The 114,526-nt window shown below is 55.3% G+C and carries 108 protein-coding genes and 4 tRNA genes (1 of these 112 cut by a window edge); 26 read left to right on the forward strand and 86 right to left on the reverse strand.

Annotated elements, in window-relative coordinates; genetic code table 11:
- On the forward strand, positions 1-2,627 hold a 2,627-nt coding region (gene mfd, locus V7Q41_RS06115; protein WP_333844267.1), incomplete at its 5' end, for a transcription-repair coupling factor.
- A gap of 27 nt (positions 2,628-2,654) precedes the next feature.
- Positions 2,655-3,371 carry a phosphoserine phosphatase SerB gene (serB, locus tag V7Q41_RS06120; protein ID WP_333844269.1) on the forward strand — a complete coding sequence of 239 codons (717 nt, stop codon included), beginning with the start codon at positions 2,655-2,657 and terminating at the stop codon, positions 3,369-3,371.
- A 6-nt stretch (positions 3,372-3,377) separates the two neighbouring features.
- Here the strand turns inward: serB and uvrC are convergent, their stop codons facing one another.
- Positions 3,378-5,345 (reverse strand): excinuclease ABC subunit UvrC, encoded by a 1,968-nt coding sequence (gene uvrC, locus V7Q41_RS06125; protein ID WP_333844272.1) that lies wholly within the window; start codon positions 5,343-5,345, stop codon positions 3,378-3,380.
- A gap of 25 nt (positions 5,346-5,370) precedes the next feature.
- Between uvrC and earP the strand changes: the two genes are divergently transcribed.
- The 3 genes from earP to V7Q41_RS06140 all read left to right on the forward strand — a co-directional run bounded on the left by earP (position 5,371) and on the right by V7Q41_RS06140 (position 8,049).
- The gene (gene earP / locus V7Q41_RS06130; RefSeq protein ID WP_333844276.1) at positions 5,371-6,474 is read left to right on the forward strand and encodes an elongation factor P maturation arginine rhamnosyltransferase EarP; all 1,104 of its coding nucleotides are present in this window, start codon (positions 5,371-5,373) and stop codon (positions 6,472-6,474) included.
- 72 nt (positions 6,475-6,546) lie between these two features.
- Entirely contained in the window at positions 6,547-7,101 is a 555-nt protein-coding gene (efp, locus tag V7Q41_RS06135; protein WP_310625195.1) for an elongation factor P, read from the forward strand.
- An 84-nt stretch (positions 7,102-7,185) separates the two neighbouring features.
- Positions 7,186-8,049, forward strand: coding sequence for a TIGR00730 family Rossman fold protein (locus tag V7Q41_RS06140; protein ID WP_333844280.1), 864 nt, complete (start codon positions 7,186-7,188; stop codon positions 8,047-8,049).
- Here V7Q41_RS06140 and V7Q41_RS06145 read toward each other — a convergent pair.
- Genes V7Q41_RS06145 through V7Q41_RS06175 form a run of 7 tightly spaced genes read right to left on the reverse strand, consistent with a single transcriptional unit; the run spans position 8,024 to position 15,750 of the window.
- Positions 8,024-9,175, reverse strand: coding sequence for an MFS transporter (locus V7Q41_RS06145; protein ID WP_333844283.1), 1,152 nt, complete (start codon positions 9,173-9,175; stop codon positions 8,024-8,026). The genes V7Q41_RS06140 and V7Q41_RS06145 overlap by 26 nt on opposite strands.
- Positions 9,172-10,422: a DNA recombination protein RmuC gene (locus tag V7Q41_RS06150; protein WP_333844286.1), complete on the reverse strand. Its 1,251-nt coding sequence runs from the start codon at positions 10,420-10,422 to the stop codon at positions 9,172-9,174. The genes V7Q41_RS06145 and V7Q41_RS06150 overlap by 4 nt, the downstream gene beginning before the upstream one ends.
- Positions 10,422-11,399, reverse strand: a complete 978-nt coding sequence (locus V7Q41_RS06155) for a 2-hydroxyacid dehydrogenase (protein WP_333844288.1) — start codon at positions 11,397-11,399, stop codon at positions 10,422-10,424. Before V7Q41_RS06155 ends, V7Q41_RS06150 begins: the two co-directional genes overlap by 1 nt.
- Positions 11,399-12,823: a sodium:proton antiporter gene (locus V7Q41_RS06160; RefSeq protein ID WP_442918811.1), complete on the reverse strand. Its 1,425-nt coding sequence runs from the start codon at positions 12,821-12,823 to the stop codon at positions 11,399-11,401. The genes V7Q41_RS06155 and V7Q41_RS06160 overlap by 1 nt, the downstream gene beginning before the upstream one ends.
- Positions 12,824-12,874: 51 nt before the next feature.
- Complete coding sequence (pncB, locus tag V7Q41_RS06165; RefSeq protein ID WP_333844290.1) at positions 12,875-14,059, reverse strand: nicotinate phosphoribosyltransferase; 1,185 nt, start codon at positions 14,057-14,059, stop codon at positions 12,875-12,877.
- Positions 14,060-14,080: 21 nt separating this feature from the next.
- Positions 14,081-14,788: a nitroreductase gene (locus V7Q41_RS06170; protein WP_333844292.1), complete on the reverse strand. Its 708-nt coding sequence runs from the start codon at positions 14,786-14,788 to the stop codon at positions 14,081-14,083.
- On the reverse strand, positions 14,785-15,750 hold the full coding sequence (locus V7Q41_RS06175; RefSeq protein ID WP_333844529.1) for a histone deacetylase family protein: 966 nt from the start codon (positions 15,748-15,750) through the stop codon (positions 14,785-14,787). The genes V7Q41_RS06170 and V7Q41_RS06175 overlap by 4 nt, the downstream gene beginning before the upstream one ends.
- Before the next feature lie 213 nt (positions 15,751-15,963).
- Here V7Q41_RS06175 and V7Q41_RS06180 point away from each other — a divergent pair, with 213 nt between their 5' ends.
- Entirely contained in the window at positions 15,964-16,509 is a 546-nt protein-coding gene (locus V7Q41_RS06180) for a phasin family protein (protein ID WP_333844294.1), read from the forward strand.
- Positions 16,510-16,602: 93 nt separating this feature from the next.
- Here V7Q41_RS06180 and V7Q41_RS06185 read toward each other — a convergent pair whose 3' ends face one another.
- On the reverse strand, positions 16,603-17,499 hold the full coding sequence (locus V7Q41_RS06185; RefSeq protein ID WP_333844296.1) for a patatin-like phospholipase family protein: 897 nt from the start codon (positions 17,497-17,499) through the stop codon (positions 16,603-16,605).
- A 125-nt stretch (positions 17,500-17,624) separates the two neighbouring features.
- On the opposite strand from V7Q41_RS06185, the gene V7Q41_RS06190 reads away from it, so the two are divergent.
- From V7Q41_RS06190 to rpoD, 3 genes are all read left to right on the forward strand, one after another.
- A complete protein-coding gene (locus V7Q41_RS06190) occupies positions 17,625-18,383 on the forward strand; it encodes a 3-hydroxyacyl-CoA dehydrogenase (protein ID WP_333844298.1) in 759 nt (252 codons plus the stop codon).
- 66 nt (positions 18,384-18,449) lie between these two features.
- Positions 18,450-20,354, forward strand: a complete 1,905-nt coding sequence (dnaG, locus tag V7Q41_RS06195; RefSeq protein ID WP_333844300.1) for a DNA primase — start codon at positions 18,450-18,452, stop codon at positions 20,352-20,354.
- A 248-nt stretch (positions 20,355-20,602) separates the two neighbouring features.
- The gene (rpoD, locus tag V7Q41_RS06200; RefSeq protein ID WP_333844303.1) at positions 20,603-23,020 is read left to right on the forward strand and encodes an RNA polymerase sigma factor RpoD; all 2,418 of its coding nucleotides are present in this window, start codon (positions 20,603-20,605) and stop codon (positions 23,018-23,020) included.
- A gap of 82 nt (positions 23,021-23,102) precedes the next feature.
- Here the strand turns inward: rpoD and V7Q41_RS06205 are convergent, their stop codons facing one another.
- The 9 genes from V7Q41_RS06205 to V7Q41_RS06245 form a co-directional block, all read right to left on the reverse strand.
- Positions 23,103-24,101, reverse strand: coding sequence for an aldo/keto reductase (locus tag V7Q41_RS06205; RefSeq protein ID WP_333844532.1), 999 nt, complete (start codon positions 24,099-24,101; stop codon positions 23,103-23,105).
- Positions 24,098-25,033: a sugar phosphate isomerase/epimerase family protein gene (locus V7Q41_RS06210; protein ID WP_333844306.1), complete on the reverse strand. Its 936-nt coding sequence runs from the start codon at positions 25,031-25,033 to the stop codon at positions 24,098-24,100. Before V7Q41_RS06210 ends, V7Q41_RS06205 begins: the two co-directional genes overlap by 4 nt.
- A 12-nt stretch (positions 25,034-25,045) precedes the next feature.
- Positions 25,046-25,927 (reverse strand): 4-hydroxyphenylpyruvate dioxygenase, encoded by an 882-nt coding sequence (locus tag V7Q41_RS06215; RefSeq protein ID WP_333844308.1) that lies wholly within the window; start codon positions 25,925-25,927, stop codon positions 25,046-25,048.
- Between the two features lie 33 nt (positions 25,928-25,960).
- Positions 25,961-26,812 carry a shikimate dehydrogenase family protein gene (locus V7Q41_RS06220; RefSeq protein ID WP_333844311.1) on the reverse strand — a complete coding sequence of 284 codons (852 nt, stop codon included), beginning with the start codon at positions 26,810-26,812 and terminating at the stop codon, positions 25,961-25,963.
- 3 nt (positions 26,813-26,815) lie between these two features.
- Positions 26,816-27,259 (reverse strand): type II 3-dehydroquinate dehydratase, encoded by a 444-nt coding sequence (gene aroQ / locus V7Q41_RS06225; RefSeq protein WP_333844313.1) that lies wholly within the window; start codon positions 27,257-27,259, stop codon positions 26,816-26,818.
- Positions 27,260-27,332: 73 nt separating this feature from the next.
- On the reverse strand, positions 27,333-28,352 hold the full coding sequence (locus V7Q41_RS06230) for a TRAP transporter substrate-binding protein (RefSeq protein ID WP_333844316.1): 1,020 nt from the start codon (positions 28,350-28,352) through the stop codon (positions 27,333-27,335).
- Positions 28,353-28,440: 88 nt separating this feature from the next.
- Complete coding sequence (locus tag V7Q41_RS06235) at positions 28,441-29,718, reverse strand: TRAP transporter large permease subunit (RefSeq protein ID WP_333844318.1); 1,278 nt, start codon at positions 29,716-29,718, stop codon at positions 28,441-28,443.
- Positions 29,719-29,736: 18 nt separating this feature from the next.
- Positions 29,737-30,276, reverse strand: coding sequence for a TRAP transporter small permease (locus tag V7Q41_RS06240; protein ID WP_333844321.1), 540 nt, complete (start codon positions 30,274-30,276; stop codon positions 29,737-29,739).
- A gap of 106 nt (positions 30,277-30,382) precedes the next feature.
- A complete protein-coding gene (locus tag V7Q41_RS06245; protein WP_333844323.1) occupies positions 30,383-31,048 on the reverse strand; it encodes a TetR/AcrR family transcriptional regulator in 666 nt (221 codons plus the stop codon).
- Between the two features lie 148 nt (positions 31,049-31,196).
- Between V7Q41_RS06245 and V7Q41_RS06250 the strand changes: the two genes are divergently transcribed.
- The gene (locus V7Q41_RS06250; RefSeq protein ID WP_333844326.1) at positions 31,197-32,258 is read left to right on the forward strand and encodes a Gfo/Idh/MocA family protein; all 1,062 of its coding nucleotides are present in this window, start codon (positions 31,197-31,199) and stop codon (positions 32,256-32,258) included.
- Position 32,259: 1 nt separating this feature from the next.
- On the opposite strand, the gene V7Q41_RS06255 is transcribed toward V7Q41_RS06250, so the two are convergent.
- Genes V7Q41_RS06255 through V7Q41_RS06280 form a run of 6 tightly spaced genes read right to left on the reverse strand, consistent with a single transcriptional unit; the run spans position 32,260 to position 37,932 of the window.
- Positions 32,260-33,306: a Gfo/Idh/MocA family protein gene (locus tag V7Q41_RS06255; RefSeq protein ID WP_333844329.1), complete on the reverse strand. Its 1,047-nt coding sequence runs from the start codon at positions 33,304-33,306 to the stop codon at positions 32,260-32,262.
- A 10-nt stretch (positions 33,307-33,316) separates the two neighbouring features.
- Positions 33,317-34,078, reverse strand: coding sequence for an ABC transporter ATP-binding protein (locus V7Q41_RS06260; RefSeq protein ID WP_333844333.1), 762 nt, complete (start codon positions 34,076-34,078; stop codon positions 33,317-33,319).
- 1 nt (position 34,079) lies between these two features.
- Complete coding sequence (locus V7Q41_RS06265; RefSeq protein WP_333844336.1) at positions 34,080-34,853, reverse strand: ABC transporter ATP-binding protein; 774 nt, start codon at positions 34,851-34,853, stop codon at positions 34,080-34,082.
- The gene (locus tag V7Q41_RS06270) at positions 34,850-35,860 is read right to left on the reverse strand and encodes a branched-chain amino acid ABC transporter permease (RefSeq protein WP_333844338.1); all 1,011 of its coding nucleotides are present in this window, start codon (positions 35,858-35,860) and stop codon (positions 34,850-34,852) included. The genes V7Q41_RS06265 and V7Q41_RS06270 overlap by 4 nt, the downstream gene beginning before the upstream one ends.
- Complete coding sequence (locus V7Q41_RS06275; RefSeq protein ID WP_333844341.1) at positions 35,857-36,732, reverse strand: branched-chain amino acid ABC transporter permease; 876 nt, start codon at positions 36,730-36,732, stop codon at positions 35,857-35,859. The genes V7Q41_RS06270 and V7Q41_RS06275 overlap by 4 nt, the downstream gene beginning before the upstream one ends.
- Positions 36,733-36,786: 54 nt before the next feature.
- The gene (locus V7Q41_RS06280) at positions 36,787-37,932 is read right to left on the reverse strand and encodes an ABC transporter substrate-binding protein (protein ID WP_333844344.1); all 1,146 of its coding nucleotides are present in this window, start codon (positions 37,930-37,932) and stop codon (positions 36,787-36,789) included.
- Positions 37,933-38,138: 206 nt separating this feature from the next.
- Here V7Q41_RS06280 and V7Q41_RS06285 point away from each other — a divergent pair, with 206 nt between their 5' ends.
- On the forward strand, positions 38,139-38,921 hold the full coding sequence (locus V7Q41_RS06285) for an IclR family transcriptional regulator domain-containing protein (protein WP_333844347.1): 783 nt from the start codon (positions 38,139-38,141) through the stop codon (positions 38,919-38,921).
- Positions 38,922-38,991: 70 nt separating this feature from the next.
- Here V7Q41_RS06285 and V7Q41_RS06290 read toward each other — a convergent pair whose 3' ends face one another.
- From V7Q41_RS06290 to V7Q41_RS06300, 3 genes are read right to left on the reverse strand one after another with little or no spacing between them, the layout of a single operon-like run.
- Positions 38,992-39,801, reverse strand: coding sequence for a sugar phosphate isomerase/epimerase family protein (locus V7Q41_RS06290; RefSeq protein WP_333844350.1), 810 nt, complete (start codon positions 39,799-39,801; stop codon positions 38,992-38,994).
- 10 nt (positions 39,802-39,811) lie between these two features.
- Positions 39,812-42,193, reverse strand: coding sequence for an FAD-dependent oxidoreductase (locus V7Q41_RS06295; protein ID WP_333844352.1), 2,382 nt, complete (start codon positions 42,191-42,193; stop codon positions 39,812-39,814).
- A gap of 3 nt (positions 42,194-42,196) precedes the next feature.
- Positions 42,197-43,012 carry an IclR family transcriptional regulator gene (locus tag V7Q41_RS06300; protein ID WP_333844354.1) on the reverse strand — a complete coding sequence of 272 codons (816 nt, stop codon included), beginning with the start codon at positions 43,010-43,012 and terminating at the stop codon, positions 42,197-42,199.
- Between the two features lie 124 nt (positions 43,013-43,136).
- On the opposite strand from V7Q41_RS06300, the gene V7Q41_RS06305 reads away from it, so the two are divergent.
- Positions 43,137-43,931: a shikimate dehydrogenase family protein gene (locus V7Q41_RS06305; protein WP_333844357.1), complete on the forward strand. Its 795-nt coding sequence runs from the start codon at positions 43,137-43,139 to the stop codon at positions 43,929-43,931.
- A 3-nt stretch (positions 43,932-43,934) separates the two neighbouring features.
- Positions 43,935-45,704 (forward strand): FAD-dependent oxidoreductase, encoded by a 1,770-nt coding sequence (locus tag V7Q41_RS06310; RefSeq protein WP_333844359.1) that lies wholly within the window; start codon positions 43,935-43,937, stop codon positions 45,702-45,704.
- Between the two features lie 3 nt (positions 45,705-45,707).
- On the opposite strand, the gene V7Q41_RS06315 is transcribed toward V7Q41_RS06310, so the two are convergent.
- The 9 genes from V7Q41_RS06315 to V7Q41_RS06355 all read right to left on the reverse strand — a co-directional run bounded on the left by V7Q41_RS06315 (position 45,708) and on the right by V7Q41_RS06355 (position 53,380).
- The gene (locus V7Q41_RS06315; protein WP_333844361.1) at positions 45,708-46,583 is read right to left on the reverse strand and encodes a DMT family transporter; all 876 of its coding nucleotides are present in this window, start codon (positions 46,581-46,583) and stop codon (positions 45,708-45,710) included.
- Positions 46,584-46,660: 77 nt separating this feature from the next.
- Complete coding sequence (locus tag V7Q41_RS06320; protein ID WP_333844363.1) at positions 46,661-47,617, reverse strand: Gfo/Idh/MocA family oxidoreductase; 957 nt, start codon at positions 47,615-47,617, stop codon at positions 46,661-46,663.
- A gap of 12 nt (positions 47,618-47,629) precedes the next feature.
- Complete coding sequence (locus V7Q41_RS06325) at positions 47,630-48,508, reverse strand: class III extradiol dioxygenase subunit beta (RefSeq protein ID WP_333844366.1); 879 nt, start codon at positions 48,506-48,508, stop codon at positions 47,630-47,632.
- Between the two features lie 2 nt (positions 48,509-48,510).
- On the reverse strand, positions 48,511-48,963 hold the full coding sequence (gene ligA, locus V7Q41_RS06330) for a protocatechuate 4,5-dioxygenase subunit alpha (protein ID WP_333844369.1): 453 nt from the start codon (positions 48,961-48,963) through the stop codon (positions 48,511-48,513).
- Entirely contained in the window at positions 48,963-49,880 is a 918-nt protein-coding gene (locus tag V7Q41_RS06335; RefSeq protein ID WP_333844371.1) for an amidohydrolase family protein, read from the reverse strand. The genes ligA and V7Q41_RS06335 overlap by 1 nt, the downstream gene beginning before the upstream one ends.
- A gap of 21 nt (positions 49,881-49,901) precedes the next feature.
- Positions 49,902-50,888: a Bug family tripartite tricarboxylate transporter substrate binding protein gene (locus V7Q41_RS06340; protein WP_333844373.1), complete on the reverse strand. Its 987-nt coding sequence runs from the start codon at positions 50,886-50,888 to the stop codon at positions 49,902-49,904.
- 20 nt (positions 50,889-50,908) lie between these two features.
- On the reverse strand, positions 50,909-51,598 hold the full coding sequence (ligK, locus tag V7Q41_RS06345) for a 4-carboxy-4-hydroxy-2-oxoadipate aldolase/oxaloacetate decarboxylase (protein WP_333844376.1): 690 nt from the start codon (positions 51,596-51,598) through the stop codon (positions 50,909-50,911).
- Positions 51,599-51,619: 21 nt separating this feature from the next.
- A complete protein-coding gene (locus V7Q41_RS06350) occupies positions 51,620-52,654 on the reverse strand; it encodes an amidohydrolase family protein (RefSeq protein ID WP_333844379.1) in 1,035 nt (344 codons plus the stop codon).
- A 12-nt stretch (positions 52,655-52,666) separates the two neighbouring features.
- Positions 52,667-53,380 carry a substrate-binding domain-containing protein gene (locus V7Q41_RS06355; RefSeq protein ID WP_333844382.1) on the reverse strand — a complete coding sequence of 238 codons (714 nt, stop codon included), beginning with the start codon at positions 53,378-53,380 and terminating at the stop codon, positions 52,667-52,669.
- A gap of 105 nt (positions 53,381-53,485) precedes the next feature.
- On the opposite strand from V7Q41_RS06355, the gene V7Q41_RS06360 reads away from it, so the two are divergent.
- Positions 53,486-54,406 carry a LysR family transcriptional regulator gene (locus tag V7Q41_RS06360; RefSeq protein ID WP_333844384.1) on the forward strand — a complete coding sequence of 307 codons (921 nt, stop codon included), beginning with the start codon at positions 53,486-53,488 and terminating at the stop codon, positions 54,404-54,406.
- A gap of 1 nt (position 54,407) precedes the next feature.
- Here V7Q41_RS06360 and V7Q41_RS06365 read toward each other — a convergent pair whose 3' ends face one another.
- Positions 54,408-55,382, reverse strand: coding sequence for a tetratricopeptide repeat protein (locus V7Q41_RS06365; protein ID WP_333844387.1), 975 nt, complete (start codon positions 55,380-55,382; stop codon positions 54,408-54,410).
- 634 nt (positions 55,383-56,016) lie between these two features.
- Between V7Q41_RS06365 and V7Q41_RS06370 the strand changes: the two genes are divergently transcribed.
- The 3 genes from V7Q41_RS06370 to V7Q41_RS06380 are packed head-to-tail and all read left to right on the forward strand — an operon-like array spanning position 56,017 to position 60,922.
- Positions 56,017-56,646 carry a hypothetical protein gene (locus tag V7Q41_RS06370; RefSeq protein ID WP_333844390.1) on the forward strand — a complete coding sequence of 210 codons (630 nt, stop codon included), beginning with the start codon at positions 56,017-56,019 and terminating at the stop codon, positions 56,644-56,646.
- Between the two features lie 14 nt (positions 56,647-56,660).
- Positions 56,661-57,791 carry an efflux RND transporter periplasmic adaptor subunit gene (locus tag V7Q41_RS06375; RefSeq protein WP_333844393.1) on the forward strand — a complete coding sequence of 377 codons (1,131 nt, stop codon included), beginning with the start codon at positions 56,661-56,663 and terminating at the stop codon, positions 57,789-57,791.
- Positions 57,792-57,802: 11 nt separating this feature from the next.
- Positions 57,803-60,922, forward strand: a complete 3,120-nt coding sequence (locus tag V7Q41_RS06380) for an efflux RND transporter permease subunit (RefSeq protein WP_333844396.1) — start codon at positions 57,803-57,805, stop codon at positions 60,920-60,922.
- Positions 60,923-61,023: 101 nt separating this feature from the next.
- Here the strand turns inward: V7Q41_RS06380 and arsH are convergent, their stop codons facing one another.
- From arsH to uvrB, 15 genes are all read right to left on the reverse strand, one after another.
- On the reverse strand, positions 61,024-61,746 hold the full coding sequence (gene arsH / locus V7Q41_RS06385; protein ID WP_333844399.1) for an arsenical resistance protein ArsH: 723 nt from the start codon (positions 61,744-61,746) through the stop codon (positions 61,024-61,026).
- A gap of 33 nt (positions 61,747-61,779) precedes the next feature.
- On the reverse strand, positions 61,780-62,976 hold the full coding sequence (locus V7Q41_RS06390; protein ID WP_442918813.1) for an MFS transporter: 1,197 nt from the start codon (positions 62,974-62,976) through the stop codon (positions 61,780-61,782).
- A 1-nt stretch (position 62,977) separates the two neighbouring features.
- Positions 62,978-63,637 (reverse strand): MIP/aquaporin family protein, encoded by a 660-nt coding sequence (locus tag V7Q41_RS06395; protein ID WP_333844404.1) that lies wholly within the window; start codon positions 63,635-63,637, stop codon positions 62,978-62,980.
- Positions 63,634-64,137, reverse strand: coding sequence for an arsenate reductase ArsC (locus V7Q41_RS06400; RefSeq protein ID WP_333844407.1), 504 nt, complete (start codon positions 64,135-64,137; stop codon positions 63,634-63,636). The genes V7Q41_RS06395 and V7Q41_RS06400 overlap by 4 nt, the downstream gene beginning before the upstream one ends.
- A 15-nt stretch (positions 64,138-64,152) precedes the next feature.
- Positions 64,153-64,479, reverse strand: a complete 327-nt coding sequence (locus V7Q41_RS06405; RefSeq protein WP_333844410.1) for an ArsR/SmtB family transcription factor — start codon at positions 64,477-64,479, stop codon at positions 64,153-64,155.
- A gap of 166 nt (positions 64,480-64,645) precedes the next feature.
- Positions 64,646-64,720 (reverse strand) — tRNA-Val (locus V7Q41_RS06410).
- 36 nt (positions 64,721-64,756) lie between these two features.
- Positions 64,757-65,470 carry a DNA polymerase III subunit epsilon gene (gene dnaQ, locus V7Q41_RS06415; RefSeq protein ID WP_333844412.1) on the reverse strand — a complete coding sequence of 238 codons (714 nt, stop codon included), beginning with the start codon at positions 65,468-65,470 and terminating at the stop codon, positions 64,757-64,759.
- A gap of 2 nt (positions 65,471-65,472) precedes the next feature.
- Positions 65,473-65,811 carry an ISC system 2Fe-2S type ferredoxin gene (fdx, locus tag V7Q41_RS06420; protein ID WP_333844414.1) on the reverse strand — a complete coding sequence of 113 codons (339 nt, stop codon included), beginning with the start codon at positions 65,809-65,811 and terminating at the stop codon, positions 65,473-65,475.
- Positions 65,812-67,668 carry a Fe-S protein assembly chaperone HscA gene (gene hscA, locus V7Q41_RS06425; protein ID WP_333844416.1) on the reverse strand — a complete coding sequence of 619 codons (1,857 nt, stop codon included), beginning with the start codon at positions 67,666-67,668 and terminating at the stop codon, positions 65,812-65,814.
- Between the two features lie 18 nt (positions 67,669-67,686).
- Positions 67,687-68,166, reverse strand: a complete 480-nt coding sequence (gene hscB / locus V7Q41_RS06430) for a Fe-S protein assembly co-chaperone HscB (protein ID WP_442918814.1) — start codon at positions 68,164-68,166, stop codon at positions 67,687-67,689.
- A gap of 97 nt (positions 68,167-68,263) precedes the next feature.
- Positions 68,264-68,587 carry an iron-sulfur cluster assembly protein IscA gene (iscA, locus tag V7Q41_RS06435; RefSeq protein WP_104800240.1) on the reverse strand — a complete coding sequence of 108 codons (324 nt, stop codon included), beginning with the start codon at positions 68,585-68,587 and terminating at the stop codon, positions 68,264-68,266.
- A gap of 8 nt (positions 68,588-68,595) precedes the next feature.
- Positions 68,596-68,982 (reverse strand): Fe-S cluster assembly scaffold IscU, encoded by a 387-nt coding sequence (gene iscU, locus V7Q41_RS06440; protein WP_333844424.1) that lies wholly within the window; start codon positions 68,980-68,982, stop codon positions 68,596-68,598.
- A gap of 16 nt (positions 68,983-68,998) precedes the next feature.
- Positions 68,999-70,219 carry an IscS subfamily cysteine desulfurase gene (locus V7Q41_RS06445; RefSeq protein ID WP_333844425.1) on the reverse strand — a complete coding sequence of 407 codons (1,221 nt, stop codon included), beginning with the start codon at positions 70,217-70,219 and terminating at the stop codon, positions 68,999-69,001.
- A 31-nt stretch (positions 70,220-70,250) separates the two neighbouring features.
- Positions 70,251-70,787 (reverse strand): Fe-S cluster assembly transcriptional regulator IscR, encoded by a 537-nt coding sequence (gene iscR / locus V7Q41_RS06450; RefSeq protein WP_333844426.1) that lies wholly within the window; start codon positions 70,785-70,787, stop codon positions 70,251-70,253.
- Positions 70,788-70,887: 100 nt separating this feature from the next.
- Complete coding sequence (gene uvrB / locus V7Q41_RS06455; RefSeq protein WP_333844427.1) at positions 70,888-73,056, reverse strand: excinuclease ABC subunit UvrB; 2,169 nt, start codon at positions 73,054-73,056, stop codon at positions 70,888-70,890.
- Between the two features lie 149 nt (positions 73,057-73,205).
- Here uvrB and V7Q41_RS06460 point away from each other — a divergent pair, with 149 nt between their 5' ends.
- The 4 genes from V7Q41_RS06460 (at position 73,206) to V7Q41_RS06475 (ending at position 77,810) form a co-directional block, all read left to right on the forward strand.
- On the forward strand, positions 73,206-74,402 hold the full coding sequence (locus tag V7Q41_RS06460) for an amino acid aminotransferase (protein ID WP_333844428.1): 1,197 nt from the start codon (positions 73,206-73,208) through the stop codon (positions 74,400-74,402).
- Positions 74,403-74,480: 78 nt separating this feature from the next.
- A complete protein-coding gene (locus V7Q41_RS06465; RefSeq protein ID WP_333844429.1) occupies positions 74,481-75,893 on the forward strand; it encodes a polyhydroxyalkanoate depolymerase in 1,413 nt (470 codons plus the stop codon).
- A complete protein-coding gene (gene rsxB, locus V7Q41_RS06470; protein WP_333844431.1) occupies positions 75,890-76,549 on the forward strand; it encodes an electron transport complex subunit RsxB in 660 nt (219 codons plus the stop codon). Before V7Q41_RS06465 ends, rsxB begins: the two co-directional genes overlap by 4 nt.
- A 58-nt stretch (positions 76,550-76,607) precedes the next feature.
- A complete protein-coding gene (locus V7Q41_RS06475) occupies positions 76,608-77,810 on the forward strand; it encodes an MFS transporter (protein WP_333844434.1) in 1,203 nt (400 codons plus the stop codon).
- A 31-nt stretch (positions 77,811-77,841) separates the two neighbouring features.
- Here the strand turns inward: V7Q41_RS06475 and V7Q41_RS06480 are convergent, their stop codons facing one another.
- The 5 genes from V7Q41_RS06480 to scpA are packed head-to-tail and all read right to left on the reverse strand — an operon-like array spanning position 77,842 to position 85,231.
- The gene (locus tag V7Q41_RS06480) at positions 77,842-78,333 is read right to left on the reverse strand and encodes a VOC family protein (protein WP_333844437.1); all 492 of its coding nucleotides are present in this window, start codon (positions 78,331-78,333) and stop codon (positions 77,842-77,844) included.
- 9 nt (positions 78,334-78,342) lie between these two features.
- Positions 78,343-80,391, reverse strand: a complete 2,049-nt coding sequence (locus tag V7Q41_RS06485) for an acetyl/propionyl/methylcrotonyl-CoA carboxylase subunit alpha (protein WP_333844440.1) — start codon at positions 80,389-80,391, stop codon at positions 78,343-78,345.
- A gap of 58 nt (positions 80,392-80,449) precedes the next feature.
- On the reverse strand, positions 80,450-81,982 hold the full coding sequence (locus tag V7Q41_RS06490; protein ID WP_333844443.1) for an acyl-CoA carboxylase subunit beta: 1,533 nt from the start codon (positions 81,980-81,982) through the stop codon (positions 80,450-80,452).
- 28 nt (positions 81,983-82,010) lie between these two features.
- Positions 82,011-83,024, reverse strand: coding sequence for a methylmalonyl Co-A mutase-associated GTPase MeaB (meaB, locus tag V7Q41_RS06495; RefSeq protein WP_333844444.1), 1,014 nt, complete (start codon positions 83,022-83,024; stop codon positions 82,011-82,013).
- Complete coding sequence (gene scpA, locus V7Q41_RS06500; protein ID WP_333844447.1) at positions 83,021-85,231, reverse strand: methylmalonyl-CoA mutase; 2,211 nt, start codon at positions 85,229-85,231, stop codon at positions 83,021-83,023. The genes meaB and scpA overlap by 4 nt, the downstream gene beginning before the upstream one ends.
- A 130-nt stretch (positions 85,232-85,361) precedes the next feature.
- On the opposite strand from scpA, the gene V7Q41_RS06505 reads away from it, so the two are divergent.
- Positions 85,362-85,997 carry a GntR family transcriptional regulator gene (locus V7Q41_RS06505; protein WP_333844449.1) on the forward strand — a complete coding sequence of 212 codons (636 nt, stop codon included), beginning with the start codon at positions 85,362-85,364 and terminating at the stop codon, positions 85,995-85,997.
- Here V7Q41_RS06505 and V7Q41_RS06510 read toward each other — a convergent pair.
- The 8 genes from V7Q41_RS06510 to V7Q41_RS06545 form a co-directional block, all read right to left on the reverse strand.
- The gene (locus tag V7Q41_RS06510) at positions 85,994-86,923 is read right to left on the reverse strand and encodes a DMT family transporter (RefSeq protein WP_333844452.1); all 930 of its coding nucleotides are present in this window, start codon (positions 86,921-86,923) and stop codon (positions 85,994-85,996) included. The two genes, V7Q41_RS06505 and V7Q41_RS06510, sit on opposite strands and share 4 nt — an antisense overlap.
- Entirely contained in the window at positions 86,913-87,923 is a 1,011-nt protein-coding gene (gene dusA, locus V7Q41_RS06515; protein WP_333844454.1) for a tRNA dihydrouridine(20/20a) synthase DusA, read from the reverse strand. Before dusA ends, V7Q41_RS06510 begins: the two co-directional genes overlap by 11 nt.
- A gap of 62 nt (positions 87,924-87,985) precedes the next feature.
- A complete protein-coding gene (locus tag V7Q41_RS06520) occupies positions 87,986-89,293 on the reverse strand; it encodes an aspartate aminotransferase family protein (RefSeq protein ID WP_333844457.1) in 1,308 nt (435 codons plus the stop codon).
- Positions 89,290-90,189 carry an NAD(P)-dependent oxidoreductase gene (locus tag V7Q41_RS06525; RefSeq protein ID WP_333844459.1) on the reverse strand — a complete coding sequence of 300 codons (900 nt, stop codon included), beginning with the start codon at positions 90,187-90,189 and terminating at the stop codon, positions 89,290-89,292. The genes V7Q41_RS06520 and V7Q41_RS06525 overlap by 4 nt, the downstream gene beginning before the upstream one ends.
- Positions 90,189-90,902, reverse strand: coding sequence for a class I SAM-dependent methyltransferase (locus V7Q41_RS06530; RefSeq protein WP_333844461.1), 714 nt, complete (start codon positions 90,900-90,902; stop codon positions 90,189-90,191). The genes V7Q41_RS06525 and V7Q41_RS06530 overlap by 1 nt, the downstream gene beginning before the upstream one ends.
- Positions 90,903-91,053: 151 nt before the next feature.
- On the reverse strand, positions 91,054-91,791 hold the full coding sequence (phbB, locus tag V7Q41_RS06535) for an acetoacetyl-CoA reductase (RefSeq protein WP_333844463.1): 738 nt from the start codon (positions 91,789-91,791) through the stop codon (positions 91,054-91,056).
- Between the two features lie 62 nt (positions 91,792-91,853).
- Positions 91,854-93,032, reverse strand: coding sequence for an acetyl-CoA C-acetyltransferase (locus V7Q41_RS06540; RefSeq protein ID WP_333844466.1), 1,179 nt, complete (start codon positions 93,030-93,032; stop codon positions 91,854-91,856).
- A 30-nt stretch (positions 93,033-93,062) separates the two neighbouring features.
- Positions 93,063-94,736 carry a PHA/PHB synthase family protein gene (locus tag V7Q41_RS06545; protein WP_333844468.1) on the reverse strand — a complete coding sequence of 558 codons (1,674 nt, stop codon included), beginning with the start codon at positions 94,734-94,736 and terminating at the stop codon, positions 93,063-93,065.
- A gap of 105 nt (positions 94,737-94,841) precedes the next feature.
- On the opposite strand from V7Q41_RS06545, the gene V7Q41_RS06550 reads away from it, so the two are divergent.
- Positions 94,842-95,159, forward strand: coding sequence for a hypothetical protein (locus tag V7Q41_RS06550; RefSeq protein WP_333844470.1), 318 nt, complete (start codon positions 94,842-94,844; stop codon positions 95,157-95,159).
- Here V7Q41_RS06550 and pgeF read toward each other — a convergent pair.
- Positions 95,091-95,906, reverse strand: coding sequence for a peptidoglycan editing factor PgeF (gene pgeF, locus V7Q41_RS06555; RefSeq protein ID WP_442918815.1), 816 nt, complete (start codon positions 95,904-95,906; stop codon positions 95,091-95,093). The genes V7Q41_RS06550 and pgeF overlap by 69 nt on opposite strands.
- 87 nt (positions 95,907-95,993) lie before the next feature.
- Between pgeF and V7Q41_RS06560 the strand changes: the two genes are divergently transcribed.
- Positions 95,994-96,296 (forward strand): antibiotic biosynthesis monooxygenase family protein, encoded by a 303-nt coding sequence (locus tag V7Q41_RS06560; protein WP_333844476.1) that lies wholly within the window; start codon positions 95,994-95,996, stop codon positions 96,294-96,296.
- Between the two features lie 22 nt (positions 96,297-96,318).
- Entirely contained in the window at positions 96,319-96,867 is a 549-nt protein-coding gene (locus tag V7Q41_RS06565) for an NUDIX hydrolase (protein ID WP_333844478.1), read from the forward strand.
- Between the two features lie 67 nt (positions 96,868-96,934).
- On the opposite strand, the gene V7Q41_RS06570 is transcribed toward V7Q41_RS06565, so the two are convergent.
- The 12 genes from V7Q41_RS06570 to V7Q41_RS06625 all read right to left on the reverse strand — a co-directional run bounded on the left by V7Q41_RS06570 (position 96,935) and on the right by V7Q41_RS06625 (position 107,865).
- A tRNA-Pro gene (locus tag V7Q41_RS06570) sits at positions 96,935-97,011 on the reverse strand.
- A gap of 25 nt (positions 97,012-97,036) precedes the next feature.
- Positions 97,037-97,474, reverse strand: coding sequence for a MerR family transcriptional regulator (locus V7Q41_RS06575; protein WP_333844480.1), 438 nt, complete (start codon positions 97,472-97,474; stop codon positions 97,037-97,039).
- A 112-nt stretch (positions 97,475-97,586) separates the two neighbouring features.
- Positions 97,587-97,922, reverse strand: coding sequence for an integration host factor subunit alpha (locus tag V7Q41_RS06580; RefSeq protein WP_333844483.1), 336 nt, complete (start codon positions 97,920-97,922; stop codon positions 97,587-97,589).
- 27 nt (positions 97,923-97,949) lie between these two features.
- The gene (gene pheT / locus V7Q41_RS06585) at positions 97,950-100,376 is read right to left on the reverse strand and encodes a phenylalanine--tRNA ligase subunit beta (RefSeq protein WP_333844485.1); all 2,427 of its coding nucleotides are present in this window, start codon (positions 100,374-100,376) and stop codon (positions 97,950-97,952) included.
- Positions 100,377-100,400: 24 nt separating this feature from the next.
- Positions 100,401-101,453 (reverse strand): phenylalanine--tRNA ligase subunit alpha, encoded by a 1,053-nt coding sequence (gene pheS, locus V7Q41_RS06590; protein ID WP_333844488.1) that lies wholly within the window; start codon positions 101,451-101,453, stop codon positions 100,401-100,403.
- 86 nt (positions 101,454-101,539) lie between these two features.
- A complete protein-coding gene (rplT, locus tag V7Q41_RS06595; protein WP_333844490.1) occupies positions 101,540-101,899 on the reverse strand; it encodes a 50S ribosomal protein L20 in 360 nt (119 codons plus the stop codon).
- A 26-nt stretch (positions 101,900-101,925) separates the two neighbouring features.
- Positions 101,926-102,129 carry a 50S ribosomal protein L35 gene (rpmI, locus tag V7Q41_RS06600; RefSeq protein WP_100134218.1) on the reverse strand — a complete coding sequence of 68 codons (204 nt, stop codon included), beginning with the start codon at positions 102,127-102,129 and terminating at the stop codon, positions 101,926-101,928.
- Positions 102,130-102,245: 116 nt separating this feature from the next.
- Positions 102,246-102,854: a translation initiation factor IF-3 gene (gene infC, locus V7Q41_RS06605; RefSeq protein ID WP_333844535.1), complete on the reverse strand. Its 609-nt coding sequence runs from the start codon at positions 102,852-102,854 to the stop codon at positions 102,246-102,248.
- A gap of 67 nt (positions 102,855-102,921) precedes the next feature.
- Positions 102,922-104,829, reverse strand: coding sequence for a threonine--tRNA ligase (gene thrS / locus V7Q41_RS06610; protein WP_333844494.1), 1,908 nt, complete (start codon positions 104,827-104,829; stop codon positions 102,922-102,924).
- A 93-nt stretch (positions 104,830-104,922) separates the two neighbouring features.
- Positions 104,923-105,474 (reverse strand): ketopantoate reductase family protein, encoded by a 552-nt coding sequence (locus tag V7Q41_RS06615; RefSeq protein WP_333844497.1) that lies wholly within the window; start codon positions 105,472-105,474, stop codon positions 104,923-104,925.
- Between the two features lie 15 nt (positions 105,475-105,489).
- The gene (locus V7Q41_RS06620; RefSeq protein WP_333844499.1) at positions 105,490-106,668 is read right to left on the reverse strand and encodes a CaiB/BaiF CoA transferase family protein; all 1,179 of its coding nucleotides are present in this window, start codon (positions 106,666-106,668) and stop codon (positions 105,490-105,492) included.
- Between the two features lie 12 nt (positions 106,669-106,680).
- Positions 106,681-107,865: an acyl-CoA dehydrogenase gene (locus V7Q41_RS06625; RefSeq protein WP_333844502.1), complete on the reverse strand. Its 1,185-nt coding sequence runs from the start codon at positions 107,863-107,865 to the stop codon at positions 106,681-106,683.
- 120 nt (positions 107,866-107,985) lie between these two features.
- On the opposite strand from V7Q41_RS06625, the gene V7Q41_RS06630 reads away from it, so the two are divergent.
- The gene (locus tag V7Q41_RS06630) at positions 107,986-108,888 is read left to right on the forward strand and encodes a LysR substrate-binding domain-containing protein (protein ID WP_333844504.1); all 903 of its coding nucleotides are present in this window, start codon (positions 107,986-107,988) and stop codon (positions 108,886-108,888) included.
- Between the two features lie 87 nt (positions 108,889-108,975).
- Here V7Q41_RS06630 and V7Q41_RS06635 read toward each other — a convergent pair.
- The 8 genes from V7Q41_RS06635 to dnaE all read right to left on the reverse strand — a co-directional run.
- Positions 108,976-109,051, reverse strand: a tRNA-His gene (locus V7Q41_RS06635).
- An 11-nt stretch (positions 109,052-109,062) separates the two neighbouring features.
- Entirely contained in the window at positions 109,063-110,958 is a 1,896-nt protein-coding gene (locus V7Q41_RS06640; protein WP_333844506.1) for a SurA N-terminal domain-containing protein, read from the reverse strand.
- A gap of 72 nt (positions 110,959-111,030) precedes the next feature.
- Positions 111,031-111,106: transfer RNA gene (locus V7Q41_RS06645), tRNA-Val, on the reverse strand.
- A gap of 11 nt (positions 111,107-111,117) precedes the next feature.
- A complete protein-coding gene (locus V7Q41_RS06650; RefSeq protein ID WP_333844509.1) occupies positions 111,118-111,393 on the reverse strand; it encodes an HU family DNA-binding protein in 276 nt (91 codons plus the stop codon).
- 145 nt (positions 111,394-111,538) lie between these two features.
- On the reverse strand, positions 111,539-112,624 hold the full coding sequence (locus tag V7Q41_RS06655; protein WP_333844511.1) for a tartrate dehydrogenase: 1,086 nt from the start codon (positions 112,622-112,624) through the stop codon (positions 111,539-111,541).
- Between the two features lie 27 nt (positions 112,625-112,651).
- Positions 112,652-113,539, reverse strand: coding sequence for a DMT family transporter (locus tag V7Q41_RS06660; protein WP_333844514.1), 888 nt, complete (start codon positions 113,537-113,539; stop codon positions 112,652-112,654).
- Positions 113,539-114,117 carry a CDP-diacylglycerol--glycerol-3-phosphate 3-phosphatidyltransferase gene (pgsA, locus tag V7Q41_RS06665; protein WP_333844517.1) on the reverse strand — a complete coding sequence of 193 codons (579 nt, stop codon included), beginning with the start codon at positions 114,115-114,117 and terminating at the stop codon, positions 113,539-113,541. The genes V7Q41_RS06660 and pgsA overlap by 1 nt, the downstream gene beginning before the upstream one ends.
- On the reverse strand, positions 114,110-114,526 hold the 3' portion of the coding sequence (gene dnaE, locus V7Q41_RS06670) for a DNA polymerase III subunit alpha (RefSeq protein WP_333844521.1). 3,054 nt of this gene lie beyond the right edge of the window; the window shows 417 of its 3,471 coding nt (coding positions 3,055-3,471); the start codon falls outside the window, past its right edge; the stop codon is at positions 114,110-114,112. Before dnaE ends, pgsA begins: the two co-directional genes overlap by 8 nt.

Raw genomic sequence — 114,526 nt, forward strand, 5'->3', positions numbered from 1 at the left:
AGCCCGTGTTCCAACGCTTTTGGCAAGACACCCAAGACCGCTATCGTTTGGTGCAGGGCGACCCCGAGCGCCCAGCGTTGCCACCTGCGCATTTATTTTTAAGCGCCGAGCAGTTTTACGCCTCGGCGAACAGCTATGCGCAGTTTGCACTGCGCCCGCATGTGACCGACGTCATTGACAACGCATTTGCCCAGACGTTGCCCGACCTCACTGTGGTGCGTGGCGCGGCAGACCCGCTGCAAAAGCTACAAGTGCACGCCAGCAAAACAGCCAACCGCTTACTCATCTTGGCCGAAAGCGATGGCCGCCGCGAAAGCTTGCTGGACTTCTTGCGCTCCTCCAACGTCACCCCAACTGCATTTGATTCGTTGGCCGATTTTCAAACCAGCGACGAAAAAATTGGCATTACCACTGCCGCACTGCAAGTGGGCTTTAGCTGGACCGAAGCTGGCCTAGAACTCATCACCGAAACCGAGTTGTTTGCTGTCGGCGCCACCACGCGCCGACGCAAAAAGCAAGAACAGGTGAGCGATGTCGAAGCCCTCATCAAAGACTTGTCTGAACTCAACCTCGGTGACCCCGTGGTGCACAACGCCCACGGCATTGGCCGCTACCGAGGACTCATCAACATGGACTTGGGCGAGAAAAACGCCGATGGTTCGCCCGCACTGCAAGAGTTTTTGCACCTCGAATACGCCGACAACGCCGTGCTTTATGTGCCAGTGAGCCAGCTGCATCTGATTGGCCGCTACACCGGCGTGAGCGCCGACGAAGCACCGCTGCACAAACTCGGCTCCGCCCAATGGGACAAGGCCAAACGCCGTGCCGCCGAACAAGTGCGCGACGCCGCAGCCGAGCTGCTGAACATTTACGCTCGCCGTGCCGCGCGCCAAGGCCACCCTTTCCGCTACTCACCACAAGACTACGAAACCTTTGCCAACGACTTTGGCTTTGAAGAAACGGCCGACCAACGCGCCGCCATTCATGCGGTCATTCAAGACATGATCAGCCCACGCCCCATGGACCGATTGGTGTGCGGCGATGTGGGCTTTGGCAAAACCGAAGTGGCCCTGCGTGCTGCCTTCGTCGCGGTCACCGGTGGCAAACAAGTGGCCTTGCTGGCACCAACCACCTTGCTGGCCGAGCAACATTTCCAAACGCTCACCGATCGCTTCAGCAAGTGGCCCATCAAAATTGCAGAGATGAGCCGCTTTCGTTCGGCCAAAGAAATCACCGCCGCCGCCAAAGGTTTGGCACAAGGCCAGGTGGACATCGTGGTGGGCACACACAAGTTGCTCAGCGAGTCAGTCAAGTTCAAAGACCTGGGTCTACTCATCATCGACGAAGAGCACCGCTTTGGCGTGCGCCACAAAGAGGCCATGAAAGCCATGCGCGCAGAGGTGGATGTGCTCACGCTCACGGCCACGCCGATTCCTCGCACCCTCGGCATGGCCCTTGAAGGCCTGCGCGATTTGAGCGTGATTGCCACCGCGCCACAACGCCGTCTTGCCATCAAAACTTTTGTGCGTAACGAAGGCAATGGCGTGATCCGTGAAGCCGTGTTGCGCGAACTCAAACGTGGCGGCCAGTGCTACTTTTTGCACAACGACGTGGCCACCATTGAAAACCGCCGCGCCCAATTGGAAGAGCTGCTGCCCGAAGCCCGCATTGCCGTGGCTCACGGCCAAATGCCTGAGCGCGAACTCGAACGCGTGATGCGCGACTTTGTGGCACAGCGCTACAACCTGCTGCTGTGCTCGACCATCATCGAGACTGGCATTGACGTGCCGAGTGCCAACACCATCATCATGAGCCGCGCTGACAAGTTTGGTTTGGCGCAGCTACACCAGCTGCGTGGCCGCGTGGGCCGCAGTCACCACCAAGCCTATGCCTACCTCATGGTGCCCGACACACAGGGCCTGACCAAGCAAGCCTCGCAACGCTTGGATGCGATCCAGCAAATGGAAGAGCTCGGATCAGGCTTCTACCTGGCCATGCATGACCTTGAAATTCGCGGTGCGGGTGAGGTGTTGGGCGAAAGTCAAAGTGGCAATATGTTGGAAGTGGGCTTTCAGCTCTACAACGAAATGCTTAGCGAAGCCGTGCGCGCCTTGAAGAACGGCGAAGAACCTGATTTGCTCAGCCCTCTGAGCGCGACCACCGAAATCAACCTACACGCCCCAGCCCTGCTGCCCGACGACTACTGCGGCGACGTCCACCTGCGCTTGTCGTTCTACAAAAAATTAGCCACCGCCAAAATCAGCGATCAAATTGACGCGCTGCTCGAAGAAATCGTGGACCGCTTTGGCAAACTTCCCGCACAAGCGCAAACCTTGATTGATGTGCATCGCCTGCGCGTACAAGCCCGCCACTACGGCGTGACCAAAGTAGACGCGGCACCCGGCGTGACCCACATCAGCTTCAAACCCAACCCACCCTTTGACGCCATGCGCATCATCGAGCTGGTGCAAAAAAACAAACACATCAAACTCGCTGGCAACGACCGTTTGCGCATCGAACGCGAACTGCCCGAGCCCAAAGACCGCGCGCAACTGGTGCGCGATGTGTTGCGCTCACTTGGCACACCCACCGCACCTGTGGCAAAGACAGCCGAGGTGCAGTCTTAACGTGCAGAGGCACACCATAATTAATCTATGACCACAGCCCCAGAATTCGCCCCTGGCCTTGCCATCCAAGGCTTCACTGCCCCGCTGAAACTCCAAGACTTCAAACTCATTGCGTTTGACATGGACTCGACGCTCATCAACATCGAGTGCATTGACGAGATTGCCGATGCCGCTGGCCGCAAAGCCGAGGTGGCCGCCATCACCGAGGCTGCCATGCGCGGTGAAATCACCGACTTCAAAGACAGCTTGCGCCGCCGAGTGGCCTTGCTCAAAGGCGTGCCGGAAGCGGCCTTGCACGAGGTGTTTGAGCAGCGTCTGCGATTAAACCCGGGCGCCAAAAAACTGGTGGACACCTGCAAAGCGCACGGCATGAAGGTGCTCTTGGTCAGCGGTGGCTTTACCTTTTTTGCCGACCGCGTGTGCGAAATGCTGCACATCGACTTCGCCCGCAGCAATGTGTTGGCGATTGAAAACGGTCAGCTCACAGGCGATGTGGTGACGCAAGACTGGGGCGACATTTGCGACGGCGCCGAAAAGCGCAAGATGCTGTTGCACATCTGTGCCCAAATCGGCATCAGCCCCAAACAAGCGATTGCCATGGGTGACGGCGCAAACGATTTACTGATGATGGGCGAAGCGGGCTTGTCGGTGGCGTATCACGCCAAGCCCAAGGTGCGAGAGCAAGCCATGGTGGCTATCAACGACGGTGGCTTGGACCGCTTATTGGAAGTGATGAAGGTTTAAAACCTGCTAGCGCAACGCGTTGTAAATCGTTTGCGCCAACTCCTGCGAAATACCTTCCACGGTACACAGGTCTGCCACACTGGCGTCGCCCACACCGCGTGCCCCACCAAAGCGCTGCAGCAACTTGGCCCGTTTCTTAGGCCCCACACCTGGAATTTCCTCTAACTTGCTGCCCCCCACGCGCACTTTGGCGCGTGCCGCACGCATGCCGGTGATGGCAAAGCGGTGGGCCTCGTCACGAATTTGTGCAACCAACATCAAAGCGGCCGAGTCGCGCCCCAAGTAGACCTTCTCGCGGCCATCGGCAAACACCAGCTCTTCCAGGCCCACCTTGCGGCCCTCCCCTTTTTCAACACCCACGATGCGCGACAGGTCTAGCCCAAGCGATTCAAACACCTCACGCGCCATGCTCACTTGGCCTTTGCCGCCGTCAATCAGCACAAGGTCGGGCAGTTTTCCCTCGCCTGCCCGCACCGCCTCAGCCAGCTTGCTGTAGCGACGCACCAGCACTTGACGCATGGCGGCATAGTCGTCACCCCCAGTGATGCCCTCGATGTTGTAGCGGCGGTATTGAGCGCTCTGCATTTTGTGATGCTGAAACACCACGCACGAGGCCTGCGTGGACTCGCCCGAGGTGTGCGAGATGTCAAAACATTCCACTCGGAATTGCTCTAAATCTTCAGGCGCTAAATCGAGTGCATCTACCAAAGCACGGGTGCGCGCTTGTTGCGAGCCCTCTTCGGCCAGCAAGCGGGCCAATTGAATGTCCGCGTTTTGTTGCGCCATTTCTAGCCACACACGGCGTTGCTCGCGCGGGTTGTGCACCGCCGTGATCTTCACGCCCGTTTGGTCAATCAAGGCTTGGAGCAACTCCTTGTCTACTGCATGGCTGGTGATGAGTGCGGGCGGCACAGGCACATCCAAGTAATGCTGACTCAAAAACGCATCCAGCACTTCAGCAGGCTCGGCATCGTCCACATGCACGGGAAAATAAGGTCGGTCACCCAAATGGCGGCCACCGCGCACCATGGCCAAGTTGACACAGGCTTTGCCGCCCTGCACTTTGACGGCGAGGATGTCCACGTCCTGGTCGCCCACCGTGTCCACAGCTTGTTGGTGCAGTACTTTGGAGAGCGCGCTCATTTGGTTGCGCAGCTCGGCGGCTTGTTCAAACTCCAGCTTCTGGGCATGCGCCAACATGCGGGACTCGACGCTGGACATCACCTCTTGCGTTTCGCCGCGCAGCAAACGCATGGCGCTGTCCACATCACGCTGGTAATCAGCCACGGAGATCAGGCCCACACATGGCCCAGAACAACGTTTGATTTGATACAGCAAACACGGCCGCGTGCGATTGTTGAACACCGTATCTTCACAGGTGCGCAAACGAAAAACTTTTTGCAACAGCTGAATGGCTTCGCGCACCGCCCACACACTGGGGTAGGGGCCAAAGTAGTCGTGGCGCTTGTCCACCGTGCCTCGGTAGTACACGACGCGGGGCACTTGTTGCGGGTTCACGCTCAAGTGGCTGGCTGTGGTGGCGTTGCCTAGGGCGACTGCCGAGTTAGCCTGTTTGAGAGCGCCATCGATCTTCACTGGCACACCACGCGTCAACTTCAAATACGGGTAACTTTTGTCGTCACGAAACAAAATGTTGTACTTGGGCTTGAGCGTTTTGATGAGGTTGTTTTCTAGCAGCAGCGCCTCAGCCTCCGAGCGCACCACCGTGGTTTCCATGCGCACAATTTTGCTGACCATGTGCCCAATGCGCGTGCCACCGTGTTCTTTTTGGAAATAACTCGCCACCCGCTTCTTGAGGCTATTGGCTTTGCCCACATAAAGCACCTGCTCTTGCGCATCGAAATAGCGATACACGCCGGGCAGCGCAGGCAAGCTGGCCACCAGCTCTAACAGCTCCGGCGGGTGACGCGGTGCTGCACTTTCTGGCGTAGCGTCTGAAGAGTTTTTGGACATGCCCGTATTGTGGACAATCTGAGACGTGAAAAAAATTTGGACTATTTTTTGTCGCGTCATCGACAACCATGGCGACCTTGGCGTGTGCTGGCGGCTGTGCGCTGACCTCGCACAACGCGGCCACACCGTGCGCCTGTGGGTGGACGACGCCTCGGCCCTCGCTTGGATGGCTCCGCAGGGCTGCGCGGGCGTGACTGTCCATCAGTGGCCCAACGATGCAACGCTCCAAGCGTTGGCGGCAAACACCTCGTTGACCGCAGGCGATGTGGTCATTGAGGCCTTCGGCTGCGAACTGCCCGAAACGTTTCAAGCGCTCATGGTGCAAGGCGAATCCCCCGTGTGGATCAACCTCGAATACCTCAGTGCGCAAAGCTATGTGGCCCGCTCACACGGCTTAGCCTCACCCGTGATGAGCGGACCCGCTCGCGGCGCAAGCAAATGGTTTTTCTTCCCGGGCTTCACGCCCGACACGGGTGGTTTGCTGCGCGACATCAACAACAGCCCCACGCTGCCAGCCACCTTTGACCGGACCGCATGGCTCAGCCAATTGCCACTGGACAGACCCATCACCGCCAACGAGCGTTGCGTCAGCCTGTTTTGCTACGAGCCCGCAGCTTTGCCCAATTTGTTGACACAGCTCAGCCAAGCCGATGAGCCCACACGTCTGTTGATCTGCCCAGGTCGACCCAGCGCCGCTGTGGCGGCCGCCACACAAGCGCTTCATATGCCCAGCAGCGGCAGGGGTCAGTTGCACATCAGCCAACTGCCTTACTTCAGCCAAACCGAGTTTGATCACCTGCTGTGGGCCTGCGATTTCAACTTGGTGCGCGGCGAAGACTCGCTGGTGCGCGCCTTGTGGGCTGGGCAAGCGTTCGCCTGGCACATCTACCCGCAAACCGACTTGGCACACCACGACAAGCTGCGAGCGTTTGAGGCGACCTTGGATATGCCTGCAGATTTACGACAATTTCATGCAGTTTGGAATGCGCTAGAAACCAGCCCACTTCCTGCACTGTCAGGCGCCACGCTTGGGCGCTGGCGGGATTGGAGTCGCCATGCGCAGCAACGATTGCTTGCCCAAACCGACCTCACCACTCAATTGATCCGTTTTGTGGCACAAAAACGTTAAAATAACTGGCTTTGCGAACCCCTTGGCAGCTTGAGCTGCATGGGCCACATTCCTCTCAGAAAACCTCACACTATGAAAACCGCTCAAGAAATCCGCGTTGGCAACGTCATCATGCACGGCAAGGACCCCATGGTTGTCCTGCGCACCGAATACCAACGAGGCGGCCGTGGCTCCTCCACTGTTCGCATGAAATTGAAAAGCTTGATCGCCAACTTTGGTACCGAAGTTGTGTTCAAAGCCGACGACAAGATGGACCAAGTCATCCTCGACAAGAAAGATTGCACCTACTCTTACTTTGCTGATCCCATGTATGTGTGCATGGACGCCGACTTCAACCAGTACGAAGTCGAAGCCAGCAACATGGGCGACGCCTTGAACTACCTCGAAGACGGCATGGAACTCGAAGTGGTGTTCTACGACGAGAAAGCCATCTCTGTCGAATTGCCCACCAACGTCGTGCGCGAAATCACTTGGACTGAGCCAGCCGTCAAGGGCGACACCTCAGGCAAAGTGTTGAAGCCCGCCAAAATCGCAACCGGTTTCGAAGTGGCTGTGCCATTGTTTGTGGCGCAAGGCGATAAAGTGGAAGTCGACACACGAACAGGCGAATACCGCAAGCGCGTCTAAGTCTTTATCGGTTAACCAATCAAGGCCTCTGCAGAGGCCTTTTTTTGGTTTTGACAAACCCTTTCTGGCGGTAACATCTCAGCTATGGATGGAATGCTAGACCCTCACGACCGACGCTTGGCCCAAGCTTGGGAAACCCTCAAAGCGCATTACGACAGCGGTGACTCACTCAAACCAGAATCCAACCGCTTGGCATTTGCCGACCCCGAATTTTTACTGCGCCGCGAAACGCGTGGCTTGCGCATGCAAATGGAAATGCTCAAGCCAGATTTGGCGCAAATCGCGCACGGCATTGAGCACACCGTGGTGGTATTTGGCAGTGCGCGTTTTCGCAGCGAAGAAGCGTCACACCGCGCCCTCCTACTCGCCCGGGCAACAGGTGATGCCCAGCAAATTGCCAAGGCCGAGGTGTTGGTGCGCAACGCGCGTTATTACGAACAGTCACGCGCCCTGGCCCACACCATCACCCAATTCAGCAAGCACCAAGCCGCTGATCAAAAACTGTTTATCTGCACAGGCGGTGGCCCTGGCATCATGGAAGCGGCCAACCGCGGCGCACAAGAAGCTGGCGGCATCAGTGTGGGCCTGAACATTGCGCTGCCTCACGAACAAACACCCAACCCGTACATCACACCTGAACTCAGCTTCAAATTTCACTACTTTGCACTGCGCAAAATGCACTTCATGATGCGCGCCAAAGCCTTGGTGGCCTTTCCCGGCGGCTTTGGCACGCTGGACGAGTTGTTTGAAACCCTCACGCTGGTGCAATGCAAAAAAGCCAAGCCAGTACCGATTGTTCTGTTTGGCAGCGACTACTGGAAGCGTTTGTTGCACCTTGAAGTGCTGGTGGATGAAGGCGCGATCTCGCAAGAAGACTTGGACTTGTTCACCTATGTCGACAGCGTGGATGATGCATGGAACTTCATTCGGGCTTTCTATGAACTCTGAGCAAATACGCGCTGCGTGAGCCCAAGCCCACCACCGCAGAGACGCACCAAAAAACGCCGCTGATACCAATCACGGCACCCGCCGCACCAAAAACTATGGGCATCAACACACTCGACGCGTTGATGCCCATCAAACGCAAACCCAAAGCTTCGCCATGCCGATGCGCTGGGGTAATTTGATGCAAGGTACTCATGATCATGGGTTGAACACTTCCGAGTGATAAACCGACCAACAGCGAGCAAGCGCCCATCAACCAAACGGTTTCGGTGAATGGATAGACCGCCAACATGAAGGAGGTGATGAGCATGGCACCTGTGATGACTTGCCACTCTTGCCAACGCGCCACAATGAACGGCATCATCATGCGAATGAACGCTGCGGCCAGCGCAAACACGCCCAAGATAGTTCCTATGGCAGAGGCGCTCACACCCCGCTCATGACCCAAAATAGGCACCACAAAAGTGTGCACATCCCAGCAGGCCGATAAAAACCAATTGACCATCAACAGGCGGCGAAACATGGGCTCGTTCAACAAATCCCAAGCACTGTTGTTTTCATGACCTTCAGGCATGACCACCTTGACCAACTCATGCGCTTGTCGAATACAAACCCAAGCCAACACAGGGAGCAGGGCCATGGCCGCGAACGCCCATTGAAAGCCCGCGTGGTCAATCAACAGGCCAGCCGTGAACGGGCCGATGAAGTTTGAAAATGCAGGCGCAATGGACAGCCAGCTGAAGGCTTGCTTCATCTGCGCCAAGCCCTGCGCCGCACGTCCCACGTGGCGCTGCAAGGCAATGATGGCAATACCCGTGGCACCCCCCGTCATCAGCCCACTGAAACACAACACAGGGAAAATAGGCCACACCCCCGCGGCACCCGCACCCAGGGCACCCATGAGCACGCTCCAAAAAACAGGGCGTTTCAAACCATGCAAATCGGCGTATCTTCCTGCAGGCAAAGCCAAGACCACTTGCGTCAAGGCAAACATCGCCAACAAAAAACCAACCGCAGCTTCGCTTTGACCGCTGCGCAAAGCCATCAAGGGAGCAGCCATTCGCATGCCCGCCATGCAGGCGTGCAGACAGACTTGACCTGCGATCAGCTTGGCAAGTTCGCGCTTCAAACTTGGGTGTCCGTGTCGTCCAAGGCCTCGTCAAACTTGGGCAGCAAGGCTTGCGCTTCCCCTTCGGGCAAGGCCTCGACGTTCTTTAAGGCGCGCCGCATTTGACGGCTGCGGGTGTCGGCACGGTCAAGGGTGTCGGCTGCTTTTTGCACTTGCTCGCGCACTTTCTCTACCCAGTCGCCATAGCGTTCAAACTCTGTTTTGACGGCGCCCAACACCTTCCACACCTCAGAAGCTTGCTGCTCCAAGGCCAGCGTGCGAAAGCCCATATGCAAGCTGTTGAGCATGGCCAGCAAGGTGGTGGGGCCAGCCAACGTGACGCGGTAGTCTCGCTGTAGGCTGTCCATCAAGCCGGGTCGGCGCAACACCTCGGCATACAAGCCTTCGGTAGGCAAAAACAAAATCGCAAAATCAGTGGTGTGCGGTGGGGCCAGATAGCTCTCAGCGATGCTCTTGGCTTCGGTGCGAATGCGCACCTCCAGCGCCTTGGCCGATATTTCAGCAGCCACAGCGTCCGCGCGGTCTTGTGCGTCGAGCAAGCGCTCATAGTCTTCGCGAGGAAACTTGGCATCAATCGGCAACCAGACGGGCTCCCCATCTACGCCGCCTCGGCCCGGAAAACGAATCGCAAAGTCCACGCGCTGGTTGCTGCGCGGCTTGGTTTCGACTTGCTTGGCGTATTGCTCAATTGTGAGCACTTGCTCGAGCAAGGCTTCGAGCTGCACTTCGCCAAATATGCCACGTGTTTTCACATTGGTCAGCACGCGCTGCAAACTGCCCACGCCATCGGCGAGCTTTTGCATCTGGCCAAGGCCGTTGTGCACTTGCTCCAGCCGCTCAGCCACTTGTTTGAAGCTCTCAGACAAACGCTTTTCCAGCGTGGTTTGCAGCTTCTCGTCGACCGTGCGGCGCATTTCGTCCAACTTGTCGGCATTGCTTTTTTGCAGTTGCTGCAGCTGTTGGTTCAGCGTGTCGCCAATGCTTTTTTGCATGAGCGTGAGTTGCTGCACTTGGCTTTGTTGAAACACCGCCAGGTTTTGCGTCAGCTCTTGACGGCCGCCGCGTGATGAGTCGGTAATTTCGGTGCGCAGCTCGCGCTCAATGCGCTCCAACTTTTCGTGCAGGCTTTGCAAGCTCTGCTGCAAAGCCAAAACAGCTGCTTCGTTGCTGCTGCTAGTGCGACGCAAAAGCAACAACAAAAGCAAGGCGATGACAACGCCAAAACCTACCGCAACCCAAATTTCCATCACGCAACAACCGTGTTCAAAGGCGTCAAAGGCTTGCCCTCGGCGAAAAAGCTGATGAGGTTGTCCGCCGCCAAATTGGCCATGGCCAGACGCGTGGGGATGGATGAGCTGGCAATGTGCGGGGTCAGCACCACATTGGGCACGGTCAGCAAATCGGGGTGGACCTTGGGCTCGCCCTCAAACACATCAAGACCCGCCGCCGCAATTCGTTTTTCGCGCAAAGCCACGGCCAATGCCGCGTCGTCCACAATGCCACCGCGAGCGATATTGACCAAGGTGGCGCTGGGCTTCATGAGCGCCAACTCAGCGGCACCAATGGTGTGGTGAGACTCGGCGCTGTAAGGCACCACCAACATCACGTGGTCAGCCGTTTTCAGCAATTCTTCTTTGCCCACATACATGGCTTTGCATTGGCTTTCCGACTCTGCACTGAGGCGTGAGCGGTTGTGATAAATCACCTTCATGCCAAATCCGTGCGCGGCGCGACGGGCAATGCCTTGGCCGATGCGGCCCATCCCAATGATGCCGATGGTCGAACCATGTACCTCGGATCCGGCAAACATGTCATAGCTCCACTTGGTCCACAGACCAGCACGCAAGTAGTGCTCGCTCTCGGTCACGCGCCGGGCCGTGGCCATCAACAGTGCAAAGCCGAAGTCGGCGGTGGTTTCGGTCAACACATCGGGCGTGTTGCTGGCCAGCACCCCCGCCGCGGTCATGGCGGGCACGTCAAAGTTGTTGAAGCCCACAGCCATATTGGCCACGATGCGCAACTGCGGGTTGGCTTGCAACAGCGCAGCATCGATGCGCTCGCTGCCGGTGGTCAAAGCGCCCACTTTGCCTTGCATGCGACGGGTCAGCTCTGCAGCAGACCAGACCTCATCTGCTTGGTTGCTCTCGACTTCAAACACCTGCGCCAAAGACTGCAGGACTTCAGGGAAGATGGCGCGCGCCACCAAAATGGAGGGTTTAGACATTATTTGAACCATATAAAACTCATGACAACGAACAAAGGAATCAAGACAGCGCCAGACCACAACATGTAACCAAAAAAGCTGGGCATTTTCACGCCACGGTCTTCGGCAATGGCTTTGACCATCAGGTTGGGCGCATTACCGATATAGGTATTGGCGCCCATGAACACGGCACCCGCCGAAATCGCGGCCAGCGTCGAGGCCAAGGTGGTCATCAACACCTGCGGGTCACCACCTGCGGTGTTGAAGAACACCAAATAGGTGGGCGCGTTGTCGAGGAATGAACTCAAAGCACCGGTGATCCAGAAATACATCATCACATCGGGGCTGCCATCGGGTTGGGTGACGGCTTGGACGACTGCGCCAAAAGGGCCGTTGACTCCTGCCTTGAGCATGGCGATCACCGGAATGATGGTCAGGAAAATACCGGCAAACAGCTTGGCCACCTCGGCCATGGGCCCCCAGCCAAACTGGTTGTCTTCGTGAACTTTGGCTGGCGTGATTTTGAGTGACAGGAAAGTCACAACCAAAAGACCCAGATCGCGCAACACGCCGGGAAGGCCCACTTCTGTGCCGTAAATATTCAAAGATACCGAGGATTTCCAGAAACCGCTCATCAACACCAAGCCAACAACAGCGGCCAACAGCCAGTAGTTGATAGCACCATCAAAACCAATGCCTTTTGAGTCAGGTGTCGGGTCTTGCGGCAACAACTCTTCGCGGCGATGGTAGAACCACGAGTCCAGCGCAAAGAAGATAGCCAACAAGCTGCCCACCAAAAACAAAGTCTGAGGAAGAATGTTTTGAACGGTCCAAAAGAAGTCCACACCCTTCAAGAACCCCAAAAACAAGGGTGGATCACCTAAAGGCGTCAAGGAGCCGCCAGCATTGGAGACGATGAAGATGAAAAAAACCACCACATGCGCCACATGCTTGCGGTTGTCGTTGGCGCGGATCAAAGGGCGAATCAACAACATGGAAGCACCCGTGGTGCCCATGAAGCTGGCCAGCACTGCACCGATCGCCAAAATGGCGGTGTTCAGACCCGGGCTGCCGTGCAAGTTACCCCGAATGAAAATGCCGCCCGAGACGGTAAACAAGGCCGTCAGCAAAATGATGAAGGGGATGTATTCTGCGAACAAGGCATGCACGGTGTTGGCCCCAGCCTCGGCCGGGCCGAACATCCAAGCGAAGGGCACCAAGAAAGCCAAGCCCCACGCGGCGGCGACTTTGCCGTAATGGTGGTGCCAGAAATGAGGCAGCAACAAAGGCATCAAGGCAATGGACAGCAAGAGACCTGCAAATGGCACGCCCCAAATTGCCGACAGCTGCGCGCCGTCAAAATCGGCGGCCCAAGCCCCGCCAGACAGGGTCAGCAACATCGGTAAAGCTAGCCAAGGAATCCACCGCATTGTCAATCGCGTCATGAAAAAACTCCTTTTAATGGTGCAACATGTTTGCGACGGGCCCGATTTTTTTCAGGCACTCGGGGCAATTTCAAAAACCTGACGCAGATACGCCAAGTACTTCTCGTCATCACACATCCCTTTGCCAGGTGAGTCTGAGAGCTTGGCCACTGGTTGGCCGTTGCACTGCGTCATCTTGATGACGATTTGCAAAGGCTCGTAGCCCAAATCGTTGGTCAAGTTGGTACCAATACCAAACGCCAACTGACATCTGCCACGGAACTGCTGGTAGAGGGCAATGGTTTTTTCTACGGTCAATCCGTCAGAAAAAATCAGCGTTTTGGTCATGGGATCGACGCGGTTAAGGCGGTAATGCGCAATCATGCGCTCGCCCCAATTAAACGGGTCGCCACTGTCGTGACGAGCCCCATCAAAGAGCTTGCAAAAGTACATGTCGAAATCGCGCAAAAACGGCTCGATGCCGTACACATCACTCAGTGCGATGCCCAAGTCACCTCGGTACTCACGCGCCCATGTCTCAAAGCCAAAGACTTGGCTGTCGCGCAAGCGCGGGCCCAAGGCTTGGCAAGCTTGCAAGTATTCGTGGGCCATGGTACCCAAGGGCGTCAGGCCCAACTTCATGGCAAACAACGCATTGCTCGTACCCGCCAACTGCCCGCTGCTGCCAGTACCCAGTTTAGAGATGAGCACCCGCAAAAGCTCTTCATGCCACGCCTTAGAGAAACGGCGGCGCGTACCGTAATCAGCAATTTTCAAATCGCTCAAACGCTCAGCGTGCAAGGCTTCTATCTTTTGATCCAAGCGGCGGCGACCCTCCAAGAAGTCAGGCACTTTTTGCGTGTTGCGAAAGTACACCTCGTTGACGATGGCCAAGACGGGAATCTCGAAAAGAATGGTATGTAGCCAAGGGCCTTGGATGCTGATGTCAATCTCGCCACTCGAGTGCGCATTCACCTGAATGTATTTTTCGTTGAGACGAAACAAGCCTAAAAAATCGACAAAGTCGCTCTTGATGAAGCGCAAGCTACGTAGCCACGACAACTCGGCATCTTGAAAATGCAGACTGCACAGCGAGCGAATTTCATCGCGTATCTCTTGCACATAGGGTGCGAGCGCTACCCCCGGGTTGCGGCACTTGAACTTGTACGACACCTGTGCACTAGGAAATTGATGCAGCACGGCCTGCATCATGGTGAATTTGTAAAGGTCAGTGTCGAGCAGACTGGTGATGATCATTGCAAACTCACTGAATCGCGCTCAGGACACCCAATGGGTGAACTCATTCACCGATACACGCGGCGTGAGCAAAGTATTGACTTTGTTGACATTGCAAGCGAAACCCATCGCCATGCCGCAAACCAAGCGCTCATTTTCTGCAGCACCAATGTGCGGCAAGATGATGCTGTGAAATGTATTCCATGCCGCTTGCGGACAGGTATGCAAGCCACGGGCACGTGCTGCCACCATGATGTTTTGCAAAAACATGCCGTAATCCAACATCGAGCCACGTCCCAAGATGGTGTCAATCGTGAACATCAAGCCCACAGGTGCATCAAAAAACCTGAAGTTGCGTTGCTGCTGAACATGCATGAGGTCTTTGTCTGCCTTGCCAATACCCAGCAAACCATACAAGCTCCAACCATTTTCACGCCGGCGGTCAATGTAGGGGCTGACCCATTTTTCAGGGTAGTAGTCATATTGTTCTTCGTATTGTTTGGCCACTTCGGGGTTAGCGCGAACGGCCTCATGGGCGGCGCATACTTTGCGAACCAAGGCGTCCAGCGGCTCTCCCTGCAACACATAGACCTTCCAAGGTTGGGTATTGGTGCCCGAGGGGGCTCGGCTCGCCACTTGCAAAATATCGGCAATCATCTCGCGTGAGACAGTTTGCTGCGTGAAAGCGCGAGCAGACATGCGTGAGGTGATGGCGTGGTCCACAGCGGCCACAGCGGCGGAATCGGTCATGGGTGAATCTCCGTTGGGTTGTTTGAGTCTTTGTGTAGATTTTGCCAGCGTTGCCAGTACGCATAGGCGACACGGTAGGTGTTGACTTGAACCTGAACTGTATGTGTCATTTCCTTGCCATAGCCACCGGCCATCGAAAACGCCAAGGGAATGCGCTTGGACCACGCCCAGTCAAACACACGGCGATCACGGGCCTCTAAGCCATCAAAGCTCAGGCTGAGGCGGCCCAAGCGGTCGCCCTCGTGCGGGTCGGCACCCGCCAAGTAAATCACCAAGCCGGGCTGAAAGCGGGCCTCTAACTCGACCAAAGCTTGTTCTAGCGCCTCTAGATAGGTCGTGTCATCGCAGCCGTCTGGCAGCTCTATGTCTAGATCGCTGATTTCTTTATCGAATGGAAAATTACGCGCACCATGCATGGACAAGGTAAATACATGCGCGTCGCGCTCAAAAATACGCGCCGTGCCGTTGCCTTGATGCACATCTAAATCAATGATGGCGACTTGCAGCGGATGCTTGTGCATGCGTCCCCACTCGGCTTGCATCAGGCGCGTGGCCACTGCGGCGTCATTGAACACACAAAAGCCACTGCCTTTGTCGGCATAGGCATGGTGTGTGCCACCTGCCAAGTTGGCCGAAACGCCTTGGCCGCCAAACAAGGCCAAGCGAGCTGCCATCACCGTGGCGCCAGCGGAGCGGCGCGAGCGCTCGACCATGGCTGGCGTCCAAGGAAAACCTATTTCTTTTTGCTGCGACTCGCTCAGCGCGCCTTGTGCCACCGCTTGGATGTAGCTGGGTGTGTGCACCAAGGCCAATTCCCCATCGCTGGCCGCTGGCGCAGGCTCAAGGTTCACATCAGGCAGTTCAGTGTTCAGCCGGTCACGCAACAAGCGGTACTTGGCCATGGGAAACCGATGGCCAGGTGGCAGGGGCAACACAAATTGGTCCGAATAAAAAGCGCGCATATCCTTCAAAAGCCGCATGAAACAAGGCTGCATTGTGGCCAGTTTCCAAAAGCCTGCGTGGATCTTGAAAAACTTCAAGTTTTAGAACTTCGCCTCTAATCAGCCCTCAAACGACCCTCAAGCTCTTGCAAAGCCGCGGGATAACCCTAAACTCCACCCCAATGCTGCAACGCAACATTTTCTGCAAGCCAACTTAACTACTGGAGTATTTTCATGATGAACGTCGAACAAATCACCGCCACCCACAAAGCCAACCTGGACAACCTGTTTGGCCTGTCCAACAAAGCCTTCGCTGGCGTTGAAAAAATGGTTGAACTCAACCTCACAGCAGGCCGCGCTGCTTTGACCGAATCCGCCGCTCACGCACATGCCGTGATGGGCGTCAAAGACGCACAAGAGTTCATTGCATTGCAAACCAGCTTCTTGCAGCCTTTGGCTGAAAAGTCTGTGGCTTACAGCCGTCACATCTATGACATCGCCCAAGGCACTGGCGCTGAATTCACCCAAGGTCTCGAAGGCAAAGCGGCTGAAAGCCAAAACGCCGTTCAGACATTCATCGAAACAGCTTTGAAAAACGCACCCTCTGGCTCTGAACAAGCTGTGGCCTTCTTCAAACAAGCCGTGACCGCCAGCAACACTGCAGTGGAGTCGGTGCAAAAAGCCGTTAAACAAGCCACTGACTTGGCTGAATCACACATCCAAACCGCCACTGAAACCGCAGTCAAAGCCACCAAAAGCACTGTGGCCAAAAAGCGTTAATTTGTCACGATTGTCTCCTCGGATTCTTCGTCACCGCAGGGTGCAGGAATCCCTTCAAGGGTCCGCCGCAAGGTGGGCCCTTTTTTTACGTTGTCATTGCACGGCCAACGCCGCCTTGAGCTTAGGCAGGGCTTGCAGCATGGCAGCTCGGCCTGCATCAATCGAGCGACGACGCGCTTTGAAATCGGCACTGCCCACATCGTTCAAGGCGGGTCGCACCACCAAATCAGCCTCACGCAATTCAAAGTAACTGATGCTCTTGCCCATGATGGTGAAGGTCTGCATCAAGATGTCGAACATGTCTCCAGTTTTGCCAATGTCAGGAGGGCTCGAGATGTCCACAGCCAACACGTATTCAGCGCCCATCTGACGCGCATAGCGCACAGGGACGGGCGACACCAAACCGCCATCGACAAACTCGCGGTTGCCAATACGCACCGGTTCAAACACAGCAGGAACCGAGCTGGATGCGCGCACCGCCGTGCCCACATCACCGCGCTGAAACAAGACGCCATCGCCTGTTTTCAAATCAGTCGCGACGATTCCCAAAGGCATTTTGAACTCTTCAATGCGGCGTCCGCCTGTTTGCTTGCTGATGTAGCGGGCCAAGCCATCGCCACGCATCATGCCGCGACCCAGCAAGGGCACGGTCCAGTCGGTGATGGTGGCTTCTTCCATGGTCTCGGCCGCTTTTTGCAACTGTGCGCCGTCTTTGCCACTGGCATAAAACGCGGCCACCACACTGCCAGCCGAAGTGCCCACCACCAAGTCGGGTTTGAGGCCGGCCTCCTCCAGCACCTGAATCACACCCACATGCGCAAAGCCGCGAGCTGCACCGCCGCCCAAGGCCAGACCGAACTTGGGCACCCGTTTGGGTTGAACCACTGGCATGTCAGGCCGTGCCACATCCACAGGCGCCAATGGGCCAGGCGAGGTGCAACCCGCCAACATCACCACGCACGCCACAACACCCCAAGCACGCAAATTCATGCCATCTACCTCATAAAAACAATCACCAGACATTGTCCTAGATGGCCGTGACCCGCCAAGGCCATCCCGCATAATTGACGTTTACGTTAACGTTAATCATTTTTTGTAAACCACTGGAGCCATTCATGGACATCAAAGGCAAAGTTTTTATCGTCACAGGCGGCGCATCGGGCCTAGGCGAGGGCACGGCGCGCGCCTTGGCCGCTCAAGGCGGCACCGTGGTGATTGCTGACATGCAGGCGGACAAAGGCGAAGCTGTGGCCAAAGACATTGGCGGTGCCTTTGTCACATGCGATGTGAGCAACGAGGCCCAAGCCCAAGCGGTGGTGAACAAAGCCGTCTCATTGGGCAAGCTGATGGGCTTGGTCAACTGCGCGGGCATAGCCCCTGCCGAAAAAACTGTGGGCAAAAACGGCGCGCACGCCTTGGCGTCCTTCAGCAAAACCATCACCATCAACTTGGTGGGCAGCTTCAATATGATTCGCTTGGCCGCTGAAGCCATGTGCCACAACGAACCCGAAACCACAGGCGAGCGCGGTGTGTTGATCTCGACTGCCTCGGTGGCCGCCTTCGACGGCCAGATAGGCCAAGCAGCCTACAGCGCGTCTAAGGGCGGCATCGTGGCCATGACCTTGCCTATCGCACGCGACCTGGCCCGCAATGGCATTCGCAACATGACCATTGCCCCAGGCATCATGGGCACGCCCATGCTGTTTGGCATGCCCCAAGACGTACAAGATGCACTCGCCGCAGACGTGCCCTTCCCTTCTCGCTTGGGCACGCCTCAGGACTATGCCAAGTTGGTCCTGCACATCTTTGACAATGATTTGCTCAACGGCGAAGTGATTCGTTTAGATGGGGCGATCCGTTTGGCACCGAAGTAAGCCAAAACGTTCTTCCAAATTGCCACCAAGGCCGACGCCTAAAATCAGGCTTCACCTGATCTACCCATGGCCATCCCTCAATCCTTCATTCAAGAGCTTTTAGCCCGCGTCGATGTGGTCGAGGTGGTGGGACGCTATGTGCAACTCAAAAAGGGCGGGGCCAATTTCATGGGCCTGTGCCCGTTTCACGGCGAAAAGTCACCGTCGTTTTCGGTCAGCCCTGCCAAGCAATTTTTCCATTGCTTTGGTTGCGGCAAAAACGGCAATGCCATTGGCTTTTTGATGGAGCACGCGGGCATGACCTTTGTCGAGGCTGTGAAGGACTTGGCACAAAACATGGGCATGCAAGTACCCGAAGACGACGCCTCACCGCAAGACCGAGCGCGCGCTGCTGAGCAACGCCAAAAACAAGCCACGCTGACCGATGTGCTGGAAAAAGCGGGGGAATCGTTTCGCAAACATTTGCGCAACTCGCCCAAAGCGATTGAATATTTCAAAGGCCGCGGCCTGAGTGGCGAGATTGCCAAACAATTTGGCCTCGGCTACGCCCCCGAGGGTTGGCGCAGCTTGGCAAGCGTGTTTCCTGACTACCAAGACCCGCTGCTGGCAGAAAGCGGCCTGGTCATCGTCAACCAAGAAGACGGCGAAGACGAAAAACGCTATGACCGTTTCCGCGACCGTGTGATGTTTCCCATCCGCAACGTCAAGGGCGAATGCATTGGCTTTGGTGGCCGCGTGTTGTTTGAGGGCACACCCAAATATTTGAACTCGCCTGAAACCCCAGTATTTAGCAAAGGCCGCGAGTTGTATGGCTTGTTTGAAGCCCGCAACGCGCTGCGCGATGCGGGCTATGTGCTGGTGACCGAAGGCTACATGGACGTGGTGGCGCTGGCCCAACTCGGCTTTCCCAACGCGGTGGCCACGCTCGGCACAGCCTGCACGAGCGAGCATGTGCAAAAGCTGTTTCGCTTCACAGACAACGTGGTGTTTAGTTTTGATGGCGATGCTGCCGGTCGCCGCGCCGCACGCAAAGCCCTCGATGGCGCTATTCCCTACGCCAGCGATGTGCGCAGTGTGAAGTTTTTGTTCTTGCCCGCCGAGCACGACCCCGACAGCTTCATTCGAGCGTTTGGCAAAGATGCATTTGCCCACTGCGTCAGCGAAGCCATGCCGCTCAGCCGCTTCATGATCGAAGTAGCACGCGAAGGCTGTGACTTGCACACCGCGGAGGGCCGAGCGCACATGGCAAGCAACGCGAAGCCGCTGTGGATGTCCTTGCCCGATGGTGCACTCAAGCGCCAGTTGCTGAGCGAAATTGCCGAACTGACCGAACTAGGCAACCACGAACTGCAAGACCTATGGATACCCGCAGCCCCACCTGGCGCGCAAGCACGATCGGGTGAATTTAAAAAAACTTCCAAGTTCAAACCCCGCGACGCCTACGCACCCACCACCTACAAACGCGGCACTCGGCTCATCCCGCAAGGCCGCGCGGACCATGCGGTGCGTGTGCTGCTCACGCACATGGAACTGTGGCAAGACCTCTCCAGCGAAGACCACCAGCTTTTGTGCGAACTTGCTCCACCCCATGGCCCGCTCTTTGTGTGGTTGGACCAGCAACACCACGAGCATGGCAACCTGCCATGGGGAGCCCTGCGCGAAGGCCTGCATGGGCACGAATCGCAAGACATGGCCTTGCGCGTCATGGCCTCGTCGTTCAAACCCTTGCTGAACGACGATGGCCATCCCATCGCCGATGCGCAGTCATCGGCTGGGGCACAACGAGAAGCCACCCTCGAGCTGCGCGGTATTTTGAACAAAATTTTGTTTGAAAGCTTGGACGCACAAATGAAAGAGGCCATTGCCGAGGCGACCACTGACCCCACCGCCATGCAGCGCTACAAAGCCTTGTTTGAGCGCCGACGCCAGCTTGGCCAGATTCCACAAAAACTGGTCGAAAGCCACGATTGACGGGCCTGCACCGCAGCAAGGCTCGCGGCTTTTGGTATAATCCACTTTGCAAGTGCGACAGCAGCACCTCCGGACCCGGCCAACCGTGACACAAGCGCACGACTCGCCACATCACCGCAAGGACTGCACACCAAATGTTCGCCCAATCCGCTTGCTTCTAGAGGTTCACACTTCAATCCCCTTGTTTCTGTTCCCGCGTCGGGTTGAACGGCGCTGAGTATTTGTTTCTTTGTTGTCTAGGAGTATTCATGCCTGTTGACCGCCTGTCCAAGAAGCCTGCCAAATCAGTGGCGAAGAAGGTTGTGGCCAAACCTGTGAGCAAAAAGCCAGCCCCCGCTGCGCCCAAAGTCGCAGCCAAGCCCGCCGTCAAAGCCACAGCAAAAGCAGTTACAAAGCCAGCCGCTAAACCCGTTGTCAAAACGGCTGCCAAATCGGCAGTCAAATCGGCTGCTAAACCCGCAGCCAAGTCCGCAACGAAAGCCAAGTCAGTGCCCGCATCGAAAACAAAAGCTGCCGAAAAGCCAGCCACCAAACCCGTCGTGAAAACAGCTCCTAAAGCTGAGGACACCAAGAAAAAAACCGCAGCTGTACAAGCCCATGCACCCAAAGCGGCAGCCAAAAAAACCGCTGCCAAAAAGACACCCCCAGCCAAGGGTAAAACCGCTGGCAGCGATGATGAAGACCTCGCAGACATCGAGGCCGACCTCGAAGGCGAGCCAGTGATTGAAGCAGGCGCAGAAAAGGTCAAGCCCCTGCGCATGAAAATCAGCAAGGCCAAAGAACGTGCCTTGATGAAAGAATTTGGTTTAGACGAAACCGTGCTGTCTGAAGAGGACATGCAAAAGCGGCGCTCGCGCCTCAAAACCCTGATCAAACTCGGCAAGACACGTGGCTACCTCACCCACGGCGAAATTTCTGACCACTTGCCCGACAAACTGGTCGATGCTGAAACCCTCGAAGTGGTCATCAGCATGCTCAACGACATGGGTGTTGCCGTCTACGAGCACACGCCTGACGCGGAAACCCTGCTGCTCAACAACAACACCCCCACCGCCGCCACAGAAGAAGAGGCCGAGGAAGAAGCCGAAGCCGCGTTGTCCACCGTGGACAGCGAGTTTGGCCGCACCACCGACCCCGTGCGCATGTACATGCGCGAAATGGGCACTGTCGAGTTGCTGACGCGCGAGGGCGAAATTGAAATTGCCAAGCGCATCGAGGGCGGCTTGATGGAAATGATGTCCGCCATCAGCGCCTCGCCTGCCACGATCGCAGCCGTCTTGGCCATGGCCGAAGACATTCGTGAAAACAAGGTGGTCATCTCCACCATCGTGGATGGCTTCAACAACCTGAATGAAGCCGACGACTATGTGGCCGAAGAAGACTTCGACGAGTTTGATGAAGAAGACGATGACGACGGCAAAGGCGGCTCCAAGGCGCTGACCAAGAAATTAGAAGAACTGAAAAACGCAGCCCTTGAGCGTTTTGACCGCATGATTGTGTTGTTCGACAAACTGCGCAAGACTTACGACAAGGAAGGCTACGGCACCCCCACCTACATGAAGGCGCAAACTGCCTTGACTGCTGAGTTGATGGGCATTCGCTTTACCGCCAAAACCATCGAAAAACTCTGTGAATCCGTGCGCGGACAAGTCGACAGTGTGCGTAAAAACGAACGTGAGCTACGGCGCATCATCGTGGACAAGTGCGGCATGCCGCAAGCCACCTTCATCAAAGATTTTCCGCCCAACCTGCTCAACCTCAAGTGGGTTGAAAAGCAAGCCGCCGCTGGCAAGCCATGGTCTACCACCATGAGCCGCTTCATCCCGCCGGTGCAAGACTTGCAGCAAAAACTAATGGACTTGCAGTCACGTGTGGTTGTGCCTTTGGATCAACTCAAAGACATCAACAAGCGCATGAACGCGGGCGAGCGCAGCTCACGCGGCGCCAAGAAAGAAATGATCGAAGCCAACTTGCGCTTGGTCATCTCCATTGCCAAGAAATACACCAACCGTGGTTTGCAGTTCCTCGACTTGATCCAAGAAGGCAACATCGGCTTGATGAAAGCGGTGGACAAGTTTGAATACCGCCGTGGCTACAAGTTCTCGACCTACGCCACTTGGTGGATTCGCCAAGCCATCACGCGCTCCATCGCCGATCAAGCGCGCACCATCCGTATCCCTGTGCACATGATCGAGACCATCAACAAGATGAACCGCATCAGCCGCCAACACTTGCAAGAGTTTGGTTTCGAGCCCGATGCCAGTGTCTTGGCAGAGAAGATGGAAATTCCAGAAGACAAGATCCGCAAGATCATGAAGATCGCCAAAGAGCCCATCTCAATGGAAACACCGATCGGTGACGATGACGACAGCCACTTGGGCGACTTCATCGAAGACAGCGTCAACACCGCACCTATCGAAGCTGCCATGCAAGCTGGTTTGCGCGATGTGGTGAAAGACATCTTGGATGGCCTCACCCCACGCGAAGCCAAAGTGCTGCGCATGCGCTTTGGTATCGAAATGGCAATGGACCACACCTTGGAAGAAGTGGGCAAACAGTTTGACGTCACGCGTGAGCGCATCCGTCAAATCGAAGCCAAGGCTTTGCGCAAGCTCAAGCACCCCAGCCGCAGCGACAAACTGCGCAGCTTCATTGACACGATGTAAGTCTTTGCGCCTGCCCTGCATTTTGCGGGCAACTCAAAGCCCGTCAGTTTTCACTGACGGGCTTTTTCATGGGCGCAGCAGCTTAAAACTCCTCGGTATCCACCTCACTCGCACTGACCGCGTTGTAGCGCGCGCCTTTGACCGTCTGCGGGTTGATCAGCGCGTCCAGCTGCTGCATCTGCTCTGACGACAGCACCACATCGGCAGCAGCCATGTTGTCTTCGAGGTGGCGCATGTTTTTCGTGCCGGGAATGGGGATGAGCTTGCTGCTTTTGTGCAACAGCCACGCCAAGGCCAGCTGTGCGGGCGTGCACCCTGCCTCGTGTGCGATGACTTGAAAGCCTTCAAGCAATGACAAGTTGGCGGTATAGGTGTCGCCAGCAAAGCGCGGCATGGCACGGCGGATGTCATTGGCTGCCAAGGTGCTCACATCGCGCAAATCCCCACACAAAAAACCACGCGCCACAGGGCTGAACGCCACAAAGGTGGTTCCCAATTCTTCGCAGGCCTTGAGCACGGCGATTTCTGGATTTCGCGTCCACAGCGAATACTCGGTTTGCACAGCCGCAATGGGGTGTACGGCGTGTGCTTTGCGCAGCGTGTTGGCCGATACCTCACTCAGGCCAATTTCGCGAATCTTGCCCTCACGCACCAAGTCGCTCAGCGTGCCCACGCTGTCTTCAATGGGTACTTGTTTGTCCCAGCGGTGCAAGTAGTACAGGTCAATCACGTCGGTTTGCAAACGGGCCAAGCTGTCTTCGCAGTTTTTGCGCAAGGTCTCAGGGCGACCGTCAATCACGCGCTTGACTCCCTCAGGAAACGACACCCCCGCCATGCCGCCTTTGCTGCAAAGGGTGATTTCATGGCGGTGGGCTTTGAGCGCTTTGCCCACCAACATCTCGTTGGTGCCAAAGCCATACAGGGCCGCCGTGTCAAACATCGTCACACCCAGGTCTAAGGCGCGATGAAGCAATGCCTCGCCCACTTCAGCTGCAGGCGGCGCGCCATAGGCGTGACTCAGGTTCATGCAGCCTAGGCCGATGGCTGAGACGGTGTAGGGGCCGAGTTGACGTTGTTTCATAGAGTGGCGTTTGTCTTGGTGTGGGTCCAGGTGGGCAATGGCGCTGAGCGGTGCAGCACCTTGTCGTGCAGCCATGTGGCGCTTTTGCGCGCGCGCTCGGCCACTGTCGCCAGTGGCAGTTGTTGGTAGTCGTCGTTGAACACTTCAAAACTAAAGTCACCACGATAACCAATGCGGTCTAGACGCAGCACCAAGTCCGCCAAGGCTTCGCTGTGCACACCCTCGCCTGGGAACACACGAAAGGTGCGTGCGGTGGTCATGCGGTCTTCAAAGGTGGGGGTTTCGTGCCACATGAAGTCAGACAATTGCACCAAGAAAATCTTGTCTGGGTCTAAGTCTTCAATCGCGTCCAAGGGCGTATTGGCTGCAAAGATATGAAACGAGTCAATGCCAATGCCCAGGTTGGGGCAATCGGCGCGACACACCACATCCCATGAGGTGGTGAACTCGTTGACTGTGCGGCCCCATGACAAGCCTTCGTAAGCCACTTGGATGCCTAAAGGCAACGCCATCATGGCGAGCTTTTTCAAGTCGCGGGCAATGTGGTCAAGGTCATCTGTGGCATGGCGTGAGGTAGACGAGCATGCCAACAACACTTTACTGCCTGTGGCTGCACACATCTCGAGCATCGACTTGGCGATGTCGACTTTGTAGCCGTGCAAATGGCCCGACAAACCCTCAAAGTCTCGCAACACTTGAAAGCCTGTGGGGCGCAAGCCGCTGGCCTGCACGGCTGCTACGGCAGCAGGCACGCCGCCTGGGTGGGTCACCAAGTCACGCGCCATGAGCATGACTTGTGAAAAGCCTGCGTCTTTCATGGCGGACAGCTTGGCCTCTAGAGAGCCAGCCATCGTGATGGTGTCCATCCCAAAAGAGGCCAACGGCCCAGCGGGGGGCAATGCAGACACGGAGAGATGAGCGTGGGGGTTCATGCACAAGTCCTTTTATTGGTCTTTGTGAACCAGCTCAAACGACACCGAACCCAAGGCACTGCGGGTCAGCGCGCCACGGTCTTCAGGGTGCAGTTGAGTGGACTCGACAAACTCCACGCCGCGGGCTTTGAGTGCAGTCACTGCCGCCCCCACATCGACCGCACCCAAACCAATGCGTTGCAAACATTCGGGTGACTCGTCGGCGTCCATCCAAGGGTCGGGCTCAATCAGTTGCCATAAAAATTTGCCACACGGGCTCTTCATGAGTTTGCCTTTGGGCAAGATACCAAAGCGTTGCTCGTCGGGCACAAAGCTGAAGTCAAACATGTGTTCAAAATAAGCCAACCAATCGGCACTGCGGCCTGCGCCGATGTACTGCACCACACCAAAGTAGCTCATGCCTGCTGTCGCTTGTGGCTGTTGATCGACGGTCGGAATCGGTTTGAAGTCGATGTCGTAAATCGAGAATTCTTGCCAACGGTCGACAAAGTAAAAACGGCTGCCGCCAGGGCCATGAATGGCAGGTATGTGCAGCTCCATCGCTTGCGCTTGGCTGCTGACATTCCATGCACCCAGATCCATGCAACGAGTGTGTGCTTGCAGTGCATCACGCACACGAAAGGCCACCGCAGAGATGACGGGTTGACCATCGGTGGTGGCGCTCACACGGGCATCATCTGGGCTGGCGTTGACGACCAAGTTCATGCCGCCTTGGCGGTACAACGTGACCTCACGCGAGCGGTGACGTGCCACGGGACGAAACCCCATGTTCTCTAACACTTGCCCCAAAGCTTGAGGGCGACTGGTCGCGTATTCGATGAATTCAATGCCATCCAAGCCCAACCGGTTGGGCATCTCCGGCACGGATTCACGGTGTGGGGATGCGAAGGTCATCAGGTACTCCAAAAAAAATCAAGCTTGTCAAACTCATGCGTTCAACTGTGCCACATCACGCAGCACATCAGCAGTGGTGCTGGGCAAACCGAAGTATTCCAAATAGGCAGGGATTTGTTCAAACAGCATGTCGGAACCCACCTGAATGCGACAACCTTGTTTTGAGGCGGCTTGCAAGAAGGCGGTCATTTCATTTTTCATCACCACCTCCCCCACCAAAGTGTCGGGCGAGATGCGAGACACATCCATCGGCAAGGCATCGCCTTCGTTCATGCCCATGGGCGTGGCGTTGACCACCAAATCATGGGCAGCAGGATCGTTGGAGCCGGTGCGCACATCGATTTGAGGGTAGTTTTGTTTCAAACGTTGAGCCAAGGCATTGGCAGACTCCGTGTTCACATCAAACAAACTGATGGCGGCTATGTCAGCCCCTGCCAGCGAGGCCGCGATGGCACATCCCACGCCGCCCGAGCCGACCACCAACACGCGCTTACCCGTCAGATCAAAGCCCTTGCGTTGCACGCCGCGCACAAAGCCAGCGCCATCAAACATGTCGCCCACCAAGCGGCCATCGGCCAGCTTTTTGACCGCGTTGCAAGCACCTGCCACGCGCACAGTGGCGGTCACCTCATCTAACAAGCCCACGGTCACCACTTTGTGGGGCATGGTGATGAGCGCACCACACATGTTGGTGAGACTGAACACCGATTTCAAAAAAACTGGGTAGTCAGGCGTTTGACAACCCATGGGCACCACCACGGCATTGATGCCCGCATGTGCAAAGTAAGGGTTGTAGATCAGGGGCGACTTGAAGGCATGCGTGGGAAAACCAATGTGCGCAATCAACTGCGTGTTGCCGTTGATTGAAATACCGTGCTGGGTCATGAATTATTTGGAAGATTGAACCGCAGACACCGCAGCACGCAAAGCCAGCGTGTAGCTGTCAGCACCAAAGCCGCAAATTTGGCCTTTGACCACCTCGGCCAACACAGATGTGCGACGGAACTCTTCTCGTGCATGCACGTTGGACATGTGCAACTCAATGATGGGGCATGGCAGGATGGCCAAAGCATCGCGGATGGCGTAGCTGTAATGGGTCCAAGCGCCAGCGTTGATCAAGACAGCGTCTACCTTGTCAAAGTAGCCCTGATGAATGCGCTCACACATGTCGCCCTCATGGTTGGTTTGGAAGCACTCAAGCTCAGCGCCCAGCTCCTTGCCCAGTGTGTGCAAATTGGCATTGATCTCATCGAGTGTGATGGTGCCGTATTGCAGGGGGTCGCGTTTGCCAAACATGTTGAGGTTCACGCCGTGCAGCATCAAGACTTTCATATCTACCTTTAACAAAAAGTGTTTCGTCTCATCAAATGCTTCGCCGCGCATGCGGCGAAGCATTACTCAGCCATTACTTGGCCTTCTTAGCGGGTGCAGAACGCGCCTTCTCGATTTCACCTTGCAACTCTTTGACCAAATCTTGACCCACGACCACACCGTACTTGGCGGTGACAGGACGCATCTTGTCACGCAAGATCGACATTTCAGAATCAGACAACTGCGTCACTTGCATGCCATTCTTCTTTAAGTTAGCCAGCAAACTGGCTTCCAAAGCACGTGCTGTTTCGCGTTGGAATTTGGCGGACTCCGAGGCGGCATCCGACACAATCTTTTTCTCAGCGGCGCTCAAGGTGTCCCAAAACTTTTTGCTGATCACCACAGACTGCGGGTTGTATTGGTGCGCTGTCAAGACGATGTGCTTTTGCACTTCGAAAAACTTAGCACTGTTGATGGTTGGAATCGGGTTTTCTTGACCGTCCACAGCACCTTGTTCCAAGGCGGCATACAACTCGGGGAAAGGCAGTGGCGTGGGGTTGGCACCCAAGGCTTTGACCCAATCCACGTTGATGGGGTTGGGAATCACGCGCAACTTCAGGCCTTCGAGGTCAGACACTTTGTTGATGGCGCGTTTGCCATTGGTGATTTGACGAAAGCCCAGTTCGTAGTAAGCCAAGCCCACCAAACCTTTTTCTTCCAACTTGGCATGCATCTTTTTGCCAAAGGGGCCGTCCACCACAGCGTCCGCCTCTTTGGTTGTCGCGAACATGAAAGGGAAATCGAACACGCCAAATTCTTTGACTTGGCTGGCGAAAATACCAGAGTTCATGGATGCCATCTCCAATGAGCCGCCTTGAATGGCAGACACGTTGGCTTGGTCACTGCCCAAAGTGCCACCTGGAAACAGGTTGACCTTGAGCTTGCCGCCAGAGTTCTTCTCGACGATGTCTTTGAATTTGTCCATGCCTTGCACGATGGGGTGGCCCGCAGCGTTCTGGTTAGCGAACTTGATGGTTTTGACTTGTGCCGAGGCCATGCCCATGGCAGCCATGGCCACCGTGGCGATCACGGTCTTGATAAATACACGTTTCATGTCAGTGTCTCCTGATGAACTGTTGCGGTCGTACGCCCAATAAAGGTTCCACTGTCTGGCGTACCCGAACAGACAATGAAAAAGGAACTTAATATAACCAGCGCGCAGGCACCATGACGATGGCTGGGAACAGCACCATCAAGAACATGACGACAAACTGCACCGCCATGAACGGCAGCACCCCGCGCGTCACATCATCCATGCGCATGCGGCCCACACCCGCTACCACGTTGAGCACGGTGCCCACGGGCGGCGTGATCAAACCAATTGAGTTGTTGATGATGAACATCACGCCAAAGTACACCGGATCAATGCCTGCGGCTTTGACGATGGGCATCAACACAGGCGTCAAGATCAAAATGGTGGGCGTCATGTCCATGGCCGTACCCACCACCATGCACAAGATCATGATGGCGGCCATCAAGAGCTTGGGGTTGTCCAACAAGGGTTGCAACAAAGTCACCACTTGGGCTGGCAAGTTGGCCACCGTGATCAACCAAGCCGACACCATGGCAGCGGCTACCAAGAACATGATGACCGCGGTCGTTTTGGCCGCTGTGCGAAACACATCAAACAACTGCTGCCAAGTGAGTTCACGGTAAATCACGCCCGCCACAAACAAGGCATACACCGCAGCCACCACAGCCGCCTCGGTCGGCGTGAACACCCCCATGCGCAAGCCCACCAAAATGATGAGCGGCAGCATCAAGGCCCAGCCAGCGCTGCGCATAGCTGCAAACACTTCGGCGCTGGTTTTGCGTGCAGGCGGCGTCAAATGTTCTTTGCGTGTGCACCACCACCAAGTGGCCCACAAACCAGCAGCCAACACGATGCCCGGAAAAATACCTGCCAAAAACAACTTGCTGATGGATACGTTGGCAGCCACGCCAAAAATCACAAAGCCAATGGATGGCGGAATGATGGGGCCAATCACACCGCAAGCGGCAATCAAACCCCCACTGCGTGCTTTGTCGTGGCCAGCTTTGACCATCATGGGCAACAGCAAGGCGGTCAATGCCGCGGCGTCCGCCACCGCGGAGCCAGACAGCGCCGACAACAAGCAAGCTGCCACGATGGTCACGTAACCCAAGCCACCGCGGATGTGACCCACCAAGGCCATGGCAAAGTCAACAATGCGGCGTGACAAACCACCGGTATTCATCACCTCGCCGGCCAACATGAAAAAAGGCACTGCGAGCAGCGGAAAACTGTTGGAGCCCTCGATCACGTTTTGCGCCAAGATCTGCGCATCAAACATGTCCATGTGCCACATCAACGCGGAACCACACAGCAACAAAGAAAAAGCAATCGGCACACCCAGCGCCATGGCGGCGAGCAAAGAACCCAGAAATACAGCGATGGTCATGATGAAATTCCTTGGGATTTACTTGAGGGGCGCGGGAACATCGATGGGCTCTTCTTCAGACTCACGCACACCAATCAACTCGCTGTCAGCCAACTCCCCGCGCATCAAGCGCATCAAGCGGTCCACCAAAATCAAAGCGCCTGACACCGCCAACACCATGCCGCAGGCGTAGAAGATGCCCATAGACGCCTCCATCACCGCACTGGTCGAACTCCAGTTGATGATGGTTTGATCCAACGAGCCTTTGAACAACAGCCAGCAAATGAACAACATCAACAGGTGACCCACCACAAAGAAATATTTTTGCCAACGCAAGGACAACTTTGACACCAAGGTGTCAGAGCCCAAATGCGCCCCGTCCTTCATGGCCACGATTGCGCCCAAGAAGGTGACCCACACAAACAACCAACGCGACAACTCCTCAGACAAAGTGATGCCTGAGTTAAAGGCATAACGCATCACCACGTTGCCAAACACCAACACCACCATCACAGCCAGCGCAAGCGCCATCAGGATTTCAAGCAACCGGCAGTAATGGTCTAGCAAACGGTGAAGCATTGGAAAAATCCTTGGAAAATATCGAGCAAGACAAAATGTACAAAACAGTTAGTTTGTGACATATCAGTAAAAACCCTCTATTCAATAGAGCATAGCCAACTAACTGCTATGTCAAATTTGAATGGCTTACAAACCGCAACACCATGTCCACCACACTTTGGCGGCGTGCCGTCAAAGCCTTGGCGGTTTGACCGTCACGCTTGAAAATCAAATCAAAGGTGTAGCGGTTGGACACATTGAAAAACGTGAGCGCCGAAATAGATGCATGGATGTCGATGGGGTCCAGCCCTTTGCGAAACACACCCGCCTTCACACCGCGCTTGTACAAAGCTTCGATGGACTGAATGGCAGACACATTGAGCTCTTGAATCAACTTGCTTTGCGCTAAGAAAGTGCCGCGCTGGATGTTCTCGGACATCACCAAGCGAATGAAATCTTGGTTGCTGTGGTGGTGGTCAAACGTGAAACCCACCAAAGCTTTGAGCGCCTCCTCGGGCGATAAGTTAGCCAAGTTGAGTTCGGCCTCGGTGGCACGGATGCGGCGATAGGCATCCTCGAGTACGGCCAAGTACAAACCCTCTTTGCTGCCATAGTAGTAATAGATCATGCGCTTGCTGGTGTGCGTGGCGTCGGCAATGGCGTCAATGCGCCCGCCCGCCAGGCCCTTGGCCGCGAACTCTGCCGTGGCCACAGCAATGATGCCTGCCATCGTCCGCTCAGGGTCGTTGGTGCGCTTGGGCGTCTTGCGAGCGGAATGTACTGTTTCGTTCATTGTGAAAGTATAAAGTCCTTGAGATGGCGTCTTGACTACTGATGAACCCTAATAAAGGGCCAGGCTCTCATCACCGTGGAAATATTCGAACCATACTTGCTTGGATCGACCCTACTCACCCACTCAATCACATCCGCGAGCTTGTTCTATGCCCCCCTCAAACCTCTCACCTTTACCCCACCCGGCTTTGACCATTGGTATCTTGGGCTGCGCCAAGATCGCTAAACAATTTGCACGCGATGTACACAACTGCTCGCATGTGTCCCTCCAAGCTGTAGCCAGCCGCGATTTGAATAAGGCACAGACCTTCGCGAAGGACTTTGCGATTGAACGTGCTTATGGCAGCTACGAAGAAATTCTGAAAGATGCGACGCTAGAAGCCATCTACATTCCTTTACCCAACAGCATGCACGCCGAATGGGCGATTCGTGCCATGCAAGCAGGCAAGCATGTGCTGTGCGAAAAGCCTCTGGCACTCAATCTTTCTGAAGTGACACGGATGTTTGAAGTTGCGCGCCAACATGAAGTGATGCTGCTTGAGGCCTACCCCTATTGGTTTCAGCCACAAACACGCGACTTGCTTGCTTGCTTAAGTCCAGAAAAAATCGGTGATGTACGTAGCATGCAAGCCTGTTTTGGTTTCACACTGGGCAACCCAGATACCAATATCCGCCTCAAGCCCGATCTTGGGGGCGGTGCACTGTTAGACGCCGGCAGTTACCCCTTAAGCTTGATTCGATTGGTCATGGGGTGTGCGCCTGAGCGCGTGATGGCGCATGCAAACTGGGCTAAAACCGGCGTTGACATCAGCATGATGGCCACACTCTTTTATGCCGATGGCCGGCGAGCACAAATGTCATGCGCCATGGACGTGGCCAACCATCGCAGAGCCACGATTGTGGGCACACATGGCACAGTTGAAACCGAGTACCTGAACCACACGAGCGATTTGCACACACACCCTTGGGGCTACCTACCCAGCCAACTTCGTATTCGCCGTGGTACTGCCAACAGCATTGCATTTGAAGACATTCAATCGGCTACAGGCAGTGGCTTTCGGTTTGCAGCAGAAGCTTTTGCCAAGGCGATACGCACGCACGACATGCAAGCCATAGAGCGCGCTGCTGCTGCAAGCCACGACATAGCCTCCACGCTAGATGCAATACAAAGCAGCGCCAAAACGGGACAACTTGTGAATGTGCGCCGCTAACCTAAGCCAATCGAATGGTTTGTTGGCTTGCGATGGCGCGAGAAATGGCATCCACCACCAACAAGTTTTGCAACCCATCAAGCGCACTTACTAACGGGACTGTTTTGCCTTGCACCACATTTAAAAAATGCGCTATCTGCAATTTGAGAGGGTCTTCTCGCTGTAGGGCAACCACATTGCAATCGAAAGACTTGAACCATGAACGATCGTCATTTTTTGCAAATGTTTTCAAACGCATGCTAGGCACAGCCAAACTGCCCAATGTTCCCGCAATGACATAACAGTCCTCATCGTCATAGCTGGCGTAAGCTTTGTTTTCTTGGCTGGTTTGCTCCCAACTGCGCGCCGAGGCAGATGTATCAGACAGCAAAAATGAACCCAATACGCCCGAAGCAAAACGAAACGAGATGGAAGCAGTGTCCTCTACAGCAAAGCCTCTTACCGCGTTGGATGTCATGGCCTGCACCTCCACAATTTCGCCGCACAACATGCGCAAACTGTGGATCTCATGAATGAGATTTATCAACACTGGGCCTCCGCCAGTTTGGCTTCGCCAAGGCGCCTCGTTGAAATAGCTGTCGGGCTTGTAAAACATCGCGCTGCCCAAAACGCCAACCAAGCGTCCTAAGCGCCCTGAGTCAATCAAGGTTTTAGTTTCGCGCATGATGGGACTATGCGCGCGATGGTGTCCGATCAGTACTTTGGCCTGTAGATTTTGTACCACTTGCACCAAGCGTTGCGCATCGGCCACGGTGTGTGCAATTGGTTTCTCCAGCAAGACTGGCAAACCCTTTTCAATGCAATGCAATGCTTGGGGCACATGAAGCGCATTAGGGGTCGACACAATCACACCGTCAGGTTGCACTTGTGTCAAAAGTTCATCAAGGGTCGCAAACCAAGCAATGTCTAGCGCCTGAGACAACTGTTGAGCCGCTCCTGACGGGTCAGCAATAGCGCAGAGTTGGCAATTTGGATTCTGGGCCAACACAGCCATGTGCGCTCTACCAATCACTCCTGCGCCTGCAATGGCTATTTTCAGTGGAACCATCGTTCAGTTTCTATGCAGACCCAACTGAAGCAGTTGTGGTGTGCGCGCCACCCAAAAACAAACGTTCCATTTGTGGATCAGCCAATATTTCCGCCGCTGACTTGTACAACACCAAGCGCCCAGACTCTAACGCAATGGCATTGTCAGAGTACTTCAGCGCACTCTTGACGTTTTGCTCCACCATCAGCACGGTGGTGCCTTGCTCCGCAAGTTTTCGCAAAAGCTTGAACACATCTTGCACCACGATGGGGGACAAACCAATTGAAGGCTCATCAATCAACAAGACTTTGGGACGCAGCAACAAAGCGCGGCCAATTTCAAGTTGTTTTTGCTCACCCCCCGACAACGATGATGCCGACGAGTTCATGCGTTCTTTCACGCGTGGGAAAAAATTCAGCACTTCAGGAATGCGCTCATGCGTGGTCTTCATGCCGAGCGTGATCCCACCCAGCTCTAAGTTTTCATACACAGAAAGCTGGCCAAACAAATTGCGCCCTTGTGGCACAAAGGCAATGCCACGGGCGAGCAAGTCTTTTTGGGTGGCCCCCGTGATGTCTTGACCATTCAAACGGACCTTGCCTTGGCGTGGCGTCAACAACCCAAACAAGGTTTTAAGCACCGTCGACTTACCAGCACCATTGGGGCCAATCAGCAAAGTGATCGAGCCTCGTGCCACAGAGAAAGACAAATTATTCAAGATCATGAAGTCTTTGTAGCCCGCCACCACGTCCTCAAACTCAATGCAAGGCGTTGTGTTGTCTTGTGTCGTCATGTCAATTCCCCAGGTAGGCGTCGAGCACTTGTTTGTTCGCACGAATTTCGGCGGGTGTTCCAATGGCCATCACCTTGCCCTCCACCATCACCATGATGCGGTGGCAAACATCCATCACGAAATCCATGTTGTGCTCAATCACGACAAAGCTACTGGCCTTGCCATCAGAGGTTTGGCGCTTGTTCAAGTCCTTCAGCAAAGCACTGATGCCCCCCACCAAGGAAGGGTTGACACCCGCGCAAGGCTCGTCAAGCAGCACCAAGTCGGGCTCACTCATGAAAGCCATGGCGATATCCACCAGTTTTTGTTGACCATAGCTCAACTCACCTGCTTTTTTATCCGCCACATGCTTGATATGAAATTGATCAATCAAGGCATCTGCTTTGGCACCCAAATTGGAATCACTAGGGGCAAACATGCGACTGAACAAACTGCCCTGATGCTCTTGTGCAGCGACAATCAAGTTGTCGCGCACGGTCATCTTGCCAAAAACTTGCAGAGTTTGGAAAGTGCGCCCCACGCCACGGCGATTGAGCGCCAACGGTCCCAAATGGGTCACGTCTTGACCATTGAGTTCAATCTTGCCCGTGTCTGGCGTGATCTGGCCCAACATGCTATTGAACAACGTGGTTTTGCCAGAGCCGTTTGGACCAATGACACCAAAAATTTCACCGGGGCGCACTTCAAAAGACACGCCACCTACCGCTTGAATCGCACCATAAGCCTTCTTCAAATCGGTAACTTTGAGCAAAGGATGTTGAGTCGCTGTGGTCATACTTTGACTCCTGATTGGCCGGCATCGGCAAGCGCGGGAGCTTGTCCAACAGCAGCCCGTGTTGCTGAAGCCTCACGCGACAGACGCTTGGCTCTTATGCGGTCAGGAATGCTCAGCAAACCATCGGGCAGCCAAATCATCAACATCACCACAGCCGTGCCAAATACGAACAAATACCAAGCCTGCGCAAAACGCAGCCACTCCGGCAAGATCACACCCACCGCAGCACCGAGCAAGGGACCCAAAAAGTAACCTGGGCCACCAACGACGACCATCAGGTACATCATGATCGATGCCTCCACCGTGAAGGGCGAAGGATCAATGAACTGAACCAATGAACCAAACAAACCGCCAGCGATGCCTGCATAGGCTGCACCAATGGCAAAACTCAACAAGGTGTAGCCACGAATATCGACGCCGAGGCTTTCTGCTCGGATGGGGTTGTCACGCAAGGCCGTGAAAGCTTTTCCCCATGGTGAGTTGAGTAGCCCCCACAAAAGCAAGGCCAACACCACTGCAAACGCCAACACCAAATAGTAGTAGGACAAGTTGCTGTCAAAGCTCACGCCAAAGGCTTCAGGCCTTGGAATATTGTTGATACCGAACGTGCCGCCTGTCAGCCACTCTTCGTTGCGCATCACCAACCACACGGCGGTATTGAAGCCCAAAGTGGCAAAAGCCAAGTAAATGGTTTGCACGCGCAACGCAGGAAAACCCAAAGCCAGACCCACCACAAAGCAGCCCAAGGCGGCCAGGGGCATACCTAACCAAAAGCTAAAGCCCGCTTGCATCATGATGGCCACTGTGTAGGCGCCGATACCAAAAAATGCCGCATGGCCCAGTGACTTTTGTCCCGCATAGCCAATGGTGAGGTTCAAGCCCATGGTGGCGATCACATAAATCAACCAATAGGTGAACAAATAAATACCATGGTTTTTGAGCACCGTGGGCACAAAAATACAGGCTAACAGCCCCAATAAGCCTAGAAAAATGCCGAGCTTCTTCATACTTTGCGCTCCACTTTTTTCCCAAGCAAGCCCTGCGGCTTGAACAAAATCACAACCATGAAAAGAATCAAGGCCACGGCGTCTTTGTAGGCTGGCGAAATATACGCAGCAGCCAAGTTTTCGCAGACCCCCACAATCACGCCGCCCAACAAAGCACCGCGCGAGTTGTTGAAGCCACCAATGATGGCGGCAAAGAAAGCCTTGGTCCCAAGCGCAGCGCCCATATCGAACTTGGCTAAATAGGTGGGTGTCACCAAAATCGCCGCGGCCGCAGCGAGCACCGCATTGATGGCGAAGGTGTAAAAAATCATGCGCGGCACATTGATGCCCAACACCGAGGCGCTTTCGGTGTTTTGCGCTACCGCTTGCATGGCACGACCTGTCACGGTCTTGACCAAGAAAGCTTGCGTCAACAACACCAAAGCAATCGCAAACACAAAGGTGCCAACATCCGTGGCCGAAATCGTGACACCGGCAATGTTGTATAACGCATCGGGAAAGAGGTTGGGAAAGGGATGCGGCTCAGCGCTGTAACCCGCACGCACGGCGTTGCGCATGGCAATCGACAAACCAATGGTCGCCACCACGATGGGCATCATGCCAAACTTGAACAGGGGGTCCACCACACCGCGCTTAAACAGCCAACCCAACACGATGACAGACAACACACAACTGCCCATGAAACTCAGCACCAACGGAAAACCCGCTGCCAAAAAACCTAGCATCATGAAGGCCGGCAGCATCACAAACTCGCCTTGAGCGAAGTTGATGGTGCCCGAGGCTTGCCAAAGCAAGGTAAAGCCCAACGCTGCCAGCGCATAAATGCTGCCTGTAGCGAGCCCACTGAAAAAGAGTTGTAGAAAGTCCGTCATGTCATTTGCTTGAAAAAAGAAAGGCACGCCCGAAGGCGTGCCCAAAACCTCCAATTACTTCTTTGCATTCAAAGCAGGCAAAACAGCTGTCACCACTTGGCGGCCGTTTTTCACCTCAATCAAGAAGCTTTCGCGGTCAAGGTCGCCCTTGTCATCAAAGCTCACATCCATGATCACGCCAGGGTGCTTTTTAGCGCTGATGCTGATGCCACGCAAGGCATCAGCAACCGCTTTACGGTCAAACTTGCCCACTTTTTCAATGGCGGCCTTGAGCACATACATGCCGGTGTAGCCCTTGATGCCGTTGTGGTCAGAAATACTGCCGTAGGCTTGGTAGTACTTGGCCTTGAACTTCAACATTTCTGGATTAGGCGCGTCGACAGTCAACCCCACGTGGGCCATGGCACCGTTGGCGGCATCACCAGCCAACTCAATCACTTTTTGCCCTGTCAAAGTGGTCTCACCAATCACCGGCTTGGTCCAACCCTGCTTCTTCAATTCGCGCAACAAACGCGCTGACTCTTCTTCATTGGTATAGGCAAAAATCGCGTCCGCGTTGCTTTGCTTGGCTCTGAGCACCGCAGCCGAAAAGTCTACTTGGCCCGCATCGGTTGAAATATCGGCGACGATTTTGGTTGGGCCGCCATCAAGCAATTTGTTGAGGGTGTCACGACCGCCTTTACCGAAGTCGTTGTTCACATAAATCACTGCCAAAGTTTTGGCTTTGGTGTTGATGAACTTGGCCAGCTTTGGAAAAGAGGTGCTTTGGCCAAACGCAGTTCTAAACACATAGGGGTTGCCTTGGGCGGTGATGGCTGCAGCCTCGCCACCAGTGAAGTTAGGCACCTCACCACGCTTGGATTCAGCCATCGACACCATGATGGAGCCCGAGTACACCGGACCAAAAATGGCAAATACACCGTCGTCCACCGCTTTTTGTGTCAAGCCCTTGGCGACGCCTGGGTTCGTTTGTGTGTCAACGGTGTAGTTGTCAATCTTGCGGCCCAAGATGCCGCCGTTTTCATTGATTTCCTTTACCGCCAACTCCACACCGTTTTTAAACACGGTACCGGCTGTGGTGCCAGGGCCAGACAATTCAACGATGTTGGCAATCTTGATGGTTTGCTGCGCGTTGGCGATGCCAGCCAAGGCAAAAATGGCAGCCGCTGCAACAGCCTTTAAGGTGGAACGTTTATTCATGGATGTCTCCTCTTTGGGTTTGAAAATGAGCCTTCTGAAAAATGCTCGGGGTGATGAAACCATGGGTACACCGTCGAACACAACTGGCTACGGTGAAATTTAGTTTGATTTGCTGAAATTGCGGAATTTAAAAACTTAATCTGCGCGATTAACGATCTTTTGTGTGCGATCATCGATCTCATCACGGGTTTCCCCTCGGAGCAGACATGAGCACACTTTTGAGACCCAACTTGAGCATAGATCCCAAAGATTGGATTGCAGGTCTGGACAAAGGCCTGGCGATGTTGCAAACCTTTGACGAACACAACCCTCGCCTGACGGCTACGCAAGCAGCACAACGGTGTGGTTTGACGCGCACTGCGGCGCGGCGCTACTTGCTTACGCTTTTGCAATTGGGCTTTGTCACCACCGATGGCAAGTTGTTTTGGCTCACCCCCAAGGTCATGCGACTGGGACAGTCTTACTTGGAGTCGGCGCGCCTGCCGCGCATCGTTCAGCCCTCGCTGCAACGCTTGACCATGGGAACGCAAGAAATTTCTTTTGTGGCTGTGCTGGACGGCTATGACTTGGTCTACATTGCGCGCAATGGTCAAACCCGCAGTATGAACACCAGCTTTGCGCTGGGAGCGCGCGTACCCTGTCACCTCACGAGCGCGGGGGTGTTGTTGCTCGCACTCTTGGGCGAGGATGAGGTTGACGATTGGTTGGCCAATCATGAACTCAAAGCCTTCACCTCGCACACCATCACCGACCCCAAACGTATGCGCGCCGAGCTGGCCCGCATCCGCCTGCAAGACTGGGCGTTGTCGGAGCAGCAGCTCGACTTGGCGTATCGCGGTGTCGCGGTGCCGCTGCGTGACCACAAAGGAAATGTGCAAGGCGCACTCACGGTGAGCATGCCGATTCAGTTTGAGACGTCCAAGGAAGCCGTTCACCGCGTGTTGCCGGTTTTGCGGGAAGTGGCGCAGAGTTTGCGACCGTTGATTTGACGGAGTGGGGTGGGTAGTGACAAAGAAAGGCAGCCTCGCTTGGCGGCTGCTGTCAAGGTGGCGAAGTGGGTTAGGCATCGCCTAAAACTTTCTTTGTTGCGTTGAGGCACAGTTCTGCCCAAGCCTGATCACCGATCAGTTTTGAACGTTCTAAATTGACAATTTCTACGCTGACTGGAAGGTCTTGCGGCAAGGTCGCAAACAAACCAGTGAGGTCAATATTGCCCTCACTGGGCAACAAACGCGCTTGTCTTGCAGTATGAATCAACGCTTCAGTCGTGAAGTTCAGACCAGCTTGTGCATCGCACATTTGTGCATAGTGCAACAAATCGCGAGGAATGGCAGCAATGTCTTGCAAACTTGTGGTTGATCGACCAAAGTGCAAGGCATCGACCAAGATGCCGGCGTTGCTGGGAGTGCCGGCGAGTTCAATCACACGTAAAGCGGACTTCGCATCCTTCACGGCGGTCCAAGGCATAAACTCCAAATCGGCTGTCAAACCATAGCGACGCATCACCTCACACAAAAGCGCATAGTGCTCTGCCAAACGTGATTCATTTGTATCGTCTGCAGCAATGAGCACCGCTTTGGCACCCAAGGTTTGACCCATGTCCAGCAGCGCAACGTGCTCAGCCACGTTGAACCGCTCACCGATGCGAATGATTTCGAGATCGTACACACCCACACCCGTGTCACGCATGAGGGCTTGCGTTTCGCGCAACACAGGGGCATCACCGATCAAAGTTTGAAAAGGAGCACCAGGGCCATTGGGTTGTAAGCGCAAGCCCACATTCGCATAACCTAGTGCAGCAGACATGTCTATAGCTTGCGGCACGGTTGAAGCATTTGCAGTGAGGTATGCGAGAGAATAGAGTCGCATGGTGTGCAACTTATTTCAAGGGCGAAACCGCGGTAGGCAACGCGATGGTGGACACCATATCGGTAGTCAAGTTGGCTGGGCCGCCTTTGGGTGGCCAAATGCCTTGGGCTACAGCATCTGCACGCGCTTGACTGCGTGCCTCAATCGTGGGGTATGCCCAAATATTGGTGAATCGAAGCGGGCCATCCAAGGCGACCATCGCGACCACACAGGGTGAAATTTTGTCGCGCGCAGGAATAGCCTGCTCCCACAAATCAATCGTAGGTTGCACGCCACCGGGTTTGATGCCGTAGGTGCGAATTTCATACACGGGACCTTTGATGCCACTATCGGCACTGGGGCGCACGGGCTTCATCCAAGGAAAGCCTTGGTAGCTGTGTTGCTCCAAGCTTTGAAACATGTCGCCGCAACCAAAAGGACTGGCATTGTGCTGCGTGCGGTTGCGTTCAGCTTGCAAAGTAGCCAAGTCATCAAAGCCACGCAACACGATCATTTGATTGAGCACACCGATGTCAGTGAACCAGCAGCCTAGCAACTCACCTTGGCCTTGTGCAGCAAAGGTTTGCACATGGGCAGCGGCTTGGGCGGCGGTACCAAACGGCAGCGTCATGGTGGCGAGTTCGTAATACATTGGGGAAGTCCTTTTTAAAAATGGATGTTCAGCTGAAGCAAAGTCTGGGGATAAACGGGCAGCGTGGTGGGCCGCCAAATACCCAAAGGTCATGGCTGGGCCAAGGGTGATGCCGCCGCTGGGGTAATTGCCACCCATCACGCTAGAGAGGTCGTTGCCACCAGCATACAAGCCATCGATCGCTTGTCCATGTGCGTTGAGCACTTGCGCGTGCTCGTTGCAACGCAAACCTGCAAATGTGCCCAAACTGCCCGCCACAAGCCTCACCGCGTAGAACGGGCCATTTTGAATCGGGGCCATGCAGGGGTTGGACCACTCTTGGGTGGCATCGCCTTGCGCACGGTTGTAGGCCGTTTGCCCTTTGGCAAATTCACTGTCGTAGCCAATGTCGGCTTGCGTGTTGTAACGGGCCACGGTATTTTGCAAATTGATCGCATCAATGCCACACGCATCGGCCAACTCTGCCAAGGTGTTGCCACGCTTCAAATAACCGTTGGCCAACATGCCACGCATGGATACTGGTGCAGGTTTGACGGCCCCTAAACCCCAACGCCGAATAAAGCGGTGGTCCACCACCAGCCACGCTTGCACCGGCTCACCCTCGGGCAAAGCGTGAATCAAACCCTGCATGAAATCATGGTACGAGTCAGCCTCGTTCACAAAGCGTTTACCAAAGCGCGTGACAGCAATCAGGCCAGGCTTGCCGCGTTCAAGGAGGTGGGGAAAGTGTGCGATTGCGCCATCTGCGCGCGGTACAAACGAGATCGGTGCCATCGCAGCTGCGTGCTTCAAATCTTTAGACACAACCGCACCCACGGACTCACCCATACGCAAACCATCACCTGTGTTGCCACGCGAAGCGGCTGAAAAATGTTGTTCGCCGGTCGGGTCGTGGGGCAAAAGTTGACGCTTGCGTTGCGGATCGTGTGGAAAGCCGCCCGTGGCCAACATCACACCGCGCTTGGCACGAAGAAGTTTCTCGGCTCCGTTGTGTATCACCACTGCACCACGCACCTTGTCATCTTCAGTGACCAATCGCAACGCGGGGCTGCTGACACGAATGTCCACACCCGCATCAAAGGCTGACTTGGCCAAGCCCGCCACCAAGGCATTGCCGTTGACCAATTGCATGCCACGCCCATGAATGGCCAAGTCCAGCAAATGGCGCGTGACACGCTTGACCACATGACAAAACGAACCCCACGACCGCAAAGCCTGGTAGAAGTGACGAATATCCGCCCCCGAGGCAATGCCCATTCCCCAAAAGGTTAATTCATACAACGGTGTTTTGAGCTGCTTCACATGTTGACCCAACAAGCGGGCGTTGAAGGGTGCCGCACCGACAGAGCGGCCCCCCAATGCCGCGTCTTCGGTCTTGCCGTGGAAATCGGGAATCAGGTTGCCATCGATGAACTGCAAGGCTGTATGTGCTTGAAAAAAGCGCACCATACGCGGGCCATGCGTGAGGAAGGCACGCGCCCGTTTTTCATCAAACTGCTCGCCCAACTCATGCCGCAAATACGACAGCGGCTTTTCAATCGGCTCGGTCATGCCCGCTTGAATGGCCAATGGGTTGCGCGGAATCCACATCCACCCGCCCGACCAAGCCGTAGTGCCGCCGTAGTGTGGTTCTTTTTCTACCACGATGACTTTGAGCCCGAGGTGTGCTGCCGTCACAGCAGTGGCCAGCGCACCCGCGCCTGAGCCCACCACCAACAGATCGCAGTCCCAGGGTGTCAAGGCGGTGCTGTGATGCGTCATCGCTTAGGCCGCGTAAATGGGTTGAAGGCGCACCTTGCTGGGCCCGCTGGACAACATGGGGGAGGCACCACTGGCTGCCGCCAACTGAGCAGCGCACGACAACAAATCTGGCGCCAAGGCCAGCATGCGATCGTGCGTCAAACGTGATGAAGGCCCTGCCACACTGATGGTGCCCATGGGTAAATGCCCAGCCAAACCCACGGGTGCCGCAATGGCGTTCAAGCCTGCGGTGTAGGTTTCTTCGGTCAAGCTAAAGCCTTGCTTGCGTGTGTCTTGCAAGACTTTCAGAAACGCTTTCAAACTCTTGGGCGCGTTGGGTCCAAAGTCTTGCGGCAAACCCAAACCTTGTTGCGATACCAAAGCCAAAGCATCGTCATCCTTCATGGTGGACAACCAAGCCAAGCCCGATGAAGAACAACTCAAGCGGGCGATGCTGCCCATATCGGGGTCGTAGCGCAGCCCTTGACGGGCACCTTGAGCGCGGGCCACCCACGTGAGGCGATCACCATCAACCACCGACAAACGCACCAACTCACCGGTTTGCTCTGCCAAGCGGTCCAGCAGCGGCTGCGCCACATCGATGACACCCGTTTTACTGAGAAAACTCAGGCCCAATGACACGAGCTTGGTGGTCAACACGTACTCGCCCATGTCGCGGGTTTGGCGCACATAACCAAAGCGCACCAAGTCCGCCAACAGACGGTGCGCAGCACTCTTGGGCATGTTGAGCCTGTCGGCCAACACCGCCAACTCAACCCCCTGCCCTTGGTCGGACAAAAGCTCCAAGATACCCAATGTTCTTTCAAGTACGCCGCTCATGGTGATGTGTGTGAATGCATGGTGCTGGGCACTTTATCACGAAAATTGAATTTCGTTCCAAAGTTGAATTTAATTCTATTTTTGGATAAACTGCCCCTTATTCATTCACTCAAAGTTCTCCCCCATGCTCGACAACTTCAGCGGCGCCACACGTGTTTACCTGATTGTGGGTGACCCGATTGCCCAAGTGAAATCCCCCTTTGGCGTGACTCAGGCCTTTGAAGAACAGGGCCGCGACGCCGTTTGCGTCCCCGCCCATGTTGCCCCCGCTGACTTGAAAGACTGGTGGGCGGGCGCTCAGCGAGCCCATAACCTTGACGGCCTCATCGTCACCGTGCCGCACAAATTCGCTTGCACCGCTTTTTGCGACACCCTGTCAGATCGCGCAGCCTTTTTAGGCACCGTCAACACCTTACGCCGAAATGCACAAGGCCAATGGCATGGCGACATGTTTGACGGCTTGGGCTATGTGCGTGCTATGGAAAAAAACGGCTGCGAGTTGAAAAACAAACGTGCCTTATTGGTTGGTGCTGGCGGCGCGGGCTCAGCCATTGCGCACAGCTTGGTGCTCGCGGGCGTGAGTGAGTTGGCCATTCACGACCCCGACGAACAACGCTGCCAGTCCCTGATCGAGCGTCTCAACAGCTTGAAGCTAGGCAAAGTTACCCTAGGCGGCAGTGACCCCACTGGGTTTGATGTAGCGATCAATGCCACGCCCATCGGCATGAAAGAAGCTGACCCTACCCCGATTGACACCAGCAAAATTCACAGCCAGATGTTTGTGGGTTGCGTCATCACCGCGCCCGTTATCACACCACTCATTGCCGCTGCTCGCGCCAAGGGTTGCCATACCGTGACAGGTGCTGATATGTTTGCACAGGTGCGTGAGTTGATGGTCAATTTCTTATTGGAGGTTTGATTCATGCCGAACACCTTAAACACCCTGCGTCATCGCATCAACACCGACCTCGCCCAAATTCAAGACCACGACAGCGTGGACTTGGTGGTGATAGGTTCTGGCGGTGCTGGTTTCTCAGCTGCACTTCATGCAGCGATAGATGGCGCACGCGTGTTATTGGTCGAACGCATGGCCCATGTGGGCGGTACCACCGCATGGTCGGCTGCAACCACTTGGGTGCCTGGCACCGAGCGAGGTCTGAAAGTCAACCCAGACGACACGCCCGAAGATGTCGCCACGTTTTTGAACCATGCCGTGGGCGAGCGCTCAGATGTCAAGTTGCGACAAGCCTTCATTGACAATGGCCCACACGCCATTGCCAAACTCGAAACCAACAGCGCGCTGCAATTTCAAGTGCGCATGCTGCACCCCGACTATTTGTCCGAACTCGAAGGCTCGGTGCTGCGTGGCCGTGCAATCGAGCCGCAGCCCTTCGATGGCAAATTGCTCGGCCCTAACCTGCCACTGGTGCGCCACCCCATCCCTGAGTTCACCGTGCTCGGCGGCATGATGGTGGACCGCGATGACATCTTCCATTTGCTGCGTTTGAGCGAAACCTGGACCTCTTTCAGCTACAGCGTTCGGATCATCGTGCGCCATTTCCTCGACACGCTATTACAACCCCGCAGCACTCGCTTGGTCATGGGCAACGCCCTCATCGCACGCATGCTCTACAGTTATATCCAGCAACAAGGTCTGTTGGTGACCCACACCGAAGTCACGCAATTGCTGCAAGATGACCATCGCATTCAAGGGGTGGTTTTGCGGCAAACCTTGTCAGATGGCAAGGTGATCCAACGCACAGTGCGCAGCAAAGGTGGGGTGGTTATGGCCAGCGGGGGCTTCAACCGCCACCCCACACGCCGTGCAGACATGTTGCCAGGCGCCAAAGAAGCTTGGTGTCCCGCAGGTCCTGGCCATACAGGGCAGGCACAAGACTTGGCCTTGCAGGCAGGCGGCCAGATGGGCAGCTGCGGTTTGAGCCACGCCTTTTGGGCACCAGTGTCTACCCGTCAACGCGCCGATGGCAGCACTGCCGTGTTCCCACACTTTGTGATGGACCGCGGCAAACCCGGCATGATCACTGTCGATAGCCAAGGCCAACGCTACTTGAATGAATCCACCTCTTACCACTTGTTTGGTATTGCCATGCAAGCCCACCACGCCATGACACCCAGCGTGCCCTCGTGGTTGGTATGCGATGCGGTAGCCTTGAGACGCTATGGCATGGGCATGATTCGCCCTGGTGGTAAGGGCCTTGCGCCGTTCTTGGACGATGGATATTTAAAGCAAGGCCGCACCTTGGCCGACTTGGCGCAACAGCTGCAAGTGCCTGCTGACCAACTTCAAGCGACAGTCGAGCGTTTCAATGCATTCGCCGACCACGGTGTGGACGAGGACTTCGAGCGCGGCACCACCGATTACCAACGCGCCAACGGCGACGCCACTTGGCATGGCCCCAACCCATGCTTAGGGGCATTGCGCGAAGGCCCGTTCTATGCGGTAGCACTCTACCCTGGCGACATTGGGGCCGCCACAGGTTTACTCACCGATGGTCAAGCCCGTGTGCTCAACGCACAAGGCGTTGCGATTGACGGCTTGTATGCCTGCGGCAACGACATGCACTCCATCATGGGTGGCGTGTATCCCGCACCGGGCATCACCCTTGGCCCAGCCATCACATTTGGCTACTTAGCCGCGCAACATGCAGTGGCAAGAGCACGCTTGGGCTAATCCTTAATCGGCGGTTGTGTCGGGTTGTTGGCGAAACTCTCGCCACAACAAGTACAAGCCACTGAACACCACAATGCATGCGCCAATCGCCACGGCTTGGTCTGGTACTTGGTCAAACACCAACCAGCCCCAAAACGCCATGTAGATGATTTGTTGATACAAAAAGGGTCCCAGCACCGCAGCAGATGCAAACCGATGCGCTTGCGCAGAAGCCAAATGCCCCAAGCCACCGCTCAAGCCTGTGGCGCCAATGATCAACCAGGTTTGCCAATCTTGCGGGGTTTGCCATTGCCACAAGGCAAAGGGGGCCAACACCATGGCGGGCACGGCAGCACAAGCCAGCTGCGTCACCACGGGATGATCGCTGCTGGCCAAACGTCGCGTCATCAAGTTAAATGCGGCATACAACACCGCGTTCAACACGCTCAGAATAATAGCGGGATGAAACCCATGGCTGAAGGGTCGCATGATGACCAAGATACCCAAGAAGCCCACACAAATGGCCACCCAACGCCAAACATCCAAATGTTCTTTCAACCACCACGCAGAAAGCAAGGCAATCAAAATCGGCACAGAAAACTGAACGGCCCCTGTCTCAGCCAGTTGCAAGTACTGCAAAGACCAAAAGTTCATGCCGGTCATGACACACAAAATCAAACCACGAATCACCTGCATGCGGGGCTGCGTGACCGCCCATAGGCGCGGGCCCATGGAGGGCAAAAACAAACCACCCATCAACAGCGTGTGAATTAAAAACCGCAACCACACCACTTGAATCACGGGCAATGTTTGCACCAACCACTTGGCGCTCACATCCAAGACAGAAAACATCAGGGTCGTCACCACCACCAAGGCAATGCCGATTTGCCGATGACGCATGGTGCTGCTCAAGTGGTGGGCCATTCAAACCTTTGAAATAAAAAAGGAGCCTCAGGCTCCCTTTTGGGTAAGTCGCATCAGGCGTTCAGTTGCAACTCCAACTCATGCAACACCTTGTAGCAAGGCAGCACTTGCGCCACGCTCGAATTCGGCTCGCGGCCTTCTTGGATGGCCGCAAAGAACTCACGGTCTTGCAACTCGATGCCATTCATGGACACCGCCACTTTGGACACATCGATTTGCTCTTCTTTGCCAGTGTACAAATCGTCGTAACGCGCCAGGTAGGTACCTGTGTCGCCGATGTAGCGGAAGTAGGTGCCCAAGGGGCCGTCGTTGTTGAACGACAAGCTCAAGGTACAAATCGCACCGTTGGCCGCTTGCAACTGGATGCTCATGTCCATCGCAATGCCAAGGGTGGGATGGATGGGGCCTTGCACCGCATTGGCTTTGACGATGGGGCTGCCCGCTTGGTAAGCAAACAAGTCCACCGTGTGGGCTGCGTGGTGCCACAGCAAGTGGTCGGTCCAGCTACGGGCTTGGCCCAGCGCGTTCATGTTGGTGCGGCGAAAGAAGTAGGTTTGCACATCCATTTGTTGGATGTTGAATTCGCCTGCTTTGATTTTGTGGTGCACCCATTGGTGGCTGGGGTTGAAACGACGGGTGTGACCGCACATCGCGACCAAGCCTTTTTCTTGGGCCACACGCACCACTTCGTCTGCATCTTTCCAGCTGTCGGCCAACGGGATTTCCACTTGCACGTGTTTGCCAGCTTTCAAGCAAGCCAAACTCTGTGCCGCGTGCATTTGGGTGGGCGTACACAAAATCACAGCATCCACCTCTGGCAAGGCCAAGCTGTCGGCCAAGTTGGTGGTGACATGGTGGATGCCGTATTTGGCGGCGGTTTCTTTGGTCTTTTCGAGATCACGGCTGATCAACGACACGACTTCGACGCCGTCGATGTTGTTGATGCCATCCAAATGTTTGATGCCGAAAGCACCTGCGCCCGCTAGGGCTACTTTGATCGTTTTGCTCATGATGTTTTCCTCTTATGCGTTCTCAAGAATGGCGTGGCCCACCGCAGTGTTAGAAGCAGGCACATGGTAGAAACGGTGAGCCAGCTTAGGCGCTGGACCTGTGACTTTGCCGTCTTGGATGTCAGACATCGCACCACGCGCGATCAGCCACATCACCAACTCAATGCCTTCGCTGCCCGCTTCGCGCACATAGTCGATATGCGGTGTGGCCGCGCAAGCCACGGGATCGTTGATCATCAGGTCGAGCCAGTGGTTGTCCCACTCGCGGTTGATCAGGCCCGCACGAGCGCCTTGCAACTGGTGGCTCATGCCGCCTGTGCCCCAGATATGCACGTTGATGTCTTCGTCATAACTTTCGATGGCTTTGCGAATGGCTTGACCCAGGTTAAAACAGCGCTGACCACTGGGCACAGGGTACTGCACCACATTGACCGCAAAGGGAATGATGGGGCAAGGCCAAGCGCCCTTGGCAGGGTCTTGCTCACCACACATCAAAGACAGGGGCACGGTCAAGCCATGATCCACGTCCATCTTGTTGACGATGGTCAAGTCAAAGTCTTGCTGAATGACCGAGTGCGCGATGTGCGAAGCCAGCTCGGGGTGACCCTGCACAACGGGCACGGGGCGAGCGCCATAGCCTTCATCGGCGGGCGTGAACTGCGCGGCAGTGCCAATGGCAAACGTTGGGATCATGTCCAAGCTGAAAGCTGTGGCGTGGTCGTTGTAGACCAAAAAGATCACGTCTGGCTTGTTGTCTTTCATCCATTGTTTGGAAAATTCATAGCCTGCAAACAACGGCTTCCAATAGTCTTCGTGTGTCTTGCCGAGGTCCATGGCCGCGCCGATCGCGGGCACGTGAGAGGTGTAGAGGGATGCGGTAATTTTTGCCATATTCAAGCCTTGTTTGCCGCGGCGTTTTTACCTGCAGCACCTTGGGGTTGGTTCTGTGCTTGCGCACTGCCGTTTTCACCAATGTGGCGATTGCCTTCAACCGAGCGCCCGCCACGAATCATCATGTTGCGGTATTCCTCCTCGGTCATGCCCGTCATCGAGCCCGCCATTTGCTGAAAGCTCAAACCGTCGGTCGCGCCGATTTTGGCGAGGAAGTAAATATTGCCGCCTGTGCGCATGCACCAGTTCAAGTCACGCGCCAATACGGCCTGCTTTTGTTCTTCGGTCATGGCCCACTCATCGAGATAGGCGCGCTCGTTGGCTTTGAAACGCGTGCGGTTGTCCGCCTTCATGAGTGACATACAAAACTGATTGAGCCAGTAGCCTTTGCGCGATTGCTCGGCATCAAAAATGATGGTGCCAGGCACATCGCTGTAGGGTTTGTCGAGCGCCATTAAAAAGTCTCCTCAGGCCAATACAGGCGCATGGGGTTGTCCACCAACAACTTGCGTTGCTTTTCTTCGGTGGTGGCAATGTGCGCAATGAAGTCCACCAACAAGCCGTCATCGGGCATGTGGTCTTTGAGGTTGGGGTGTGGCCAATCGGTGCCCCAGATCACGCGGTCTGGGAACTCATCCACGATGCGCTTGGCAAAGGGGATCACATCTTGATAGGCGTTTTGTTCGCCATTGAGCGCTCGGGGCCCAGCGACTGAGAGTCGCTCCGGACATGTGACCTTGCTCCACACATGGGTGTGTTCGCGCATGAACTTCACAAACAATTCAAACTCAGGGCCATCCACGGGCTTGGTCACATCGGGGCGCCCCATGTGATCCACCACGATGTTGGTGGGCAAGGCGGTGAAGAAGTCCCAGAGCTCGGGCAAGTCCACCGCTTCAAAGTAAATCACCACATGCCAGCCATACATCTGCACGCGTTTGGCGATTTCCAGCAATTCGTCTTTGGGTGTGAAGTCCACCAAGCGCTTCACAAAGTTAAAACGCACACCGCGCACGCCGGCGTCGTGCATGGCTTGCAGTTCGTCTTCGGTCACGCTGCGTTTGACGGTGGCGACACCCCGCGCTTTGCCGCCAGAGCTGGTCAAGGCATCCAACATGGCACGGTTGTCTGCGCCGTGGCAGGTGGCTTGCACCACCACATTGCGTGCAAAGCCCAGGTGATCACGCAAGGCATACAACTGCGCCTTAGATGCATCACAAGGGGTGTACTTGCGTTCAGGTGCGTATGCAAATTCATGGCCTGGGCCAAACACGTGGCAGTGGGCATCCACCGCACCTGCGGGCAATTGAAAGATGGGTTTGGTGGGGCCCTTGTACCAATCTAGCCAGCCGGGGGTTTTTTCAAATTCCATGTCGTTCCTTTTTGTCCTGAATCAGTCTAAAGAGACTTGTGCTTTTTTGATGATGGCGCCCAAGCGTGTGGACTCGGCTTGGATGTAGGCATTGAACTGTTGGCGGTTCAAAATGAAAGGCTCGTAGGCAAATGTCGCGAACTTGTCGCGCACATCAGGCTCGGCCAAGGCTTTTTCAATGTCACGTTGAATCTTGTCGGTCACCGCTTTGGGCAAACCTTTGGGGGCTGCAATGGTGGTCCAGCCACTCACTTCAAAACCTGCGGGGCCGCCCGATTCGCCGACAGTCGGCACGTTGGGGAAGGCGTTGACGCGCTTAGGTGCAGCCACTGCCAAGTAGCGGATCTTGCCAGCGCGATACATGGCACCTGCCGTGGCGTTGGTGCCTAAAGCAAACGAGAGTTCGCCATTGGCCACACCGCTGTAGAGCATGCTGGTTTCCTTGTAAATCACATGCTGCATGTTGGTGCCCGTGACCGACTCCAACAATGCAGAGCCCAGGTGCACAGGGTTGCCCACCGACCACGAGCCGTAGTTGAGCTTGCCCGGGTTGGCTTTGGCGTCGGCCAACACATCGGCCACGGTTTTGTAGGCGCTGTCGGTGGCCACGGCCACAAAGAAATAGGTTTTGAACAGCGGCAGCAAAGGCTCGAAATCTGCTTGGGCGTCATAGGGCAGCTTTTTAAACAAATGCGGATAAGCCGACAAATGCACGCCATCGAGTTGAATCAAATCATGGCCATCGGTGGCGCCACGCTTGAAGGTATCAATGGCAATGAAGCCGTTGCCACCCGGTTTGTTCTCTACCACCACCGACTTGCCCCAGGCACGTGACAGCTTTTCTGCCACCAACCGCAGCAAGCCCTCTGGCCCGCTGCCCACCGGAAACGGCGTGAGGATGCGCACAGGCTTGGTGGGGAAATCTTGGGCATGCGCTGGCAAGCCGCACAGCACCAAGGCAATTGACGCCAAAGCTGCAAGCATTTGGCGTTTAGAGGGGCGAGTCATAGAACAAACTTTCAAAGTCATCAGCATTCATCGATGTACTTTAAGCCAGCCGCAGCCAACGACTCGCGCATGTTGTACATGTCAAGGCCAGAGATGCCTGAGGCCAACTTCTCACGCTTGTCGCCTTCCAAACTCTCGCGTTGTTGGGCTGCAGCCAAAGTTTGTGCAGCACGCGCGGCAGGCACGCACACCACGCCGTCGTCGTCTGCCACGATCACATCACCAGGCGTCACCCACATTCCCGCACACACCACGGGAATGTTGACCGAGCCGAGGGTGGACTTGATGGTGCCTTTGCTGCTGATGGCTTTGCTCCACACGGGAAAGTTCATGCGTTGCAACTCTTTCACATCGCGTACACCCGCGTCGATGACGAGGGCGCGCGCACCTCTTGCTTGGAAAGATGTGGCCAACAAATCACCAAAGTAGCCATCGGTGCAGTCAGCGGTGATGGCCGCGACCACGATGTCGCCAGGTTGGATTTGTTCAGCCACCACGTGCATCATCCAGTTGTCGCCGGGGTGCAAGAGCACGGTCACGGCAGTGCCCGAGACTTGCGCGCCTGAATAGATGGGACGCATGTAGGGCTTCATCAGACCGACACGGCCCATGGCTTCGTGCACAGTCGCCGAGCCCAAAGCGGCCAAGCCGTCTGCTGCTGCGCGGTCTGCGCGCTTGATGTTGCGGTAAACAACGCCGAGTTCGTACATATGAAATCTCCTGGAAATGAATTAACGGCCTTGCGACTTGAGCTGGGTGTCCAAGCGTGAAAACACACGACGTGCATTGCCTTCAAACACCTGTCGGCGCTCGTCCGCATTGAGGTTGGGGGTGGACTCGATGTAGCGCTTGGTGTCGTCGTAGTAGTGGCCCGTTTCTGGGTCGATGCCGCGAACAGCGCCAATCATCTCTGAGGCGAACATGATGTTCTTGACGGGAATCACTTGGGTCAACAAATCAATGCCCGGCTGGTGATACACGCAGGTGTCGAAATAAATGTTGTTGAGCAAGTGCTCGCTCAGCAACGGCTTTTTCAGCTCTTGCGCCAAGCCACGGAAACGGCCCCAGTGGTAGGGCACAGCGCCGCCGCCATGCGGAATCAAAAACTTCAAGCTAGGGAAATCTTTGAACAAGTCAGAGGTCAAGCACTGCATGAAGGCGGTCGTGTCGGCATTTAAATAATGCGCGCCCGTGGTGTGAAAGCAGCTGTTGCAGCTGGTGGACACGTGAATCATGGCGGGGATGTCGTACTCGACCATTTTTTCGTAAATGGGATACCACGCCTTATCGCTCAAGGGGGGCGATGTCCAGTGACCGCCAGATGGATCAGGGTTGAGGTTGATACCCACATTGCCAAACTGCTCCACACACTTCACCAGTTCTGGAATGCTGGTGGCGGGGTCCACGCCAGGTGACTGGGGCAGCATGGCCGCAGGCACGAAGTTGTCGGGGAACAATTGACTCACGCGGTAGCACAGCTCGTTACAAATAGCCGCCCAGGTGGATGACACCTGAAAGTCGCCAATGTGGTGAGCCATGAAGCTGGCCCGGGGGCTGAAGATGGTGATGTCTGAACCGCGCTCTTTCATCTTGGCCAGTTGGTTGGTCAAAATTGTTTCGCGCAATTCGTCGTCGCTGATCTGGAGCTCGGACACTTTGGGCATTGACGCTGGGTCTTTGATGGCCGCGATTTGTTTGTTGCGCCACTCTTCCAACGCCTTGGGCGCGGTGGTGTAGTGACCGTGAACGTCGATGATGAGAGACATACAAAAATCCTGTTAAAAATCCATACCCTGCTTGCGCTTGACCGCTTGAACATCCGCCGAAGCCAAGAACTTGAAGAACAATTTCACCGCTGCCACGCGTGCAGGGTCGTTTGCAATGGCGCCTGGAATGCCAGAAGAAAACGTGGTGATAAACGCCACATCCTCAGGCAAGGTTCCCAACACATCAATGCCGGGCAATGCGATGAGTTCACTCCATTGTTGAAAGCCCAAGGCGGCTTGGCCACTTGCCACCAGTGCCCCCACGGGAATGCCAGGCGGTGGCACCACGATGCGTGCTTGGACGACATCGCTGATACCCCAGCGCTCAAACAGTTGCTCTAAATACACGCCGCTTGGCCCACTCGAGTAGCTGAGTGAGGGGCTGGCCAACACGGCAGCTTTCACATCAGCTTCGTGGTTCAACTCAGGCCGTGCAGCACCCGCTTGAACGGCCACGGCCACGGGTGAACGCACCCAGTCCACGCGCGAGCCTGTTTGCAAGTGGCCAGAAGCGATCAAACGCTCAATCGCGTCAGAGGCCAACAACACCATGTCAAAAGCTTCACCCGCTTGCACACGCTTGGCGGCATTGACGCCTCCCACGGATTCGATTTGCACCCGCACACCGGTTTGCGCGCGATAGAGCTGCGTCAAATCGGCCAGCAACGTCTTGGTGGCCATGGATGAAATTCCGCTCAGCATGAGCGTCGAATCGGGTGTTTGCATGGCGATGATTCTAGAGACGTGCCCCAGACAAAAGATGCAAAAGGCAGACTAGCTGCTATAACGCATTTAAATATCAGACAATAGGTTATTCAAAATATGAAGTCTATGGAACTCAAACAAATCGAATCTTTTGTGCGTGTGGCGGAGCTGGGCAGCTTCACCAAAGCCGCCCAAGCATTGAACATGCCCCAGCCTTTGCTCAGCCGCCACGTGCGCCAGCTGGAGGTAGAGCTTCACCAAAACCTGCTCATGCGCAATGGACGCGGCGTGACTTTGACCGAGGCTGGCTTGATCATGCTTGAACATGGGCGAGGCATTTTGCACCAAGTGGCCGTGGCCCAAGAAGCGCTGGGCTCGGTGCGCGGCGCTTTGGCGGGGCGCGTGTCGATTGGGTTGCCGCCCAGCTTGTCCAAGTTGGTGACTGTGCCATTGACCATGGCGTTTCGCGCCGCTTTGCCGCATGCGCAACTGTCGTTGACGGAGGGGTTTTCAGTGTTGATGGTGGAAAGCTTGCGGGCAGGCCGCCTTGACATGGCCGTGCTCTACAACCCACCGCCCTCACCCGATTTAGAAATGCGGGTGCTGCACGAAGACACGCTGGTATTGATTGCTGGCAAAAAAAGCTATTCCCTCGCAGGCAACCCGCCCCTCAAAGCCGTGGTGCAACTGGCCGACATGGCCAAACTCGCGCTCATTGCGCCGAGCAGGCCCAACGCCTTCAGGCTGCTGATAGACACCGAAATGATGCGGCTCAACTGCAAGCCCAACATCGTCTTGGAAATTGACGGCTTGAACGCGATTTTGGAACTGGTCAAAGAGGGACTAGGCTACGCCCTGCTGCCCGCCTATACGCTGCGTAACTTTGCCAAGGACGAGGACTTTGTCACCCACCGCGTAGAAAATCCAAAGCTCATGAGCCAGCTCATGCTGGTGTGGTCAGCACGTCGCCCCATGACCGCTACGCACAAAGCGACCATGGCGCTGACCCACGACGTGGTGTCGCAGGCTTTGTTGGCCAACAGCTGAATTACCAGCTGTCGTCGCCACCGCCCGAATCACCGCTGTCCCAGTCGCTGCCAGAGCCAGCATCGAAAGCGCCAAAGTCAGTTGGGGCAGGTGCGTCAAAGGGCACGTAGCCGCTGTTGCCAGCGCCAGGTGATGCATCGGCCGCGGCAGACGGTGCCGCTGAATGGTCGCCCTCAAAAGCTTTGGACAAAGCGTAGCCCGCAGCCACACCTGCCAAACCACCCACCACGGCACCGGCCATGCCAGAGCCACGCGTGTTGGGCTGCGCATAAGCACCTTGCGGGCCGTAAGCACCTTGCGAGCCATAAGCAGTTTGCGTGGCATTGGGGGTGAACTGCGCGCCAAAGCCCCGCGTAGCGGCTGGCGAACCCATGGGCGTTGCCATGGTCGAACCCATGGGCGCACCCATGGTTGTGCCCATAGGCGTTGCCGCAGGGACATAGCCAGCGGCTTGGGCATTTTTGACCGCATTGACCGTCGAGCGGCGCAACCACAAACCAAACACCACCAAGCCTGCAATGGCCAACCACACATACTGCATTGAAGAACCACCGCCATTGGATGGCGCCTCGGAGGTGGCCTTGTTAGCCGCCTGAGGACTTGGCGCGACAGAGGGCGACATCACCACGGATGTCGTGGGGGTAGCCGCCAAGTCATTGACCTTGGCCCAGACGCTGTTGAACTTTTCAGGACTTGCAGCGAACTTCAAAGACGGGTCAATGTCTTTGGCTTTTTGCAGTTCGGTTTGCGCCTCTTTGTAGCGCTGCGCTTGCGCCAAAACTTGACCCAATTCGTAATGCGCTTTGGCACTTTGGGGCTTGTCTTGCAGCACCTCACGCAACATGCTTTCAGCCTGCGTGTAACGGCCTGCAGCCACAGCAGCTTCAATGTCTTTGGGCGTGGGCAACGACAACGCCAAGCTGCTACCCACCACGAATGCACCCACCACCACAGATTTCAACAATCGAGACAACATGAACATCCTTTCAATCCAGTCAGAACACTTCTGCATTTTTGTATTGTGCAGCATCACATGCGTTGGCGCTAGATGAAAGGCCACACCGCTGCGCTGGCTTCATCCTTAAAAATTGCCGTCGATATAATGACCCAGATGAAAAGATATTTGGCAATTCTTTTGCTCGTGTTGTTACCCATTCAATTGAGCTGGGCAGCTTTCACAGGCTATTGCCAACACGAAACTGATGTGAGCACAAAGCATGTGGGTCACCACAGCCACGAACATCCATCAGAGGTGGTCGACAACGCCTCCGCAACCTCTGCGCCTTGGGCTGATCTGGATCACGATTGCGCCTCTTGCCACTCTGGCTGTGTGACAGCGTTGGCTAGCCATCAAACCCTCCACGCCCCGATGGCAGCGCAAGCTCATCTCTTGGTCTACCAACGTCATCACACGAGCTGGTTCAAAGCCCCACCTGTTCGCCCGCCATGGCCTCAGCTTGCCTGATCGGCGAGCTAAGGGCTTCATTTCCCCCTTTCGATTCCCTTTTGTGCCTGTGCAAATAGCTCTGTGAGCTTTTAGCACCGGCCCGAGCGGCCGCTGGGTCGCAGCTCTCCGATTTCCAAGATTTTTTAAACCCTGGAGTCGAGATATGCCAATGACAAATTTAAAGACAGCTGCGCAACGTTTTGCGCTGTCTTTCGTTAGCCTGAACCGTTCGTTGCTGACAGCACAAGCACCCAAGCTGCAACGCATTCAATCCACAGTGGCCGCATGGATGGCACTGATGTTCATTTTTCTGAGCCCGACAGCGCTTGCAGACGCTGGTCATGACCACAAGGCTGCTGATTCAAAATTTTCGAGCGCTGCCCTTTCGCGTTTTGCGGCAGTTTCTGAGGAATTCGAATTGGTTGGCATCGTGGAGGGCAAACGCATCACCCTGTACTTGGACCGATTCGCAGACAACACCCCAGTTCGCCATGCCCAAATCGAACTGGGTCTTGCCGGTAGCAAGTACATCGCTGAAAAACATGACGAGGATACATACGAGATCACCCTCCAAGAGGTGCTGCCAGCGGGATTGATTCCCGTGACTGCGACGGTCAACACAGGCGACATCACAGAACACCTAGCCACCGAGCTTGACATACACAGCGACGGGCACGCAGCCATCTCGGGGTTTGCTTGGAAAACCACTGCGCTATGGACAGGAGCCGCACTGCTTTGTCTGCTGGCGTTGGCTGCCGCACGCCGGCTTCGCACCCCAGGTCGACGCGCATGACGGGAGCCAGCATCATGAAAAACATATTCAGCACTGTCCAAATCAACACGCTCGCACGGATTGGGTTCTTGAGCCTGGCTTTATGTGCAAGCCCAACGCGTGCCGGCGACGATCATGCGCATGGCCCCACTCCCGCAGTGGCAAACATCAATGGCCCACAACGCATGCCAGATGGCAGCGTGTTTTTACCCAAGCCCGCACAAAGACAACTCAGGGTTCAAACCGTGGTGGTAGAAACCGCCGATTTGCCCCGATCATTTGAACTCAATGGCCGTGTGATGATGGACCCCAACGCGGGTGGAAAAGTTCAACCCATCTATGCCGGGCGCATCGAGGCGGGGCCAAGAGGACTCCCAAATGCAGGGCAGTCCGTTAAAAAAGGTGATGTGTTGGCCTACGTTGCACCAGCAACATCACCCCTAGAAAAAGCCAGTCAAAACGCCCAACTCGCTGAGCTGATTGCAGCCAAAGCGCTGGCTGAGAAACGTCTGCTTCGTCAGCGCGAACTCTCGGACTCTGTCGCGCGCAAAGATTTAGAAGCCACAGAAAGCGAAGTCAGCAGTTTGACGGGGCGCATTGCGGCTCTCGGGATTGGTTTGAACGGACGCGAAGCACTCACCGCACCCGTGTCAGGCGTCATTGCTTTTGCACAAGTGGTGGCTGGACAAGTGGTGGATGCGCGAGAGGTTCTTTTTGAAATCATTGATCCACAACGCTTGCGTATCGAAGCCCTGACGTTTGATGGTGCGCTGGCAAACCATGTCGGCAGCGCCTCGCTTGTGTTGGGGGACAGGCGCGTTCCGCTGAATTTCATCGGTGCGGCTCGCAGCATGCGTGAGCAAGCATTGCCGTTGAACTTTTTGCTTCAGAACTTAGATTTATATGGCTTAGCCGTGGGGCAACCGGTCAAGGTGTTCGTTCAATCCAAGCAAAAAAACGCGGGCATTGCAGTGCCACTGTCCTCGCTCATGAAGAACGCCGCCAATCAAAGTGTGGTCTGGGTGAAAGTTACGCCTGAAACATTTGAACCGCGCACGGTGACCTACGAACCACTCGACGGCACGCGTGTGAACCTGAGCTCAGGCCTCAAATCGGGTGATCGCGTGGTGACCCAAGGGGCCACACTCATCAACCAAATCCGCTGAAGGAGTCAGACATGTTTAAGTGGCTTCTACACAATAGCCTTGCCAACCGGTTGTTGGTTCTCATGACGAGTGCTGTCTTGATGGCCTATGGTGCCTTCACGCTGTCACGTACCCCCGTCGATGTTTTCCCAGACCTGAACAAGCCCACAGTCACGATCATGACGGAAGCTGGAGGAATGGCAGCCGAAGAAGTCGAGCAGCTGATCACCTTCCCTCTTGAAACGGCCTCCAATGGCTTGCCCGGTGTGGAGTCGGTGCGTTCAACTTCATCGGCGGGCCTGTCTTTTTTATATGTGACGTTCAACTGGGACACGGACATCTACCGTGCGCGTCAATTGGTATCAGAACGGCTTTCTGCCATGGAGCAAGCGCTGCCAATCGCCGTGACACCACGCATGGGGCCCATCAGCTCCATCATGGGCGAGATCATGCAGATTGCTATTCCCATCGATCCGCAAAAAATTTCACTGATGGCCGTGCGTGAATATGCCGACTGGGTGTTGCGACCAAGACTTTTGTCTATCCCGGGCGTGGCTCAAATCATCCCCATCGGGGGTGAGGTTCGCCAATTTCAAGTGCAACCCAATACGGCGCGCATGGCTGAGTTGGGCATCACCTTTGAACAGTTAGAAACCGCATTACGCGGCTATTCATCCAACACGTCAGGGGGATTTTTAGAGCTCAATGGCCGCGAATATTTGATTCGCAATCTCGGTCGAACATCACGGCTGGAGGATTTACGCAACCTAGCTGTGACGGCAAAAAATGGACAACCGATATGGCTACGGCAAATCGCAGACGTGACGTTTGCGGCGGCCATCAAACGTGGCGATGCAGGCTTTGAGGGCAAACCTGCAGTCATCTTGGGTGTTCAAAAACAACCCACAGCGGACACCACCCGCTTGACCGAATCGATTGAGGAGGCCATTGCAGGCTTGAAGACATCCCTGCCCGATGGGATGGAGGCGCCGCGTGTGACCTTCCGACAGGCCAGCTTCATTGAGGCCTCCATCTCTACCTTGCAGGGCAAACTCATAGGTGCCTCGGTGTTCGTGGCCGCAATTTTGTTTTTCTTCTTAGGCACAGTGCGCCCCACCCTCATTGCCTTGACTGCCATCCCAGTGTCGATTTTCATCACCGCTTTGGTCTTCAAGTATTTTGGTCTCTCCATCAACACCATGACCTTGGGCGGTTTGGCCATTGCCATTGGTGGACTGGTAGATGATGCGGTGGTCGATGTGGAAAACATTCTGCGTCGGCTCAAGGAAAACCGCGCCAAGGAATTGAACCAACAGCTGCCGCTACTGCCTCTGGTGGCCAAAGCGTCCATGGAGGTTCGCTCGGCTATTCTTTATGCAACTGTGATCATCGTGTTGGTCTTTCTTCCTTTGTTTGCCTTGCCGGGCCTTGAGGGCAAGTTGTTTGTACCGCTTGGCATCGCTTTCATCATTTCCACACTGGCGTCCCTGCTCGTGTCGGTCACAGTGACGCCGGTGTTGAGCTTTTACTTGCTGCCCGCAATGAAGTCTTTGGATCATGGTGATACCCAGATGCTGGCTTGGCTCAAGCATCGATACCAAGGTGCTCTTTACACGGTTCTAAGTAAGCCTCGCCTGGCCATCTACAGTGCCTTGGGCGCAGTGGTCATGGCTGCAGCGTCGGTGCCGTTCTTTGCGACCACATTCCTTCCACCCTTCAACGAAGGCACGCTGCTCATCGGGCTGAGACTCAATCCCGGTGTCACGCTCACCGATTCGTCTGCCTTGGCGCAACAGGCCGAGTTGCTGGTCAAAGAGGTGCCCGAGGTACTCCATGTGGGACGACGCAGCGGACGTGCGGAACTCGATGAACATGCTGAGGGCGTCCATGTCAGTGAGTTAGATGTAGGCATCAAGCCTGCCGGCGAGCTGACGCGCTCGATGGATGAAGTGCGCTCAGACATTCGTGCGCGCTTGGCTAATTTGCCTGCAGCCATTGAAGTGGGACAACCCATCTCTCACCGCATTGACCACATGCTCTCAGGCGTGCGGTCCCAGATCGCGATCAAGATCTTTGGTGATGATTTAGATGTTTTAAGAGGACAAGCAGACACGCTTCGAGAGCGACTGGCTGGGGTTGCAGGCATCGCCGATTTACAAGTTGAAAAGCAAGTTCTCGCACCCCAAATCAAGGTACGTGTGGACTATGCCGCTGCAGCCCAATACGGTTTGTCGGGTTCACACGTATTGACCACACTGCAAGCACTGGTTGAAGGCGAACGCGTGACACAAATCATGGAAGGTAGCCGTCGATTTGCACTTGTTGTTCGGCTGCCAGAATCTGCTCGATCGCTCGAAGGTTTGAGCCAGATACTCTTGGAGACGCCATCTGGAAGAATTCCACTCTCTAAGATCGCCACGATTGAAGATGCTGACGGCCCCAACCAAATCAGTCGCGACAACGGCAAACGCCGCATCGTCATCTCTGCCAACGCATCTGGCCGCCCTTTGTCTGATCTTGTTGCCGACATTCGCCAAGTTGTGGCTGAGTCAACACTCCCAGAGGGTTACTTCATCACGCTAGGAGGCCAGTTTCAAGCCCAAGAGCAAGCATCTCAGATGATCTCCATGCTGGCGATCGTGTCGGTGGTGCTGATGTTCGTGGTGCTGTACAGCCGATACAAATCAAGCGTGCTCGCTGCATTAATTATGGTCAACATTCCTTTGGCTCTTGTCGGCGCCGTGCTGGGGTTATGGTTATCCGGACAGCCTTTGTCGGTAGCAGCATTGATTGGATTCATCACGCTTGCGGGAATTTCTGTTCGAAACGGGATTATGAAAGTGAGTCACTACATCAACCTCATGCGATTTGAAGGTGAAGCCTTTGACACGAAGATGATCGTTCGGGGATCGCTAGAGCGCTTGAGTCCCGTGTTGATGACAGCGCTGGTCACCGCGTTTGCATTGGCACCTTTGCTCTTTGAAGCCGAGCGTCCAGGCACTGAAGTGTTGCACCCTGTTGCCGTGGTGATCTTTTCTGGTCTCATCAGTTCCACGTTGTTAGACACCTTTTTAACGCCTGCTATGTTTTGGCTCTTTGGCAGAAAACCAGCACAAGCCCTTTTAGAGGACACAGATGCAGAAGCGTTCTAAAGAATAAAGATTCCTGATTCGATTTGGGCTAAAGCGCATCGCACACGACGCGTTCCACTGGCATAGCCACAGGCAGGAGATCGGATTGGGATTGAAATCTTTTACAAAGTTTGCTGATTGACTCGCTTAGAAAGTTCCGCAGCTGACTCTTTGCGTTCGCTGTAGCGGTCGACAAGGTAAGGTGCAATATCTCGGGTCAGGCGTGTGAACTTCACCAGCTCCTCCATCACATCGACGACTCTGTCGTAATAGGCTGATGGCTTCATACGGCCATCTTCCTCGAACTCTAAGAATGCTTTGGCAACAGAGCTCTGATTTGGAATCGTGATCATGCGCATCCAGCGACCAAGAATTCGCATTTGATTCACAGCATTGAACGATTGCGAGCCGCCACAGACCTCCATCACTGCCAAGGTTTTTCCCTGCGTGGGTCGAACAGCGCCGATGGACAAAGGGATCCAATCAATCTGGCTTTTCATAATGCCCGTCATGGCACCGTGACGTTCAGGCGAACACCACACCATGCCTTCAGACCATGCAGCCAACTCTCGTAGCTCTTTGACCTTGGGATGTGACTCAGGTGCCGCATCGGGTTGCGGCAGACCCAAGGGATCAAACACCTTCACTTCTGCACCCATGGCATCGAGCAACCTTGCAGCTTCTAACGTCAAAAGCTTGCTGTATGAGCGTTCTCGTAAAGAACCATACAACATCAAAATTCTGGGCGGATGGGTGGTCCCCTGCATGGGCACCAACAAGTTGTGCTGCGGAATTTGGAAACAACCTTCATCCACATTTGGTAATTGATCAATCAACGTAACCATATGAACCTTTTCATCTCTCTGACTGGAATGGACTTATCTGGAATCAATTGCGTACAGCGCCAGCACTGATAAAGCCCCCAGTGCAAAAGTAAGTCCGAGTGCAGCGGCTCCCCAGTGGGTTAACGCCAGGCCAAAAATCCATGGCGCAAATGCTGAGCTGATTCGGGCAGGAAACATGATCCAGCCTTGCCTATAGCCATAGCCGTTAGCGCCAAACAGGGCAAGCGGCAACGTTCCTTTGGCGATGGTCAAAACGCCGTTGCCAGCGCCATGCAAAAAAGCAAAAACTGGCGCGACGAGTGGACCGAAAAAAAACATCATGAGCGCGCCTAAAGGATGCGCCATTGCAGCCAGACGGGCTGAAAACAAGGGGTGCATTTGGCGCAATAGCCCAAACTCTAAAATTCTTGCAATCACTTGAGCTGGTCCAATGATGGCGCCAATGGCAATCGCACCCAGCAAACTCACGCCAGTGGCTTCAAGCATTCTGGGCCAATGTGATGCCATCGCCGTGCTTGTAAACCAAGTGGCCGAAAACACAAAAGACAAAAGAAGCACCTGTCTCCATGTGGGCGCTTTTTCTTCAGATGATGGTTCAAGGCGCGTGCTCGGTTTGGACTCAAAAGTTTCGCGCGCATCAGACATCGCCGAAGGCTTGACAGCGGATAGCCAGCCAATTGCCAAATTCAGGGGCAAGGCGAGCAACAAGTGCAAAAGTGCCCATGTCCAACAAGCCTCTCGCCAACCCCAATAACTAAGCACCCATCCACTCAATGGCCAGCCAACCGTGCTTGCAAAACCTGCGATCAGCGTGATGCCCGTGATGGCTGGCCTTGCATCTTGTCCGAAAATTCGAACCAAGGTTGAAAACGCCGACTCGTACAGACCGCCGGCCATCCCCACACCAATCACAAACCAAGCGAGGTACAGCTCTCGCTCACTATTTGCAAATCCTAGAAGTGCAAGTCCTGCTGCAAACAACACATTCGAGACTGGCAACACGCTATGCCTGCTCCAAGTGTCGATGGCTTTTCCAAACATGGGACCAAACACAGCGGAGACGACAAGCGCCATTGAAAATGCCAGATAAACATCAGCAACGTCAATGTGTAAAGTCAGAGAGATTGGATCCGCAAGAATCGCGGGCAAGTAATAACTAGAAGCCCAAGCGACTGTTTGCGTCACACCCAAACTCGCGACCAATGGCCATGACCGTTTCACCTTACACAGCCTAAGACTTGTGCTGATCTGAATGAACAAAGGCCTGATGCAATGCCAGACCTAAAGCACCACCCAGTATCTGGGCAACTACAAAAGCTGGCACGTCAAAAGGTGCTATCCCCGCAAACGTATTGCTGAACATACGCCCAAAGGCAGCGGCTGGATTGGCAAAAGATGTGCTGGCAGTGAACCAATATGCGGCACCAATGTAGCAAGCAACCATGGATGAAGCCCTCCCTTCAGGAGAGCGCAAGATAACGAACAGCAAGCCGCCAGTCGCCACTGCTTCAGCAAACCACTGCGCTGGTCCTGTTCTGGCTTTTGTAGACCATTGCAGTATTTCAAGATCAAACATCGCATGAGCGACCCAAGCGCCCAAGGCGGCGCCTATGAGTTGAGCCACCACATAGCCCATCAAATGATGACGCGCTAAATCTTTGCGATACGCCATGACCATCGAAACAACTGGATTGAAGTGGGCGCCACTGATAGGCCCAATCGTTTCGATCAACACAAAAAGCGCAAAGACTGTGGCAAGTGTGTTGGCTAGAAGTGCAACGGCTGTATTTCCATTAGCCAACTGCTCTGCCATGATGCCCGAACCAATCACTGCACACAACAAAGCTGCAGTCCCCACTAGCTCTGCAAAATACCTTCTCCAATGGCTCATTGGGTCGCCAGATCTCGCGCTGTATTTTGCAAAACCATCTTGCTGAGGCTGCTGACCGGCAGACTATTGAAAAGTTCAAGGCGTCTTTTGATTTGATACAGCGTTTGCTTGAACGCTTCTTGCTTTTGTTCATCGGTACCAACCGTCTCCGAAGGGTCTGCGTAGCCCCAATGCGCAGTTGCAGGCTGGCCAGGCCAATAAGGACAGACTTCGCCTGCCGCGTTGTCGCAAACAGTGATGACCAAATCCATGTGTGGCGCATCAGGTGCAGCAAAGACATCCCAGTTTTTGCTTGCTAAGCCATCCGTTGAAATTCCCGCTTTATTCAATGCGTCAATAGCCATAGGATTTGGTTTTTGATTGTCCCTAGGGCTGCTCCCAGCTGAAAAGGCTTTGAATTTGCCATTGCCTAAATGGTTCAGCAAGGCTTCAGCCAAAATGCTGCGGGCTGAGTTGTGGGTGCACAGAAAAAGTACGTTCAATGGTTTTGTTTCAGTCATTTTGGTTTCCAAGAATCAACAGGTTTTACAAACTTCTTCAGGGCTGACTTCACAGACCTCCCCTTGACAACAGTTTTGGGACAAATACGACAACACGGCATTCATTCGGTCGTACTGGGCTCGGTAAATCAAGTGACGGCCACTGCGCTCTTGAGTGATCAGATCGGCATTCATCAGCTCTTTCAAATGAAATGAAAGTGTGTTGGCTGGCATGCCCAAGGCTTCAGCGATGCGTGCAGGCGTCAAACCATCGTTGCCCTTGACAACCAGTGAGCGAAAAATATGCAGCCGATTTGGCTGCGCCAATGCAGCCAAGGCTTTGATCACGTATTTGTCTTCCATATTTCCATTTTAATGGAAATATGGGCTAATTACAGTGGAAGCGTCAAAAAGAAAGCATCTGGGGACAGGCGAAAAAAATGCTTCCTAGGGAAGCATATGTCGAACTCTTAAAAAGTTAATTCTGAAAACAACCTAAGTGGTTGATATCTTTAAGGTTTGGCAAAAATGGTGGGCGATGCAAGTTTCGAACTTGCGACCCCCACAGTGTGAATGTGGTGCTCTACCCCTGAGCTAATCGCCCATTTTTACCGATATCCCGTCTCCGGAAAGACGCAAATTATGCCACAGATTGATCAAGATTTAGCCACACCGCCTTGCCAGCGCTGGATTTGTCCAACTGCGCTAGCACATCGGCATGTTGGGCCAACTCTTGCTCATTGGCAGCTATCACGGGTAGCTGATAGGTGCTGAGATCTACACGCGCAGCGCTGAGGGTTTGCAGGTCGTTGCTCTTTACTTCCATGAGCAAGGCATCTTGGCCGCGGGTCATGTTGATGTACACATCAGCCAACAATTCGGCATCAAGCAAGGCGCCGTGCAAGGTGCGCCCTGAGTTGTCCACCTCTAAACGGTCGCACAAGGAATCGAGCGAGTTGCGTTTACCTGGGAACATTTCTTTGGCCATCACCAAGGTGTCGGTGATGCCATCCACAAAAGTGTGAAATCGTGGGCGACCTTGCAGCTCAAGCTCTTTGTTCAAAAATCCCACATCAAACGGGGCGTTGTGGATCAGAACTTCAGCGCCCTGGATGTAGTCCAAAAATTGCGCCATGACCTCAGCGAACTTTGGTTTGTCTTTCAAAAACTCATTGGAGATGCCGTGGACGCGCAAGGCTTCTTCATGGCTGTCACGCTCTGGGTTCAAGTAAAAATGCAGGTTGTTGCCCGTGAGCTTGCGATGCAGCAGCTCGACACAACCAATTTCAATGACGCGATCTCCGCCTTCAGCCGAGAGGCCCGTGGTTTCAGTGTCTAGAAAAATCTGGCGCATGGTCAGTGATTTTCTTTGGCGTGGTTGATGGTGTACTTGGGAATTTCGACCACTAAGTTGTGTTGCGCCACAATGGCTTGGCAGCTCAAACGTGAATTGGGCTCCAAGCCCCAAGCGCGGTCGAGCAAGTCGTCTTCGTTTTCATCGGCCTCGTTGAGAGACTTGAAGCCCTCGCGCACGATGACGTGGCAGGTGGTACAGGCGCAGCTCATGTCGCACGCGTGTTCGATGTTGATGTGATTTTCCAACAGCACTTCGCAAATGGTGCTACCGGCTACAGCTTGAAGCTCGGCGCCCTGAGGGCAGAGTTCGGCATGAGGCAAAATTTTGATGACTGGCATTTAGAGGTTCTCGATGTTTTGTCCGGCCAAGGCATGTTGAATGCCTCGGTTCATGCGGTGGGCGGCAAAGGCTTCTGTGCCTTTGGCCAGAGCTTCGGTGATTACTTCGATGGCGGCTGCATCCTCGAGCTTTTTGGCTTCTAGCGTGGCCATCATCAAGCCGTCGATGCGGGCACGGTCTTGGGCTGATAGCAAATCTCCATCCACTTGCAATGCACTTTGCGTGGCCAACCACATGCGATCCGCATCTACCCGAGCCTCGACCAAAGCACGGGCCTTGATGTCTTGCTCAGCGGTCTTGAAACTGTCTTGGAGCATGGTCGCAATTTGGTCGTCCGATAAACCATACGAGGGCTTGACAATGATGTTGGCTGTGACGCCACTGATTTGCTCTTGCGCGTCCACGCTCAGCATGCCATCTGCATCGACCGTGAACGTCACACGAATGCGTGCAGCGCCTGCGGCCATGGGTGGAATGCCACGCAGCTCAAAGCGGGCCAAGCTGCGGCAGTCTGCCACCAAGTCACGCTCGCCTTGCACCACGTGTAAGGCCAAGGCGGTTTGGCCATCTTGGTAGGTGGTGAAGTCTTGCGCCATGGCAGTTGGAATGGTTTGATTGCGAGGCACGATGCGCTCTACCAAACCGCCCATGGTTTCAATACCAAGCGACAAAGGAATCACATCGAGCAAGAGCAAATCGCCATCGGGGTTGTTGCCCGCCAATTGATTGGCTTGAATCGCAGCACCAAGAGCGACCACTTCGTCTGGGTTGAGGTTGTTCAACGGGGGGCAGTTGAACAAATCAGCGATCGCTTGTTGCACTTGCGGCATGCGGGTAGAGCCGCCGACCATGACCACGCCCTGTATGTCTTCCTTGCTTAGCTTGGTATCGCGCAACGCTTTGCGCACTGCGGACAAGGTGCGTTGGGTCAAAGGGGCGGTGGCGGCTTCAAAGTCGGCGCGTGAGACAGTGTGGCTCAAAGCACCACTCGACAAAATCACAGAAAAAGTGACGTGATCAGCAGCAGACAATGCCTCTTTGCAGGTGCGGGCCGACACCAGCACATTTGATTTATCAGCAGGTGTGGCGATCACACAGCCTGTTTGTGTTTGCACCCAGTCAACCAAAGCGCGGTCGTAGTCATCACCCCCTAAAGCGGAATCTCCCCCCGTCGCCAGCACCTCAAACACTCCCCGAGACAAACGAAGAATAGAGATGTCAAACGTGCCACCGCCCAGGTCATAGACGGCATACACACCTTCGCTGCCTTGGTCTAAGCCATAAGCGATGGCAGCAGCGGTGGGTTCATTGATGAGCCGCAGCACATGGATGCCTGCGAGTTGCGCTGCATCTTTGGTGGCTTGGCGTTGGGCATCGTCAAAGTAGGCGGGCACAGTGATGACTGCGCCGTACACATCGTCGTTGAAGGTGTCTTCGGCGCGAAAGCGCAAGGTGGCCAAAATTTCAGCGCTCACCTCAACAGGTGACTTTTCACCCGCACGGGTTTGGATGGCCAACATGCCGGGCTTGTCGACGAACACATAGGGCAGCTGGTCACGGTTGGTAATGTCAGCCACGCCACGCCCCATGAAACGCTTGACCGACACCAGTGTGTTTTGCGGATCGTCGGCTTGCGACGCCAAAGCGGCACGACCAATTTGCCGACCATCGTTGTCAAGGTATCGCACCGCCGAAGGCAAGATGACATGGCCCTCGGCATCTGGCAAGCACTCGGCAAAGCCGTTGCGCATAGAGGCCACGAGCGAGTGGGTGGTGCCTAAGTCAATGCCCACCGCAATGCGTCGCTGGTGTGGGTCAGGCGCTTGGCCAGGTTCTGAAATTTGTAACAACGCCATAGGTGTGTATTGTCGCCTTCAAGAAGCGTCTAGATGGTCCATTCGAGTTTCGATATCGCGCAAAAACTTTTCGATGAACATCAACCCTCTCACCTGCTGCGCGGCGGCGGAGAGGTCGTGAGCGGAGTCAATGAGATCAGCGCATTGCTGCAAAGCGGTGGTGTGGGCTTGTTGCACATCGTGCATCAAGTCTTCGAGAGCAGCCACATCAGCAGCATCTTCCATGGCCTCGCGCCACTCCATATGCTGCATCAAAAATGCAGCGGGCATGGCGGTGTTGTTCTCAGCTTGAATGGGTGCGCCGCCGAGCTCGCACAAATACGCTGCGCGACGCATCGGATCTTTCAATCGCTGGTAGGCCTCGTTGATACGCACCGACCATTGCATAGCCACGCGCTGAGCGGCTGCACCTTGCGATGCAAATTTGTCGGGGTGAGCTTCACGCTGAAGGTGTTTCCAACGCGCATCGAGTTGGGCGCGGTCTTGGGCAAACTGCATGGGCACACGAAAGAGCTCAAAGTCACTGGCCGCTAGCTGCGCCGACAGCGGCTGAGCCGGTTCATTCACGATGCGCCTCGCTTTGAGCTAATGAGATTTAGATACGGAACGATTCGCCACAACCGCAACGGTCGCGTTCGTTAGGGTTCAAAAACTTGAAGCCCTCGTTCAGGCCTTCGCGCACGAAATCGAGTTGCGTGCCGTCGATATAAGCCAAGCTTTTGGGGTCGATCAGCACCTTCACCCCGTGATCTTCAAAGATCACGTCTTCTGGTTCTTGGTCGTCCACATACTCAAGCTTGTAAGCCAAACCAGAGCAGCCAGTGGTCTTGACACCCAAACGCACGCCTACACCCTTGCCGCGTTTGGCAAGGTAGCGGGTCACGTGTCGTGCCGCGGCTTCAGTCAGTGTGATCGCCATGGTGTGTTTTACGCCGCGTGTTTCTTTTTGTAATCTTCCACTGCCGCCTTGATGGCGTCTTCGGCCAAGATGGAGCAATGAATTTTCACAGGCGGCAGCGCCAGCTCTTCAGCAATTTCGCTGTTTTTCAAGGCCGCTGCTTGGTCCAGAGTTTTGCCCTTGACCCATTCGGTCACCAGAGACGACGAGGCAATGGCAGAGCCACAGCCATAGGTTTTGAAACGCGCATCTTCGATCACGCCCGTCACAGGGTTGACCTTGATTTGCAACTTCATCACATCGCCGCACGCGGGCGCACCCACCATGCCGGTGCCCACAGAGTCGTCGCCCTTGTCAAAGGCACCTACATTGCGGGGGTTTTCGTAGTGGTCGATGACTTTTTCAGAATATGCCATGGTGTGTTTCCTTTATTTAGTGCGCGGCCCATTGAATTGTTGAGAGATCAATGCCTTCTTTGTACATGTCCCACAAGGGGCTTAAGTCACGCAGTTTGCCTACGTTGAGACGAATCGTTTCAATCGCGTAGTCAATTTCTTCTTCGGTCGAGAAGCGGCCAATTGTCATGCGCAAGCTGCTGTGCGCCAACTCGTCGCTGCGGCCCAGGGCGCGCAACACATAGCTGGGCTCCAAGCTGGCCGAGGTACAGGCTGAGCCCGACGACACCGCCAAGCCCTTGATGCCCATGATGAGTGACTCACCTTCCACATAGTTGAAGCTGATGTTGAGGTTGTGCGGCACACGGTGCTCCATGTTACCGTTGATGAAGACTTGCTCCATGTCTTTGAGGCCGTCAAGCAAACGCTTTTGCAAGGCCTTGGCCTTGGCCAAATCTTTGGCCATGTCTTCTTTGGCAATGCGGAAAGCTTCGCCCATCCCCACGCATTGGTGAGTCGGAAGGCTACCGCTGCGCATGCCGCGCTCGTGGCCGCCCCCGTGCATTTGCGCTTCTAAGCGAACGCGGGGTTTGCGACGCACATACAAAGCACCAATGCCCTTGGGGCCGTAAGTTTTGTGGGAAGCCAAGCTCATCAAGTCAACTGGCAAAGTGGCCATGTCGATCTCCACTTTACCGGTGGACTGAGCGGCGTCCACATGGAAAATGATGCCTTTTTCACGGCACATCGCGCCGATGCCAGCGATGTCTTGGATCACGCCAATTTCGTTGTTCACATGCATCACACTGATCAGCGTGGTGTCGGGTCGAATCGCCGCTTTGAGCGCATCCATGCTCAGCAAGCCGTCTTCTTGCACGTCAAGGTAAGTCACGTCAAAGCCTTGACGCTCGAGCTCACGCATGCTGTCGAGCACAGCCTTGTGCTCGGTCTTGACTGTGATGAGGTGCTTGCCTTTGGACTTGTAGAAATGCGCCGCGCCTTTGATGGCGAGGTTGTTGGACTCGGTCGCCCCCGAAGTCCAGACAATTTCGCGTGGGTCAGCGCCAATCAAAGCAGCCACATCTTCGCGGGCTTTTTCAACCGCTGCTTCAGCTTCCCAACCCCAGGCGTGGCTGCGTGATGCCGGGTTACCAAAGTGCTCGCGCAACCAAGGAATCATGGCATCCACCACGCGTGGGTCACATGGGTTAGTCGAAGCGTAGTCGAGATAAATGGGGAAATGCGGTGTCATGTCCATGATGGCTCAATCCAGATAGAAGAAACGTGGCTTAGTTTTTAGCAAAGGCATTGCCCAAGGCGAACACCGAGTTGGGGGCGTTGACGCGGATGGGTTTGGCGATTGGCATGGGCTGAATGGCGCGCTTGAGGGTTGGCTTGTTTTCAATTTCCACGCCTTTGGCGATTTGCTCATCCACCAATTTTTGCAATGTGACTGAGTCCAAAAACTCAACCATGCGCTGGTTCAGCGAAGCCCACAACTCGTGCGTCATGCACCGACCGGTCTCACCCAAACAGTTTTCTTTGCCACCGCAATGGGTGGCGTCAATGGGCTCATCCACCGACAAAATGATGTCGGCAACAGTGATGTCCGTTGCTTTGCGGCCAAGCGAATAACCACCACCAGGGCCACGGGTGGATTCCACCAGGTCGTGACGGCGTAGCTTGCCAAAGAGTTGCTCAAGGTAGGACAGCGAAATTTGTTGCCGTTGGCTGATGGCTGCCAAAGTGACGGGGCCGCTGTTTTGACGCAGCGCCAGATCAATCATGGCGGTGACCGCAAAACGGCCTTTGGTGGTGAGACGCATGGCAAGCTCCTAGGTGGTTGGGCTTTGTCGACTAATTAAGTCAAGTATAACCTAAACCCTACGAATTTGGTCGGGTACTCGTTTGCAAAGCCTTGTGAGCTCAAGGCTTTAGCGCCATCACAGCCACATTGTCGTGCCCTGCACCACCAAAAGCTTGTTCGCGCAAAGTGGCCAACTGGTCGCGCACCCGCGCGGCGTTTTCAAACTCAAGGTTGCGGGCGTGTTCCATCATCAGCTTTTCTAAGCGTTTGATTTCTTTGGCCACATCACGCTCGCTCATATCTTCGATGGCGGCGCGCTGTAACTCGCGATCTTGCGCCTCTTTGCCTGCCTTTTCGCTGTAGACGCCGTCGATCAAATCGCGTACTTGTTTGAACACGCCACGCGGCGTGATGCCCATTTCTAGGTTGTGTGCGATCTGCTTGGTGCGGCGACGCTCAGTTTCGCCAATGGCTTTTTTCATCGACTCGGTCATGCGGTCGGCATACAAAATAGCTTTGCCACTCAGGTTGCGGGCTGCGCGACCGATGGTTTGAATCAAGCTGCGCTCGGAGCGCAAGAAACCTTCTTTGTCGGCATCCAAAATGGCGACCAATGACACCTCTGGCAAGTCAATACCTTCGCGCAGCAAGTTAATGCCCACCAACACATCGAAGGCGCCTAAGCGCAAGTCGCGCAAAATCTCTACGCGCTCAACCGTGTCCACATCGCTGTGGATGTAGCGCACTTTCACACCGTTGTCGGTCAGGTAATCCGTCAGCTGCTCGGCCATGCGCTTGGTGAGTGTAGTGATCAGCACGCGTTCGTTGAGTTCCACACGGATGCGAATTTCTTGCAACACATCGTCCACTTGATGGGTGGCGGGGCGCACCTCCACCATGGGATCAACCAAGCCCGTCGGACGCACCAACTGCTCCACCACTTTGCTGGCGTGGGTCTTTTCGTAGTCAGCCGGCGTAGCCGAGACAAACACCACTTGGCGCATGCGTTTTTCAAATTCGTCGAGCTTGAGCGGGCGGTTGTCCAGAGCGCTGGGCAGGCGAAAGCCATAGTCCACCAGCGTGGTTTTGCGCGCGCGGTCGCCGTTGTACATGCCACCGAGCTGACCCATCATGACGTGGCTTTCGTCTAAAAACATCACCGCGTCTTTGGGCATGTAGTCGGTCAAGGTGCTGGGCGGCGCTCCCACGGGTGCACCCGACAGGTGGCGGGTGTAGTTTTCAATGCCTTTGCAGTGGCCCACCTCACTGAGCATTTCCAAGTCAAAGCGCGTGCGTTGCTCTAGGCGCTGGGCTTCCACCAACTTGTTCATGCCCACCAACTCTTTCAAGCGCTCAGCCAACTCCACCTTGATGGTCTCCACCGCTGCCAACACGCGGTCACGCGGTGTGACGTAGTGACTCGATGGGTAAATGGTGAAGCGCGGAATTTTTTGTCGAATGCGGCCCGTGAGGGGGTCAAACAGCTGCAGACTTTCTATCTCGTCGTCAAACAGCTCAATGCGAATGGCCAGCTCGGAGTGCTCCGCAGGAAACACATCAATGGTGTCACCGCGCACGCGAAATTTACCGCGTGAAAAATCTTGGTCATTGCGCTCGTACTGCATGCGCACCAGCTGAGCAATGGCGTCGCGCTGCCCTACTTTGTCGCCAGTGCGCAGCGTCATGATCATCTGGTGGTAGCTCTCGGGCTCACCAATGCCGTAGATGGCCGAGACCGACGCGATGACGATGACATCACGGCGCTCCAAAATGCTTTTGGTGCAACTCAAGCGCATTTGTTCAATGTGCTCGTTGATGGCGCTGTCTTTTTCGATGAACAAATCGCGCTGCGGCACATAAGCCTCGGGCTGGTAGTAGTCGTAGTAGCTGACGAAATATTCCACCGCGTTGTTGGGAAAGAATTCACGAAACTCGCTGTAGAGCTGCGCAGCCAAGGTTTTGTTGGGCGCAAAAATGATGGCAGGTCGCCCCAACTGGGCAATCACATTGGCCATGGTGAAGGTTTTGCCCGAGCCCGTCACACCCAACAGCGTTTGAAACACCTCGCCGTCATTCACCCCTTCCACCAACTGGGCAATCGCCGTGGGCTGGTCGCCCGCAGGTGGATAAGGCTGATACAGCTCAAAAGGTGAGCCGGGATAGCTGACAAAAACACCTTTTGGCGCATCTAAGGGCGAACCTAAGGGCGCATCTTGTTGCCCTTTGGTGGGAGCGCTGACCGCGATGGCGTGCTTCGCGTCAACAAATGTTTCTGTGGTGTCAGACATGGTGGTGAAAACTGTATAGCTCGAAAAAAATGTGCGGCCCTCAAAAAACTCAGGGTTGACCCTTAAAATTCATGCCGAACATGCAAGCCTACCGCAGACTGCACCTGTTTACCGAACCCCCTCTCTTTATCCGTGATCAAGGACTGACGATGTCAATGTTTACCGCTGTCGAAATGGCACCCCGCGACCCCATCTTGGGCCTCAACGAGCAATTCAATGCCGACACCAACCCCAACAAGGTCAACCTCGGTGTGGGTGTGTACTTCGACGACAACGGCAAACTCCCCCTGCTGCAATGCGTGCAAGCTGCTGAAAAAACCATGATGGCCACCCCCACTGCGCGCGGCTACCTGCCCATCGACGGGATCGTGGCGTATGACGCCGCGGTCAAAGGCTTGGTCTTTGGCGCTGACTCACAAGCTGTCACCTCTGGCCGCGTGGCCACAGTCCAAGGCATTGGCGGCACCGGTGGCTTGAAAATTGGTGCTGACTTTTTGAAGCGCCTTAGCCCCAACGCCACCGTGTTGATTTCCGACCCCAGCTGGGAGAACCACCGCGCTTTGTTCACCAACGCCGGCTTCAAGGTAGACACCTACGCCTACTATGACGCTGAAAAACGCGGGGTGAACTTTGACGGCATGCTCGCATCGATCAACGCCGCTGCGGCGGGCACCATCGTGGTGTTGCACGCGTGCTGCCACAACCCCACCGGCTACGACATCACGGCCGCGCAGTGGGACCAAGTGGTGGCGGCAGTCAAAGCCAACCAGCTCACCGCCTTCTTAGACATGGCCTACCAAGGCTTTGGCCACGGCATTGCCGAAGACGGCGCTGTGATTCAAAAGTTTGTGGCCGCTGGCCTGTGCTTCTTTGTGTCCACCTCGTTTTCCAAGAGCTTCAGCTTGTACGGGGAGCGTGTGGGCGCCTTGAGCGTGTTGTGCGCGGACAAAGAAGAGTGCAGCCGCGTGTTGTCACAACTCAAAATCGTGATTCGCACCAACTACTCCAACCCACCCATCCACGGCGGTGCGGTGGTCGCTGCCGTGTTGAACAACCCAGAGCTGCGCGCTTTGTGGGAAAAAGAACTGGGCGAGATGCGGGTGCGCATCAAAGCCATGCGCCAAACGCTGGTGGACGGCCTCAAAGCCGCTGGCGTGCAGCAAGACATGAGCTTCATCACCACCCAAATCGGCATGTTCAGCTACTCAGGTTTGAGCAAAGACCAAATGGTGCGCCTGCGCTCTGAGTTTGGCGTCTACGGCACCGACACAGGTCGCATGTGCGTGGCGGCCTTGAACAGCAAGAACATTGACTATGTGTGCCAAGCCATTGCAAAAGTGATGTAGTGGCAATTGGTGAGCAGACTCCATTTTTGTTACACAGACTGCTGCTATATTGACTCGCAACATTTTTGAGAATAAATCATGCTCTACCAAATCTTCGAAACCCAACGCAGCCTCATGGAGCCGTTCGCAGACTTTGCGCAAGCCGCCTCCAAACTCTATGGGCAGCACAACTCGCCCCTCGGTCAAAACCCGATGGCGCAGCGGGTCTCGGCGGGCTACGACCTGCTCTACCGCTTGGGCAAGGATTACGAAAAGCCACAATTTGGCATCAATGTTGTGCAAGCAGAAGGCAATGAAATTGCCATCCACGAACGTGTTGAAATTGACAAGCCATTTTGCGAGTTGCGCCGTTTCAAACGGTTCACGGACGACAACGACACACTTGAAAAAATCAAAGGCCAACCTGCTGTGCTCATCGTGGCACCCCTGTCGGGCCACTACGCCACCTTGTTGCGTGACACTGTGCGCACCATGCTCAAAGACCACAAGGTCTACATCACCGACTGGAAAAACGCACGCTTGGTGCCCTTGAGCGAAGGGGAGTTTCACCTCGACGACTATGTGAACTACGTACAAGAGTTCATCCGCCACCTGCAAGGCAAATACGGCAATTGCCATGTGATGAGCGTGTGCCAGCCTACCGTGCCGGTGTTGGCTGCGGTGTCATTGATGGCCAGCCGTGGCGAAAAGACCCCGCTGACCATGACCATGATGGGTGGCCCCATTGACGCGACCAAGTCGCCCACTGCAGTGAACAACTTGGCCATGAACAAGAGCTTCAGCTGGTTTGAAAACAACGTCATCTACCGCGTGCCAGACAACTTTCCAGGGGCAGGCCGTCGCGTGTACCCGGGCTTCTTGCAGCACACCGGCTTTGTGGCGATGAACCCTGACCGCCACTTAAAAAGCCATTACGACTACTTCAAAGACCTGATCAAGGGCGACAACTCCAGCATCGATTCGCACCGCGATTTTTATGACGAGTACAACGCCGTGCTCGACATGGATGCCGATTACTACCTCGAAACCATCACCACGGTGTTTCAAGAGTTCAAACTGGTGCGCGGCACTTGGGAAGTCAAAAACCCTGAAGGCCAACTCGAGCTGGTGCGTCCACAAGACATTCGCACCACCGCCTTGCTGACAGTGGAGGGCGAGCTTGACGACATTTCTGGTTCTGGCCAAACCGAAGCAGCCCACAAGTTGTGCAGCGGCGTTGTGCGCCAAGCGCAGCACCATCTTGAAGCCAAAGGCGCTGGCCACTACGGTATTTTCAGTGGCCGTCGCTGGCGTGATGTGGTGTACCCACATGTCAAAAGTTTCATCTTGGCCAACAGCCAAGCACAAGGCTCAAAGACTTCAGGGCGCGTTGCAGCACGAGCTCAAGTCGCAGCCAAAAAAGCAGCCCCTGTCATGAAAAAAGCCGCACCCGCAGCCAAAAAGGCAGTTGCCAAGCGCGTCGCCAAAAAAGCACCTGCTGCGCCAAAGTGAATCTGATCGAACAGATCAACAATGCCCTGCCACAAACGCAATGCACGCGCTGTGGCTACCTAGACTGTCAGCGTTATGCCCAAGCCATTGCCCAAGGCGAGGCCGACATCAACCAGTGCCCGCCGGGGGGCTCGGAGGGCGTTGAACGTTTGGCCACCCTCACCGGCAAGCCAGTCATCCCGCTGAACCCTGACAACGGCTTAGAAGGCCCGCGCACCATTGCCATCATTGACGAGGCGTGGTGCATCGGCTGCACGCTGTGCATTGCGGCCTGCCCAACGGACGCCATCGTCGGGGCCAACAAGCGCATGCACACCGTGGTGGAGCCCTATTGCACGGGCTGCGAGCTGTGCATTCCAGCATGCCCCGTCGACTGCATTTCGCTAGAGCCCATCGACATCGCACTCAGCGGCTGGGCCTCATGGCCGCAAGAACTGGCAGACTTGGCCCGCCAACGCTACGAGGCGCGCAGCACACGCCTGACGCGTGAAGCCGCAGAACACGACGAACGCCTAGCGGCCAAAGCCGTTCAAAAGCTGGCTGACTTACCTGCCCACACCAAAGGCACAGAGCACGCGCCCGAGGTGCAACGCAAACGTGCGATCATCGAGGCAGCACTGGCCAAGGCCAAAGCCCGACAAACCCCAAAGGTTTAACGGCACGTCTGCCAATGAGGGGCACCCTCTGCGCATCAGCGCCAATTTCCCAATTTCTATGCACCCACCCCTCACCGCACGCAGAGAATTTCTGCTTCTTTTGTCGCTTGCTGGCATTCAGTTCACACACCTCGTGGACTTCGTGATCATGATGCCGCTGGGGCCCCAGCTCACCATCCTGTTTGACATCAGCTTTGCTGAGTTTGGTTTGTTGGTCTCGGCCTACACGGTGGCTGCTGGCTTGTCTGGCTTGTTTGCCACCACCTTCATCGACCGCTTTGATCGCAAGCATTTGCTGCTCACGTTGTATGTATTGTTTGCCCTCACCACGGTGGCTTGTGGCATTGCGCCTACCTATGGCTGGCTGATGGCTGCTCGTATTGCATCAGGCTTTTTTGGAGGCGTGCTGTCCGCCATGACCCAAACCATCATTGGTGATGTGGTGCCGTTTGAGCGCCGCGGCCGTGCGACGGGGATTGTCATGACGTCCTTTTCGCTAGCCACCGTGGCTGGTGTACCTGCGGGCTTGTTGTTTGCCAACCTCTGGGGCTGGCATTCAGCCTTCTTTGGCATAGGCGTCATGTGTTTGGCTGTGGGAGCGCTGGCCTACTTCAGCGTGCCCCGGCTAGACGCACATGTGGCCCACGCCAAAGACAAACACGTGCTGCACGCCATGGGCCAAGTGCTGGGTGAGCCCAACCAACGCATGGCCTTGCTTTTGTCAGCCAGCATGATGTTCGCCGCCTTCACCATCATTCCGTACATCACGCTGTATTTGCAAAACAACCAAATCATGGCGCCAAACGAAATTCCGTGGCTTTACTTTTGTGGCGGTGCGGTGACCTTCTTCAGCGGACGCTGGGTAGGTGGCGTCACCGACCGGGTGGGCAAACGCGAGACCTTTCAGCGTGCGGTGTTGTTCTCCATCATTCCTATGGTGTTGACGACCTTGCTTGAGCCGATGCCCCTGCCCTTTGTTCTGCTGGTATCGACCTCCCTGTTCTTTGCCATGAACGCCCGCATGATTCCAGGCATGGCCTTGCTCACCTCAGCGGCCAATCCAAAATTTCGGGGTACCTTCATGTCGCTCAACGGTGCGGTGCAGTCTTTCTCGATGGGCGCTGCCGCTTGGGTGGGCGGCATGTTGCTGCAAAGGTCTCCCAATGGCCAAGTGACGCACTTTTGGTTGTGCGCTTTGGTGGCAACCTCTGCCTCTTTGTTGGCCTATGTGCTGTCCAAGCGCGTGTCGATGCACGCCTGACGCAGATGGTGCCAGCCGCGCCTAGCTCGTGCTAAGCGTGGGAAGCGTGGGAAGCAGCCAAAGCTGAAAAAGCCTGCACCACCTGCGCAGGGGCTTGCACCAACTCAACCAACACACCTTCTCCACCGATTGGGAACTCATCGTTCGCCTTGGGGTGCAAAAACGTGATGTCAAAACCTGCGGCCCCCTTGCGGATGCCACCCGGTGCAAAGCGCACACCTTGCGCAGTCAGCCAAGTCACTGCACTGGGCAAGTCATCGATCCACAGGCCAATATGGTTCAAGGGCGTGGTGTGCACCGCTGGCTTTTTGTCGATGTCCATGGGTTGCATCAAATCGACTTCGACTTTGAAATGGCCAACGCCAATGGCACAGATGTCTTCGTCCACGTTTTCACGTTCACTTTGAAACGTGCCCGTGACTTCGAGGCCCAACATATCTACCCAAAGTTTTTTCAAACGTTCCTTGTCCGTGCCACCGATGGCGATTTGTTGGACACCCAGCACTTTAAAAGGTCGCGTCATGTGTTTCATTTATTCGAACTCCACAATCATTTGGTCCACCGTGAGTGATTCGCCTTTGGCAGCCACCACTTTTTTGACCACGCCATCTGCTGCCGCAAACAACACGTTCTCCATCTTCATGGCTTCGATCACCGCCACACGTTCGCCCGCTTGCACCTTTTGGCCAACGCTGACCGCCACATCCACCAACAAACCCGGCATGGGCGACAACACAAAGCGACTCAAATCTGGTGGCGCTTTGAATGGCATGAGTTTGTGCAATTCCGCCATACGGGGCGACATCACCAAAGCATCGATGCGCGTGCCGTTGTGCTGCACTTGTAAGACCAAGGGGTTTTTCAAAGTACCGCGCTCCACTTGCGCTGTGAAAGGCTTGCCATTGCAAGTGCCTTGAATGCAAATGTCGTTCAAGCGCGATTGACTCTGGATGGCGTAGGACTTGCCTGCGATGGTGATGTGCGCTTCACCATGTTTACCTGCCAATTCAGCCACATGAACCTGCACATATCGGTTGTTGCCGCCTTGGCCGAGTTCGACCACGGCATAGTGTTGACCAATTTGTACATCAAAGCCTGGCAACTGACCGCTCAAACCTGCTGCGCGTTCGCGTGACTTGCGGCGCACAAACGCGGCCAAGGCAGCCAAGAAGTCGTGGTCTTCGTGCGGCACATCTTCGGCTCGAAAACCCTGGCCATATTGCTCAGCGATGAAGCCGGTGTTGAAGTCGCCCGACACAAAACGAGGATGAGCCAACAAGGCGGCTTGGAACGGGATGTTGGAGCTGATGCCGCGAATGACAAAACCATTCAAAGCTTCGCGCATTTTGGCAATCGCATCCAAGCGGTCTTTGCCGTGCACGATGAGCTTGGCGATCATCGAGTCGTAGAACATCGGAATCTCACCGCCGTCTTGCACCCCCGTGTCCACACGCACCCCGAATAAATCAGCGGTATTGCCTTGGAACATGGTTTGCTTAGGGGTTTGAAAACGCACCAAACGGCCAGTGGAGGGCAAAAATTTGCGGAACGGGTCTTCGGCATTGATGCGGCATTCGATGGCCCAGCCGTTGCACTGCACGTCTTTTTGTTCAATCGGCAGTTTCTCGCCTGCAGCCACGCGGATCATCAGCTCGACCAAATCAAGGCCAGTGATGGCTTCGGTCACCGGATGCTCCACCTGCAAGCGGGTGTTCATCTCCAGAAAGTAAAAGCTTTGGTCTTTGCCGACCACAAACTCCACCGTGCCCGCGCTCTGGTATTTCACCGCCTTGGCCAGTTGCACCGCTTGCTCGCCCATGGCTTTGCGGGTGGCCTCGCTGATGAAAGGTGACGGCGCTTCTTCAATCACCTTTTGGTGACGGCGCTGGATCGAGCATTCGCGCTCGTTCAAATAAATCACGTTGCCGTGGCTGTCGCCCAAAACTTGAATTTCGATGTGGCGCGGCTCTTCGACAAATTTTTCAATGAATACACGGTCATCGCCAAAGCTGTTGCGCGCTTCGTTGCGGCAAGAGGTAAAGCCTTCAAAAGCCTCTTTGTCGTTGAAGGCCACGCGCAGGCCCTTGCCGCCGCCGCCTGCAGAGGCTTTGATCATCACGGGGTAGCCAATGCCCTGGGCGATTTGCACTGCTTTTTCAGCGGTTTCAATCGCGTCGTTGACGCCCGGAATACAGTTCACGCCCGCAGCGCCCGCCAGCTTTTTGGACTCGATCTTGTCGCCCATGGCGGCAATCGAGAAGTGGCGTGGACCAATGAAAGCAATGCCCTCGTCTTCGCAACGCTTTGAGAACTCGGCGTTCTCGCTCAAAAAGCCGTAGCCCGGGTGAATGGCCTGCGCACCTGTGGCTTTGGCGGCGGCAATGATTTTGTCGGCCACCAAGTAAGACTCGCGCGAGGACGCAGGGCCAATCAACACCGCTTCATCGGCCAGTTGCACATGGCGTGCTTCTTTGTCGGCTTCAGAATAAACGGCCACGGTTTTGATGCCCATTTTGTGAGCAGTGGCGATGACGCGGCAAGCGATTTCGCCACGGTTGGCAATCAGGATTTTTTTAAACATGGACGATCTCCATCAAACAATTCTTTGCGGGAAACGCCAAAGGCGCTTCGGGGGTGGGTTATAGAGGAATGTTGCCGTGCTTGCGCCAGGGGTTGTCCAACTTTTTGTCTTTGAGCATGACCAGCGAGCGGCAGATGCGCTTGCGGGTTTCGTGCGGTTGAATCACGTCGTCAATGAAGCCGCGTGCACCCGCCACAAAGGGGTTGGCAAAACGGGCTTTGTATTCGGCCTCTTTGGCCGCGAGTTTTTCGGGGTCGCCCTTGTCTTCGCGGAAGATGATTTCCACCGCGCCTTTGGCACCCATGACCGCGATTTCGGCGTTGGGCCAGGCAAAGTTCACATCGCCGCGCAAGTGCTTAGAAGCCATCACGTCATACGCGCCGCCGTAGGCTTTGCGGGTGATGACGGTGATTTTGGGCACCGTGCACTCGGCGTAGGCATACAGCAACTTGGCACCATGCTTGATGATGCCGCCATATTCTTGGCTGGTGCCGGGCATGAAACCTGGCACGTCCACAAAGGTGATGACGGGAATATTGAAGGCATCGCAAAAACGCACAAAGCGGGCCGCCTTGATCGAGCTCTTGATGTCCAAGCAACCGGCCAGGACCAAAGGTTGGTTGGCCACGATGCCCACGGTTTGACCTTCCATGCGCGCAAAGCCAATCAGAATGTTCTTGGCGTAGTCGGGTTGCAGCTCAAAGAAGTCGCCATCGTCCACGGTTTTGACAATGAGTTCTTTCATGTCATAGGCTTTGTTGGGGTTCTCTGGCACCAAGGTATCCAGGCTCATGTCCATGCGACTGGTGGGGTCGCCGCTGGCACGCACAGGCGCTTTTTCGCGGTTGTTCAGGGGCAAGTAGTTGTACAGACGGCGCAACATCAACAGCGCCTCCACATCGTTTTCAAATGCCATGTCGGCGACACCGCTCTTGGTGGTGTGGGTCAAAGCGCCGCCTAGCTCTTCAGCGGTGACTTCTTCGTGCGTCACCGTCTTGACGACTTCGGGGCCGGTGACGAACATGTAGGACGTGTCTTTGACCATGAAGATGAAGTCAGTCAAAGCGGGTGAATACACCGCGCCACCGGCTGAGGGGCCCATGATCATGCTGATCTGGGGCACCACGCCTGAAGCCATGACGTTGCGCTGGAACACGTCGGCATAACCACCGAGCGAAGCCACGCCTTCTTGAATGCGCGCGCCGCCTGAGTCGTTGAGGCCGATCACGGGCGCGCCGACCTTCATGGCTTGGTCCATGATTTTGCAAATCTTCTCGGCATGCGTTTCAGACAAAGCGCCGCCGTAAACGGTGAAGTCTTGGCTGAAGACAAACACCAAGCGGCCATTGATCATGCCGTAGCCGGTGACCACACCGTCACCAGGAATCTTGTTGTCTTGCATGCCAAAGTCGGTGCAGCGGTGCTCGACAAACATGTCCCACTCTTCGAAGGTGCCTTCGTCAAGCAGCACCTCGATGCGCTCGCGGGCCGTCAGCTTGCCTTTGGCGTGCTGTGCATCAATGCGCTTTTGGCCGCCACCCAAGCGGGCTGCTGCGCGCTTGAGCTCTAGTTGTTCGTTGATGTCTTGCATGCGCTCTTTTCTCCAAGAAAATTTCAAATTAGCCCTGCGCTTGATAGGCGCTGAGCAGTTGACGGGCTGCCGTCGATGCGGCCAGTTGGCCCGATGCGACTTGTTGGCTGAGTTGGGGCAGCAGCGTTTGCACACGCGGCTGGGTACGGAAGTTTTGTTTCAAGCCCGCGTCGATGCGCTCCCACATCCAAGACAGGGCTTGCTGTTGGCGGCGCTGCGAAGCTCGAGCCGTGTGTTGTTGCAAGGTTTGAAAGTCACCTACCTTCGACCAAAATGCGTCCACCCCTTGGTTGAGCAATGCGCTGAGTTGCACCACCTGAGGGTGCCACACCTCGGTGTTGCGATGCGCATGACCCGCGCCACCGTGCATGCCTAAAAGCTGCAAGGCGCTGGTGATTTGCAGCTGCGCGCGCATGGCGGCATTGGCATCGATGTCGGCTTTGTTGATGACCACCAAATCGGCAAGTTCCATCACCCCTTTTTTGATGGCCTGCAAGTCATCGCCCGCATTGGGCAATTGCATGAGCACGAACATGTCTGTCATGTTGGCTACCGCTGTTTCACTTTGGCCTACGCCTACGGTTTCGACAATCACCACGTCGTAGCCCGAGGCTTCGCACACCAACATGGACTCGCGGGTTTTTTCGGCCACGCCCCCCAAGGTGCCGCTGGACGGGCTGGGTCGGATGTAGGCGCGTTCATTCACGCTCAGCAACTCCATGCGGGTTTTGTCACCCAGAATCGACCCACCCGAAACCGTGCTGGAAGGGTCAATGGTCAGCACCGCCACGCGGTGGCCGAGCCCAATCAGGTGCAAGCCCAGCGCCTCAATGAAGGTGGACTTGCCCACGCCCGGCACGCCACTGATCCCCAACCGAAATGAGTTACCCGTGTGCGGCAACAGGGCGGTCAGCAACTCGTCCGCCAGCGCGCGGTGGTCGTCTCGAGTGGACTCCAGCAGCGTGATGGCTTTGGCCATGGCGCGGCGCTGCACAGCCGAGTCGCCGTGCAACAGACCCTCCAGCAACAGCAATGGCTTCACCCCAGCGCCTTTTTGATTTGTTCCAACACGTCTTTGGCACTGACCGGAATCGGGGTGCCTGGGCCATAAATGCCCTTGACGCCCGCTTCGTAGAGAAAGTCATAGTCTTGACGCGGAATCACGCCGCCCACGAACACGATGATGTCGTCAGCACCTTGGCGGTGAAGCTCGGCAATGATGGCGGGCACCAAGGTTTTGTGGCCCGCTGCGAGGGTAGACACGCCCACGGCATGGACGTCGTTTTCAATCGCTTGTCGTGCGCACTCTTCGGGCGTTTGGAACAGGGGGCCCATGTCCACGTCGTAGCCGAGATCGGCAAACGCGGTGGCCACCACTTTGGCACCTCGGTCGTGCCCGTCTTGGCCCAGCTTAGAAATCATCACACGAGGACGGCGGCCTTGTTGCTCGGCGAACTCGGCAATGTCTGCTTTGAGTGCATTCCAGTATTCCATGGTGTCTCCCACGTTCTCGCCGTCATCGTAGGCGGCGGCATACACGCCTGTGACTTTTTGCGGGTCGGCGCGGTGGCGGCCAAACACCTTTTCGAGCGCGTCGCTCACCTCGCCCACCGTGGCGCGCAGGCGCATCGCCTGGATGGACAAATCGAGCAAATTGCCCGCGCCGTTGGCGGCAGAGGCTGTGAGCGCGTCCAACGCAGCTTGCACAGCTGCGCTGTCGCGCGTGGCTTTGATTTTTTGCAGACGCTCAATCTGACCGTCACGCACGCGCACGTTGTCAATCGACAAGGTCTCGATCGGGTCTTCTTTGGCCAGCTTGTATTTGTTCACGCCCACGATGACGTCCTTGCCAGAGTCGATGCGCGCTTGCTTTTCTGCGGCGGCCGCTTCGATCTTCAACTTGGCCCAACCGCTGCCCACGGCCTTGGTCATGCCACCCATGGCCTCAACTTCTTCGATGATGGCCCAGGCTTTGTCGGCCATCTCTTGGGTCAGCGACTCCATCATGTAAGAACCCGCCCAAGGGTCGATCACGTTGGTGATGTGGGTTTCTTCTTGAATGATGAGTTGCGTGTTGCGGGCAATGCGCGAACTGAACTCGGTGGGCAAAGCAATCGCCTCGTCAAACGAGTTGGTGTGCAGCGACTGGGTGCCACCAAACACCGCAGCCATCGCCTCGATGGTGGTGCGCACCACGTTGTTGTAGGGGTCTTGCTCGGTGAGCGACCAGCCCGAGGTTTGGCTGTGCGTGCGCAGCATCAAGCTCTTGGGGTTCTTGGCGTCAAAGCCCTTCATGATGCGGCACCACAGCAAACGGGCAGCGCGCATCTTGGCAATCTCGAGGTAGAAGTTCATGCCCACCGCCCAAAAGAACGACAAGCGACCGGCGAAGGCGTCCACGTCCAAACCAGAAGCGATGGCGGTCTTCACATACTCTTTGCCGTCGGCCAGGGTGAAGGCCAACTCCAGGGCTTGGTTGGCCCCCGCTTCTTGCATGTGGTAGCCCGAAATCGAGATCGAGTTGAACTTGGGCATGTGCTGGGCGGTGTAGCCAATGATGTCGCCAATGATCTTCATCGACGGCTCGGGCGGGTAGATGTAGGTGTTGCGCACCATGAACTCTTTGAGGATGTCGTTTTGAATCGTGCCGCTCAGCAACGCTTGGTTCACCCCCTGCTCTTCAGCCGCCACCACGTAGCCGGCCAACACGGGCAACACCGCGCCGTTCATGGTCATGGACACCGACACCTTGTCCAACGGAATCTCGTTGAACAAAATCTTCATGTCTTCCACCGAGTCAATCGCCACACCGGCCTTGCCCACGTCACCCGTCACACGGGGATGGTCCGAGTCGTAGCCACGGTGGGTGGCCAAATCAAAAGCCACCGACACGCCCTGACCGCCTGCGGCCAGCGCCTTGCGATAAAAAGCATTGGACTCTTCAGCGGTTGAAAAGCCCGCATATTGGCGAATGGTCCAAGGACGCACCGCATACATGGTGGCTTGGGGGCCGCGCACATAGGGCTCAAAACCTGGCAGGGTGTTGGCATAAGGCAGGTGCTGGATGTCTTCGGCGGTGTAGAGCGGCTTGACGCTGATGCCATCCAAAGTCTTCCAGTTCAAGGCATTGACGTCTCCCCCTGGGGCGGATTTGGCGGCAGCTCGCAGCCACGCATCGTGGCTGCTAGAGGCAAATTCAGGCCAAGCATGCGCATCGGCAGTTTTGGATTCGGTCGGCTTTTGACTCATGGCAAATCACTCTTCAAGGGGGTATGTGGCAATCAAAGAAAACCAAGCTTAGCCTAGCGTTTCATCATGCCACCGATCATATCATTCATAATTATTGATTCAAAATACTCTACAGGCTTACAATCACGCCATGGTTGCCGTCACCCTCACCCCTCGTGCCTTGTATGAAGAAGTTGCAGAACTGCTTCGCCAGCGCATTTTTGCGGCTGAGCTAGAGCCCGGCAGTTGGATTGACGAGATGCGACTGGCCGAGGCGTACGGCATCAGCCGCACCCCCATGCGAGAAGCCCTCAAGGTGCTGGCTGCTGAGGGCTTGGTGACCATGAAGGTGCGACGCGGCGCCTATGTGACCGAAGTCAACGAGAAAGACCAGCGCGATGTGTACCACCTGCTCTCTTTGTTGGAGTCAGACGCGGCATCAGTGGTGGCCACTGAGGCCACGGACGAACAACTGCAAGACCTGCAAGCCCTGCATGCCGAGTTGACAGCGCACGTGGCTGAGCGCGAAAAGTTCTTTGAAGTCAACGAGCGATTTCACATGCGCTTGCTAGAAATTGCCAACAACCGCTGGCGCAACCAAATGGTGGCAGACCTGCGCAAGGTGATGAAGCTCAACCGCCACAACTCTTTGTTGAAGAGTGGCCGCCTAGAAGAGTCGCTCAAAGAGCACCAAGCGATCGTGGACGCTTTGCAATCCCGTGACGCCGCTTTGGCGGCGCAGCGCATGACCGAGCACTTTGCCAACGGCTTAGCAGCAGCGATCTAAGCCAGCTTGGCGGCGGGCTGTTTGACGGCGAGGACCAAAGCGACGCCTGACAATATCAAAAGCCCTCCCGCCAAGTGGTGCAACCCCAGCGGCTCGCCCAGCACCCACCAGCCGATGACGGCGGTGTAGAGGGGCCCCAGATAAAGCGTCATCGCCACGCGGCTGGCACCTAAGATTTTTTGTGTCCAGCCATAAATCCAATAAGCCCCCACGCCAGGCAACAAGGCCACAAACACCATCATCAGCAGCGCATGCTGGCCAACGGTGGGGGTGTCCGCCTGCAACAGCTCCCATGCGGCAAAGGGCAGCAGCACCACCACGCCACCCCAGCAAATAGCCGCCAGTTGCGCGGTGGCGCTCATGGCGGTCGGCCAACGTTTTTGCAACAAGGCATACGCTGCCCAAGCGATCGAAGCAGCCACGATCCACAAATCCCCTGGCACCAACTGCACCTGTGACAAGTGCTGCCATTCCCCCCTCACCACCACATGCACCACGCCCATCAGAGCGAGCATGACACCGAACGCTTGGCGCTTGGAAAATCGCTCGCCCAGCCACAACACCGACCCCAGCGCGATCATCACGGGGGATGAGGCATAGATCAGGGAGATGTTCATGGCCACCGTGGTCTGGCCCGCCAAGTACACCCACGCACCGCAAATCCACATGCCGCAAGCACCCAAAGCGATGTAGCGCCACCTCTGCGTGCGCAAGGTGTGGCGGTGCTGCCAAAGCTCTTGGCGACTCACAAAAGCCAAAATCAAACCAGCGATCGCCCAACGACCCAAGGCCAAGACGTGGGGCGAGACCACACCAGGCGCTTGGCGCGCCACCACCATATTGACAGTCCAAAGCAAGGGAATGAACCACATCAAGCCCAGCGCAATGCGCGTCTTCGCTTTGAGCTGCAAGACCTCAGTGGGCATCCACAGGTCTTTCTGCACCCAAGGCCAAAGCCTCGCGGGCAAGCTTGAGCACCTCACGCGGGGGCAAAGGCTTGAGCTTGTGGTTGCTCCACACCTGTCGCCACAAACGTGCGCCACGCGCACCGTGGTAGAGGCCCAGCATGTGACGCGCAATCGGATACCAAGGGCAGCCGTCTTCAACAAAGGCACGCTCCATGTACGCCACCATGGCCTCCTCCACCGCTTCGCGGCTGAGCATCTCGTGCGGGTCGTTGTAGAACTCAGCATCCCATGTGGTCATCAACCAAGGGCGGTAATAGGCTTCACGGCCCAGCATCACACCGTCGACATGCTGCAAGTGATGGGTCATTTGGGCGTTGCTGGTGATGCCGCCATTGACCACGATCACCAAACCTGGGAAATCTTTTTTCAGCTGGTAGCCCAACTCGTAGCGCAACGGCGGCACTTCGCGGTTTTGTTTGGGGCTCAAACCATCCAGCCAGGCGTTGCGTGCATGCACGATGAACACCTTGCAGCCTGCGTCGCTGACCGTACCCACAAAGTCGCGCACAAAATCGTAGCGCTCGATGCGGTCAATGCCAATGCGGTGTTTGACCGTCACGGGAATGCCCACCACATCCAGCATGGCTTTCACGCCATCGGCCACGGTGTGTGGCTCGTTCATCAAACACGCGCCAAATGCGCCGCGTTGCACGCGGTCGGATGGGCAGCCGCAGTTGAGGTTGATTTCGTTGTAGCCCCACTGCTCGCCTAGCTTGGCGCCATGGGCCAAATCAGCCGCGTCGCTGCCGCCCAATTGCAGCGCCACGGGATGCTCTTCAGGGTTGAAGCGTAAATGCCGCTGCGTATCGCCGTGACGCAGCGCACCGGTGGTGACCATCTCGGTGTAGAGCAAGGTGTTGCGGCTGAGCAGGCGGTGGAAGTAACGGCAGTGGCGGTCGGTCCAATCCATCATCGGGGCGACGGACGTGCGCCAAAGCGAGGCATCGGGAAAAGTCATGCAGCGATTATCCCGACTTCTGCAGCGCTTTGAATTCCACCGGCCCACTCGCAGGGAGCGGCTTAGCTGGCGAGTGCCTCGCGAATCGACTGCGTGGCCACGTCTTCCAACCAACCCAAGTCCATGTGCTGATGGGCTTCGCATATGAACCAGGGCTCGCGTGAGTCGGGCTCGAGCATGACACCACGCGCAATCAAGGCCCACGCAAACTTGCGGAACAAATCGCTGTTGGTCACACGCCAATCGCGGTAGTTGGTGGGCACAGTCGCGCTGAAGTGAATGCCAAACATGGCAGGCGGGCCTGCAAAGGCATGCGCTAAACCTGCTGCAGTGAACACACGGCCCAGCACGGCTTGAATTTGTTCACCTGCATGGTTGATGGTTTGCTGAGCGTTGGTCTCCGTCAAAATTTTGAGGGTCGCATGCGCAGCACTGAGTGCTACCAAGTTGGCCGTGTACGTGCCGCCATGCACCACACCGCCTGAGTGCGAGCCCACCACATCCATCACTGCAGCTTTGCCGCCAAAGGCCGCGACGGGGTAGCCGTTGCCCATGGCTTTGGCGTAAGTGGTGAGGTCGCCGTGAATGCCATACAACTCTTGCGCCCCGCCCTTGGCTACGCGAAAGCCAGACTTCACCTCATCAATGATCAGCACCGTGCCGTGCTGCGTGCACAGATCGCGCAAGCGTTGCAGCCATTCTTGGGTGGCGGCCACGCTGCCCGCGTTGCCAATGATGGGCTCAATCACCACACAGGCCAAGGTCTCGCCTTGGGTGGCAAACAAATTTTCTAAGGCCTCAAAGTCGTTGTGGCTGATGATGCTGAGCAGCTCGCGGCTTCGCTCAGGAATGCCACCGCCAAATGGAATGACTTGTGGTGAGACGTTGCTGCCTGGCTGCCAGCGCTCAATGTCTGACTTCCACATCATCTCGTCGTACAAGCCGTGGAAGGAGCCTTCCACAATCGCCACGCGGTCACGTTTGGTATAGCCGCGTGCGGTACGCACCGCCCCCATGACCGCCTCGGTGCCTGAGTTGGCAAAGCGCATTTTGTCGATGTTGGGACACAGGGCTTTGACTTGCTTGACCACAGTGGTGTCGAGCTCGGTCGAGAAGCCAGAGAGCGTGCCGCGCTGGGTGATTTGCTCGATCACCGCGTTGTCCACCCGCTCGTCGCGGTAACCCAAGATGATGGGGCCGTAGCCTAAGCGAAAGTCCACATAGGTTTTGCCATCCACATCGGTGAGCGTGCAGCCCTTGGCACTGGCGATGAACACCGTGTCTTTTTCGCCCCAATAGCGATAGTTCTCAGCCACGCCTTGCGGCATGTGCAAATGGGCCTCAGCAAGTAAACGCGATTGATGGGTCATGGGCGCAGCATGTGTCCCACACGCTCTTCTAAGAGTTTCACCACATGCAGCTCGGCGGCTTCAGGGCCATAGGTGGCCATGGCTTGTTGAAACAACTGTTGCGCCAAGCCGCCCATGGGCAAGTCGTAGCCTTGCGATTTGGCAATGCCGTTGATCAAGCCCAAATCTTTGCAACACAGCGCCAGCGAGAAACTCGGGTCGTAGTGGCCTGCAAAGATGGACGGCACATCGTGCTCGGCCACCCAGCTGTTGCCCGCGCTCGACTTGATGGCTTCCCACACGGTGTGCAGCGGAATGCCGGCTTTTGCGCCCAACATCAAACCTTCACCAATGGCCGCCGCGCTGACAAACCACAACAAGTTGGTCAGTAGCTTGATGGTGGCGCCGTTGCCAGGCTCTCCTACATGAAATATTTTTTCACCAATCACATCGAAGATGGGCTTGTGCTTTTCAAAGCAAGCTTTGTCACCACCCACAAAAATGGACAAGCGCCCCAGTGCCGCCATGTCCACCGCGTTAGTGACGGGGGCTTCTAAAAAATCCACCCCTTTGGTTTTAGCCAAGGCCACCAACTCCTGGACCAAGGCCACCGCACTGGTGGAGGTGTCGATCACCGTCGCGCCCGCTTGGATGTGGGCCAACACGCCTTGTTCGCCCAACATCACCTCGCGCACTTGCACAGGTCCTGGCAATGACGCCATCACCACATCGGCGTGTGCCGCGCCTTCGGCCAAACTAGCTGCCCAATTGGCACCCAAGGCCAACAAGTTCTCCGCCTTGCCAGGCGACACATCGAACACGGTCACGGCGTACCCCGCCTTCACCAAGTTGGCCGCCATGGGGTTGCCCATGTTGCCAACGCCAATGAAAAACAAGCTGGGTTTTGCGGTGTCCATCAGTTCACTTTCTTGAACTGTAAAAAGAGTTGGTGCTCATCCTGTCGAGGCACGTATTCAAAACCACAAGCGCCCATCAAGGCTTTCGCGTCAGCAAAGTTGTACGTGCGGTATCGCACGGTTTGGTCCATGACTGTGTGGTCACCGTCTTGGAGGTAATAGTGTTTGGTAAAGCCTATGTCGGTGGGGTCAATTTTTTGCGAATAGGTCATGCCGTTGGAGATGACGGTTTCGTAGTCGTGGTGGGGTCCTTGGATACCCAACAAGAGGGTGCCGCCCAAAGCCATGTGTTTGGCCAAATGCTCAAACCCCAATTCGTTGGCGTGCGCGTCTGAAATATGACTCACCAAGAATGGCTCTTTCTCGCCATCAATGACAAAGTACCACACGCCGCCATAGGAAAAAGCCAAGTCATGCTCTTGTTCCAATGCCAACTCGGTGATGTTTTGGTGAGACAAAGACACCGTCGAAAAGGGTGCCAAGCGTTTCTGAGCAATCGACAGCATGGGCGCAGTCAAATCAATGCCAGTAATCGGCAACTTGGGTTGGCGCTTGGCCAACTCTTCCAAAATCAAACCCGTGCCACACCCAATTTCTAAGACATTGCGCTGGGGGTGGTGGGCCACAAGGCTGTCCACTATCTTTTCGTAATCGTAGTAACCAGAGGTCATGATTACATCGTAGTAACCCGCCATATTGGTGTAATCGCCCATGATCCCCCGGCATTTTTGCCATATTTGTTATTAGTTTGGTACTTTATCAAATTTTCATGACGGGTTAACACTGAGCGCACAAATAAACAAAAGGCCGCAGACGAATCTGCGGCCTTTGGATGTGGGCACACAGCACCCATCGCGTGATGCGTTAACCCATGTGCAAACCACCGTTCACAGCAAAGTCAGCACCCGTGGTGTAGCCACCATCTTCGCTGGCCATCCACGCAATGATGGAGGCGATCTCGCTGGGCTTGCCCAAGCGCTTGACTGGCACGGTAGCCACAATCTTTTCCAACACGTCTGGACGAATGGCGTTGACCATGTCGGTGCCGATGTAGCCAGGCGAGACGGTGTTAACAGTCACGCCCTTGGTGGCCAATTCTTGGGCCAAAGCCATGGAGAAACCGTGCATACCCGCTTTGGCCGCCGAGTAGTTGGTTTGACCCGCTTGGCCTTTTTCGCCGTTCACCGACGAGATGTTGATGATGCGGCCCCAGCCGCGCTCGACCATATCGGGCACGACTTGTTTGGTCACGTTGAACATGGAGTCGAGGTTGGTGCTCATCACTGCACTCCAGTCTTCGCGCGACATCTTCAAAAACATCCGGTCCTTGGTGATGCCAGCGTTGTTGACCAACACGTCAATCGGTCCGTGCTCAGCTTTGGCTTTGGTGAAAGCCTCTACCGTTGAATCCCAATCGCCGACGTTGCCGACAGATGCGTAGAAGGTGTAACCCAAAGCTTTTTGCTCGTCCAACCACTTCACAAAATCACGCGTTGGACCACAACCTGCGATGACTTTGAAGCCTTCTTTGTGAAGGCGTTGGCAAATCGCGGTTCCGATACCACCCATGCCCCCTGTGACGTACGCTACTTTTTGGCTCATTTTTTGTCTCCTGGTTTATGAGTTTTTACTGAAAGAAGTGTGTGAATTGATCTGCGGGCGAATTAACGCTCAAGCGCCAACGAGACGCCCATGCCGCCGCCGATACACAAAGCAGCCAAGCCCTTCTTGGCATGGGTACGTTGCATTTCGTGCAGCAAGGTCACCAAGATGCGGCAACCGGATGCACCGATGGGGTGGCCAATGGCAATGGCGCCGCCATTGACGTTGACCTTGGCTGGGTCGATGTCGAGCTGTTGGTTGACAGCGCATGCTTGCGCGGCGAAGGCTTCGTTGAGTTCGAACAAGTCCACATCAGAGGCTTTCCAGCCCGCACGCTCCAAGGCTTTGCGCGAGGCAGATACAGGGCCCATGCCCATGATTTTGGGATCCAAGCCGCTGGTGCCAAAAGCGGCAATGCGCGCCAATGGTGTGAGGCCCAAGGCAGCAGCTTTTTTGGCCGTCATCACCACCACAGCCGCAGCGCCATCATTGATGCCTGATGCGTTGCCTGCCGTCACAGAACCGGTTTTGTCAAACGCTGGGCGCAAACCAGCCAAGGCTTCGGCGGTGGTTTTTTTGTTGACGTACTCGTCGGCATGGAAAGCGATGGGGTCACCCTTGCGCTGGGGAATATGAACCGTCACGATTTCGTCTGCAAACTTGCCTGCATCTTGCGCGGCCGATGCTTTTTGTTGACTGGCCAAGGCCAAGGCGTCTTGCATGTCGCGGGTGATGTGAAATTCTTTGGCCACGTTTTCGGCGGTGATGCCCATGTGGTACTGGTTGTAGACGTCCCACAGGCCGTCCACGATCATGGTGTCAATCATGTTCCAGTTGCCCATGCGTTGCCCATCGCGCGAGCCCAACAACACATGGCCCGAGGCGCTCATGTTTTCTTGACCGCCGGCCACCACGATGTCGCTGTCGCCATAAGCCACCGCTTGCGCAGCCAGCATGACAGCTTTGAGACCCGAGCCGCACACCGCATTGATGGTGAGCGCAGGTACAGCGTGAGGAATTCCCGACTTCATCAAGGCTTGGCGTGCTGGGTTTTGGCCAGCGCCAGCAGCCAACACTTGGCCCATGATGACTTCGCCCACCATGCCAGGGTCCAGCTTGGCGCGTGCCAAAGCTTCGCGAATCACGATAGAGCCCAGCTCAGTCGCGGCAATTTTGGCGAGTGAACCCCCAAATTTGCCCACTGCCGTGCGCGCGGCTGAAACAATGACGATGTCTTCCATTGATGTATCTCCCAAGAAAAGTTTGAAAAGTTAGTGGCTAGAGCGTTCTTTGACGTAGCGGCCAGGTGCGGCCTCAATCGCTTTGTGTTTTCCCTTGCCATAGGCCTTGGGTGCTGCAATTTGTTTGCCAGCATGGGTCTTGAGCCATGCCGACCAATCGGGCCACCAGCTGCCTGCGTGCTCTTTGGCTTTGGCTATCCATTGCTCTGCATCTTTGGGAAAGCTGGTTTCGCTGCCAGTCCAGAAGCAACGCTTGTTGGCTGCGGGCGGGTTGATCACGCCCGCGATGTGACCTGAAGCACCCATCACAAAACGCTTTTTGCCGGGGAACACTTGCGTGCTGGCGTAGGCGCCGCCAATGGGCACGATGTGGTCTTCACGCGAGCCATAAATGTACAAAGGCATGTCCACTTGGCGCAGATCAACCTTCTCGCCGCACACCGTCGTTTTGCCGGGCTTGATGAGGTTGTTTTCGAGGTAGGTGTTGCGCAGATACCAGGCATACATGGGGCCTGGCAAATTGGTGGAGTCGCTGTTCCAGTAGAGCAAATCAAATGGTGGCGGTGTTTCACCTTTGAGGTAGTTGCCCACCACGTAGTTCCACACCAAATCGTTGGGGCGCAAGAAGCTGAAGGTCGACGCCATGTCCTTGCCCTTCATCAACCCGCCTTCTGCAAACTGGCCTTCTCGGTACTTGACAAAGGCCTCATCGATGAACACATCCAATACGCCGGTGTCGGTGAAGTCAATCAGTGTGGTCAACAACGTAGCGCTGGCTACTGGATTTTCTCCACGCGCCGCCAACACAGCAAGCGCGTTGGAGAGAATGGTGCCGCCCACACAAAAACCCAAGGCATTGATTTGTGAGACGCCCCCAATTTCTTGAACCACCTGAATGGCTTGGATGGCGACGTCTTGCACATAGTTATCCCACGTGGTGTTGCGCAGGCTCTCGTCGGGGTTGCGCCAACTCACCACGAAGGTGCGGTGGCCTTGTGCGACCGCATAACGGATGAGGGAGTTTTCGGGTTGCAGGTCCAAAATATAAAACTTGTTGATGCAAGGCGGCACAAACAACATCGGACGCTCGTACACCTTGGCGGTGAGTGGTTTGTATTCGAGCAGTTGGAAGAATGCATTTTCAAACACCACCTTGCCTTCAGTGGTGGCGACGTTTTTGCCCACCTCAAACAAGCTCTCGTCGGTCATCGACACATGGCCTTGCTGCATGTCATGCAACAGGTTTTGAATGCCTTTAGAAATACTCTCACCCTTGGTTTCGATTGCTTTTTGCTGCGCCTCGGCGTTGAGTGCCAAATAGTTGCTAGGGGCAGCGGCGGCGGCCCATTGCTCGACGGCAAATTGAATGCGGGCTTTGGTTTTGGGGTCTGTGTCAGCAGCCTCCGTGAGCGCCATCATGGTGCGGGTGTTGAGCAAGTAGGCCGCTGCAGTGAACGCGGCCACGGGGTTTTGTGCCCATGCTTGGCCTTTGAAACGGCGGTCCTTCACTTCGGTGTGGCCGTGCAAACTTTGGTTCCAAAGTGCGGTGGCTTCTTCGATGTATTGCTTTTGCAGGGTTTCGAGCTTGTCGGGGGGAAAGCTCAGTGCAGGTGCTTGGGTGTCTAAAGTTCCAATTTTTTGAAATGAGGCCATGGCTTTGAGCCAGCTATCCCCTAGGCTCTTGAGGGCCGCATTCTGATCCATCGCTAACTCCTATACAGTCGCTGTTGTGTTTTTAACTGTCGCCAGTATGTCAGTGTATTGCCTTCTTTTTTCTGACAAAAATCAAACTCAAGAGAAAACCCCTAGATGTATTTGGTCCTGATCGCATGGATTTATGTGGCGTTGATGATGGCCATCGCCGAAGCCACGAGCCCAGTGGGTACTTTGCTTGGCGCGGTCGTTACTTTTTTACTTTATGGCTTGCTGCCCATGGGCGTGGTGGGCTACATCATGGGCGCTCCATCGAGGCGTCGTGCCATCAAGGCCAAAGAGGCCGCCGAGCGCGCGCAAAGCATTGCCGCAGTTGGCACACAAACGACGGTGGAGAACGAAAACTCAGTCGCGCCAAATACACACAGCGAAGCGTCCAGTCGCTCCGTCGCGGCGGTACGAAAAGAGCCGTGAGCTTTGCTGCACGGTGCACCACTCGGATGAGCTGTTGTTGCCCGCCACCGCGCTGACGCCCAAAGCATTCAAGCGAAGGCGCGCCAAGCCTGCAAGATCAGCCAACCATTTGCCCGCGTGCGTGGGGTGCGGTTTGAAATAACGCTGTGCTTGTATTGACTTTGCGTCAGCCGCTGCAGTGAATGCCAGGTGCACATCGTCTCCCACCTCAAATGCATCTGGACCAATGCATGGGCCCAGCCAAGCGCGCACTTGCGAAGCATCCACACCCGCTTGGCTGCTCAGCGCCAAAACTGTTTGCTCGATCACACCAGCTGCCAAGCCACGCCAACCCGCATGTGCAGCTGCCACCACTTGACCCGCATCATCGGTGAACAACAGCGGCAAGCAATCTGCCACCATGATGGTGCAGGCCACGTGTGCCTGTTGGGTGATGCATGCATCGGCCACGACCGCTTGTGGTGTGGTAGCGGTGAGCTGAGCCACATCCACACCATGCACCTGCTTTAAAAACACGGGCAGCGCGCCGCCTAGCTGCGCTTGCAGCAAGGCTCGGTTGGTGGCAACTGCCTGCGGTTCGTCTCCTACATGGTCGCCTAGGTTTAAGTGATCAAATGGAGGTTTGGACACCCCCCCCACACGCGTGGTGCATACAGCGTGCACACCCTTAGGCAGCGCCCAATCCATGGGCCAAAGCAAGGGCGCTGGCAAACTAGAAGAAGGCGTGTTGGCGCGTGGGCATGACATAGTCATGAAGGATATCCTGAACACGACCAGCGGCTGCGCGCGGTCACGTTAGACTTAAGGACAATTTCAACTCATCACAGATCCACCATGATTCTCGAACTCGCCGACATCCGTATTCATGCAGGCCAACAAGCTGCTTTTGACGAAGCCATCCAACGTGGCGTGGAGACCGTGATCTCCAAAGCCAAAGGGTTTGAGGGCTACAAAATCAACCGAGGCGTCGAGACACCCGAGCGCTATATTTTGCAAATTTTCTGGACCACGCTGGAAAACCACATGGTGGACTTTCGCGAGTCGCCCGCCTTCGCCGATTGGCGTGCCATTGTTGGCCCCTTCTTCGCTCAGCCCCCTGTGGTGGAGCACTTCGAGTTGGTGGGCAAATCATCTTGAAACACCCAACGATTCAAGCACCATGTTGCATCGCCAACTGATTCAACATTGCAAGTCGTGCGGCAGCGCGGTGACCTACCGCGTGCCAGATGACGGCGACACGCGTGAGCGGGCGGTATGCAACGCCTGCCACACCATCCACTACGAAAATCCGCTCAACGTGGTGGGCACGGTGCCCGTGTGGGGCAACCAAGTGCTGCTGTGCAAACGCAACATCGAGCCGCGCCTAGGCAAGTGGACGCTTCCAGCGGGTTTCATGGAGCTCAACGAAACTGTGGCTGAAGGTGCGGCGCGAGAGACTGTGGAAGAAGCCGGTGCGCAGTTTGAAATGCAAGAGCTGTTTGCCTTGATGAACGTCACGCGTGTGGGCCAAGTGCATTTTTTCTACCGTGCCCAGCTGACCAGCAACATCTTTGAGCCTGGCCATGAAACGCAAGAAGCGCGTTTGTTTGCTGAGCATGAAATACCGTGGGACGAGATTGCGTTTCGCACGGTCAAAGAAACATTGCAGCACTACTTTGCAGATGCAAAGACGGGCAAGTTTGGGCTGCACCAAGTCGACATTGTTTGAACATCTTTGCGCTAGGCCACAAAAGACAAAAGGGTTAGCAAATTACATTGCTAACCCTTGTCATTCTTGGTCGGTGTGAAAGGATTCGAACCTTCGACCCCTTGCACCCCATGCAAGTGCGCTACCAGGCTGCGCCACACACCGAATCAAGCGGAAATTATACGCTGACTCAGTGCAGCTCAGAGAGCAGATCGCGAATTTGTGAGAGTTCTTTGCGTAGCGTTTGCAGCGCTTCATCACCGCTGCTCAAGGCAAGCATTGGCAAATTGTTGTGCGTGGTGACCGCATCATCGATGAAATCTGCATCACTCAATTCACCCCCTGCACGCCTTGCTTCGCGGTCTAAACCCACCAACTCTTGCAACTTGTTGCGCGCACCCGTGATGGTGAAACCTTGGTCATACAAAAGGTCACGGATGCGGCGAATCATCAGCACTTCATGGCGCTGGTAATAGCGACGATTGCCGCGACGCTTCATGGGACGCAACTGCGTGAATTCCTGCTCCCAATAGCGCAGCACGTGCGGCTTGACGCCGCACAACTCGCTCACCTCACCAATGGTGAAGTAGCGCTTGGCTGGAATGGATGGAAGGATGGATTTCTCCATGAAAATCAGTAGCTTGTGAACGGGACCGCAGAGGTTACACGAAGAACCACTCAGAATCGCATGTCTTGAGAGTTTTATCAAAAAAAAGAGGCCGGGTGGGCCTCTTGTTCATTCACTTGTCAACTTTGGGATTACTCTCACCCTGAATCTGTTCTTTGAGCTTGTGACTGGCATGAAAAGTCACTGCGCGTCGGGCCTCAATGGGGATTGATTCACCCGTGCGTGGATTGCGACCTGGACGAGGTGCTTTGGTGCGAATTTGAAAATTGCCAAAGCTGGAAATCTTCACATCGGTGCCGTCGACCAAACTTTGCGCAATGAGGTCAAAGAAGGCGTCAATCATGTCTTTGGACTCACGCTTGTTCAAACCAATTTGCTCGAATAACAAATCAGCCAGCTGCGCTTTCGTCAACGCTGGCGTTTCTAGGCTCTCAAAAGAAAGTTCCATACGTTTCTCTAATTTAATGTGAATACATCAAGCGCGCAAACGCGCAGACACTTGGACAGCCAATTCTGCCAGCACGGCTTGCACCGCAGCTTCAATTTGTGCGTCGTTCAAAGTGGCTTCATCGCTGTTGAGGGTGAGGCGAACAGCCAAACTCTTTTCGTCGATGGCCATGGCCGTGCTGCCCGCCTTGGGACGATAGACGTCAAACAAAACAGCGTTGCGCAACAAGCCTTGGGTTTGAGCAGCCTGCACAGCTGCCATCAACTGGGCGTGTGTGACGCTGTCTTTGACGATAACGGCAATGTCGCGTTCCACGTGAGGGAACTTGGCCACACCGCTGGACTTGGGTACATCGCGCTGCAACACCGCGTCCAGCAAGAGTTCAAACATCACAGGGGCTTGCGCCAGCTCCCAGCTTTGACGCCAGCGTGGGTGCAACTCACCCACATGGCCCACGGCTTGACCGTTGACCCACACTTTGGCGCAGCGGCCGGGGTGCATGGCGGGATGCGCTGCAGCTTCAAACTCTGGCACCGCTGGGGCCAACAACGCTTGGACATCCGCCTTCACATCAAAGAAATCTGCAGCTTGCTCTTGGCTGCCCCATTGCAAAGGTGTCGCGCTGCCATAGGCCATGCCTGCCACATGCATGGGTTGATGGAAACCTTGCACGGTGGTGTCTGTGTTGTGCACAGACGCATCTTTGTGAAACACGCGGCCCAACTCAAACACACGCACGCGTGAGGCTTTGCGATCGACGTTGAACTTGACCACATGGAGCAAAGAGCCCAACAAGCTAGAGCGCATCACACTCATTTGACTGGCAATGGGGTTGAGCAGTTTGATGGGATTGGCATTGGCCGCCAATTCATGTTCCCAACGCTCATCCACAAAGCTGTAGTTGATGGTTTCTTGGTAGCCCAAAGCAGCCAAATGGTGGCGCAAGGCGTGTGGACTGCGTTGTGCTTCTTGGCAAGCGCTGGCCGTGATGGGCGCCAAAGGCGGCGTGGTGGGCAGGTTGTTGTAACCCACCATGCGGGCGACTTCTTCGATCAGGTCTTCTTCGATTTGCAAATCGAAACGAAAAGATGGGGGTTGCACGGTGACAAACCCCAGGCCTTCTGTCAGGTGTAAACCCAAACCGCGCAAAACATCAGTCACGCGTTGTTGCGTCAGCGGCATGCCAATAACCTGCTCTGCACGTGCCACGCGCAGCATGACTGGTTTGGCGACAGGCATGTTCACGCGCTGGTCATCGATGGGGCCAACGGTGGTGTTGGGCGTGCCGCAAATATCCAACACCAACTGGGTGATGCGCTCGATGTGCTCCACCGTCAATTCGGGATCAACACCTCGCTCAAAGCGGTGGCCCGCGTCGGTACTGAAGTTAAAACGGCGTGAACGGCCTGCAATGGCTGTGGGCCACCAGAAAGCGGCTTCGATGTAAATGTTTTGCGTGGCGTCGCTGACCGCGGTGGCGTCGCCACCCATGATGCCCGCAAGCGATTCGACTTGATGAGCATCCGCAATGACCCCCACTTTGTCGTCCACGGTCACCGTGTTGCCGTTCAAAAGCTTGAGTTGTTCACCCGCTTTGCCCCAACGCACATCCAAGTCACCTTGAATTTTGTCGAGGTCAAAGATGTGAGAAGGACGGCCCAGCTCGAACATCACGTAGTTAGAGATGTCGACCAAAGGGCTCACACTGCGTTGACCGCATCGGGCCAAACGGTTCACCATCCATGCGGGTGTTTGCGCTTGGGTGTTGACACCACGCACCACGCGGCCAGAAAAACGGCCACATAAATCAGGCGCACTGATTTTCACAGCCAAGATGTCTTGATTGGTTGCAGCCACGGCTGGGAAAGTAGGCGCCTTTAGCGGTGCGCCTGTGAGGGCTGACAGCTCGCGAGCAATGCCATACACGCTCAGGCAGTGCGCCAAGTTGGGCGTGAGTTTCAAGGTCATCAAGGTGTCGTCGAGGTTTAAGAACGCGCGGATGTTTTGACCCAAGGGTGCATCAGCGGGCAGTTCGAGCAAGCCGCCGTTGTCATCTGCAATTTTGAGTTCTTTGGCCGAGCACAACATGCCTTGGCTCTCCACACCGCGCAGTTTGCCCACTTTGATTTTGAAAGGTTTGCCATCTTCACCGGGTGGCAACTCAGCACCCACCATGGCGCATGGAATTTTGATGCCCACACGTGCATTGGGTGCGCCGCACACGATGTTGAGCATGGCGCCCTGCCCCACGTCCACTTGGCAAATACGCAAGCGGTCGGCGTCTGGGTGCTGCACGGCTTCTTTGATTTCACCCACCACAATGCCCGTAAAAGGCGGCGCAACGGGCTGGAGTTCTTCCACTTCCAAACCCGCCATGGTCAAGGTATCGGCCAGTTCTTGGGTGGTGAGTGCGGGGTTGCAGAATTCGCGCAACCAGGATTCGGGAAATTGCATGATGAATCTCGTGAGTGCGTGAAGTTATTGGAACTGGCTCAAGAAGCGAATGTCGCCATCGAAGAACAAGCGCAAGTCGTTCACGCCGTAACGCAGCATGGTGAAACGGTCCATGCCCATGCCAAAGGCAAAGCCGATGAAATGCTCAGGGTCAAGACCCATGTTGCGCACCACATTCGGGTGGACTTGGCCTGAGCCGCCTACTTCGAGCCAACGCCCCGCCAAAGCGCCGCTTTGGAATTGGATATCAATCTCTGCGCTTGGCTCTGTGAAAGGGAAGAAGCTAGGGCGAAAGCGCAGCACCAAGTCGTCGCTCTCAAAATAGGTGCGGCAGAAATCGGTGATCACCACCTTGAGGTCTTTGAAGCTCACGTTCTCGCCAATCCACAAGCCTTCGCATTGGTGGAACATGGGCGAATGCGTGGCATCGCTGTCCACACGGTAGGTGCGGCCTGGGGCGATGACGCGAATCTCGGGCATGCCTTGACCGGCATCCAAACGCGCTTGGTAGCGCTTGACGTGTTGCACCGCGTGACGCACTTGCATCGGGCTGGTGTGTGTGCGCAGCAAATAGGGCGCTTCGTCGCTGCCACCTTCCACATAAAAGGTGTCGTGCATGGAGCGAGCGGGATGGTCTTGAGGTGTATTGAGCGCGGTGAAGTTGAACCAGTCGGTTTCTATCTCTGGGCCTTGTGCGACTTCAAAACCCATGGAGCCGAAGATGGCTTCGATACGTTCAAGCGTGATCGTGACCGGATGCAAACCGCCTGCCATGCGGGCACGACCGGGCAAGGTCACGTCCAAGGCTTCGGCTTTGAGTTGAGTCTCGAGTTCGGCATCGGCCAAGGCTTGGCGGCGAGCCGTGAGCGCCGCCTCAATCGCTTGCTTGGCCACGTTGATGGAGGCACCTGTTGATTTCTTTTCTTCCACGCTCAAAGCGGCCATGCCCTTCATCATCTCGGTGATGCGACCTGACTTGCCCAAAAACTGGGCTTTCGCGTTTTCAAGATCAGCCGGCGTGGTGCTTTGCACAAACAGGGCCTTGGCACTGGCGACCAGAGAGTCCAACTCGTTCATAAGAATATGGGGAATGAGAAAACAAAAAAGGGATTGAAGCTGCGTAGCCCCAACCCCTTTGCTTGGTGGTGGTTAACCCTTGACGATCAAGCAGCCAGTTTGGCTTTGACTTGATTCACGATGCTGGTGAAAGCAGCCATGTCGTGAACGGCCAAGTCAGCCAACATTTTGCGGTCGATTTCGATCGCAGCCTTTTTCAAACCGTTGGCAAATTGGCTGTAGGTCATTCCACACTGACGTGCGGCAGCATTGATACGAGCGATCCACAGCTGACGGAACACGCGCTTTTTGGTGCGGCGATCGCGGTAAGCATATTGACCGGCCTTCATCACCGCTTGTTTGGCGATGCGGAAGACGTTACCGCGGCGGCCGCGGAAACCTTTGGCTAAAGCCAGAACTTTTTTGTGACGGGCACGGGCCATAACACCACGTTTAACGCGAGGCATATTTTTTCTCCTTGTTCGTCAGTTAATTACAGGCCGCACTTGGGCAGCATTTGCGCCATGTGACCCATATTGGTCTCATGCACAGCCACTGAGCCGCGGAGGTGACGCTTGTTCTTGGTCGTCTTCTTGGTCAAGATGTGACGTTTGAAGGCTTGACCGCGTTTGACGGTACCACCTGGACGAACGCGGAAGCGCTTTTTAGCGCTGCTTTTGGTCTTCATTTTGGGCATTGAATGCTCCTTTTATTTGTGCTCGTGAGGCGCCTGCACAAGGAAGTGCAGTCTTGTTAGCCCCGAGACACTAATTTGCTTACCTTCAAAGCGCGGCAGCACGCCGCGCTGCCAATTTATGCAGAGACTGCCGAAGCGGCTTCTGCAGCGGGTTTGGCGGCGCCACCCGTTTTCTTCTTACCAGGCGCGATCATCATGATCATTTGACGCCCTTCGAGCTTGGGGAACTGTTCAACCACGATCAGGTCCGCCAACTCATCACGGATGCGCTGCAACAGCGCCATACCGATTTCTTGATGCGTGATCTCGCGGCCACGATAGCGCAGCGTGATCTTGCATTTGTCACCGTCATCCAAGAAGCGCTTGATGTTGCGCATCTTGATGTTGTAGTCACCATCATCGGTACCGGGCCGGAACTTGATTTCCTTGACCTCGATGACCTTTTGCTTGGATTTCGCTTCCGCAGCTTTCTTTTGCTCTTGGTACTTGAACTTACCGTAGTCCATCAAACGGCACACCGGCGGCACAGCCGTAGCAGCAATTTCTACCAGGTCAACGTCAATCTCTCCAGCCATGCGCAAGGCTTCTGCCAAGCTCACGATACCGAGGGGTTCGTTGTCAGGACCTGAAAGGCGGACTTCCGGGGCCATGATTTCCCGGTTAAGGCGGTGTTTGCGTTCCTCGCGCTGGCGGCGGTCGCGAAATTCTGTAGCGATGGTGACTATCCTTTAAAAACAAAAATGAACCGACACAGATGTGCAACGCACAACTCTTGGCAATTTCTCAATGAAATCAGCTTTTGAGAGAGATGTCTGCAGCAATCTTTTGACAGAAGGCTTCGAGGGACATCACACCGAGGTCTTGGTTGCCTCGGGCGCGCACTGCGACGGCGCCAGCTTCCTTCTCTTTGTCGCCTACGACCAAGATGTAGGGAAGCTTTTGCATTGAATGCTCGCGTATTTTATACGTGATTTTCTCATTGCGGAGGTCTAAATCGACACTAAGCCCTTGATTTCGCAGCGTTTTTGCAACTTCTTGGGCATATTCGGCCTGGGAATCGGTGATATTGAGCACCGCCACCTGGGTGGGTGCCAGCCAAGTGGGCAAGGCGCCCGCATGCTGTTCGATCAAAATTCCGATGAAACGCTCCAAGCTGCCCACGATCGCGCGGTGCAGCATGATGGGGCGGTGACGGGCACCGTCTTCGCCCACGTATTCGGCATCTAAGCGCTCAGGCATGTTCGGATCGACCTGGATCGTGCCGCACTGCCATTCGCGACCGATCGCGTCTTTCAGGGTGTATTCGATCTTGGGGCCGTAGAAAGCACCCTCGCCTGGCAGGTATTCAAAATCGCAGCCTGAGGCACGCAAACCTTCGGCCAAGGCGGCTTCAGCCCGGTCCCAGCTTTCGTCGCTACCAATGCGTTTTTCTGGCCTTGTCGATAGCCGGTACAAGATGTCGGTGAAGCCGAAGTCGCGATAAACCTTTTGCAACAAGGTAGTGAAAGCGATGACTTCAGCTTGGATTTGAGTCTCAGTACAAAAAATATGTCCGTCGTCTTGTGTGAATGCACGCACCCGCATGATGCCGTGCAAACTGCCTGAGGGCTCATTCCGATGGCATTGGCCAAATTCGCCAAAACGCAGTGGTAAATCGCGGTAACTCTTGATACCTTGGTTGAAGATGATGATGTGGCCGGGACAGTTCATCGGCTTCAACGCAAAGTCGCGCTTCTCGCTCTCAGTCACAAACATGTTTTCGCGATACTTATCCCAGTGGCCGGTTTTCTCCCAAAGGCCTTGGTCCAAGATTTGAGGCCCCTTGACCTCTTGATAGCCGTTGTCGCGGTAAACGCGACGCATGTATTGCTCAACTTCTTGCCAAACCGTCCAGCCTTTGGGATGCCAGAAAACGGTGCCAGGTGAGTGTTCGTCGATATGGAACAAATCGAGTTCGCGGCCGAGTTTGCGGTGGTCGCGCTTCTCGGCTTCCTCAAGGCGCTTGAGGTAGAGCTGCAAATCCTCTTTGCTGGCCCATGCTGTGCCGTAGATGCGTTGCAGCATTTCATTGCGGTGGTCACCGCGCCAGTAGGCGCCAGCGACTTTCATGAGTTTGAAATGCTTGAGCTTGCCGGTGCTGGGCACGTGCGGGCCACGGCAGAGGTCTTCAAAGGCGCCTTCGCGATAAAGGCTGACGTCTTCATTGGCAGGAATGCTGGCAATGATCTCAGCCTTGTAGTGCTCGCCCATGTCTTTGAAATAAGCCACCGCCTCGTCACGCGGCAACACGCGACGCACCACGGCCTCGTCTTTGTTGGCCAACTCGGTCATGCGCTTTTCGATGGCCCCTAAGTCTTCGGGGGTGAAGCCGCGGGTGAACGAGAAGTCATAAAAGAAACCGTCGTCGATGACGGGACCAATGGTCACTTGTGCTTCTGGATACAGCTCTTTCACCGCATAGGCCAACAAGTGAGCCGTGGAGTGACGAATCACCTCCAAGCCCTCGGCGTCTTTGGCGGTGATGATGGCCAAGCTCGCATTGCTGCTCATGGTGTAGCTGGTGTCCACCACTTGGCCGTCGACCTTGCCAGCCAAAGCAGCCTTGGCCAAGCCAGCGCCAATCGACGCAGCCACCTCGGCCACGGTCACGGGGCCTGGAAATTCACGTTGCGAACCGTCGGGGAGCGTAATCTGAAGCATGGGTATGTTTATAAAAGCGCGAAAAGGCTGATTTTACGCCGTGCATGCACACACCCAGGCCCATCCGACCAAGTCAAATCAAACTTGACGGGTCTATGGCTGTGACTGAAAGCCGATACCCTGTCCTTGCCGAACAATTCCGGAATTAAGAACATCCAGCATCGCCGCTACAGACCTCAGCGTCGGCACTGGCACGCCTGTGAGATGCGCCATCTCCACCACGGCGTTCATGATGGCATCGCATTCAATGGCACGGCCCGCGCGCACATCTTGAAGCATGGAAGGCTGTTGCAACAAGTTGTCACGCACACGCGCCAACTCGGCTTGCGGGTCGGACTTTAGATCTAACCCCACGCTGCGGGCCACGGCACTTCCTTCGGCCATCATCAAACCCACCATCTCTGCAGCCAGCGAACTTTTGACGATGTAGCCCGGTGACGACTGGGTGATCGAGCACAAGGGGTTCCAAATCAGATTCAACATCAGTTTGTGCCACTTGGCGCGGCGAATATCCTGAGTGACTTCAGTAGGAAGTCCAGCGCGACTGACCAATTCAGCAATGACCCTGAGCCGCTCAGAAAGTTGATTGTCAACTTCGCCAATCAGCAGTTTGGGCGGCATGACTTGAGGCAAATAAATCATCATGGATTACCCTGCGGCTCACTCATTTTGAGAATCAAGCCAACAACAGTCTCCCGAGCCCAGGGCGGGAGGTGAGGTATTTGCTGTCATGCGACAGCCATCCATCAACATTGGATTGGCAACCATGGGGGGCGAAAAGTGATGGTCAGCGTTGAGCAGCATGCCACGGGCCAAGACATGAGGGTGCTGCATGACCTGTTCTACATCCAAGATCGCAGAGCAAGGCACACCAGCCTCGTCTAGTAACTTTTGCCAATCAGCAGTGGCGCGGTTTGTGAGCCATGTTGAAATCAAAGCCACAAGTTCATGACGATTTTTAACGCGGCTTGGGTTGGTTTTAAATGAATCATGGGTAGCGATTTCTGGATGACCCAAGACGCGACAAAAGCGTTCGAATTGACCATCATTGCCGATGGCCAGCACCATATGACCATCACGTGTCGCAAACACCTGATACGGAACGATGTTTGGATGCGCATTGCCCATCCGCGTGGGATGGGTGCCACCAACCAATTCATTGCTCGCTTGATTGGCCAACATGGCCACTTGCACATCAAAAAGTGATGCATCAATCGTGCGACCCTGCCCCGTTGTATTTCTCTCATACAGTGCAGCAAGAATTGCCGTTGTTGCATAGACCCCCGTCATGAGGTCGGTCACGGCAACACCCACTTTTTGAGGCTCGCCATCTTTCTCCCCAGTGATGCTCATGAGGCCCGCTTCTGCCTGAATCGCAAAGTCGTAGCCGGCTTTTTGTGAAAGTGGTCCATGCTGACCATAGCCGGTGATGGAGCAGTAAATAAGACGCGGATTAAGCGCTCGCAAAGTGGGCGCATCCAATCCAAATTTAGAAAGTTGGCCAACTTTGTAGTTTTCGATCAAGACGTCCGCATCCGCTGCGAGTTGCCTAATTTGGCGGGCCCCATCCTCACTCGAAAGATCAATGGCGACAGATCGTTTGCCACGGTTGGCGCACAAGAAATACGCGGCAACTTTGCCACTCCCCTCACCCCACCATGGCGGCCCCCATGTGCGCGTGTCATCCCCCACCCCTGGGCGCTCAACTTTGATGACATCGGCACCATAATCCGCCAACATCTGCCCCGCCCAAGGTCCGGCCAGAACTCTAGACAAATCCAAAACCTTAATGCCTGCTAAGGGTCTTGGCATAGAGGGCTGCGAAACTGTTGACATCATTTGACGTGATTATTAGTTCGAAAACGCCGCTATCCCCGTGATGGCACGTCCCAAAATCAACGCATGCACATCGTGCGTGCCTTCGTAGGTGTTGACCACCTCAAGGTTCACCAAGTGACGCGCCACACCAAACTCATCCGAAATACCGTTGCCACCCATCATGTCGCGGGCCATACGCGCAATGTCCAAAGCCTTGCCGCAACTGTTGCGCTTCAAAATGGAGGTGATGTCAACTGAGGCCGTTCCCTCGTCCTTCATACGACCCAAGCGCAAGCAGCCCTGCAAGCCCAATGAAATTTCGGTCAGCATGTCGGCCAACTTCTTTTGTATCAGCTGATTAGCAGCCAAAGGGCGACCAAACTGTTGGCGATCCATCACGTATTGGCGTGCCCGCTGAAAACAATCTTCTGCCGCACCCAATGCTCCCCAAGCTATGCCATAGCGAGCACTATTCAAACAAGTGAACGGTCCTTTGAGACCGCGCACATCGGGAAAGGCACATTCTTCTGGCACAAACACCTCGTCCATCACGATCTCGCCAGTGATGGAGGCGCGCAAACCCACTTTGCCGTGAATGGCTGGAGCACTCAAACCCTTCCAGCCTTTTTCAAGAATAAAGCCGCGAATCGCTCCCGCATCGTCCTTGGCCCACACCACAAACACGTCGGCAATGGGGCTGTTGGTAATCCACATCTTGGCGCCAGAGAGCGAATAACCGCCAGCAACTTTCTTGGCGCGCGTGATCATGCTGCCAGGGTCTGACCCATAGTTGGGCTCGGTCAAACCAAAGCAACCAATCCACTCGCCTGTGGCGAGCTTGGGCAAGTACTTTTGCTTTTGTGCTTGCGAACCAAACTCGTGGATGGGCAGCATCACCAATGAAGACTGCACGCTCATCATGGAGCGGTAACCTGAATCCACGCGCTCCACCTCACGCGCCACAAGCCCGTAGCAAACATAGTTCAAGCCAGCGCCGCCATAGGTTTCAGGGATCGTCGCACCCAACAAACCCAACTCACCCATCTCCCTAAAAATAGTGATGTCCATTTTTTCGTGACGGAAGGCCTCTCGCACGCGAGGCGCTAAGCGCTCTTGGCAATACGAAGCGGCAGCTTCTTTGACCTGCCGTTCTTCGTCCGTCAATTGCAAGTCAAGCATGAATGGATCTGACCAAGAAAAACTGCTGCTAGCGCTCATGTGTAACTTTCAAATCAACTGATGTTGCACCATTGTCATTTGGGATATTCCAAATACTCAAACGAATATTTCGCACTCAGATATGATGATTTGTAATAACTGAACCAATTCTCACAACATATGCGCCGCCAACTGCCATCTATTCAGGGCTTGCTCTGCTTTGAGTCCGCAGCCAAACATGCGAGCTTTACCAAAGCCGCCCAAGAACTTTCTTTGACGCAAGGCGCGGTGTCACGACAAGTCTCCTCGTTAGAAGAAAAGTTGGGTGTGGCTCTTTTCAAAAGAGATCGACATGGGATGCAACTCACCCAAGCAGGCGCGCGTTATTACAAGAACATATCTCAGCGCCTGCATGGACTGGAACGCGATACGCTCGACATCATGGGAGGAAATAGCCTAGGGAACAACCTAGCCATTGCAGCTGTTCCCACATTTGCCTCTAAATGGCTCGTTCCTCGTCTTCCTCACTTCTCTCAGTTGTTTCCAAACACGCACATCCATATAGAAACACGCACGAGAGCTTTCATGTTCAGTGATTCAGGAATGGATGCCGCTATCTATGCAGGCACACCAGAACAAGTATTGCAGTGGGCTGGCACCGAGGCAACAAAATTATTTGATGAAGAAGTCATTCCGGTGTGCAGCCCTTCTCTGCTCAGGAGGAACCGACCTCTCACACCAGACCAAATTTCACGCATGCCATTGCTGCAACAGTCCACTCGACCAGAAGCATGGCGACAGTGGTTTAACGCTCAAGGACTTGACCCAGCCCAATCCATGGCAGGCCCTAAATATGAGCAATTTTCAATGCAAGTGGCTGCAGCTCAATGCGGTTTAGGTGTTTCACTGATGCCCACAGTTTTGGTCACAAACGAGCTCCGCAATGGCGACCTCGTGGTCGCGTGTCAACGACCTTTGTCTGGATTAAGGGCTTACTACTTCATCCAGCCACAATTTGCATTGCACATAGAAACAGCGACACACTTTAAGAAATGGCTATCACAGCATTTCATCACGCAATAAGTATGGTCAGTCTCACATCCGCCCTTACATCGGATCAGAAAACAAAACGCCCCAGCCACCAAAAAGGTCGCTAGGGCGCATGAATACTGGGGTGGCTGACGGGGCTCGAACCCGCGACAACAGGAATCACAATCCTGGACTCTACCAACTGAGCTACAGCCACCGTAAAAAAAATTATAACCTAGCTATTTTGATTTGCGCCTTGAATTTTTCTTTCAGCAGCTTGTAGTAAGCCAAGCCCTCAGCCGATGCCCACCATTGGGCGTATTGGTCACGCTCACGGGCCAGGCCAGCAGTGTTGGCCGCATCACGGGGCAACACTTTTTCAACCTTCACCACCGCGTAGCCACCCGTGCCTAAATCCACACCCACCCATGCGGGTAAGGCTTGTGTGTTGGCACGTAAGGCAGCTTCCACCAAGGCACTGGGCTGTGTTTGCTTGGCTTCGCGCGACACCACAATGGCAGCAGGCAGCTTGGCTGCATCGGGGCTGGCCTTCCATTCAGCCAACTTGGCTGCACCCTCAGCACGTGCGCGTTCGTTGGCTTGTTGAGCCACCACTTGCTCACGTACACGGGCTTTGACGTTGTCCAATGGCAAAGTGCGTGCGGGGCTGTAGCTGATGATGCGGGCCGCAGCCATCACGTTAGGAGCCAACTCCACCGCTTCGGTGTTGCGCTTTTTCTCAATGGAGTCTTGCGAGAACACGGCAGCCAAGAGCTTGGGGTTGTTGACGGCTGTGATGCCAGCCACAGGCTCGCGCCCCAAGTTGCTGGCGAGTTGCACATCCAACTTCAAACGTTCGGCTGCTGGCTTCAAGCTATCGGACTGTTCGTAGACCAGGTTGGTGAACTGTTCAGCAGCCTCAGCAAATTTGCGTTGGGCGAGTTGGGCACGCACCTCAAGTTCGAGCTTGGTGCGTTGTGATTCAAAGCTTTTTTGCTCAGGCTGTTTGATGTCGGTGAGACGAATGATGTGAAAACCAAACTCGGTCTCCACCACGGCGCTGGTCTCACCCTTTTTCAACGAAAAAACAGCGTCTTCAAATGGTTTCACCATGGCACCTCGACCAAAGAAATCGAGGTCACCTCCTTTGGCAGCGGAGCCTGGATCTTGCGAATTTTTACGCGCGAGCTCTGCAAACTGCGTTGGCGACTTTTGCACTTCGGTCAACAGGGCTTGGGCCTTGGCACGGGAAGCATCACGTTGCGCAACGGGGGCTGCTTTGTCAGCGTTGATCAAGATGTGGCTGGCCCGACGCTCCTCTAAGTCCGCCAAACGTGCCGCGTTTTGTTCGAAGTAAGCTCTGAGCTCAGCCTCTGGCACCACAATGTCTTTTTGCACAGCGGCCAAGTTCAACACCACGTATTCGATGTCGGCACGTTCTGCAGATTGAAACTTCTCGCTGTTTGCTTTGTAATAGGCCTCTAGTTCAGCCTCAGTGGGATTGATTTGGCCCACATAGTCGGCGGGTGCAAAGCGTGCCACTTGCACTTGGCGTTGCTCATAAAAAGCATTCAAGGTCACATCGGCCAAAGTGCTTGCGCTAAAACTGGTCACACCCACGCCAGACATCACTTGACGCGCAGCCAAATCAGCTCGCACTTGCGCTTCAAACGACTCAGGCGACATGCCTTGCGTCGCCAGCAATTGTCGATAACGCTCCATGTCCAAGGTGCCATCGGCGCGACGCAAAGCGGCGATGGTTGGATTTTGTTGCAGCTCGACCGCCAATCGGCTGTCGCTTGCACCCAAACGCAGTTGGGCGGCTGCCACTTGCAACAAGCGATCACGCACCAAGCGCTCAAGCGTGCTGTATTTGGCTTCAGGCGTGTCAAACAACTTCACATCCACATTGGGCATGCTGCTGCGCATGCGCTCGACTTGGCTGCGGTGTGCTGCATCCCATTCACCTTGGCTAATGTCTATGCCATCCACCGAGGCCACCGTTGCACCACCTTCGCGAAAGCTGTTGTAACCCTCAAGGCCAAACAAAACAAAAGACGGGAAGATCAACAGGAACAGCAAAAACTGCATGATCCGTGTGTGCTTGCGAACAAAATCAAACATGTGAAAAACTCATTGTGATGTGAGAGGAGCCAAGAAAAAAAGGCGAACTTCTGTGTTCGCCTTTTTCATGGGTGGTGGGTGCTGACGGGGTCGAACCGCCGACCTACTGCGTGTAAGGCAGCCGCTCTGCCAACTGAGCTAAGCACCCAACCGAAACCGTTATTTGTTCAAGGCGTCTTTCAGTCCCTTACCTGGACGGAACTTAGGCACCTTGGCCGCTTTGATTTTGATCGCTTCACCTGTGCGTGGGTTGCGACCGGTGCGAGCAGCGCGTTTGCCAACCGCAAAAGTACCGAAACCCACCAAAGAGACTGTGCCGCCTTTTTTCAAGGTGGTTTTCACAGCGCCAATGGTTGACTCTAGTGCACGGGTAGCAGCAGCTTTGGAAATATCTGCGTGCTTGGCAATGTGTTCAATCAATTCTGTCTTATTCACAAAAATCCCCTCTCAATGAGATGCGATGGTCAAAAATGTTACGCAGCCGTGGATGAACTGATCTCAGTGCTGTGAACACCCTGAACACAGGCGTCATGCACAACACGGTACGTCTAGAAATTCTAGTCGTTTTTTAAACTCGTTGTTACAGGGCATTTGCTATTGCAAGACCCAAATCAGCGGTGCTTGCATTCCCACCAATGTCTGGTGTTTTGGGCGCACCGCTCTTGGGATCGAGTACTTTTTCAATGGCGGCCATCACCGCATCATGTGCATCCTGATGGCCTAAAAATTCCAACATCATGGCGCCACACCAAATTTGGCCAATTGGGTTGGCAATGCCTTGACCTGCAATGTCAGGCGCTGAACCGTGCACGGGTTCAAACAAGGAGGGGAATTTGCGGTCGGGGTTCAAGTTGGCGCTCGGTGCAATACCAATCGTGCCCGTACAAGCTGGCCCCAAGTCGCTCAAGATGTCGCCAAATAAATTACTGGCCACCACCACATCAAAGAAGTCCGGACGCTGCACAAAGTGGGCGGTCAAGATATCGATGTGGAACTTGTCCACGTAGATACCAGGATAGTTCTTGGCCATTTCAACCACACGCTCATCCCAGTAAGGCATGGTGATGGCAATGCCATTGGACTTGGTGGCACTGGTCAGGTGCTTTTTAGGGCGTGTTTGTGCCAGCTCAAACGCAAACTTCAACACGCGGTCCACACCGATGCGTGACATCACGGTTTCTTGCATCACAATTTCGCGCTCTGTGCCGGCGTACATGCGCCCACCAATGCTGGAGTACTCGCCCTCGGTGTTTTCGCGCACGATGTACATGTCAATCTCACCGGGCTGGCGTGGCGTGCCATCTCGGCGCACCACGGGCGCAATGATTCCTGGCATCAAACGCGCGGGCCGCAGGTTGATGTATTGATCAAACTCGCGGCGAAACATCAACAGCGAGCCCCACAGCGAGACGTGGTCTGCAATTTTTTCAGGCCAGCCCACTGCACCAAAGTAAATCGCATCGTGGCTGCCGATTTGGTCTTTCCAGTCGTCAGGCAACATTTGGCCGTGCTTCTCGTAATAGTCCCAGCTGGAGAAATCGAAGTGATCGAATTTCAAGTCGATGCCAAACTTGCGTGCCGCCGCGTCCATGACGCGAATACCTTCGGGCATGACTTCTTTGCCAATGCCATCACCGGCGATCACTGCAATGCGTTTTTGACTCATCTTCACCCTTTAAAAACATTCGAAAAACTAAGCAGCAATTCTAGGCGGTCGCACCACCAAACTCACACCAGCTGCCGTCACCGCGATACCCGCCAATGTCACCCAGGTGATGGGCTCGCTGAACAAAACCCAAGCCATCACTGCGGTGGTGGGCGGCACCAAATACAACAAGCTGGTCACCGCAGCCGCTGCACCGCGTTGGATCAGCATATAAAACAATGAGCTGCCTCCCAGCGTGAGCACCAACACAGCCCAGACCATGGCCCCGGTCATCTCAGCGTTCCACAAGGCGGGTTCGCTCTCCATCAAAGCCAAGGGCAAAGTCACCACATAGGCGGCCATCAACTGCACAGCGTTGGCACTGCGCACATCGCAGGGCTGTACAAAACGTTTTTGATAGAGCGTGCCTGTGGTGATGGAGACCAAAGCCATGGTGATCATGGTCAAACTCCAAGGCGTGACCTCAATGCCGCCTTTCAACTTGTGCGACACCACCATCGCCAAACCGACAAAGCCCAAAGCCAAGCCTTGCCAATGCCGACGCGACACATGCCCCCCGCGGGCCGACAACCAAATGGCGGTGATGACGGGCTGCAAACCCACAATCAAGGCCGTCAGTCCAGCACCCATGCCCACCTTGACAGCGGCCCACACACCACCTAAGTAGCCCGCGTGCATCAACACACCCGTGATGGCCAAATGCAACCACTGCGCCCTGCCCTGCGGCCAAGGCACACGCGCCCACTTGACCCACAGCACAAAACACAAAATAGAAAAAACGTAGCGCCACAACAAAAAAGTAAACGGTGGCGAATTGGGCATGCCGTAGCGCGCCACGATGAAGCCCGTGCTCCAAATCAACACAAATAGCCAAGGCATGACACGCAGCCATGCTTGGTTTTGTTGGATGGGCATTACTTGGCGTGGTCCACGATGTCAGGCCATGCCTTTTGCAGGTAATAAACCATGGACCACACGGTCAACACACCCGCAATCCAGATCAACACCGTGCCCCACAGGGCTGTGTCTATCACCCCAAACAACTGACCGTCAAACAACAAGAATGGAATGGCCACCATCTGCATGGTGGTCTTGAGCTTGCCCAGCATATGAACGGCTACGCTGCGTGAGGCACCAATTTGCGCCATCCATTCACGCAAGGCTGAAATAGCGATTTCGCGACCAATGATGATGAGCGCCACCAACACATCCGCGCGTTGCAAATGCACCAAAATGAGCAACGACGCACACACCAAAAATTTATCCGCCACAGGGTCTAAAAAAGCACCAAATGCCGAAGTTTGGTTGAGCTTTCGGGCCAAGTAGCCATCCAGCCAATCGGTCAACGCAAACACCACAAACATCACGGTGGCCCACAGATTGCGTTGCGCCATGTCGATGGGCAAGTAATACAAGCCAATGATCAAAGGAATGGCGACGATGCGCGTGAGCGTCATGAGCGTCGGAACGGTCCAGAGTAAGTGTTTATTCATAAATGATGTGAGATTGCCCCTCGTGGGCTTGAGCCATCCAACTGGCCAATGCCGCATCGCTGGGGAAAAATTTGGCGCTATCGCCCAGTTGCACATCAGCCATGGCACCGTCGCGTAACACCTTGAATCGTACGCTCAAGCCGCGCACCAACTCACCTTGCTCGGATTGCTCGATTTTGGCGGGGTAGTCGCGCAGCAAGCGGGCAAGGTCGGGCGACGTGCCGTTGACCGTGACGCTGAGGTGTTTGCCAAAGCGGCAACGCGCTTGCTCGAGGCTCCACACCTGTTGAATAGACAAACGCAAACCACCCGAAAAACGATCAGGCTGCGCCTTGCCCATGATGACCACCAACTCGTCGTCTTTCAAGGTGTGACGGTAAGTGTGGATGGTGGCCTCGTCCGCCGTGGC

Source organism: Limnohabitans sp. (genome assembly GCF_036804465.1).
Classification (GTDB): Bacteria; Pseudomonadota; Gammaproteobacteria; order Burkholderiales; family Burkholderiaceae_C; genus Limnohabitans.

Excerpts from the sequence above, each read along its gene's own strand:
- serB (WP_333844269.1), top strand. The coding sequence starts at position 2,655 with ATGACCACAGCCCCAGAATTCGCCCCTGGCCTTGCCATCCAAGGCTTC.
- uvrC (WP_333844272.1), bottom strand. The coding sequence starts at position 5,345 with ATGTCCAAAAACTCTTCAGACGCTACGCCAGAAAGTGCAGCACCGCGT.
- efp (WP_310625195.1), top strand. The coding sequence starts at position 6,547 with ATGAAAACCGCTCAAGAAATCCGCGTTGGCAACGTCATCATGCACGGC.
- V7Q41_RS06140 (WP_333844280.1), top strand. The coding sequence starts at position 7,186 with ATGGATGGAATGCTAGACCCTCACGACCGACGCTTGGCCCAAGCTTGG.
- V7Q41_RS06150 (WP_333844286.1), bottom strand. The coding sequence starts at position 10,422 with ATGGAAATTTGGGTTGCGGTAGGTTTTGGCGTTGTCATCGCCTTGCTT.
- V7Q41_RS06155 (WP_333844288.1), bottom strand. The coding sequence starts at position 11,399 with ATGTCTAAACCCTCCATTTTGGTGGCGCGCGCCATCTTCCCTGAAGTC.
- V7Q41_RS06160 (WP_442918811.1), bottom strand. The coding sequence starts at position 12,823 with ATGACGCGATTGACAATGCGGTGGATTCCTTGGCTAGCTTTACCGATG.
- pncB (WP_333844290.1), bottom strand. The coding sequence starts at position 14,059 with ATGATCATCACCAGTCTGCTCGACACTGACCTTTACAAATTCACCATG.
- V7Q41_RS06170 (WP_333844292.1), bottom strand. The coding sequence starts at position 14,788 with ATGACCGATTCCGCCGCTGTGGCCGCTGTGGACCACGCCATCACCTCA.
- V7Q41_RS06175 (WP_333844529.1), bottom strand. The coding sequence starts at position 15,750 with ATGCGCGCTTTTTATTCGGACCAATTTGTGTTGCCCCTGCCACCTGGC.
- V7Q41_RS06180 (WP_333844294.1), top strand. The coding sequence starts at position 15,964 with ATGATGAACGTCGAACAAATCACCGCCACCCACAAAGCCAACCTGGAC.
- V7Q41_RS06185 (WP_333844296.1), bottom strand. The coding sequence starts at position 17,499 with ATGAATTTGCGTGCTTGGGGTGTTGTGGCGTGCGTGGTGATGTTGGCG.
- V7Q41_RS06190 (WP_333844298.1), top strand. The coding sequence starts at position 17,625 with ATGGACATCAAAGGCAAAGTTTTTATCGTCACAGGCGGCGCATCGGGC.
- dnaG (WP_333844300.1), top strand. The coding sequence starts at position 18,450 with ATGGCCATCCCTCAATCCTTCATTCAAGAGCTTTTAGCCCGCGTCGAT.
- rpoD (WP_333844303.1), top strand. The coding sequence starts at position 20,603 with ATGCCTGTTGACCGCCTGTCCAAGAAGCCTGCCAAATCAGTGGCGAAG.
- V7Q41_RS06205 (WP_333844532.1), bottom strand. The coding sequence starts at position 24,101 with ATGAAACAACGTCAACTCGGCCCCTACACCGTCTCAGCCATCGGCCTA.
- V7Q41_RS06210 (WP_333844306.1), bottom strand. The coding sequence starts at position 25,033 with ATGAACCCCCACGCTCATCTCTCCGTGTCTGCATTGCCCCCCGCTGGG.
- V7Q41_RS06215 (WP_333844308.1), bottom strand. The coding sequence starts at position 25,927 with ATGACCTTCGCATCCCCACACCGTGAATCCGTGCCGGAGATGCCCAAC.
- V7Q41_RS06220 (WP_333844311.1), bottom strand. The coding sequence starts at position 26,812 with ATGACCCAGCACGGTATTTCAATCAACGGCAACACGCAGTTGATTGCG.
- aroQ (WP_333844313.1), bottom strand. The coding sequence starts at position 27,259 with ATGAAAGTCTTGATGCTGCACGGCGTGAACCTCAACATGTTTGGCAAA.
- V7Q41_RS06230 (WP_333844316.1), bottom strand. The coding sequence starts at position 28,352 with ATGAAACGTGTATTTATCAAGACCGTGATCGCCACGGTGGCCATGGCT.
- V7Q41_RS06235 (WP_333844318.1), bottom strand. The coding sequence starts at position 29,718 with ATGACCATCGCTGTATTTCTGGGTTCTTTGCTCGCCGCCATGGCGCTG.
- V7Q41_RS06240 (WP_333844321.1), bottom strand. The coding sequence starts at position 30,276 with ATGCTTCACCGTTTGCTAGACCATTACTGCCGGTTGCTTGAAATCCTG.
- V7Q41_RS06245 (WP_333844323.1), bottom strand. The coding sequence starts at position 31,048 with ATGAACGAAACAGTACATTCCGCTCGCAAGACGCCCAAGCGCACCAAC.
- V7Q41_RS06250 (WP_333844326.1), top strand. The coding sequence starts at position 31,197 with ATGCCCCCCTCAAACCTCTCACCTTTACCCCACCCGGCTTTGACCATT.
- V7Q41_RS06255 (WP_333844329.1), bottom strand. The coding sequence starts at position 33,306 with ATGGTTCCACTGAAAATAGCCATTGCAGGCGCAGGAGTGATTGGTAGA.
- V7Q41_RS06260 (WP_333844333.1), bottom strand. The coding sequence starts at position 34,078 with ATGACGACACAAGACAACACAACGCCTTGCATTGAGTTTGAGGACGTG.
- V7Q41_RS06265 (WP_333844336.1), bottom strand. The coding sequence starts at position 34,853 with ATGACCACAGCGACTCAACATCCTTTGCTCAAAGTTACCGATTTGAAG.
- V7Q41_RS06270 (WP_333844338.1), bottom strand. The coding sequence starts at position 35,860 with ATGAAGAAGCTCGGCATTTTTCTAGGCTTATTGGGGCTGTTAGCCTGT.
- V7Q41_RS06275 (WP_333844341.1), bottom strand. The coding sequence starts at position 36,732 with ATGACGGACTTTCTACAACTCTTTTTCAGTGGGCTCGCTACAGGCAGC.
- V7Q41_RS06280 (WP_333844344.1), bottom strand. The coding sequence starts at position 37,932 with ATGAATAAACGTTCCACCTTAAAGGCTGTTGCAGCGGCTGCCATTTTT.
- V7Q41_RS06285 (WP_333844347.1), top strand. The coding sequence starts at position 38,139 with ATGAGCACACTTTTGAGACCCAACTTGAGCATAGATCCCAAAGATTGG.
- V7Q41_RS06290 (WP_333844350.1), bottom strand. The coding sequence starts at position 39,801 with ATGCGACTCTATTCTCTCGCATACCTCACTGCAAATGCTTCAACCGTG.
- V7Q41_RS06295 (WP_333844352.1), bottom strand. The coding sequence starts at position 42,193 with ATGACGCATCACAGCACCGCCTTGACACCCTGGGACTGCGATCTGTTG.
- V7Q41_RS06300 (WP_333844354.1), bottom strand. The coding sequence starts at position 43,012 with ATGAGCGGCGTACTTGAAAGAACATTGGGTATCTTGGAGCTTTTGTCC.
- V7Q41_RS06305 (WP_333844357.1), top strand. The coding sequence starts at position 43,137 with ATGCTCGACAACTTCAGCGGCGCCACACGTGTTTACCTGATTGTGGGT.
- V7Q41_RS06310 (WP_333844359.1), top strand. The coding sequence starts at position 43,935 with ATGCCGAACACCTTAAACACCCTGCGTCATCGCATCAACACCGACCTC.
- V7Q41_RS06315 (WP_333844361.1), bottom strand. The coding sequence starts at position 46,583 with ATGCGTCATCGGCAAATCGGCATTGCCTTGGTGGTGGTGACGACCCTG.
- V7Q41_RS06320 (WP_333844363.1), bottom strand. The coding sequence starts at position 47,617 with ATGAGCAAAACGATCAAAGTAGCCCTAGCGGGCGCAGGTGCTTTCGGC.
- V7Q41_RS06325 (WP_333844366.1), bottom strand. The coding sequence starts at position 48,508 with ATGGCAAAAATTACCGCATCCCTCTACACCTCTCACGTGCCCGCGATC.
- ligA (WP_333844369.1), bottom strand. The coding sequence starts at position 48,963 with ATGGCGCTCGACAAACCCTACAGCGATGTGCCTGGCACCATCATTTTT.
- V7Q41_RS06335 (WP_333844371.1), bottom strand. The coding sequence starts at position 49,880 with ATGGAATTTGAAAAAACCCCCGGCTGGCTAGATTGGTACAAGGGCCCC.
- V7Q41_RS06340 (WP_333844373.1), bottom strand. The coding sequence starts at position 50,888 with ATGACTCGCCCCTCTAAACGCCAAATGCTTGCAGCTTTGGCGTCAATT.
- ligK (WP_333844376.1), bottom strand. The coding sequence starts at position 51,598 with ATGTACGAACTCGGCGTTGTTTACCGCAACATCAAGCGCGCAGACCGC.
- V7Q41_RS06350 (WP_333844379.1), bottom strand. The coding sequence starts at position 52,654 with ATGTCTCTCATCATCGACGTTCACGGTCACTACACCACCGCGCCCAAG.
- V7Q41_RS06355 (WP_333844382.1), bottom strand. The coding sequence starts at position 53,380 with ATGCAAACACCCGATTCGACGCTCATGCTGAGCGGAATTTCATCCATG.
- V7Q41_RS06360 (WP_333844384.1), top strand. The coding sequence starts at position 53,486 with ATGGAACTCAAACAAATCGAATCTTTTGTGCGTGTGGCGGAGCTGGGC.
- V7Q41_RS06365 (WP_333844387.1), bottom strand. The coding sequence starts at position 55,382 with ATGTTGTCTCGATTGTTGAAATCTGTGGTGGTGGGTGCATTCGTGGTG.
- V7Q41_RS06370 (WP_333844390.1), top strand. The coding sequence starts at position 56,017 with ATGCCAATGACAAATTTAAAGACAGCTGCGCAACGTTTTGCGCTGTCT.
- V7Q41_RS06375 (WP_333844393.1), top strand. The coding sequence starts at position 56,661 with ATGAAAAACATATTCAGCACTGTCCAAATCAACACGCTCGCACGGATT.
- V7Q41_RS06380 (WP_333844396.1), top strand. The coding sequence starts at position 57,803 with ATGTTTAAGTGGCTTCTACACAATAGCCTTGCCAACCGGTTGTTGGTT.
- arsH (WP_333844399.1), bottom strand. The coding sequence starts at position 61,746 with ATGGTTACGTTGATTGATCAATTACCAAATGTGGATGAAGGTTGTTTC.
- V7Q41_RS06395 (WP_333844404.1), bottom strand. The coding sequence starts at position 63,637 with ATGAGCCATTGGAGAAGGTATTTTGCAGAGCTAGTGGGGACTGCAGCT.
- V7Q41_RS06400 (WP_333844407.1), bottom strand. The coding sequence starts at position 64,137 with ATGACTGAAACAAAACCATTGAACGTACTTTTTCTGTGCACCCACAAC.
- V7Q41_RS06405 (WP_333844410.1), bottom strand. The coding sequence starts at position 64,479 with ATGGAAGACAAATACGTGATCAAAGCCTTGGCTGCATTGGCGCAGCCA.
- dnaQ (WP_333844412.1), bottom strand. The coding sequence starts at position 65,470 with ATGCGCCAGATTTTTCTAGACACTGAAACCACGGGCCTCTCGGCTGAA.
- fdx (WP_333844414.1), bottom strand. The coding sequence starts at position 65,811 with ATGCCAGTCATCAAAATTTTGCCTCATGCCGAACTCTGCCCTCAGGGC.
- hscA (WP_333844416.1), bottom strand. The coding sequence starts at position 67,668 with ATGGCGTTGTTACAAATTTCAGAACCTGGCCAAGCGCCTGACCCACAC.
- hscB (WP_442918814.1), bottom strand. The coding sequence starts at position 68,166 with ATGCAGTTTGCCCAAGACCGCGCCCAACTCGATGCGCGTTGGAAACAC.
- iscA (WP_104800240.1), bottom strand. The coding sequence starts at position 68,587 with ATGGCGATCACACTGACTGAAGCCGCGGCACGACACGTGACCCGCTAC.
- iscU (WP_333844424.1), bottom strand. The coding sequence starts at position 68,982 with ATGGCATATTCTGAAAAAGTCATCGACCACTACGAAAACCCCCGCAAT.
- V7Q41_RS06445 (WP_333844425.1), bottom strand. The coding sequence starts at position 70,219 with ATGGACATGACACCGCATTTCCCCATTTATCTCGACTACGCTTCGACT.
- iscR (WP_333844426.1), bottom strand. The coding sequence starts at position 70,787 with ATGCGTCTCACCACCAAAGGCCGTTTTGCGGTCACCGCCATGATTGAT.
- uvrB (WP_333844427.1), bottom strand. The coding sequence starts at position 73,056 with ATGTCTGACACCACAGAAACATTTGTTGACGCGAAGCACGCCATCGCG.
- V7Q41_RS06460 (WP_333844428.1), top strand. The coding sequence starts at position 73,206 with ATGTCAATGTTTACCGCTGTCGAAATGGCACCCCGCGACCCCATCTTG.
- V7Q41_RS06465 (WP_333844429.1), top strand. The coding sequence starts at position 74,481 with ATGCTCTACCAAATCTTCGAAACCCAACGCAGCCTCATGGAGCCGTTC.
- V7Q41_RS06475 (WP_333844434.1), top strand. The coding sequence starts at position 76,608 with ATGCACCCACCCCTCACCGCACGCAGAGAATTTCTGCTTCTTTTGTCG.
- V7Q41_RS06480 (WP_333844437.1), bottom strand. The coding sequence starts at position 78,333 with ATGACGCGACCTTTTAAAGTGCTGGGTGTCCAACAAATCGCCATCGGT.
- V7Q41_RS06485 (WP_333844440.1), bottom strand. The coding sequence starts at position 80,391 with ATGTTTAAAAAAATCCTGATTGCCAACCGTGGCGAAATCGCTTGCCGC.
- V7Q41_RS06490 (WP_333844443.1), bottom strand. The coding sequence starts at position 81,982 with ATGCAAGACATCAACGAACAACTAGAGCTCAAGCGCGCAGCAGCCCGC.
- scpA (WP_333844447.1), bottom strand. The coding sequence starts at position 85,231 with ATGAGTCAAAAGCCGACCGAATCCAAAACTGCCGATGCGCATGCTTGG.
- V7Q41_RS06505 (WP_333844449.1), top strand. The coding sequence starts at position 85,362 with ATGGTTGCCGTCACCCTCACCCCTCGTGCCTTGTATGAAGAAGTTGCA.
- V7Q41_RS06510 (WP_333844452.1), bottom strand. The coding sequence starts at position 86,923 with ATGCCCACTGAGGTCTTGCAGCTCAAAGCGAAGACGCGCATTGCGCTG.
- dusA (WP_333844454.1), bottom strand. The coding sequence starts at position 87,923 with ATGACTTTTCCCGATGCCTCGCTTTGGCGCACGTCCGTCGCCCCGATG.
- V7Q41_RS06520 (WP_333844457.1), bottom strand. The coding sequence starts at position 89,293 with ATGACCCATCAATCGCGTTTACTTGCTGAGGCCCATTTGCACATGCCG.
- V7Q41_RS06525 (WP_333844459.1), bottom strand. The coding sequence starts at position 90,189 with ATGGACACCGCAAAACCCAGCTTGTTTTTCATTGGCGTTGGCAACATG.
- V7Q41_RS06530 (WP_333844461.1), bottom strand. The coding sequence starts at position 90,902 with ATGGGCGATTACACCAATATGGCGGGTTACTACGATGTAATCATGACC.
- phbB (WP_333844463.1), bottom strand. The coding sequence starts at position 91,791 with ATGAGCCAAAAAGTAGCGTACGTCACAGGGGGCATGGGTGGTATCGGA.
- V7Q41_RS06540 (WP_333844466.1), bottom strand. The coding sequence starts at position 93,032 with ATGGAAGACATCGTCATTGTTTCAGCCGCGCGCACGGCAGTGGGCAAA.
- V7Q41_RS06545 (WP_333844468.1), bottom strand. The coding sequence starts at position 94,736 with ATGGATCAGAATGCGGCCCTCAAGAGCCTAGGGGATAGCTGGCTCAAA.
- V7Q41_RS06550 (WP_333844470.1), top strand. The coding sequence starts at position 94,842 with ATGTATTTGGTCCTGATCGCATGGATTTATGTGGCGTTGATGATGGCC.
- pgeF (WP_442918815.1), bottom strand. The coding sequence starts at position 95,906 with ATGTCATGCCCACGCGCCAACACGCCTTCTTCTAGTTTGCCAGCGCCC.
- V7Q41_RS06560 (WP_333844476.1), top strand. The coding sequence starts at position 95,994 with ATGATTCTCGAACTCGCCGACATCCGTATTCATGCAGGCCAACAAGCT.
- V7Q41_RS06565 (WP_333844478.1), top strand. The coding sequence starts at position 96,319 with ATGTTGCATCGCCAACTGATTCAACATTGCAAGTCGTGCGGCAGCGCG.
- V7Q41_RS06575 (WP_333844480.1), bottom strand. The coding sequence starts at position 97,474 with ATGGAGAAATCCATCCTTCCATCCATTCCAGCCAAGCGCTACTTCACC.
- V7Q41_RS06580 (WP_333844483.1), bottom strand. The coding sequence starts at position 97,922 with ATGGAACTTTCTTTTGAGAGCCTAGAAACGCCAGCGTTGACGAAAGCG.
- pheT (WP_333844485.1), bottom strand. The coding sequence starts at position 100,376 with ATGCAATTTCCCGAATCCTGGTTGCGCGAATTCTGCAACCCCGCACTC.
- pheS (WP_333844488.1), bottom strand. The coding sequence starts at position 101,453 with ATGAACGAGTTGGACTCTCTGGTCGCCAGTGCCAAGGCCCTGTTTGTG.
- rplT (WP_333844490.1), bottom strand. The coding sequence starts at position 101,899 with ATGCCTCGCGTTAAACGTGGTGTTATGGCCCGTGCCCGTCACAAAAAA.
- rpmI (WP_100134218.1), bottom strand. The coding sequence starts at position 102,129 with ATGCCCAAAATGAAGACCAAAAGCAGCGCTAAAAAGCGCTTCCGCGTT.
- thrS (WP_333844494.1), bottom strand. The coding sequence starts at position 104,829 with ATGCTTCAGATTACGCTCCCCGACGGTTCGCAACGTGAATTTCCAGGC.
- V7Q41_RS06615 (WP_333844497.1), bottom strand. The coding sequence starts at position 105,474 with ATGATGATTTATTTGCCTCAAGTCATGCCGCCCAAACTGCTGATTGGC.
- V7Q41_RS06620 (WP_333844499.1), bottom strand. The coding sequence starts at position 106,668 with ATGATGTCAACAGTTTCGCAGCCCTCTATGCCAAGACCCTTAGCAGGC.
- V7Q41_RS06625 (WP_333844502.1), bottom strand. The coding sequence starts at position 107,865 with ATGAGCGCTAGCAGCAGTTTTTCTTGGTCAGATCCATTCATGCTTGAC.
- V7Q41_RS06630 (WP_333844504.1), top strand. The coding sequence starts at position 107,986 with ATGCGCCGCCAACTGCCATCTATTCAGGGCTTGCTCTGCTTTGAGTCC.
- V7Q41_RS06640 (WP_333844506.1), bottom strand. The coding sequence starts at position 110,958 with ATGTTTGATTTTGTTCGCAAGCACACACGGATCATGCAGTTTTTGCTG.
- V7Q41_RS06655 (WP_333844511.1), bottom strand. The coding sequence starts at position 112,624 with ATGAGTCAAAAACGCATTGCAGTGATCGCCGGTGATGGCATTGGCAAA.
- V7Q41_RS06660 (WP_333844514.1), bottom strand. The coding sequence starts at position 113,539 with ATGCCCATCCAACAAAACCAAGCATGGCTGCGTGTCATGCCTTGGCTA.
- pgsA (WP_333844517.1), bottom strand. The coding sequence starts at position 114,117 with ATGAATAAACACTTACTCTGGACCGTTCCGACGCTCATGACGCTCACG.